The sequence below is a fragment of the Microbacterium sp. GXS0129 genome, assembly GCF_044769785.1.
Taxonomy (GTDB): Bacteria; Actinomycetota; Actinomycetes; order Actinomycetales; family Microbacteriaceae; genus Microbacterium; species Microbacterium nymphoidis.
Genome location: NZ_JBIZVZ010000004.1, coordinates 168,644 through 282,321 on the forward strand (window position 1 = coordinate 168,644; position 113,678 = coordinate 282,321).

Consider the following 113,678-nt stretch of genomic DNA (forward strand, 5'->3'; position numbering starts at 1 on the left):
CAACGGCGGCTACGGCAACTACATCCGCATCTCGAACGACGACGGAACCGGCATCGCCACCGGGTACGGCCACATCCAGTACGGCGGCCTGCTCGTGAGCTACGGCCAGTGGGTCAATGCCGGCGATGTGATCGCCCTCGAAGGCAACACCGGCAACTCCTTCGGCTGCCACGTGCACTACGAGGTGTACATCAACGGCTCGACCACCAACCCGACGCCCTTCATGGCGCAGTTCGGTATCGACGTCTGATCCGCACCATCACGAAGGCCCCCGCATCGCGGGGGCCTTCGTCGTTTCCGGTCCGTGGTGGGAGATGGAAAACGCACCGCCGAAGTGAATCGGGGCTCGTTTTTCATCTCGTGTCGGGCGTAGGGCCTGTCGCCGTCGCTATCGCTACACGCGTGGATGTCGTCGGCGGGCCTTCCGTCGGCGGTGGGCGATAGAAATCGCACCGCTGGAGGACGTCCGGGGTGCGTTCTTCAACCGCACGCCACGCACCGCGGAGGCGCGGACGCTGGCTCGGAGACCGCACAATATGCCGCACCAGGTGTCGCTGGAGCCGCCGCGCACGCAAAACGGCCGCCCGAGCGGGCGGCCGTTTCGACGCGTGAGGTCAGTGACCCTCGGTCTTCGCGCGGTCGAACGCCTCGGTGACGAGACGCTCGGCCTCAGCGGCGTTGGCCCACTCGTCGACCTTGACCCACTTGTTGGGCTCGAGGTCCTTGTAGTGCTCGAAGAAGTGCGCGATCTCCTTCTTGGTGTACTCCGGGATGTCATCGACGTCCTGGATGTGGGCCCAGCGCGGGTCCTTCGCGAGGACCGCGACGACCTTGTCGTCGCCGCCGGCCTCGTCGCTCATCTTCAGGACAGCGACCGGACGGACGTCGACGCCGACGCCCGGGTAGAGCTGCTGGTCGAGGAGCAGGAGCACATCGAGCGGGTCGCCGTCCTCACCCAGCGTGTTGTCGAAGAAGCCGTAGTCAGCCGGGTAGCCGAAGACCGTGTACAGGACGCGGTCCAGCATGACGCGGCCGGTCTCGTGGTCGACCTCGTACTTGACGCGGCTGCCGCGGGGGATCTCGATGGTGGCGGTGTAAGCGCCCATGCGTGTGCTCCTTGAGAAGTCAGGACGGAATGCGCAACCAGCCTACTCGCCCGAGTCTGCGCCCTTCATCCGTGTTTTCGGCAGGTTCCCGGGCAGCGTGCGCGACATCAACGACGTGACGAGCGGAGTAAGCAGGAGCAGGAACAGAGCGAAGTAACCCTGCCCGGGGATGATCATCGCGATCACCATCGCAACCAGGAAAAGCGCGGCGGTGGCGGCATCGGCGATCGCTCCGCGGCGAATGCTGTCTCGTGGCGCCGCACTCAGGCCGTCATGGCGCAGGAGATACACGCGCGCCACGAGGGAGGTGATCTGCGTGAGCGTGAGGTTGCCGATGTACAGCGCCGCCTGCAGCGGGTCGGCCTCCATCGCGCCGAGAAGCGCCGTGGTCACCGGAAGACAGACGATCGTGAACATCCACGCGATGTTGATCCACAGCAGGGGAGCGGTGATGCGCTCCACCTGGTCATAGAGGCGGTGATGGCTGAGCCAGGAGACGGCGATCAGCACGAAGCTGAGCGCGAAGCTCACGATCTGACCCTGGTGCTCGGTCAGGAAGTCCCCGGTTCCGTAGGACGCATCCGCCTCCTGCATCCGCGCGGCATCCGTCACGGCCTCCATGAGGGGCAGGATCAGGAGGGTCATCGCAATGGCGACGACGGCATCGGCGAAGGCCTTGAATCGCTCCGCGCCCCAGGCCACGAATTCCCGTAAGGTCACGGCGCGAATCTACGCGGAACTGCCGCGCAGCGCGTGGCCCACGCGCCGTCGCAGCGAATCTCCGGACGCACGCCGGCGGTCGTGGTTACCTTCGTGGGGTTTGTCTCGAAGCGCGGTCATGGTGCACGGGGTGGGGGCTCACGGCGCGACCGCAGGGTGGCGGAGCTCGAAACCGCCGGTGCGGTCCGCCGGCTCGCCTCCGGAGGCGGGAGCCCAGCGGGTAGCGTGGGGGAGTGCCGTCCCTGAATCCCGCCGTGGCTGAGATCCGTCGTGCCGTGCGCACCGCGCTGGAACCGTATCGTGGGACGGTGGTCGTCGTCGCGCTGTCCGGCGGCGCAGATTCCCTCGCCCTCACCGCTGCGGTTGCGTTCGAGGCGCCCAAGCTCGATGTCCGCGCTCAGGCGATCACGATCGATCATGGGCTCCAGGATGGTTCGGCGGAGATCGCCGCGCGAGCGGCGGCGCAGGCGCGCGCACTCGGGGTGGCGGCGGAGGTCGTCACCGTGAACGTCGACCGGACACATCCCGACGGACCCGAAGCGGCGGCGCGCGCCGCGCGGTACGACGCGCTGGAACGTGCGGCCGACGACGCGGGCGCCGGACCGATCCTGCTGGCGCACACCCTCGACGACCAGGCCGAGACGGTGCTCCTCGGACTCGCCCGCGGGTCCGGTGCCGCCAGCCTGCAGGGCATGGCGCCGGTGGCCGGTCGCCGGGTGCGTCCGCTGCTCGACGTGCGCCGCGAGACGGTTCGTGAAGCCTGTGTCGCGCAGGAACTGGAGCCGTGGGACGACCCGCACAATCTCGACCCGCGATACACCCGCGTGCGCGTGCGCACGACGGTGCTTCCCCTGCTGGAAGCGGAGCTCGGTCCCGGTGTCGCGCAGGCGCTGGCCCGCACCGCCGAGCAGCTCCGCGAAGACAACGAGGCGTTCGCCGAGATGATCGAGGAGACCATCGAGGACATCGTCGAGCACGCCGAGGCTGGGATCGCTGTGTCGGTTCCGGCGCTCGCCGCGAACCCCGCCGCGCTCCGCCATCGCATCATCCGGCACGTCGTTGCGAGCGAGTTCGGCGTGAGCCTCACCCGCACCCAGACTCTGGAGATCGCGCGACTGGTCACCGACTGGCGTGGTCAGGGGCCGCTCGATCTGCCCTCCTGCACCGCTTCCCGTCACGGCAATTTGCTGACGTTCACGGCCCGCTGACCCTTCCGCTCTTCGCCCCGCCCATCCGGCTTCTGCCCGACCTCCGGGCCCCGCGGGCGTGCTCCCACGGCGTCGTCTCGAATTGAGGAGATTTCGTCGAAACGAGGAGCCTGAGCGGGACGGAGTCCTCGTTTCGACGAAATCTCCTCGTTTCGTGACGTGGCGGGAGCGTTTCGTGACGTCGATGGAGCGTCTGTGCGCTGCCGGGTCTGGCCCTGATGAGTGAGGGGGGTCCGGCTGGCGGTCCTCAATCGAGGAGCATTCGCTGAAATGAGGACCGTTTCGCGGGGAGGAGTCCTCATGTGGACGCATCGTCCTCGTTGCGTGGGGCTGCAACGAGAACTGCGCGCGAGCCGTGACGGCGCCCAGCGCCGGTGACGCCCACCGGACGGGGCGCGCACCAGGCCGTACCACGGATCCGACGACGCCCCCGGAAACAGTCGACGGCGGCGCACCCCGGGGGTGCACCGCCGTCTGAGAGAAGCGTTACTTCTTGCCGCCGAAGAGGCCGCCGAGGCCGTTCAGCAGGCCGCCGAGGTCGATGCCGCCCGCGGAGGACGACGAGTTGCCGCCACCGGTGAGACCACCCAGCAGACCACCGATGATGTCGCCGATGCCACCACCCGAACTCTCGGCACCTGCGGTGGCGGGAGCGGAGCTGGAGGACTGCTTGGCGAGGAGGTTCATGATGATCGGCGCCAGAATCGGCAGCAGCTTGCCGAAGTCGATGCCGGCCGTCGCCTTGTCTTCGGTGAGCTTCTGCTCGACGACCTGCTTGTCGGAGCCGAAGATGTGGCCGAGGATCTTCTGTCCGTCGGCCTCGTCCACGTTGCTCACGTCGATGTCGGTGTCGTGCTTCTTCAGCGCCTGCTGGATCGCAGCGGCACCATCTTCGCTCTCGGCGTTGCGGTGAAGGCCGCCGAGGATGGTCGCGCCACCCTCCTTGATCGCCTGCGTCGCCGTCGCCGGGTCCACACCCAGCTTTGCGGCGATGTCGCCGATCGGAAGATTCGCGAGGATGTCCTCAATCCCAGCCATGGGAGATCCTTTCGTAGAGAGGCGCGCGTGATCGGCCATCGGGCAGCCCGCGCAAGCCCACTGTGCCGTACCACCGGGGAAATGCACAACAGGCGCGGCACGTAGAATTGCTCCATGCGTGCAGCCGACATCGCCGATGACCTGACCGACGTCCTCGTCACCGAGGAGCAGATCCACGAGAAGCTGCGCGAGCTCGCGCAGCAGGTCGCTGTGGACTACGAGGGCAAGGATCTCGTGCTGATCGGTGTGCTCAAGGGCGCGATCATGGTGATGAGCGACTTCATCCGCGCGCTGCCCATCCTGGTTCCCCTCGACTTCATGGCGGTCTCCTCCTACGGCGCCAGCACGAAGTCCTCCGGTGTGGTGCAGATCCGCAAGGATCTGGACACCGACATCCACGACAAGCACGTGCTGATCGTCGAGGACATCATCGATTCCGGCCTCACCCTCTCGTGGCTGCTGGACAACTTCGCCTCGCGCGGCGCCGCCTCCGTCGAGGTGCTTGCGCTGCTGCGCAAGCCGGAGGCCGCGAAGGTGGAGATCGACTGCCGCTACGTCGGTTTCGACATCCCGAACGACTTCGTCGTGGGATATGGGCTGGACTACGACGAGCGCTACCGCAACCTGCGCGACGTCGCGGTGCTCGCCCCTCACGTCTACAGCTGAGGCGCGGCGGGCGCAAAGCGGACTCGTTCCATCCGTGGCGGACCCGACATCATCTCGGACCGAACACGGAGCACGGACTGAAGCCCGCCGCGAACGACCGGGGAACAAGGTCATCGTGCGCGGGGATCCGATCGCCGTCGGCGTGGTGTGGGCGCTGGCATGGCCGTGCGTCGCGCTCGCCCGGTGTCTCCGTGCAGCGCGCACCGCCGCGGGGTGAGCCGTTTTCCCACGTACGCCGTGGGCGAATACCAGCAAGGCCAAAGGAACGTCAGGATAGCCTGAGGGATACGCCGCGAGGCGTCTGTCGACAGAAGGGCATCGGGGAATCCCCGCACCATGGACTTCAAGAAGCTCACGCGCAATCCGCTCATCTATGTGGCGCTCATCGGAGTGCTGCTTCTGGTCGGGTTCTTCCTCATCTCGGGCCTGACCGGCGCGAAGGAGATCAAGACCGAGGAAGGCTTCGACCTTCTGAAGAGCGGCACGGTGACCGAAGCGGTCATCACGGACGGCGACCAGCGTGTCGACCTCAAGCTCGACAAGGCGTACGAGGGCTCCACGTCGGTGCAGTTCTACTACATCGGCGCGCGTGCGGCCGATGTCGTCGAAGCCGTCAACGAGGCCGCCCCCAAGGAGGGCTTCAACGACGCGGTGCCGCAGCCGAACTGGTGGGGCAGCATGCTCTCGCTGCTGATCCCGATGCTGCTGCTGGGTCTGCTGTTCTGGCTGATGCTCTCCAACGCCCAGGGCGGCGGCAAGGTGATGCAGTTCGGCAAGTCCCGTGCCAAGCTCGCCACGAAGGACATGCCCACGGTCACGTTCGCCGATGTCGCCGGTGCCGACGAGGCCATCGAGGAACTCGAGGAGATCAAGGACTTCCTCAAGGAGCCGAGCAAGTTCCAGGCGCTCGGCGCCCGCATCCCGAAGGGCGTGCTGCTGTACGGCCCTCCCGGAACCGGTAAGACCCTGCTCGCGCGTGCCGTTGCCGGTGAGGCCGGGGTTCCCTTCTACTCGATCTCCGGTTCGGACTTCGTGGAGATGTTCGTCGGTGTCGGCGCCAGCCGTGTGCGTGACCTGTTCACGCAGGCCAAGGAATCCGCCCCGGCCATCATCTTCATCGACGAGATCGACGCCGTCGGACGCCACCGCGGCGCCGGCATGGGCGGCGGGCACGACGAGCGAGAGCAGACCCTGAACCAGATGCTCGTCGAGATGGACGGCTTCGACCCCAAGGCCAACGTGATCGTCATCGCGGCCACCAACCGTCCCGATATCCTCGACCCCGCCCTGCTCCGCCCGGGCCGCTTCGACCGTCAGATCGGCGTGGACGCCCCCGACCTCAAGGGTCGCCTGCGCATCCTGGAGGTGCACGGACGCGGAAAGCCGCTGGCCGACTCGGTCGACCTCGAGGTGGTTGCGCGTAAGACTCCCGGCTTCACGGGTGCGGATCTCGCGAACGTCCTCAACGAGGCCGCGCTGCTCACCGCGCGCTCCAACGCACAGCTCATCGACAACCGCGCGCTGGACGAGGCCATCGACCGCGTCATCGCCGGACCGCAGCGTCGCACGCGCGTGATGAACGACAAGGAGAAGCTGATCACGGCCTACCACGAGGGCGGTCACGCGCTCGCCGCAGCGGCGATGAACCACACCGACCCGGTCACCAAGATCACGATCCTCCCCCGCGGCAAGGCGCTCGGATACACGATGGTGATGCCGCTGGATGACAAGTACTCCGTCACCCGCAACGAGCTGCAGGATCAGATGGCCTACGCCATGGGCGGTCGCGTGGCGGAGGAGATCGTGTTCCACGACCCCACCTCGGGCGCGGCGAACGACATCGAGAAGGCCACGTCGACGGCTCGCAAGATGGTCACCGAATACGGCATGACGGCTGCCGTCGGACCGGTCAAGCTCGGCGGCGGCAGCGGTGAGATGTTCTACGGTCGCGACATGGGTCACGACCGCGACTACTCGGAGTCGGTCGCCGAGCGCGTCGACCAGCAGGTCCGTGAGCTCATCGAGCAGGCCCACAACGAGGCCTACGAGGTCATCAACGCGAACCGCGACATCCTGGACCGCCTCGCTCTCGAGCTGATGGAGAAGGAGACGCTGGATCACGTCCAGCTGGAGGACATCTTCAAGGATGTGAAGAAGCTGCCGCCGCGTGCGCAGTGGCTCTCCAGCGACCAGCGTCCGGTGTCGGCGCTCCCGCCGATCCAGATCCCGCGCGCGGCCAGCCAGGCCGCCGAGCAGGCTGACGCGCACACCGCCGCCGCCAGCACGACGCAGCCCGAGACGGGTGGCGGACATCCCCGACCCGCAACCGCCTGACGTGAGTGTCGACCAGCCTCGCGTCGCCGCCCTGGTCCGGGAGCTGATCGAGGCGATCGGCGAGGATCCCGCGCGTCCCGGTCTGGTGGGAACACCCGACCGGGTCGCGGCATCCTTCGCGGAGTTCTTCGCCGGCATCGGTGAGGATCCCTCGTCGCCGCTGGCTCACACGATCAGTGTTGCCCATGGCCCGGCGCCGGAGACCGAACCGAGCGGCGCGGTGGTCCTCCGCGACATCCGGTTCCGCTCCATGTGTGAGCACCATCTGCTGCCGTTCCTCGGCGTGGCCCACATCGCCTACCTGCCGGGTACCTCCGTGGTGGGGCTGGGGGCGCTGCCGAAGGTGGTTGACATCCTTGCGGCACGACCGCAGGTACAGGAGCGCCTCGGCGAGCAGATCGCGTACACCATCTCGACGGCTCTGGAGGCGCGAGGCGTGCTCGTGGTCCTCGACGCCAGCCATCAGTGTGTGACGGCCCGCGGCGGACGTCAGCCGGTGGCATCCACGATCACCGTCGCCGCGCGCGGAGAGCTGTCGGAGCCCGCCGCCCGCAGTGAGATCATCGCGCTGATCTCGCGCGGACTCGAATCGGGAGCGGTCGATCGATGATCGGCATCTGGGGAATCGTCAACGTCACGCCCGACTCGTTCAGTGACGGCGGACGCTACCTCGATACGTCCGCAGCGCTCGACCACGGCCGCCGGCTCCTCGTGGACGGCGCCACTGTGCTCGACATCGGCGGTGAGTCCACGCGGCCCGGAGCGGAGCGCGTCCCGGTCGCCGTCGAGATTGATCGCGTTGTCCCCGTGATCGAGGCGCTGTCCGCTGTGGGCGCCGTGGTGTCGGTGGACACGATGAACGCCGATACGGCGGTGGCCGCGGTGGCTGCGGGTGCCCGTTACGTGAACGATGTGGCGGGTGGACTGGCCGATCCCGACATGCTCGCCGCTGTGGCCGAAACGGATGCCGACTACGTGCTGGGACACTGGCGCGGGCCCTCGGCCGACATGTACGCGCGCGCCGAGTACGCGCGCATCGGACACGAGGTGGCGGCTGAGCTCCTCGACCGGGTGGAGCAGGCAGCCGCGGCCGGGATCGACCCGTCGCGCATCGTCCTGGATCCGGGCATCGGCTTCGCGAAGACGGGCGAGCAGAACTGGGCCCTGCTGCGTGAACTGGACGCCGTCACCGCTCTCGGACTGCGTGTGCTCATCGGCACGAGCCGCAAGCGGTTCTTCCTGCCGGTCCTCGGTGGCGAGGCGGACGAGCAGCGCCGCGATCTGGCCACCGCCGTCACCAGCGTGCTCGCGGCCGACGCTGGCGCGTGGGCGGTCCGCGTGCACAATGCCGCTGCCACCCGGGATGCTCTGGCCGTGCGATCAGCCTGGGAAGGAGAACCGTGATGACCGAGCACTTCCGCAAGGAGCCATTCCGATCCGACCTCAGCCGCCGTGAACTCCGTGCTCCGGTTGCCGTCGGCCGCGCCGCGTTCCGCGAGCCCGTCGACGCGGCACGCGACCCGCGACGGGTGCGATGCATGCCCGGCATGGGAGGGTGGCAGTGATGGACGAGATCACGCTGACCGGCCTCACCGTCTTCGGACGGCACGGGGTCTTCGACTTCGAGCGGGAGCAGGGGCAGAACTTCACCGTCGACGCCACCCTGCGCCTCGATCTGGCGCCTGCCGCAGCGAGCGACGATGTGCGCGACACCGTGCACTATGGAGAACTCGCCGAGGCCTTCGCGGACATCATCGCGGGCGAGCCGGTGGACCTCATCGAGACCCTTGCCGACCGCCTCGCGACGGCGGCGCTGGCTGATGCACGCGTGCGCTCCGTGTCGATCACCGTGCACAAGCCGCATGCGCCGATCGAGCGCTCCTTCGCCGACGTCTCGGTGACCGTTCACCGGGAGCGCTCATGAGTCGCGACCTCACCCGCACCCTGCCGGTGCCCGAACGTACGGGGCGTGAAGCCGTGGACGTCGTCATCGCGCTGGGCTCCAACCTCGGAGACCGCGAGGGCACGCTGGAAGCGGCAGCGGCGGAGATCGGCCGCCTGCCGCTGGTGGACGACATCCGGCTGTCCCCGGTGATCAGAACCGTGGCGCTCACCCCGTCGGGGCCCGATCCGAGCAAGCCCGAGTACCTCAACGCGGTGGCGATCGTGCGCACCAGGCTCGCGCCCACCGTCCTGCTGGGCTATCTGCAGCGCATCGAGGCCGAGCACGGCCGCGTCCGGCTCGAGCGGTGGGGCGATCGGACGCTGGACCTCGACATCATCTCTTACGGCGACCTCCACAGCACCGATCCGCACCTCACGCTGCCCCACCCCCGCGCGCACGAGCGCGAGTTCGTGCTGCGCCCGTGGGTGGAGCTCGATCCGGACGCGATCCTTCCCGGGCACGGGCGGGTCGTCGATCTTCTGGCGGGGCTGCGCCCATGAAGCGTACCCGGGGGGCTGTGCTCGCCCTGATCGCAGCTCTCGCTGCGGTGCTGGGCTACGGCACCGACCTGCTGCTGACCAGCTTCGGCCGACCGACCTTCACCCCGGACTGGGTGCTCCCCGTGGCGCAGGTGATCATCGCGATCGCCGTGCTGATCCTGGCCTGGCCGATCCGCCGCGCAACCCATGGCGGCGCGCGCGTCGACCCGTTCCGCGCGCTCCGGGTGGCGGTGCTGGCCAAAGCATCCAGCGTGCTGGGCTCCGCGATCGGCGGATTCGCGCTCGGACTGGCGGTTTTCCTGCTCCTGCGTCCGGTCCCTCCCCGGGTAGGCTCGATAACGGTCATCGCCGTGACCGTGGGGACGGGCGTACTGCTCGTCATCGCGGCGCTGGTGGCCGAGAGTTTCTGCACGCTCCCGAAGGACGACGATGACAACGCCCCAGGATCCGACGAACCCGCAGCTCCCGCCCACCCCTGAGATCCTCCCGGCCTCGGAGTCCGCACCGGCTGGCTCGGCGGGCGTCCCGGCGCCGACGGCATCCCCGGCATCGGCGGCATCCCTGCCAGCCGTTGCGCAGACTGTTCCCCCGGCGCCCGCGGCTCCGGTTCCCGAGCCTCAGGCCTCCGCGGCTCAGGTTCCAGGCCCGCAGCCTCCGGCGACGCAGGTTCCCGCGACGCACGCTTCCGGTTCGCAGGTTCCTGTGGCGCAGGGTTCCGGTTCGCAGGGTTCCGGTTCGCAGGTTCCCGCGACGCACGCTTCAGGTTCGCAGCATCCCGCGACGCCGATTCCCGGGTTCCCGGTTCCTGTGGCGCAGGACTCTGACTCCCCGGCACCCGCCCCGCAGAGCCCGGGAGCCGATGTTCCCGGACCGCACACTCCCGGGTCCCGGATTCCTGACCCGCAGACGCCGGCTGTGCAGAGCCCAGCAGGCGACGTTTCGGTGACCCACGCTCCCGGGTCCCCGATTGCTGCCCGGCAGGCGCCCGTCCCACAGGTCCCGGGAGCCGATGTTCCCGGACCGCAGGCGCCGGTGCCGACGCCGCCGGCGCTGGACGAGGGCACGTTCACCCAACTCAAGCAGCCGCGCGGGTCCGCTCGGCTCGAGCTGGACGGCTCGTGGCATCAGATCTCCCGCAAGTACGTCGCGGTCCAGCTGATCACCAACGGCTTCGTCCTGCTGCTCGCGATTGCCGCCGCGATCGTCGTGGGCGTCGCGTTCCAGCAGGTGTGGGCATTCATTCCCGCCGCTGCCGTCGTGGTCGCTACGGTGTGGGCCATGGCGATCCTGCCGCGCCAGGCGCGCGCGTACGGGTACATGCTCCGCGCCGATGACATCGTGTTCCGCCGCGGAATCCTGTGGCAGCGGATGGTCGCCGTCCCCTACGGGAGGATGCAGCTCGTCGACGTGACGCACGGCCCACTCGACCGCGCGTTCGGTATCGCACAGCTGAAGCTCGTGACCGCGGCAGCCACGACTGGCGCGACGATCCCCGGCCTCACGCAGGCCGGCGCAGAACAGCTGCGTGACACCCTGATCGAAGTCGCCGAGTCTCGACGGACCGGCCTGTGAGCGGCAACCAGCAGCATCCGTTCCCGGGTATCCCGCCGCAGCAGCCTGTGGTGCCGGACGGCCTCCCCGGGACCGGCTTCCCCGCCCCGGGCGTCCCCGCCGCCGGCACGCCGCAGCCGCAGCGCGTCGAGAGCGATCTCGCCGACGGCGAGTGGCACCGCATGCACCCGCTCACTCCGCTGATGCAGGGCGGGCTGTTCCTCATCGTCGTGATCGGCATCGTGGTCGCGAACATGCGAGACCGCCTGATCGCGCTGTTCGTGCCCCAGTTCCGTGACTATGAGGATCGCTACGCGGGGGACCCGGTCGACTGGATCCTCACGAACAACCTGGTGCTCGTGGCGCTGGGTGGCGTGCTGGTCGTGCTGGCGCTGCTCATGGTCGCCTTCTACATGTCGTGGCGTTTCCACCAGTTCCGCATCTCCGATTCGGATGTGGAGGTCAAGCAGGGCGTGATCATGCGCAAGCAGCGTCGCGCTCCGCTGGACCGGGTCCAGGGCGTCAACCTCACGCGGCCGTTCGTCGCGCGCCTGATCGGTCTCGCCAAGCTCGAGGTCGTGGGCGCCGGTGCCGACGCCAACGTCAAGCTGGAGTACCTGCGCACGGCGGACGCCGAGGCAGTGCGCGCCGACATCCTGGGCCGCGCGTCGGGACTTCGCCGCCAGCGCGAGCTGCGCCAGAGCGGCCAGCCTGTGCCGCAGACTCGCGCGCAGGAGTTCATCCAGACCGTGGGCGGCGGGATCACGGGCATCATCGACGGGGCCGAGGCTCCGGTCGCCGAACCGGCCAGCGTGGTGCACATTCCGATCGGCCGGCTCATCGGCTCGCACCTGTGGAGTCCCACGACCCTGATGCTCGTGGTCTACATCGCGGTCGTCGTGGTGGGCTCGATCTTCGGGAGCGAGTACGTGCTCTTCGCCCTCCTTCCCGCGGTGTTCGGTGTGGGTCTGTACTGGTTCCGCAGTCTGATGAAGGTGCTGCGCTACTCCATCGCCCCCACGCCGGACGGCTTACGGATCACCTTCGGCCTGACCACCACCATCACGGAGACCATCCCGCCGGGCCGCGTGCACGCCGTGGAGGTCCACCAGTCGCTGCTCTGGCGACCGTTCGGCTGGTACACCATCAAGATCAACCGGTTGAGTGGCAAGAGTGCGGAGAGCCAGCAGAGCGACCCGTTCACCACGATTCTCCCGGTGGGAACCCGCGCCGACGTGGAGCGCGTGCTGATGCTGCTGTTCGACCAGCTCGCCACCGCAGACGTTGACCGCATGCTGGTGGACGGTCTGGGCAAGCGCCCCTCGAACGACCCCTTCGTCAACACGCCCACGCGTGCCTGGTGGGTGCACCCACTGAGCTGGAAGCGCACAGGCTTCGTGCTGACGGGGGAATTCCTGCTGCTGCGCCGCGGCGCGCTCATCCGCACGCTCGCGATGTTCCCGCTGGCTCGTTCGCAGAGCATCGACGTGCGACAGGGCCCGCTGGCGCGAGCAGCCCGTATCGGCACGCTCCATGTGCACGTCGTGCCCGGACAGGTGAGCGGCGTTCTCTCGGGGGTGGATCGTCAGCAGCTGATGACGCTGTTCCAGAACGCGCAGTCGCGGGCCATCCACGCGGCCCGCTCCGACCGCACGCATCGCTGGGCGGAGAGTAATCGGTGAACGGCGACGGACGGCTCGGTATCGGCCTGATCGGCGCCGGGCGGGTGGGCCCCGTCGTGGCCTCCGCTCTCGCCGGTGCCGGCCATGCAGTGATCGCTGTGACGGCGGGGTCCGACCCTGATCGGGTGTCCGCGATGCTTCCCGACGTACCCCAGGTCGACGCGGTCGAGGTGGCTCGTCGCAGCGAACTCGTGATCATCGCGGTCCCGCACGAGGAACTGCCCGGGCTGATCTCCGGCCTGGCGGCGGTCGGGGCGTGGCAGATGGGCCAGCTGGTGCTGCACACCGATCCCGCCTACGGGGTAGACGTGTTTGCTCCGGCCCGGTCTGCCGGGGTGATCCCGCTCGCAATTCACCCCGCCATCGTCTTCACCGGAACCAGCATGGACCTGCGGCGCCTGTCCGGCGCCTACGCGGCGGTGACGGCGCCGGGCCCCGTGCTTCCCATCGCGCAGGCGCTCGCGGTGGAGATGGGATGTGAGCCGGTGGTCGTGGCGGAGGAGGATCGTGCCGCGTATGCCGAGGCGATCGGAACCGTCACCACGCTGGCCGCTGAGGTGGTCCGCCAGTCCGCAGACCTGCTTCGGGGGATTGGTGTGGGCAATCCGGGCGGCTACCTCGAGGCGCTCGCACATTCCAGCATCGACAGCGCGCTGACCGCGGCCGGCCGTGGCGATGAGATGCTCGCGACCGAGTTCCTCGACGAGGACGAGGACGACGAGGACGAGGACGACGAAGAGCGCTGAGTCCTTCATGGAGATCGCCCCGTCGTGCGGTGATCCGGGTGAACGGGGCTCGCAGACGGGCCTCGATAGAATGGACCGACTTTCACAAGGAGCCCCGCATGACTGAAACGCCGTCCGCCGCGCCCGGCGGAGCCGCTGACGAGCCCACCGCAGAGGACATCTTCGAGCAGAAGGCGGTGCGTCTGGCGAAGCGTGCGAAGCTCATCGAGCAGCGCTCCGATGCCGCGGGCGGCGCCTACCCGGTGTCCGTGCCCGTCACGACCACGATCGCCGAGCTGCGAGCCCAGTACGGCGAGCTGGAAGCCGACACCGCGACCGGCGTGACGGCCGGAGTCGCGGGTCGTGTCGTGTTCAGCCGCAACACCGGCAAGCTCTGCTTCGCCACCCTGCAGTCGGGAGACGGCTCGCGCATCCAGGCGATGATCTCGCTCGCCAACGTGGGTGAGGAATCGCTCGCGGCGTGGAAGGAGCTGGTCGACCTCGGTGATCACGTGTTCGTGAGCGGTGAGGTCATCTCCTCGCGGCGTGGCGAACTGTCGATCATGGTGTCCGACTGGACCATCGCTGCGAAGGCGATCCTGCCGCTGCCGAACTTCCACGCCGACCTGAACGAGGAGACGCGTGTGCGCAGCCGCTTCCTCGATCTCATCGTCCGTGACAAGGCACGTGAGAACGTCATCGCGCGCGCCAAGACCAACGCGAGCCTGCGCCAGACGTTCGCGAACCACGGATTCATCGAGGTGGAGACCCCGATGCTGCAGGTGCAGCACGGTGGGGCCTCGGCTCGTCCGTTCGTGACCCACTCGAACGCGTTCGACACCGAGCTCTATCTGCGCATCGCGCCCGAGCTCTACTTGAAGCGCGCTGTAGTGGGCGGCCTGGAGCGGGTCTTCGAGATCAACCGGAACTTCCGCAACGAGGGTGCGGATTCCACGCACAGCCCCGAGTTCGCGATGCTCGAGGCCTACATGGCGTACAGCGACTACAACGGCATCGCCGATCTCACCCAGGAGATGGTGCAGAACGCCGCTGTCGCGGTGTCGGGCTCCACCGTGGTGACCTGGGCCGACGGCACCGAGTACGACCTCGGCGGTGAATGGGCGCGCATCTCGATGTACGACTCGCTCTCCGATGCCGCTGGCGTCGTCATCACTCCGCAGACCCCGCTGGCCGAGCTCAAGGCGCTCGCCGACTCGGTGGGCGTGGAAGTTCCTGAGAAGGTCGCGACGCACGGCAAGTACGTCGAAGAGCTGTGGGAGCACTTCGTGAAGGGCTCGCTGGAGCGCCCGACCTTCGTGATGGACTTCCCGGTGGACACGTCGCCCCTGGTACGCGAGCACCGGAGCATCCCGGGCGTCGTCGAGAAGTGGGACCTGTACATCCGCGGATTCGAGCTGGCCACCGGATACTCCGAGCTGGTGGACCCCGTGATCCAGCGCGAGCGGTTCGTGGAGCAGGCCAAGCTCGCCGCACAGGGCGATGACGAGGCGATGAGCGTGGACGAGGAGTTCCTCCGCGCCCTGGAGCACGCCATGCCCCCCACGGGCGGCATGGGCATGGGCATCGATCGCCTGCTCATGGCCATCACCGGCCTCGGCATTCGCGAGACGATCCTCTTCCCGCTGGTGAAGTGACCTCTCCGGGTGCCGCGGCACCCGGAGCGGCCGCGGCCCGTCGACCATCCGGCCGGCGGGCCGCGTCGTGTACTGCGCCGGCGCCCGCCCAGCGGTCACGGTTCCACCGGGGTGAACGCCCAGCCCGGCAGATGACCGCGGGAGGAAAGCTCATCGATGATCTCGGCGAGGCGCTGGCCGGGATCGACGGAGAGCGCGGCGCGGGCGTACACGCCGGCATGTGTTCCCCACCCGAGCGCCCATGCGGTCCAGGCGGCCGACGCCAGTGCGGCGCCCCGGAATCGTCCGGAGGCCAGGGCAGCGAGGCCTCGCAGCAGGTGGAGCGCCTGATGCAGCCGCGCCTGGTCCGGCCGGGGCCCCTCGCCGGCGAGAAACAGCGGACCCGCCGGATAGTCACCGGTCTCCTCCCATTCCAGCTGCGCCTCCAGGACCTGATGGGCGGCACCGGCTCCGTGGCACCAGTGGGCGAGGGCGACGTCGCGCACCGACGGGCGAGCGAGGCACCACAGCAGCAGCGCGGCTCGTTCGTCGGTGAGGATGTCGTCGTCGAGGGACTCGAACTCCAGCGCGGTCTCCCAGGCGGTCGCGACATCAGTCAGCTCCATGAGGATCCGCGCCCCCTGCGCGTTGAGGTCGCCCGCGCGATCGGCGCCAGGGCAGGTCTGTGACCGCAGGACGTCCGCAGCTCGCTCGGTCTCGGCGAGCGCCTCGGACACCCGGCGTCGACGTTCCTTCGGCGCGCGCACGAGGGTGCTGCCGCCCGCCTGATCGCCGGCCGGTGTCACCAGACCCGCCGGCGCGAGACGTGAGATCTCCTCCAGCGAGCGCGGCGAGGGCGTCCGCTCGTCACGATAGCTCGCCCAGCCGTTCTCGGCGATGGCGAGTGCATCGATGACGAACAGTCCGCACGCATCCGCACGGATCCGGAGCGCGTCGAGCACCTCGCGCGCGCCGGATTGTTCGAGCTCGCCGTCCGCGTACACCGCGAGCACCACGGCATCGACGTCGGGGACGCGGCACACCGTGCCGATGGTGGTCGCGGCGAACGCGTCGACATCGTGGGCGACGCGGTCCACGCGCAGCATGGCGAGGGAGCGGCCGGCGCGGAAGGGGATGGCGACCACGCTCTCGCGCGGCACGTAGCCCGCGAGATGGGGGATGAGCGCGAGGAGCTCGGCGGAGGAGTCTGCGGTGATGATCGTTCTCATGGCCCGATGGTCGCAACGGGAGAGGGCACGGGGTGGAGTCTGTCGACAGCCCTCACGAGCGTGACCGGCGGGTTCACGCGGATGCGTGGGGGACGACGGGGGAAGTTCCTGCCTGGGGAGGACGCAATGGCTCCGATCACGCGCCCAGGAGCCGCGGCGTAGCATGGAGTCATGGACTTCTGGCTCGCAGCTCTCTGGTCGCTCCTTCCCACGGCCGTGGTCCTCGTCGTGTTCTTCTTCGTGCTGCGCGGCATCATTCGCTTCGACCGGTCCGAGCGCAAGGTGTACGCACAGATCGAGGCGGAGGAGCGGGCCAAGCGCGGAATGCCCGCGGCGGACGCCACGAGCGCCGACTGAACCCGCACGCGCGACGGCCCGTGAGAGCGGGGAGTGTCGTACCCGGACGCTAGGCTGAAGGCCGGGAGGACACGTGATCACATGGTGGGTCGTGGTCGGCATCGCCGTCGACCTCGCCATCCGCATCGCCGCGATCATCATCGTGCCGCGGAACCGGCGCCCCACTTCGGCCACGGCCTGGCTGCTGGCGATCTACTTCATCCCCTACTTCGGGGTGCTGCTCTTCCTCCTCATCGGCAACCCGCGTCTGCCGCGTGCACGTCGTCGCAAGCAGTCGCTGGTCAACGACTACATCCGTGAGGCGAGCGCCAACCTCGATGCGCGCTCGTCGGAGGAGGGCCAGCCCGCCTGGTTCACGTCACTCGTGCGCATGAACCGACGCCTGGGCGCGATGCCCATGCTGGATCACAACGACGCCCACCTCGAGCCGGATTACGAGGCCAGCATCAACCGGATGGCGGATGAGATCCGCCGCGCCGAGAAGTTCGTTTACATCGAGTTCTATATCTTCCAGGCCGACGCCACCACGGAAACGCTGTTCCAGGCCATGGAAGACGCCACCGCACGCGGCGTGACCGTGCGGGTGCTGCTGGATCACTGGGCCAATCGCTGGAAGCCCTATTACCGTGCCACCCTTCGCCGGCTCGACGCGATGGGTGCGAAGTGGCATCTGATGCTGCCGGTGCAGCCATTGCGCGGCAAGACGCAGCGACCCGACCTGCGCAACCACCGCAAGCTTCTCGTCGTCGACGGCACCGTGGCGTGGATGGGCTCGCAGAACATCACCGACTCCAGCTACAACCTGAAGAAGAACATCAAGCGAGGTCTGCACTGGGTGGACCTGATGGTTCGGCTCGAAGGCCCCGTCGTCTCGTCGGTGGCCGCCGTCTTTCTCACCGACTGGTTCACCGAGACCGATGAGTTGATCTCGGACGGTGACGTGGCCATCGCGCCGCCGAGCTCCGACGGCAACCTGCAGTGCCAGATCGTCCCCTCCGGGCCCGGGTTCGAGGTGGAGAACAACCTCCGGATGTTCGTGGCCCTGCTCTACGCGGCGCAGGAGCGCATCAACATCATCAGCCCGTACTTCGTCCCCGATGAGGCGCTCCTGCTCGCGATCACCTCCGCCGTCCAGCGCGGGGTGAAGGTGGAGCTGTTCGTCTCGGAGATCGGCGACCAGGCCATCGTCTGGCACGCCCAGCGCAGCTACTACGAAGCGCTGCTGCGCGCCGGCATCCGCATCTGGATGTACCGGCAGCCGTACATCCTGCACACGAAGGGGCTGACGATCGACGACGACATCGCAGTCGTGGGCTCCAGCAACATGGACATGCGATCGTTCGGCCTGAATCTGGAGGTCTCGCTTCTGGTGCGCGACGCCGGGTTCGTCCAGGAGATGCGCGCTGTGGAGGACCAGTACCGCGAACTGAGTCGCGAGCTGACGAGCGAGGAGTGGTCGAAGCAGCCGCTGCGCTCCACGGTCCTGGACAACCTCGCCCGCCTCACGTCCGCATTGCAGTGAACGCTGTGAGACGATCTCGCCATCGGGGACACTGAAGGGTATGAGCACCATGCGACCCCTTCTCACCGGATCCGTGCTGGCCGTGGCCGCGCTCCTCACCGGGTGTGCCACCAACACCGCAGCCCCGGGGGAAGCTCCGCAGTCTCCGACGCCCACCCCGACCGAGCCGTCGATGAGCGGTGACTGGACGGCATCGCCGCCGAGCCTCGAGAATGCCTCGGTCGTCTGGCTGGACGGTGGGAAGGCACTGGGCGTCGTCACGTGGGGAAGCGGCAGCCGGTCGTGTTACCCCGTGGTGCAGGATGTGACCGTCGCCAACCAGGACATCGACGTCGTCCTGGCCGCGCCCACCGTGGACGGAGTGTGCACGCAGGATCTGCGCGAGCAGCTGCTTCTGGTGGGGCTGCCCGAAGGCGTCGACTCGAAGGCGGCAGCCACCGTGACGCTGAGCACCGCGCAGGAGTCGCAGGAGATCGCGCTCGCCGCCCGCCCGGCGGATGCTGCCACGACGCCCGCGGGTGAGCTGTCCGCCACTCTCACCCCGCTCGGGGTGGTGCTGATCTCCTACGGATCCTCCAGCTGCCCGCCCGTCGTCGACACGATCGATGGCACCACCGTGACATTCACCACCATCGAGCAGGCATGCACGATGGACTACTCGCCGCGAGCGACCCTGCTCGACATCCCGGATGTCGCCGTGGGCACCCAGCTGAACCTCGTGAGCCTGGACGGCGCCGCCGATCCGGTCGCCGTGACCGTGCAGAACTGACTCCCGGTGATGGTCTCCGCTCAGGCGGGGACCATCACCACCAGGCCGCCTCGTTCGATACGGCCGTCGAGCCCCACGGCTTCGCCCAGCTCATCGCCGTCGAACTCGATCGGCTGCGGCGAGGAGACTGCGGCATCCATCCGCGCGCCCTGCAGGAACTTGACGGCTTTGCTGCCGCGGCTCATCGCAATGACCCGGCGGCCGGTTCGCGTGCGCCCCAGCACGCTGTTCTGCCACCAGACCGTGCGCCAGACGGCCAGCCAACCCCACCACGACCGAGGGCGGAAGATCGCGACGTCGAGCAGGCCATCGTCGATCGAAGCCTCCGGCAGGAGCTGGATCCCCGCGGGCAGCTGGCCGCAGTTCGCCCACAGCACGCTGTGCGCACGAGTGGTGAGGATGCGCTCGTCGTCCACCTGGAACATCACGCGGAACGGGGACACCGTGGTGAGCGAGCGCGCTGCCCCGTCGATATAGGCCACCCAGCCGAACGACTTCTTCAGCTCGTCGCGGGTGTTGCGGATCATCGCAGCGTCCAGTCCGATGCCGGCCATCACCACGAACGCGTGCTCCTGCACCGACCCGTCGGCGCGCTTGACGTTCGCGAAGCCGATGTCGACCGCGCGCCGCTGGCCGGTGAAGGCCGCGCGGACCATCCGCTCCGGCTCGGAGAGCGGCAGCTGCAGGTTGCGGGCGAGGAGGTTGCCGGTGCCGCTCGGGATGATCGTCAGCGGTGTGCCGGTGCGCGCGATGGCCTCCGAGACCGCGCGGACCGTGCCGTCTCCGCCGGCCACGAGCACGACGGCGGCACCCGCGTCCAGGGCCGCGCGGGTGGCCCCCTGTCCCGGATCCTCGATGGTGGTCTCCAGCAGCATCGGCGAGCTCCAGCCGGCGCGGTGCGATGCGGCGATCACGGCGGAGCGCAGATCGGCGCCGTCCACCTTCACCGGGTTGTAGACCAGCGCCGCGAACCGGTCGTCCCGCGGGGCAGCGGGCGAGGAAGGGGCGGGCATGGGGTCAGCCTAGCCTCCGCGCTCGCGCGGCGCGTCCGTGGCCCCGACTACACTGATGAGGGTGATCGATCCCGCACTCCTCCGTGAGAATCCTGACCTCGTCCGCCGCTCTCAGCTGGCCCGTGGCAACTCGCCGGAGTCGGTCGATGAGGCCATCGCCGCGGACGCCGCGCGTCGTGCCGCGATCAACGCCTTCGAGGCGCTGCGTGCGGAGCAGAACGCGTTCGGCAAGACCGTCGCGCAGGCCCCCAAGGAGGACAAGCCCGCCCTCGTCGCGCAGGCCAAGGAGCTCTCCGATCAGGTCAAGGCTGCTCAGGGCGAGGTGACCGCGGCGGAGGAAGCCGCGCAGCAGGCATTCGCGCGTATTGAGAACATCGTCATCGACGGCGTTCCCGCGGGTGGGGAGGACGACTACGTCGTGCTGCGCGAAGAGGGCGTCGTGCCGGAGTTCGACTTCGAGGCACGCGACCATCTGGAACTCGGCGAGATGCTCGGCGCCATCGACATGGAGCGTGGCACGAAGGTGTCCGGCTCCCGGTTCTACTTCCTCACGGGGATCGGCGCGCGGCTCGAGATCGCGCTCATGAACCTCGCGCTCAACCGCGCCGTCGAGGCGGGGTTCACCCCGATGATCGTCCCCACGCTGGTGCGTCCCGAGGTGATGCAGGGCACCGGCTTCCTCGGCGAGCACGCCGATGAGGTCTACCACCTCGACAAGGAGGACCTGTACCTGGTGGGCACCAGCGAGGTTCCGCTCGCCGGCTACCACATGGATGAGATCCTCGACCTCGGCCGCGGCGCGAAGCGTTACGCGGGCTGGTCCACCTGTTACCGGAGCGAGGCCGGCTCATACGGCAAGGACACCCGGGGCATCATCCGCGTCCATCAGTTCAACAAGCTCGAGATGTTCGTCTACACCACGCCGGAGGACGCCGAGACCGAGCACCAGCGTCTGCTGGCTCTGCAGGAGCAGATGATGACGGATCTCGGGCTGGCCTACCGTGTCATCGACACCGCGGCGGGCGATCTCGGCTCCTCCGCTGCGCGCAAGTACGACATCGAGGCCTGGGTGCCCACGCAGGGCAAGTATCGCGAGCTCACCTCCACGTCCAACTGCACGACGTACCAGGCGCGCCGCCTCGACATCCGCTACCGTCCCGACGGCGGCAAGACCACCCCGGTCGCGACGCTGAACGGCACTCTCGCCACCACCCGGTGGATCGTGGCGCTGCTGGAGACGCACCAGCGTGCCGACGGCTCCGTCACCGTGCCGGAGGTGCTTCGTCCCTATCTCGGCGGACTCGAGGTGATGGAGCCCGCCGCGTGAGCACCCGTGCCCTGATCGCGCTCGACGTCGATGGAACGGTCATCCTGGAGGATGGCACTCCGAGCCCCGGAGTCATCGACGCCGTACACGCCGCTGTTGCCGCCGGCCACGAGGTGACGCTCGCGACGGGACGCAGCTGGAACGCGACCCAGCCGATCCTGGAGATGCTCGACATCACCCCCGACTACGTCGTCTCCTCCAACGGCGCCGTGGTCTACCGCCGTGTCGGTGAGGACTACGAGCGCTTCCACACGGAGACCTTCGATCCCACGACCGCCCTGGAACTGCTGCGGGAGCAGCTCCCGGATGCCCACTACATGGTCGAGCTGGAGGACGGCACGCGCCTGTTCACCGAGGAGATGGAGCACTGGAACGTGAAGTCGGGGCATCAGGTCCCCTTCGCCCAGCTCTCCGCACAGCATGTGTCGCGTGTCGTCGTGGTCTCCGCCGAGCACGATGAGGACGACTTCTCCCGTCTGATCGAGGACATCGGCCTCAACCAGGTCTCGTACGCGATCGGCTGGACCGCGTGGCTCGACATCGCGCCGCAGGGCGTGGACAAGGGCACGGCGCTGAAGCTGATCAGCGAGTGGGCGGGCTTCGATCCCGCGCACTCCGTCGTGATCGGAGACGGACGCAACGACCTCGGGATGTTCGAGTGGTCCCGATCGCACGAGGGCACGGCCGTGGCGATGGGGCAGGCTCCGGACGAGGTGCGCGCGGCTGCATCGCTCGTCACCCACTCGGTGGCAGATGGCGGAGTCGCACACATCCTGCACCGGCTCCTCCTCGACGAGTCCTGACGCGCACAGCCGGCGCTGGGTCCCCATCCAGCGCGCGCCCAGCGCAATCGGAGACCATGAGGTCGGATAGACTCGTCCTCACGAGCGGTGCGCCGCTTGGGAGGGTTGTCCGAGCGGCCGATGGACCTGGTCTTGAAAACCAGTGGGCAGCAATGTCCCGTGGGTTCGAATCCCACACCCTCCGCTCTGATCCGGTTCACCCCGGGAGCATCCGCCTGCACGCCACGGGGCTGCAGGTCCCGAGGCTGAAAGGAAGCGTGTGAGCGCAGCGTCCCCCGAACGCTCCCGTCGTCGCACGATCGCACGACACGGTCGGCTCCGCACCCCGCGGCCGATCGCGCAACTGCTCACCCTGGTCGGCGTCGCCGTCGCCACGGTGATGGTCGCAGGCATCGGACTCACCGGTTATGTGACGTACGACCTCGCGTCCTCCTATGCCGCCGATGCGACCGATATCGGGGGAGAGGTCCCGCCGTCGATCGCGGAGATCCAGGGTGGCGCGAACATCCTCGTCGCCGGCACGGACGTGTGCGAGCCGCAGTACGCGCAGTACTTCGGCGACCGGTGTGCTGAAGGGCTGGCCGAGGAAGGGGCGCGCAGCGATGTGAACCTCGTGGTCCACATCTCGGAGGAGCCGCGCAAGATCACGGTGATCAGCTTCCCCCGCGACCTCATGGTCCCGATCCCGGAGTGCACGGACGCGAACGGCAACGTCACCTCGGCGATGAGCAAGCAGATGCTCAACTCCGCGTTCGACACCGGCGGTCTGGCCTGCACGGTGGCCACGATCGAGCAGCTGACGGGCATGGACATCCAGTACGCCGCGTCGGTGAACTGGGGTGGCGTGATGGCGATCACCGATGCCGTCGGCGGTGTCACCGTGTGCCTGGCGAGTCCGATCCGCGACCCCTACACGGGCATCGACTGGCCGGCAGGGGAGCGCACCATCCAGGGGCTTGAGGCGCTGCAGTTCCTCCGCACACGACACGGCGTGGGAAACGGTGGCGACCTCGGGCGCATCAGCAATCAGCAGCAGTACATGTCGCGTCTCGCGAGGAAGATGATGAGCTCGGAAGTGCTCACCAATCCGGCGACCCTGCTGAAGCTCGCCAAGACGACGCTGTCGGCCATCGATCCGTCGACCTCGCTCACCAACCCGGTGACTCTCGTCCAGCTGGCGATGGCCGTGAAGGATGTGCCGTTCGAGGACATCGTCTTCGTGCAGTACCCCGTCTACGACGATCCGTCCGACCCCAACCGCGTCGTTCCGGACGAGGCGGCCGCGAGCATCCTGCTGACGGCGCTGGCCAACAACAGCGCGCTCCAGATCACGGGCGATGCCGGAGTCGGTGTGGTCGCCGAAGGCGCCACCCCGACGGACGGTGCGACCGATGGTTCGACGGATGGTGCCGTGGACGGCACGGACAGCGGCTCGGTCGAGGCTCCCGCGGACGGAGCGACCCTCGAGCCGACGCCGAGCACGGCGCCGGACGGATCGGTGCTGCTTCCGTCGCAGATCACCGGAACGACGGCCGCGCAGAGCACCTGCTCGAACGGCCAGGTGAACTGAGCCCCGCCCGGGGTGCGTGCATTCGCGCATCGCGGCGAGACCGGTTAGTATTGCCAGGTGTGCTTCACTCGCCAGAGTGGAAACCACGGAGACGTCGCATAGTTCGGCCTAGTGCACCACCCTGCTAAGGTGGAGACCCCCTTACGGGGGTCCGTGGGTTCAAATCCCACCGTCTCCGCCATTTTCCCCCTGATCAGAGGGAAATTTCCGGGGCTTTCCTCCTTTCTCATCCTCGTTGTTGGCGTCGTCTTCGCTGGCGCGGGGGTCCCGAAGGGGTCCCGGCTGGCGGTTGAGGCGGTTCAGGGCCTCGATGTTCTGCTGCTCTTCGAGCACGTGCGCGTAGGTCGAGAGGACCGTTCGCGGATCGTCACCAAGCCACTCAGCGACCTGGTTGACGGGGATTCCGGCGCGGAGCCAAGCGGGCGCAGCGTAGTGGCGGAGATGGTGCATCGTGTGGCCGGATGCGGTCGTGGTCCAGGCCGTGTAGCGGCGGAAGAGGTTGCCACGGAGTTGGCGTCCTGTCTTCGTGGTGAGCAGGTAGGTGGGCTTCTTGCCCTGAGCCATCACTTGCGCGATCTCGAATGCGCGGTCGGTCAGCGGCACTGTTCGGTAGCCGCGGTCACTCTTGGGGCCTTTGAGCTCGTGGCCGTCGCTCTGGGCTTTGGCGACATGAAGGGAAGGGGACGGGTCGGTGTGCAGGCCAGCGACGTGCAATGCTCGGGCTTCGGACCACCGGACGCCGCAGAGGGACAGGAACTCGGTGATGTTGGCGTAGCGCGGGCCGAGGTCTCGTTGCCGCTGATTCCAGCGCTTCCGAGTGGGGGATGCAGGTAGCCGAGGTCGCGCTCGATGTCTACGGCTATGGGGTCAGTGATCACTGACTCGGGAGCGGCGGTGGCCGTACTCGGCGGCGCGAGCCTTCGATCTGTCGCGGAGTTGTTGAACATGGCTCCAAACTCGGTGCCCCGTCGTCTCGCGGGCACGCCGGAGTTCAGCGACTACGCGACAAACGGAACGCCACCTCGCATCTGCAACGCAGCAGTCGAACGAGCGAGATATGACCTGGCAAACGGCGCGTTCACGATTGAGGGCCGTCCTGCGCCGATTGAACGTCGTCGTCGGAACTTAGTAAGCCGTGCCGCTGCCCTACATTCGGCCCCAGGACGCCTCTTCGATCAGCCGGAGAACGCCGCGTACATCGCCGCCTTTGGCCAGCCATTGCTGGGGTGACATGCCGTTCAGAATCTCGCCGTCCTCGTCTTCGTGCGCCATCCAGGCCTCGATACCCAACGGGTGCTTCTCAAGCTCCCTGAGGGACTCCAATACTGAGGCCAAGTCGGGTAATACCTTGCCATCGGTGAACTGCCATCGGGGGAGGAGATGATCTCCGCGAGGTAGCCGAGCCACGCTGAAGAGCTTCCCCGTGCTCACGGCCTCGATCACTGCGTCACGGGACCAGCGCAAGAGGCTCGCCACCTCATCAACGCGCAGCGCATCGGCGCATGCGGCGACGTCCGCAGCGAGCATGCTCCGTTCCATCGTCACACGAACGCGCTCGTACGCCTCCGGAGTGAGATCATCCTCCGTAATCTCTGTTTCTTGGAGCAGAAACGCGCGCTCATCGTCAGTAAGCGGGGGATCGTCAATCAGCGTTGGTCGCTGATGCGTGAACTCGAACCCGGACATGCCCTCACAGTAGTTCCAACCTCAGACGCCCTTGAAAAACGCTTCACATGAACAAGGGCCGCGCCGAGGCTCGCTGAGCACGCACGACCTCGTACCTCGGCCGCACGCGCCTAGACAGTCTGTGATCGTTGCCTAGCTCCAGGGTCGGTTCCAAGCGCGAGTTAGAGCGTCGTGGAGCATGAACTCGTATCGGGTCGTGAACCCCGCACCGGAAGTGCGACGGAATACAAAGTCGGTATGATTGCCGTTCTTCACGCCGATCCCGCCTGTCTCGAACATCTGCTTCAGAAGGCTCTTGATCTCGGGTGCATCAAGCTCCCCGTTGAGCTCCTCGACCAAGTAGCTGAAAGTGAATAGGCGAGTTGGGGATGTTCGGAGTGCGTCCTTGAAGCTTGCAACCTGCCGTGCCTTTTCTGCGGGGAGTATACCGGCCAGGTTATCGAATATTTCTCCGACGAAGTACTGCTCGCAATAGTTCCGCACGGCTCGTTTTGCATTCTCCTCGGGAACCTTTCCATTGCCGCCGTACTCAAGCTGTAGGTGCCCCAATAAGGCAACGAGATCGCGGGGTAGAAGTCGGGTGTGATCGAGCAGGAACTCCGCAAGATTTCGATGGGGACCGATCACCACTGGCCTGCTTAGATACTGACCAACGACGCTCGTGACCTCCGGCTTACCAACGGCCGCCTTCTGGGAAACGAGTTTCCAGAGATGGTTGTCTGCTCCAATTCCGTGAGCATGCCAATCGAGATGAACAGCATGTGGTTTCAGCTTGTTGATCTCCGGCCCGGGCAAGAGATCAACAATATCTGAACGTGCCGCCACGACGATCGAAACGGGAAGACCTAGCGCTGATAGTTCGCGGTTAATGGTCCACACTGCCTGCATCAGTCCAGCGAGCGACGTCCATTCATCCTCAAGCTCAAAAAAGAATGAGTCGAGCCCGTCCAAGGCGACGATGTGGATACTGTCGGTGCTGGTAGCCGCAATCTGCTGTCGAATGTAGTAGCTCACGTCCAACGGAGTAATCGACGCTGCATCGAACTGTGCCTCTGCGCCAACTATTTTCGCATCGAATTTCAGCTTAGTGCTAGCCCACCGGGCCACATTCGCTGTCCAGTTGGTGTTCAAGTAGCCGCCCTCTCGGAGGGCTTTCACCATCGTTGTGAAGGAGTTGGGGGCGCGTAGACCTTGGTCGCCATCGAGAGTTTCAAGCACTCGGAGCAGAAGCACGAACTCCCACGCTGCCTGGGAGCGCGCACCTCCGCGTGACTGGCCGGTCGCGATCTTCGTGACATCGTTCACTGGAAATCCAGCAAGGTTCCAGTAAGTGAAGAACCTATTCCACCGTTGCTCCCAATTGAGCCTGATGTTTTCGAGAACGGCTGACTTTCCAGAGCCCTTGGGGCCAAGGACGAGCCAAGCAGACCCGCCAAGAATACCCTGCACTGCCTGGCGGTAGTCGTAGTACCCGTCGCGTAGCAGCTCCGGTTCGTCAGCAGCTTCTTGTGTTGCATCGAGATGCCCGAAGTGCAGTGTAGAGAACTTTGGCGTGGACATGTCGTGATCCTAGTGGGAACTGCCGCCCTCCGCTCCGCTACGGTTGCCAACGGCGGGCTTACTCACGGTGCACAGGCTGCTTGCGACTTCTCCCAGCGCTTCCGCATCCGTCGAGCTGCCGTCTCCTGTAGCCACAGGGCAAATGCCACCTGCACGTCATCGAGGCCACAGCCCAGGTCATCTCCGAGATTCGCCTCCGTCCATGCGCGACGTTCTTCACAGGGGCGCGTTCGAGTAAGAGCATCGATGGACCATCCGAGGTGGCTTCTGGTCGTCCGCGACGCTGTGACTACGCGTCCACCGAAGCCGAGATTCTCGTGGGCCAAACGTGGACAGTCGGCTGGACCGCTTGGTGGGCAATCCGGGCACCGAACTTGGAACCTCGCGGCGTGCCGGAGGCGCTGAACGAACGAGATGCAGTCGGGGGGGGGGGGGGGGGGAGGGTGACGAGCCTGGCGACGAGGCTCCAGCCCAGTGGTGGCGGACCGTATCGGGCGGAGCGCGCCCGCCTCAGTCGCGCCGGCGCAGTCGCATGGTGAACGCGGTGGCAGCCAGCACGATGACGACGATGCCGTAACCCGTGCACACGGCATCGAGCCCGACGGTCCCGACCAGCAAGCCGGCGATCACGGCGGGGATCCCGAAGGCGAGGTAGGCCAGCAGGTAGATCACCGCGAAGGCGTCCGCGCGTGCGTCGGAGGGGATCCGCGGCGCCAGCGACGCCACCACACCGGCGAAGGCCGTGCCGAATCCCATTCCCGTCACCCCAGCGGCGACGAGGTAGAACGCGAGCGATCCGGAGCGCAGGGCGAACAGCGACAGCAGGGTCCCGATCGCCAGGGCCGCGGTGCCGAACAGCACGGTGGAACGTGCCGAGGCCGTACGCAACGCGAGTGCGGTGAGCGCCCCGACACCGGCGAGGAGAGCGACCGCGAGTCCCTGCCAGAGATGCGCCTCGCCGCCGAGTTCGTTGCGGACGATGTTCGCTCCCAGGGAGAGGAACAGGCCACCGGTCGCCCATCCGGCGATCACAGCGGGCGCCGCACGCCAGAAGTCCGCGCGAATCGGGGCCGGAATGGAGAGACGGAGGCTGAGCGAGTGCCATGCGCCCGGACGCAGGGGTGCCGTTTCGGGCGCCAGCAGGAACAGCGCAGCCAGCACGATGTAGATGGCGGTCAGCGGAGCGAACACGTCGAAGAGGGGCTGCCCGGCCACGTCGAGCACGATGCCGGACACCAGCGCCCCCGAAGCGAGTCCGATGCCCGGGCTCAGCGCGTTCCAGAGAGCCGCGACACCCGGTCGCCCGGCAGGGGCCAGATCCAGGGCGGCAGCCGAAAGCGCGGAGATCAGCAGGCCGCTCGCGATGCCCTGCAGGGCGCGGGCCAGAACCAGCAGCATCACGGTCTCGGCGTGCCAGAACAGCGCCATGCTGGTGGCCAGGAGGAGGAAGCCGGTGATGGCGACCGGTCGCCGGCCGACGTGATCCGACAGCGACCCCGCGGTGAGCAGCGTGAGCAGGAGTGCCACGGCGTAGACGGCGAACACCGCACTGATCACGCTCGCATCGAAGCCGATGCGCTGCGCCAGGACAGGGTAGAACGGCGACGGCGCACTCGCGGCGAACATCATGATGATCTGCGCGATGATCGCCAGCGCGAATCCGAACCGGGTGCGTCGTGGCGTTCTCGTTGCAGGGGCAATCGCCGTCGACGGCGAGATGACGGGTTCGGTCGTGGTCATGGTGCACTCCTCAACAGTTCGAACAAAATCGAACTATCGGAGGCTACTCGCTCGCGGGCGATTGTTCAACTATTATCGAACTATGCCTGGCGACCTTCCGCACCCCGAGCGTTCCGAGATCCAGCTCGTCGACGTGCTCTTCGCGCTCAGCGATCCGGAGCGTCTCGCGATCACGCGCCAGCTCGTCGACGGCCCGCTCGACATGGCGGCCTGTCATGCCACCGACCCAAACCTCCCCAAATCCACCAAGTCGCACTTCATGAAGGTGCTGCGCGAAGCGGGCGTCATCCGCAACGAGCCCAACGGACGCCGCCGGATCCTCACTCTGCGTCGAGAGGATCTCGATGCACGCTTCCCCGGACTTCTCGACGCCGTCCTCACCGCGTAGACCGGCGAAAGGTCCCGCTGGTACGTCAGAGCCCTGCAGGGTCAGCCAGCGCCGACCACGCCTTCGAACAGCCCGATGTGGTTGCCGTCGGGATCGACGATCACGGCCCACGCGCTGGTCTCGGTGATCGGCTGTTTGGGTTGCGCGACCGTGGCGCCCGCCTCCTCGGCGAGTGCGATGGTGTCATCGATCGAGTCGACCTCCACGTAGGAGCGTGGCTCGACGAAGCCCTCGCCGCGTGGTGCCAGCCCGCCGCCGGAGATGCCGTTCGGCGCCTGCCACATGGGGTAGCCCTCGAAGCCGGGGATCTCTGCGATCTGCCAGCCGAAGAGCCGGGAGTAGAACTCGGCTCCCCGCTTCAGATCACTGACCGGGATGTCGATGTGGGTGATGTCTCCGTGAGCCATGATGCTTCCTTTCGTCGTCTGGACGAGCCCAGTCTGAACCTCCCCTCCGACACCGGCAAGAACGGACTCAGCGCCGTGTGAACACCACGTGGGTGGTGCCGGACTCCGCCACCTCGCTCGTGACGTCGTAGCCGTCCTCCAGCCCGCGCAGTCCCTCCCAGATCGACTCGCCCCGGCCGAGGACGATCGGGGCGACCGCGAGATGGAGGCGGTCCACGAGGCGCGCCTGAAGGAACTGGCGCGCCGTGTGCACACCGCCGCCCACGCGGACGTCGCCGCCCTGGGCCGCCTCGACGGCGTGTGCCAGTGCGTCCTCCGCCGTGGTGTCCAGGAAATGGAACACCGTCCCGTTGCCGAACGAGATGGAGGGGCGTGGTGTGTGCGTCAGCACGAAGACCGGAACATGGAACGGCGGCTCCTCACCCCACCAGCCGCGCCAGTCGGGATCCTCGCCGTGGTCGTGCAGGCCGAACATCCCGGCGCCCATGATCTCGGCGCCGAGATCCTCGAAGTACTGCTGGGCGTACTTCTCGTCGATGCCCGTGGTGCCGGCTCCCGAGGTGTCGCCGAGCACGCGCGCACGGAAGGTGCGGGTGGCTGTGTACGCCGAGACGAGGCGCCCCCAGTCCTCACCGAACGGCTTCTCGGGAGTCTGATCGGTGGTGGTTGCATAGCCGTCGAGAGAGACGTTGAGGTCGATGCGCACTGCCATGTGGTGCTCCTATCCGAGGTTCGCAGGGTTGGTGGCGCTGCCGTCGAGCCACAGCTCATCCGACGCGTCGGCGTGAACGCTTCCCGAGCCGACGTGCTTGTCGCTGATCTTCGGACCTTTCGTGATCACGTGGACGAGTGCCATGCCATACCCGCGCGAGAGATCGTAGTCCTCCTTCAGCCACTCCAGAATGGGTGTCGCCTTCGTGTCCGCACCGAAGCCCCGCTCGGTGGCCAGCTCGATGAACTGACGTGGGGTGAGGCCGGTCTTCGCCTCGATGTTGTCGAGATATGCCTGGAACGACATGTGTTGTCCTGTCTTTCGTTTCAGTCGAGGTTGGTCTGCAGGATCACCGGCGACGCGTGAATGCAGATCAGCCGCATCGTGTCGGATCCCGTGTTGAGGAACTGGTGAGGAACGAATGCCGGTCCGGTGACCGTGTCGCCGGCTGATGCTTCGATCCGCTGGTCGCCGACGATGAAGGTGGCCCGCCCCTCGATCACCACCCAGGTCTCAGGGTAGGGGTGCCAGTGGCGCCCCGAGCCCTGGCCGGGACGATTGTCGACATAGAAGTAGGACACTGCGGCTCCGTGGTCGCTGCCCTGGAAGCGCCGGCTGTTCCCCGCGCCGATGCGGATCTCCGCGGGGGCCACCCGGGAGGCTGTGGCCAACGTCTCGATCATGATCGCCCTCCGTGTTCGTCGTCGGCTCCACTCTTTCGTTCAGCCTGGTCGGACCCGTAGTGTTTCGACGTGGATCGAAACATGCCCCAGGAAGGCGTCGAGCATCCGGACCATCGCGTCAACTTCCGTCTCAGCGCGGGGGATATCGAGGCGGTCCGGTTCGGCGTCTCACCCGGGCATGAGCTGGCCCATGCGGTGCGCGCACTGCTGCGCCCCGCCCAGTTCCCCTTGCAGTGGGGCTGGCTGAAGCGCGTGCGCGACCAGCTTCCGCGCGAGGCGTTCGCGCTGCTGGCGCAGGTGATCGGTGCCGACGGGTACATGCCCGACTTCCTGACGGCGGACCCGCGATGGGACATGACGCCACAGACGGAATTGGAAGCTCTGCGATCGGCGCCCCTGGCGGGGATGATCGTCGATCTCGACAAAATGATCGCGCGCTCGGCCGGCGAGCGGCAGCAGATGCTCCGGCAGATGCGGTCGGATCCGACGCGAGCACGAGCGGTCATCGCCGATGCGTGGGAGGAGATGTGGGAGGGGGCGATCGCGCCGTTCTGGGGTCCGCTGGAGCGGCTCCTGCGCGCCGACATCGCGGTGCGCTCCCGCGTGGTCGCGGTGGACGGACTCGCCGCCATGGCCTCGGGGCTGCACCGCAACGTGCGCTGGAACGACGGCTCGGTGAGCGTTCGCCTCCGTCGGCACAGCGAGGACGTGGACTGCCGTGGCAGCGGTCTCGTCCTGGTGCCCTCGGTGATGTCCTCCTGGGGCTGCATGGTCATCACGGAGTCCCCGGCGCAGCCGACCCTGTTCTATCCCGCCCGCGGCGTGACCGAGGGGTGGGCGCGTGAGAGCGGGGACATCGCGGTGGCGCTGGGCGCTCTTCTGGGCCCCGTCCGGGCGGGAATACTGCTCCGGGCGCACGTCGCCCGCACGACCTCTCACGTGGCCGCCGATGCCGGTATCGCCATCTCGACCGCCTCGCATCATCTGGCGGTGCTGCGTGGGTCCGGGCTGATCATCAGCACCCGCGAGGGGAACCGGATGATGCATCTGCGCACCCCGCTGGGTGAGGCGCTGGTGGGCGCGGGACTCTGACGATCAGGGGTTCGGGCGGGGGCCATCACGCGGCTCTCGCAACACGAACCGGTCGAGGAGAAACGTCAGCGCGAAAGCTCCGAAGAACACGATCGCGGCGGCGATGACGGCGACCCCGAGCACGTGGATGGTGAGCAGCACCGTCGCCGCCGTGAACACGGCGAGCCCGGTCGGGATGGCCAGCACCGCGGTGCTCGGCCGTGTGTCCGACTGCCCTGCCATTGCCCCTCCCGATCGACCCCTCGATCGTACGCCCCGTACGGTAGACGGGACCCTGGCGGGCCGATCCGGCCACGTTGGCACCGGATGCCTCGGCGTCGCAACCCCCTGCCGATGTCGGACCCCGATGCCAGAATGACCGCATGAAGCTCTCCGAGCTGGCGGATACAGCACAGGAGGTCGCCGCCACCTCCTCGCGACTGGCGAAGGTCGACATCCTCGCGCGGTTGCTGGAGCACGCTGATGGCGATGACATCCGCCCCGTGACGGGGTTCCTTCTCGCATCACCGCGTCAGGGCAGACTCGGCGTCGGATGGCGCAGTCTCACGGGGCTCGAGGTGGTCCATGCGGCGGATCCGGAGCTCACCATCGCCGCGGTCGATGAAAGTCTCGACGCCATCGCCCACGCGTCCGGCGCCGGCTCCGCGACCCGGCGTACCGAGTTGCTCGTCTCGCTCGCATCCCGTGCCACGGCCGATGAGTGGGACTTCCTCAGTCGCGTGATGCTCGGCGACCTCCGCACCGGCGCGCTCGGCGGCGTTCTGCTCGATGCGGTGGCCCGCGCCTCCGGCCGGCCGGCGGCGACCGTGCGGCGCGCGGCGATGCTCTCCGGTGATCTCGGCGAGACCGCGCTGATCGCACTCACGGGAACTGCGGAGGACCTGGAGGCCGTGGGCCTGCGCGTGGGCCGGCCGGTGCTGCCGATGCTCGCGGCCAGCGCGCCTACTCCGAGCGCTGCGCTGGAGACCACCGGCGAAGCTCGCGTCGAGTACAAACTTGATGGCGCGCGCATCCAGGTGCACCGCACGGGCGATGAGGTGGCCGTCTACACCCGCAGCCTCGCAGACATCACCCATCGTGTGCCTGAGATCGTCGACGTCGTCCGCTCGCTGCCCGCCCGGGATCTCATCCTCGACGGTGAGACCCTCGCCCTCGATGAGGACGGCCGGCCTCGTCCGTTCCAGGACACGATGTCGCGTTTCGGGGCCGATGTCGCACGTGACCTCGCCCTGCGACCCTGGTTCTTCGACCTGCTGCATGTCGACGGGCGCGACCTGATCGACGAACCCCTTGCCACACGCCTGGACGAACTCGAGCGCGTGGCGGGGGCATGGCGGATGCCGGGCATCGTCACCGCCGATGCGCATGCCGCTGAAGAGCTCTCCCGTGAGGCGCTCGCGGCCGGCCACGAGGGCGTCGTCGTCAAGGCGGTGGACTCGGCATACACAGCGGGCCGTCGCGGAAAGTCGTGGGTGAAGGTCAAGCCCGTCCTCACCTACGACCTGGTCGTCCTGGCCGCCGAGTGGGGGTCGGGCCGGCGTCGGGGTATGCTCTCGAATCTCCATCTCGGAGCACTGGACCCGGCGGGGGAGTTCGGCGATCCGGGCGGACTCGTCATGGTCGGCAAGACCTTCAAGGGGCTGACCGATGAGCTGCTGCGCTGGCAGACGGAGACGTTTCCGGCGCATGAGATCCACAGCACGCCGTATGCGGTCTTCCTCCGGCCCGAGTTCGTGGTCGAGATCGCGATCGATGGCGTCCAGCGCTCGACGCGATATCCGGGCGGCGTCGCCCTACGCTTCGCGCGTGTGAAGGGGTACCGGCCGGACAAGACCGTCGCCGATGCCGACACCATCCAGAGCGTGCGGGCGCTGCTGCGCGACTGACGAGTGGGGGCGTTCGGCGCGTTCACCCGTGAGCGCGGACGGTCAGGAGGTCGGGCACACCGCGCCGGTGCGGACCGCGCGGAGCGCCGCCTCGGCCAGATGCACGGCACGAGCCCCGTCCTCGGCCGCGACCGCTGGGACGGCCCCCTCCCGCACGGCCAGCGCATCGCGGAGCTGACGCGTGTACGGATTCTCCCCCGGGATCGCGGACGTGGGATCCGAGGAGCCGGCCTCCACGAGCGGCCAGTTCAGCGATCCTGCCGAACCGCCAATCGCGAAGCCGGCGTGAAACGGACGAGGCCGGCCGGTCCAGCCGCCATCGATCGTGCTGACCAGCCCGCTCTCGTGTTCCAGCACCAGCCGGGCGAGATGCCGCCGCCGCACGGGATCGGACTCCTCGGTTCCCGAGACGCGCACGATGCGCCCGAGCATCCACTCCGCGACGTCGAGGTCGTGGATCAGCAGGTCCATCACGGCTCCGCCCGATGCGGCGTGATCGTGGAACCACGGCGCATCCGGGCCCTCGCCGATGCGAGTGAACGACGCCGAGAGCACTGTGCCGATGCGTCCGGCGTGGATGTCATCGCGCGCGTGTGCCCACGGGGACATGGCGCGGACGACGTGGGCGGGGTAGAGCATGACCTTCGCGTTCCGCGCGGCCTCGACCAGTGCGTCGGCCGCGGCGCCGGTGCGCGCCAGAGGTTTTTCGCACACCACATCCGTGCCCGCTTCAACCGCCGCGAGCACGTACTCCGGGTGGGTGAGGGTGGGTGATGTGACATCGAGCAGCTGCGCCCCGGCCAGCAGGTCCGCGAATGACGAAGCCGTGCGGGCACCGTATGTCGCCGCGAAATCCGCAGCAGACCGCGGTGACCAGACCACGGGCTCCACGCCGAGTGCTCGCCACGATTCGAGGTGTCGCACCGCCATACTGCCGGTGCCGACGATGCCGACCTCGATGTCCGACCTCATCCCGTGACCTCCGCGTCTCTTCGGTGTTCGTCGAACACATGATCCAGGATGATCCGGGCTGCGCCCAACAATCCGGCCTCGGTTCCGCCGGCGGAACGGGCGATATCCACCCGTTGCCCGCTCTGATCTCTCAGAGGGCGCGCAGGGGGCGGACGTAGGCGTCGCCGGTGCGAGAGCGGCCCGAAGCCGAGACCGTGAAGCGGATCACGTCCGGCAGGTAGCGGTCATCGCTGGCCTCGAAGATGCGCCCGTCGGCGTCGTGGCTGATGCGGCGCAGGCGCAGAATGGGGGAGCCGAGCGGCACCTGCAGCAGTTCGGCGTCCACCTCGTCGGCAGCGACGGCGTCGATCTCATGGTCGATGGAGAAAGAGGGATGCCCGCGCTGCTCGAGGTACTCGGTGATGGAGACGGCGTCCAGATCGGTTTCGAAGAGGACCCGCCCCACGTCTTCGAGGAAGGTGAGACGTTCGAGCATGGCCGGGCGCCCGTCCAGGTGGCGCAGGCGCAGGACCTCGACGATCGGAGCGCCGGCTTCGACGCCCAGCAGTGCCGCCTTCTCCGGTCCGGCGCGTCGGAGCGACACCTCCTGGGTATCCGCTCCGGGGACGGCGCCGATGCCCTCTGCCCAGCGCGTGAAGGGGATGGACACGTCGACCGCCTGATTGGGCTTGCGGGAGGTGACCCGGGCGGGGCGTCCCCGGCCCGTCTCGATGAGTCCCTCCTGACGAAGGGTCAGCAGGGCGTTGCGGATCGGGCCGCGCGAGGTGTTCCACTGCTGGGCGAGTTCCGCCTCGGTGGGAACGTCGGCGCCGGGCGCGAGCAGGCCGGAGAGGATGCGCTCGCGCAGCTCGTCCGCGATCTGCTTGTACACCACTTCGGCCATGCCGCCATCCTATGAGCCGCCCCGATGCCTTGCGGGCGCGCGGGGGGAGCGCGTGCGTGTCGTTCACCGGATCGACAGTTAGGTGAACAAGTCGCGAACTGTTCCGAGATAGGTATACATCTCGCGGAGCGGCGTGTCAGTCTGTCCGAGGTTCCATCCGTCACCGAAAGGCAATCATGAACCTCCGTGCAACCAAGGCGCCCCTCCTCCTCGCGGGCGCCACGCTGCTCGCCCTCGGCCTCGCCGCCTGCTCCGGCGACGCCTCGGCCTCCCCGGCCACCGACGGCGCCGCCTCCTCCGCAGAGGGCGGCTACGCGATCGACGAGAACACGCTGGTCTTCGGCGTCGTCCCCGACTCCGCCGCCACCCAGACCAACTATCAGCCCCTCATGGACTACATCGCCCAGGAGACGGGCAAGAAGGTGGAGTACCACGAGTCCACCGACTACGCCGCCCTCATCGAGGCCGCGATCGCCGGCAAGGTCGACGTGGCTTCCTTCTCCGGCTTCACGTACGTCACGGCAACCAACAACGGCGCCAAGCTCACCCCGATCTCCTCCATCGTCACCAAGGAGGGCCAGGAGCCGGGCTACTACTCCGAGGCCATCGTCCCGAAGGGCTCGGACATCAAGACGATCGCGGACATGAAGGGCCACAAGGTCTGCTTCGTGGACCCGTCCTCCACCTCCGGCTACCTCTTCCCCTCCTACAACCTGCTGAACGCGGGCGTGGACCCGGAGAAGGACATCACGCCGGTGTTCGCGGGCAAGCACGACGTCTCTGTCGCGAAGGTCGGCGAGGGCAAGGAGTGCGAGGCGGGCTTCGCCGAGGACAGCGAAGTCGCCAAGAGCGACAAGGTCGAATCGATCGACAAGACGATGGTCCCCGGCGCCCCGCTGGTCTACTCGACGACGCTGCCGAAGGAGACCTCCGACAAGCTCGTCGAGATCCTCTCCGACGTGACGATCGACCAGATCATCGACGCCGGCATCACCAGCGCCGACACCGAGGGCTTCCGCAGCGTGTTCTACGAGACCAAGCCGGTCGACGACGCGTACTACGACCTGATCCGCGACATCTGCAAGAAGACCAACGCGACCCAGTGCCAGGCCTGATCCGAGACCATCGGATCCGCACGAATCACGAGAGATAGAGCATGAGCGACGCGGCGACCTCCCCCATCATCGAGGCCACGAACCTGACTCGCGTCTACGGTGCCACCACGGCGCTGGACGACGTGAGCCTCACGATCGATCGCGGCGAGATCGTCGTGCTGCTCGGTCTCTCGGGATCTGGCAAGTCCACCCTCCTCCGGCACCTGAACGGCCTCGAGACCCCCACGTCCGGGTCCGTCCAGGTGCTGGGGGAGGAGGTGCCCTCCCTCTCCGGACGCAAGCTCCGATCCCTGCGCTCGCGGGTCGGCTTCATCTTCCAGCAGTTCGAGCTGGTGCCCTCCCTCAGCGTGCTGGAGAACGTGCTCACCGGCTCGCTCAGCACGGTGCGTGGGCCACGCCTCGGCCTGTTCTCCTATTCCCGTGCCGCCAAGCTGGCGGCACTCGGCCATCTCGATCGCGTCGGCCTGCTCGATCGGGCCTATCAGCGGGCCGACACCCTCTCCGGAGGTCAGCAGCAGCGCGTCGCCATCGCCCGCGCGCTCATGCAGAACCCCGAGGTGCTGCTGGCCGACGAGCCGGTCGCTTCCCTCGACCCGGAATCCAGCGAGCAGGTGATGGGCCTCATCCGCCAGATCGCCGCCGACGACGGTCTCACCGTGCTCTGCACCCTCCACCAGGTCGACCTCGCCATCTCCTGGGCCGATCGCATCGTGGGTCTTCGGCACGGCCAGTTGGTGCTGGACCTCCCGAACGATGGACTCACCAAGGCGCAGGTCATGGAGATCTACGGCCGCGTCGCCACCACCACCGCCGAGCTGGCCGCGGTGCAGACGGAGCTGCTCGGCGGCGAGCTCACCTCGGAGTCCGTCGCGTGAGCACGGCCACCGCCCCGGCGTCGCTGCGCCCGGCCGCCTCGGCCGGTGTTGCCGAACGCGCCCCGAAGCGGCCGATCAGTCCCGAGCGCATCTCGGCTGCCGTCACCCTCGTGGTGATCGCCGGTCTCGCCGTCGCCTCGCTGGCCGAGGTGAACATCTCCCTCCCCGGAATGCTGGCGAGCTGGTCCAACGCGGAGCACTTCTTCAGCCGCGTCGGCTCGCTCTCCTTCCCCGAGTTCGGCGACCTGCTCGGACAGATCGCACTCACCCTCGGACTGGTGCTCTCGGGCACGCTCCTGGCAGCGGTTATCTCGGTCCCGGTCGCCTACCTCGCTGCATCCAACACCACGCCCTCCGGCGCCTGGCGCGCCGCCGCCCGCTTCATCGGCGTGTTCACGCGGGCGCTGCCCGATGTGGTGCTGGCGATGGTGTTCGTGCTGATGTTCTCCCTCGGGGCCCTGCCCGGCATCCTCGCCATCGGCATCCACTCCGTGGGCATGATCTCCAAGATGTTCGCGGACGCCATCGAGCAGATCGACGAAGGGCCGCGCACGGCGATCCGCGCCGCCGGCGGATCGAAGCTGCAGCAGTTCTCCGCGGGTATCCTGCCGCAGGTGCTGCCCAGCTGGATCGCCACCGTGCTGCACCGCAACGACATCAATCTGCGCGGGTCCGTGGTCCTCGGTTACGTGGGGGTCGCGGGCCTCGGCCTCGAGATGTCGTACGCCTTCAAGGCGCTGAACTACGGGCTGGGCCTGGGGATCGCGCTGGTCATCTTCATCCTGTGCGTGGTGATGGAGATCGTCTCCTCGTCGGTGCGTGCTGCCATGCTCGGGCGCGATGCGGCCCAGCGCACCTGGGCGGACCGCCTCGTCGCACGCGTGCGTCGCAGCCCATCCGCATCGGCTCCCGTCGCCCGCACGCCCGCCTGGGCCGCCAGCCCCGCCACGGCGCTGCGACGCCCCTGGACCGCCGCGCGCGTGCGCAACGTGGCCGCAGGCTGGATCGCCGTCGCGCTCATCATCGCGGGCGTCTGGGTGTGCCAGATCAACTGGGGCGACTTCCTCTCCGTGTGGGCGCGGATCCCGGAGGTGGCCGTGCAGTTCTGGCCGCCGAACTTCGGCGCGTACGGCGTGGACAAGATGCTCGAGGCGATGCGTCAGACCGTCGCGATCGCGCTCGCGGCGACGCTGCTCACTCTCATCCCCTCGGTGATCCTCGGTTCCCTCGCTGCCCGCAACGTGGCCCCGAACCCCGGCACCCGAGGCGTGGCGCGCTTCCTCCTGGTGGGGATCCGCGGCATCCCGGAGCTGATCCTCGCCATCGTGCTCATCGTCATCACCGGACTCGGCATGCAGGCCGGCACCATCGCGCTCGCGGTGGGCGGCATCGGACTGCTCGGCAAGCTGCTTGCGGACTCGTTCGAAGAGGTCCGCCGCGGACCCGAGCTCGCACTCGTGGCCACCGGGGCCACGCGTCTGCAGGTGTACGCCGGAGCCACGGTGCCGCAGGGCACGCGCGCCATCATCGGGCACGTGTTCTACATGCTCGACACCAACGTCCGCGCCGCCACCATCCTCGGTGTGGTCGGCGGCGGCGGAGTGGGCTACTACCTGCTCAACGCCAGCCAAGGCGCCAACTACGGGATGGTCACCGCGATCGTCCTGATGATCCTCGTCACCGTGCTGGTGATCGAAGGACTGTCGATGTGGATGCGGAAGGTGTTCCGATGAACAGCTCTTATGACGTCGCCATCGTCGGTGCGGGAATCGTGGGCCTGGGCGCCGCGTACGCCGCGGTCCGTCGGGGTCAGCGGGTGATCGTGATCGATCGGTCGGCCGAGCCCCACGGCGCCACCATCCGCAACTTCGGGCACCTCTGCATCGGGGCGCAGACCGGCCAGGCCCGGCGCTACGGTGACAAGGCCCGGGGGCTCTGGCTGACGCTCGCTCGTGAGGCGGGGTTCTGGCTCCGCGAGTCGGGGACCCTCGTGGTCGCCCGCCACGAGGACGAGCTCGCGCTGCTGTCGGCCGCCGCCGAGTCGGGCGGGATCGACGTGCTGTCAGCCGCAGAGACAGAGGAGCGGATCCCGCTCGCCCCCGGAGTGGCCATCGGTGGCGCGCACATCCGCACCGATCTGCAGACCGACCCGCGTACGGCCGCCGCGGCGATCCGTCGTTACCTGGCGGAGCGGGGCGTGGAGTTCCTGCTTCGTACGTCGGTCGGATCGGTGTCGGAAGGCGAAGTCGTCACCTCCCGGGGGACGATCACAGCCGGGCTCGTCGTCGTCGCGGTGAACCACGACATCGACCAGCTGCTTCCCGATCTCGCCGAGGCGGCCGGCGTGCAGCGCTGCGGGCTGGACATGCTGCGCGTGCGAACCGATCTGCGATCCCCCCTCGATGCGCCGCTGCTGACCGGCTGGTCGCTCACCCGCTATGGACGCTTTGCCGAACTGCCCGAAGTGGTGGCCGTGCGGGAGCGGCTCCACGCCGAACGTCCCGACCTTGCCGCCCTCGATCTCAATCAGATGTACACGCAGCTGCCCGACGGCACGCTGATCGTCGGTGATACCCACGTCCGCGGAGGCAGTATCGAGCCGTTCCAGCCGGAGGGTGCCGGCGACCTCCTGCTCACGGAAGCCGAGACGCTGTTCGGATCGCCGATGCAGGTGATCGAGCGCTGGCAGGGCGTGTACGCCAGCGCGCCGGAGGACTTCCTCGTCGACATCACCACTCCCGGCATCGCGGTGCTCACCGCGACCACCGGGATCGGCATGACGACCGGTCTCGGTCTGGCCGAGACCACGCTCGCCCCTCTGCTTCCCGCCCTGGCCACGGCCTGACGGCACCCCCTCCGAAGAAGGAAACATGACCAGCACCCCCATCGAACTGATCGTCCTCGACATGGCGGGCACCACGGTGCGCGACGACGGCGTGGTCGAGCGCGCATTCCAGCGCGCTGCCGAGGCCACCGGCGTCGCTGCCGCGCATGGCTGGGACGCCGCGCTGCAGTACGTCCGCGACACCATGGGCCAGTCGAAGATCGACGTCTTCACGCACCTCGCCGGCGGCGATCGTACCCGCGCGGAGGAGGCGACGGCGGCGTTCGAGGCCGCGTACGCCGAGCTCATCGCGACCGACGGTGCGGAGGCGATTCCGGGTGCCGAAGACCTGTTTCGTGCACAGCGTGCCGCGGGGCGCACGGTGATCTTGACCACGGGGTTCGCACCCGTCACGCGGGACGCCATCATCGATGCGCTCGGGTGGCGGGAGCTGATCGACGGCGCGCTGTCGCCTGTCGATGCGGGTCGCGGGCGTCCGTACCCCGACCTGGTGCTGGCCGCCGCCTTGCGCGCGCGGGTGTCGTCGATGTCCGCCGTCGCCGTGATCGGCGACACCGCCAGCGACGTCGGCTCGGGCACTTCGGCGCGGGCGGGACTCGTGATCGGTGTCACCAGCGGTGCTCACGATGAAGAGGTGCTGGCCGCCGCCGGCGCCGACGTCGTGCTCGGCTCCGTCGCCGAGATTCGTGACGTCCCCGCACTGGCGGTCTGAGCCGGTGGCGACTGTGCCGCCGACGGCCGTTCTCACCCCGGCGTCACCGATGACCGACGTACGTCTGTCGCCCGCGGCGCTGGCACAGGTGTGGATCGGCGAAGGACGACCACACGAGACCATCGCCGTGCCGGGCGTGGTGCTGGCAGCGGGGGATGCCCTCGTGCAGGTGGAGCTGGCGACCGTCTGCGGCTCCGACGTGCACACCGTCTCCGGTCATCGGGCGGCTCCCGTGCCGCTCGTGCTCGGTCACGAGTACGTGGGGCGCATCACCGCGCTCGGGGCTGACGGGGCCCGCGCTGCCGATGGCAGCCGCCTCAACATCGGTGACCGCGTCACGTGGTCGATTTTCACAGCCTGCCGCTCGTGCGACCGGTGCCGCCGTGGCGTTCCGCAGAAGTGTCGTGCGCTGCGCAAGTACGGGCATGAACGCGTCGAAGCGCACTGGGAGCTCACCGGCGGCTTCGCCACGCACGTGCATCTGCGCGCGGGAACGGCGATCGTCCGCGTGGCCGAAGAGCTCCCCGGATCGGTGCTGGCCCCGGCCGCGTGCGGCACCGCGACCGCGTGGGCCGCGGTCACCGCGCTGGACGAGGTGATCGACCTGGACGGCGCCGTGCTGCTGATCAGCGGAGCGGGACTCATCGGCCTGACGGCCACCGCGATCGCCACCGAGCGTGGGGCGCGCGTGATCGTCAGCGACCCGGACCCGCGTCGCCGCGAGCAGGCGCTTCGCTTCGGCGCCGCGAGCGTGCACACGCCGGGGGAGGATCTCGCGGAGATCGTCGCCGGGCTCTGCGAGAGCGAGATCCACGCTGTGCTGGAGGCCTCCGGCGCACGCTCCGCCGTGCTCGCCGCGTTCGACGCCGTGGCGGTGGGCGGTGCGATCGCGCTCGTCGGCAGTGTCTTTCCGACCGAGTCGGTGCCGCTGGATCCGGAGCGCATCGTGCGCACCTGTCTGACGGTGCGCGGCATCCACAACTACGCACCGCGGGATCTCGTCGACGCGATCGCCTTCCTTCGCGGCTCGGCCGGACGCTATCCCTTCGAGTCGCTGGTCGGGGCGGTACTGCCGTTGTCCCAGCTCGACGACGCGATCACACTCGCCCGCAGTGGCGAGCACGTCCGCGTCGGCATCGATCCGCGCCGCTGAGGCGGCTCAGACCTCGTCGCGCCAGGAGTGCTGCGGCTCGTACCCCAGCATTCGGCGCGCCTTGTCGATGGATAGCAGCGTGGTGTGTTCCCCGATGTCGCCGCGCACCGGGACATCAGGGAAGACGGCGGCGAGCAGCGCACTGTTCGGCGTCGTCATCACGGTGTCCGCCGCTGCGATGATGTAGGCGTTCAACCCGGGGATCGCGGCCTCCAGGGCGCGTTCCACGGCCTGCGCACCGTCACGGGCGTCGATGTATCCCCAGAGGTTCCACTTTCTCAGCAGCGGATCGGCGTCGAACGACGGGAAGCGTGCATAGTCCTCGGGCACCATCACGTTGGAGAAGCGCAGCGCCGAGATCGACACGTCGGGGTGCCACCGGGTGAGCTGGACCGAGAGCTGCTCTTCCAGGTGCTTGGAGAGCGAGTAGGTGGATTCGGGGCGTGCGGGGTACTCCTCGTCCACCGGGACGTAAGGCGGCGGAACATCGAACGGGAGGCCCAGCACGGTCTCACTCGATGCCGTGACGATGCGGGTGATACCGAGGCGCACGGCGGCCCACAGCACGTTGAACGTCGCCGTGATGTTGTTGTGGAACGTCGCGACGTCGGCGCGGATGCCGGGCGCCGGGATCGCACCCAGATGCACGACGGCATCGAAGCCGTCGTGGGTGTCCCCGACTGCGGTGAGCGCGTCGATCACCTGGCCGTAGTCGGTGAGGTCGACCTGGACGAAGTCCGGGGCTCGCGTTCCCACCGCGTCCAGCCCGATCACGGTGTGTCCGCTCGCCCGGAGTTCGCGGCCGACGACGGTTCCCAGCTTGCCGGAGGCTCCGGTGAGTGCAATGCGCATAGCTACACCGTAGGCCCTCGATCGCCCAGGGCGTCACGGACGGCGGCCACACCGCGCTGCAGCCGCGCGGCGATGGCCGGCGCGTCCTCGCGGTCTCCGATATGCACCACGGCGATCGCCGCGGGTCGTTGTCCGCGCACCCGCAACGGCACGGCGATGGCGCGAACCGTCGGGATCACCTCGTCGTGACTGGTGGCCCACCCGCGCTCGCGGAAGAAGTCCACCTCGGCGACGAGATCCGCTGTCGGCGGGAACGGCCACTGCTGCACCGGAAGCTCCGTGAGGATCGCCTTGCCGGGAGCGCCGCGCCACACCGGGTGGCTCGCGCCGGGATGCTGCACCATCGTGGCCACGGTGTGATGGGGTTCGACGCTCGCGAGAGTGACGCACTGGTCACGGTCGAGCACGGCGAGGAAGCAGGTCATGCCGAGATCGTTCGCCGTCGCCGTGAGCTCGGGAAGGGCGGCGGCCTGCAGGTCCCGCGACACGGCCGCCGCCAGGGAGGCGAGCCGCGGCGCCAGCGAGACGAGACCCGCCGGATCACGGGAGACCAGGGCGTGCTCCTCCAATGTGCGAAGCAATCGGTACACGATCGAGCGGTGCAGCTGCAGCTCCGTCGCGAGGTCGTCGATGGTCATCGCGGATGAGGCGTCGGCCAGCACCTCCAGGATGCGGACGCCACGGCTGAGTGTCTGCGACGGGGGAGCGGATGCGGTCATGTCTCTCGCCTCTTGCGGCCGGGATCACGCGGCCCTATTCTTGCCGCGTTCAATATGAGAATTCCAGATTCGCATATCGAACACAAGCCGAAGATCGACACTGCTGTCGAAGGGATCGTGACGATGCAGTTCCACCACCACGGGTACGTCTCCGGGGATCCGCGGGTTCGTCCCGCAGCAGGCACCGGAGTGGACCGCCCCGATGAGCTGCCGGACGAGATGGATGTCCTCATCGTCGGCTCGGGCCCGGCGGGCATGCTCCTGGCCGCGCAGCTGACCGAGTACCCCACGGCGACCACGCGACTCATCGAGCGCCGGCCGGGTCGTCTCGTGATCGGCCAGGCCGACGGCATCCAGGCGCGCAGCAACGAGACCTTCCAGGCGTTCGGCTTCGCCGAGGCGATCATCGCGGAGGCGTTCCAGCTCACCGCGATGAACTTCTGGGCGCCCGATCCCGAGCACCCCGAGAACATCATCCGCACCGCCCGGGAGGCGGACGACCCGCACGGCATCAGCGAGTTCCCGCACATGATCGTGAACCAGGCGCGCGTGCTCGACTACTTCGCCGCCTACGCGAAGAACGGCCCCGCCCGCATCGAACCGGATTACGGCTGGGAGTTCCTGGACCTCCAGGTCGGGGAGGGGGAGTACCCCGTCACAGTGCACGTGCGCGGCACCGCCGGCGAGCAGGAGGGCATCACGCGCACCGTGCGCGCGAAGTACGTCGTGGGCGCGGACGGCGCCCGGTCGCGGGTGCGCGACGCCATCGGCCAGAAGCCCGTCGGAGATCAGGCCTTCCACGCCTGGGGTGTGATGGACGTGCTGGCCAACACCGACTTCCCCGACATCCGGACGAAGTGCGCCATCAACTCCACGCACGGCAGCATCCTGCACATCCCGCGCGAGGGCGGGTACCTGTTCCGCAGCTATGTGGATCTGGGTGAGGTCTCGCACACCGACAATCGCGCGGTGCGGGAGACCAGCATCGAGCAGATCATCGCGAAGGCGAACGAGATCCTGCACCCCTACTCGCTGGACGTGAAGAACGTCGCGTGGCACAGCGTGTACGAGGTGGGCCACCGGGTCACGCCCAAGTTCGATGACGTGCCGGAGGAGCTCACCGGCTCGCGCACACCGCGGGTGTTCATCCTGGGCGATGCGTGCCACACGCATTCGGCGAAGGCGGGGCAGGGCATGAACGTGTCCATGCAGGACGGCTTCAACCTGGGATGGAAGCTGGGCCAGGTGCTGGAGGGGCGCAGCGACGCCTCGCTGCTGGACACCTACTCGGGCGAGCGGCAGGTGATCGCGCAGAACCTCATCGACTTCGATCGCGAGTGGTCGGCCATGATGGCGCGCAAGCCGGAGGAGTTCTCCAGCCCGCAGGAGCTCGCGGACTTCTACACCACCACGGCGGAGTTCCCCGCGGGCTTTCGCACCCAGTACGTCGCGTCCCCGATCACGGGCGACATGTCGCACCAGGACCTGGCGACGGGGTTCCCGGTGGGCAAGCGATTCAAGTCGGCACGCGCGGTTCGTGTCGCCGACGCGAATCCCGTGCACCTGGGCCACCACGCACGCGCCGACGGCCGTTGGCGCATCTACGTCTTCGCCGACGCCGATGGTGCACCGGCCACGTCCGAACTCGCGTCCTGGCTGGCGGAGAGCGATGACTCCCCGGTGTTGCGGTTCACGCCCCGGGAGGCGGACGTGGACGCCGTGTTCGACGTCAAGGTGATCTACCAGCAGCCCTACACGGGCGTGGACCTCGCCCGGGTGCCGGCGATCTTCCTGCCGCAGACCGGTCCGTTCCAGCTCACGGACTACGAGAAGGTCTACGCCGTGGATCCGGAGCGCGGCGACATTTTCGACGAGCGGGGCATCTCACGCTCGGGCGCGATCGTGGTGGTGCGACCCGATCAGTACGTCGCCCACGTCCTGCCGCTCACCGCCCGCGAGGAACTGACCGGTTTCTTCGCCGGCAACATGTTGCCGCAGCGCTGAGCCCCGTTCATCGCGCGCACTTCGCTCCGATCCTGCGGGTTCTGGCGCCATGTGCGCGCGATGAAACAGATACCGTGACGTCGATATGGGTCGTGCACATATGTGCAGAATCCGGCGGGACTTCACCCGCGATCTCCTGCGCCGAGTACGTTGAGCCGCACCTGGGAAGTCGCTGAACGCCCAGGGTCCCCCCAACAACGACGTTAGGAATCCGATGAAACGCATCGTCGCGCGCAACAGCTTCTGGCTGGTCCTGTCGCTCGTGCTCTTCCTCCTCTCCGGTCTCGGATCAGCCCTCGTTCAGACCGCCGGCGGTTCCGTGGCCATGAAGACGCTCACGTGGGAGACCCCGAGCGGTCTCACCCAGAGCGCCTACCTGTTCGTGCCCCAGGATGCTTCGGCCGAGGACCCGCGACCGGCCATCGTGCTGGCCCACGGGTACAACAACCAGAAGCAGATGCAGGACAACAACTACGTCGAGCTCGCCAAGCGCGGCTACGTCGTGATGTCCATCGACCGCTATTCGCACGGCGACTCGTCGACGCAGACCGCGGCCGCGGCGATGACCCTCGCCGACAACGCGGCAGGAGTGTACGACGCGGTGCTGCTGCTCAGCGGGCTGCCGTACGTGGACGCCTCGCAGATCGCCGTGAGCGGACACTCGATGGGCTGCATGTCCTCCAACGCGGCGATCGCCCTCGACAACGAAGCGCCCGAACAGCTCATCGCCGCCGCCTACCTCGTCGACTGCAGCCCCGTGACGACAGACGCTGATGGTGCGTTCGCCGACGTCTACGGCGGGCGCGATGTCGCGGTCTACGCCGACCAGTACGACGAGTTCTTCTTCCGCTCCTACGACGCGGACGGTGCGCTCGTCACGACGCCGCGCGAGTACCTGTCGACCGTGGAGGCGCAGTCCTTCCTGCACTTCGGCGCTGACCCGGCCGGGGAGGACGCCCGCGAGTCGTACACGTCCTACACCCAGCAGGTCGATGGCCGGGAGGCGATCCGCCGCATCGACAACGCGGCGGAGATCCACCCGTGGGCGACGTTCTCGGCCACGGCAGCGCACGACATCGTGTCCTTCTTTGATGAGGCGTTCGGCGCGCCCCACCCGATCGACGCCTCGTCCCAGACGTGGCAGATCAAGGCGGCGTTCAACGGACTCGGACTCGTCGCGCTCGGCATCTTCGTCGTCGCCTTCTCGAAGGCTCTGCTCGGAACCCGGCTGTTCGCGGGCCTGCGCGCTGAATCCTCTCCGGCGCCCGCTGCGCCGCGGGGGCGGGACCTTGCCTGGCTCTGGGGATCGCTCGCGCTCTCCGTCGTCATCTCGGCGGTGAGCTTCCAGCTCCTCGCGCAGAGCCCGTGGTCCGAGACCTTCACCTTCACCGGAACGCCCGGCATCAATCCGCAGGGACCGACGTCGTTCATCGGGCTGTGGGCCGCATTCAACGGCCTGGTCGCCGTCGGACTCATGTTCGCGTCCTACCGCCTGTTCGGTGTCCGAAACGGCCAGGACCTCCGTGCGATCGGCGTGCTCCCGGGGTGGCGCAGGTTCTGGCTCGGGGTCCTTCTCGCACTGATCGTCGTGGTCGCCTTCGTGCTCATTCTGTTCGCGACCGAGTACTTCTTCCAGTCCGACTGGCGCCTGTACGTGCTCGGCATCGCCACCTTCAATGCGGACAAGATCGGGCTGATCCTGCTCTACCTGCCGCTGTTCCTTGCGTTCTACGTCTTCAACTCGGTTGCGATGAACAGCTTCAACCGGTTCGCGGTGAACGGCCGGGAGTGGCTGAACACCCTCATCCTCGCCACGGTGAACGCGCTGCCGGCGATCATCCTCGTGGCGATTCAGTACATCACCTTCGGGGTCACCGGCGAGCTCGCGTGGCATGACGGAGAGTCCCGCATCGCCGGGATCTGGCTGCAGTTCGTGATCCCGTTCCTGTTCGTGGCGGTGATCATCTCGCGCAAGATCTACCGCTCGACGAACAACCCCTACATCGGCGGGGTGATCATGGCGGCGATCGCGACGATCAGCAGCGTCAGCACGACGATCACGATCGCCGGCTGATCCGCCGTTCATTGCGCGCAATTCGCTCCAGAACCCGTGGGATCGGAGCGAATTGCGCGCGATGAAGCGGCTTAGGCGGTGTGGTCTCGCACATCCCTCAGGAATGCTTCGACCGTCGTGCCGAGCGTCTCGATGCGCTGCAGGCGCGCGGCCTCGCGATCGAAGCCCGGATACGGCAGCGGCGGGAGCTTGCGGACGTTGCGCGAACATTCGAACCCGCTGCAGACCAGCGTGCCCACGGTGTCGCCGCGGCGTCCGGCATCACCCGCGCGCCGAGCGGCGAAGAGCACGACGTCGTTGGGCAGTGTGACATCGGTGCACCACGTACACTGTGCCCGGCTGCGCGGTCTGGTGTCGCTCTGACGCAGCATCACGCCGACCGGCTCGCCGTCGACGACGCCGACGACGTAGCCGATCTGCGGCTGCTTGCGATCGCGCCAGCCGAGGTAGTCGAGCTTGTCCCAGACGAGGTCGTCGAACTCGGGCATGCTCGCGCGCGTGCGCTCGGAACGGGTGGTGTTGATGAAGGAGGCGCGGATCTGCGCCTCGGTGAGGTTCTGCATGGTCGTCTTTCGTCAGCGTCTCGCCGGCGGCCCGGTACGCGGGTAGCGTCGCGGGACCGCGGGGAGACGCGGTGTCGGTGAATACGCTCGGCGAACAGCGGAAACCGCTGTTCGCGGCGGGGACGTTCGCCATCGAAGAGGGGCGAACCGTGAGGCTGCGCTGCATTCAGCCGAGCCGGTGCGGGCACGACGCCGGCCATCACAGGAGTGAGGCGGCGATTCGGAGAACCGGTACCGGAGGGTCGATCAGCGCGCGAGGCGCGCGCCTCTGTCCGCGGCGCGGAGAACGCCACGGACCTCCCTGCTCCCGAACACGGGATTCATCGACGACATCCTTCGATGCTACTCCCTCGGTGCCGGGCGGGGGCTGTGCACTCTGCGCCGGCCCTCAGCGGGAAAGGACGAGAATGGAGGATCGTCCGTCGCTTCTCGACACGGACGATCCACGTTCGCCGACAGGAGTTCTGCATGTCCACCCTCTCCCGCCCTGCCCTCGCACGCCCGCGCACCGCGCTGCTGGTGGTGCTGGCTCTGCTCACCACGATGCTCGGCAGCCTGTTCGCGGCGGCTCCAGCCCTCGCACACGATGAGCTCGTGGCCACGACGCCGTCGGCGGGGGAGACGGTGACCACCGCGCCCACCTCGATCGGCCTGGAGTTCTCGCAGGAGATGTATCCGGAGGGGACGTTCGCGGAAGTGCGCGGTGAGGACGGCGTGGACTACGCCGACGGCACCCCGACCGTGGAAGGCACCATCGTCACCATTCCGCTGAAGACCGGTTTGCCGAACGGCGTGTACACCGTCAACTGGCAGATCACCTCCAGCGACGGTCACCCCACGCAGGGCGACTGGACGTTCACGCTGGCGGCCGAGCAGGCGCCGGTGACAGAACCGGCCACGGATCCGAGCGCCGACGCGACTGCGGTGACCGGCACATCGGCGCCGTCGTCGACCGGCGCGGCGACGCCGGCCTCGCCCGGGAACTCCGTTTCGCCATCCGCCGAGACCTCTGCGGACAGCGGATCCCCCGTGCTCGGGATCATCGTCGGAATCATCGTGATCGCCGCCGTGGTGGCGGTGCTGGGCGTCGTTCTGGTGCGGCGCCGCGCCACCCGTGGCTGAGTCCCGGAACGGGTCGCGGATGACGATTCCGCACCGATTCCAGGGCGCGCCGCAACCGCAATTGACACGTGGGTGGGCGGCTACGTAGCTTTTACCTATCGGGCGGACCTGCAGGACGAATCGTCATGCACGTCCGGTCGACATGATCTCCACCTGAACGACGACCTGTACGTTCGGGGGGTGAATCGGAAGTCCTGGGCAATCGGGACGGCTCGCTGAGACTCCGGTCGCGGCGAACCGTGCGCAGGAGGACGGATCCATCCGCGGAGACGCTCGACGAGGGCGGCTGTGGAGGTGCATGCATCCCCTCGCATCCACTGGCCCGCCGCCCTCGTCGAGCACCTACCTCCGCCTCGGCGACCTGCTCGCCGCTGGGCAGGCAGAAGCCCCTCGCACCCAGCGGTGCGAGGGGCTTCTGCCGGCGATCAGTCGGTGCCGCGAATGCCCTTGGTCGACGTGATGACGTCTGCCATCTTCTTGTCGAGGGCCTCGAAGAACATCGACAGCGGGAACTCGTCGTCCAGCACCGCGTCGGTGTAGCCCTTGGGTGCGCCGAGGAGGATCTCATCGGGCAGACCGCGGTTCCACTGCGACGCCGGGTGCGGGGTGACGACCGAGCGCACCAGATCGTACGCGGCCAGCCAGTGGACGGTCTTCGGGCGGTCGATCGAGCGCCAGTACAGGTCGTCGATCGCGTCACCGAGCGCCACCACGGCGTCGGGCAGGCGGTCCCACTCGACCGCCAGCGACACGTCGGTCCAGTGCAGCACGCCGCGCTGGTGCAGCCACGCGAACAGCAGCTGGCCGCCGAGCCCGTCGTAGTTGCGCACGCGCGTGCCGGTCAGCGCGAAGCGGAAGATGCGATCGAACAGCACGGCGTACTGCACCAGTGCCGCCTTCTCGAGCATCTGTTCCTCGGCCTCGGTGATCGCCTCGCCTGCGTCCTTGCGCGCTTGCAGCGCCCGCTGGATCTTCACGCTCTCGCGGAACGCGGTGAGGTCGCAGCGCATCTCCTCCAGCGAATAGAGGAAGAACGGCATGCGCTGCTTGATCATGAACGGATCGAACGGCAGGTCGCCGCGCATATGCGTCCGGTCGTGGATGATGTCCCACATCACGAACGTCTCCTCGGCCAGCTTCTGGTCGGTGAGCATCCGCGCTGCGTCCTCCGGGAGATCGAGCTTCGTGATCTCCGCGGCCGCATCCACCACACGGCGGTAACGAGCGGCCTCGCGATCCTGGAAGATCGCTCCCCACGTGAAGGTGGGGATCTCGCGCATCGACACGGTCTCCGGGAACAGCACCGCCGAGTTGGTGTCGTAGCCGGAGGTGAAGTCGATCAGACGCAGCGAGACGAACAGCTTGTTGCCGTAGTCGCCGGCCTCCAGCTCGGCGATGAACTCGGGCCAGATGACCTCGACGATCAGCGCCTCCACATGGCGGTCGGGGGAGCCGTTCTGCGTGTACATCGGGAACACCACGAGGTGGCGGATGCCGTCGATGCGGTGCAGCTGCGGCTGGAACGCCACCAGCGAGTCGAGGAAGTCCGGAACGCCGAAGCCCTCGTGCGCCCAGCGCCGGAAGTCGGCGACCAGGGCGGTCAGGTACTCCGCATCGTGCGGGAACAGCGGCGCGAGAGCGTCGACGGACGAGATGATCGTCTGCACCAGCTCGGTGGCGCGCGCGTGGTCGGCGGGCTCGGGAACCGAGCCGTCCTTCACCTGCAGCGTCTGCAGCTCGGTGGCGGCACCCTTCAGGCCGAGCCACTGCGGCGAGTCCTCCACGCCGACTGCGCGGCCGTCCTCGACGACCTCGGGCTCTCCGACGACGGCCTTGTGCTCACGCGTTTCGTGGGTCTGGCTGATGGACATGGGAACCTCCGATCTCGAGGCTCGGGCCGCTGCACTGCGACGTGCTGCCACGTCTTGTGAATGCGGCGGCGGGTGAATGGGTTGCGACGATCCTAGCCGGTTCCCCCTGACGACGGCTGAGTTCGATGGGCCTGCGTACCCGCCTCGTCCCGCGCCACGTGCCTGATGCGGCGGGCATGCGCGGATGCGGGCCTCGGTCGCGCGGATCCGTACATCCGTGGACGGATGTGGCGCCGCCGCTGCTCCCGTAGCGTGGAGGAGTGTTCCGTACGCTTCGCCGTTCCCAGCTGATCTGGGACATCGTCGGCGCCTCCCTGCTGCTGCTCATCGGGTGGCCCGTGATCGGCGTCGCCTCGGCGACGGGAATGGAACCCACCAACGGCTGGACGGCGTTCGGCGCAGTGCTGAGCACCATCCTCGCCGCTGCCGCGGCCGCGATCCGTCGTCTCTCGCCACCGCTGGCGTTGATCATCGCGTGGGTGGCGGCGCTGATGACCATGGCGTTCGTGCTCATCCCGGGCGTGATCATCCCCGTGGTGTTCATCGTGCTGTTCGCCACATCGGCATACGGCTCCAAGCGCACCATGTACTGGGGCCTCGGATCCGTGATCGTCGGCTCCCTCCTGGCCTCGGCCTACGTGACTCTGGCCACCCTCGCGGGTGCGTTCTTCAACCCCTCCGTTCCCACCGAGAAGCCCAGTCCCACCCTGGTCGCCGTGATCACGGCGGCGATGTTCGTCGCGTGCATCGCATCCATGGGGCTGAGCTGGGCCTTCGGCCTGCTGATGCGCAACCGCATCCGCACCCGACGAGTGGAGCGCGAGCGCGAGATCGCCGAGGCCCTGGCCGTCGCGGAACAGCAGCGCACGCAGATCGCGCGCGACATGCACGATGTGGTCGCCCATTCCCTGGCGGTGGTGATCGCTCAGGCGGATGGCGCCCGGTACGCGTCGGTGGCGCGCCCGGAGGCGGCGACCGAAGCCCTGCGCACCATCGCCAGTACGGCCCGCGGCGCCCTCTCCGATGTCCGGCTGCTGCTGACCCAGCTGCGCCACTCCCAGGCTGAGGGACCCCAGCCGACCCTCGCCGACCTGGAGATGCTCTACACGCAGGTGCGCCAGGCCGGCGTCGATCTGCGCGTGGACGTGGACCCCAGTCCGCGTGCGGACCCGCCCGGCGCGATCCAGCTGGCGGTGTACCGGATCCTGCAGGAGGCCCTCACCAACGCGATGCGTCACGGGGACGACTCCGGCGTGGACGTCTACCTGTCGTGGCACCCGGATCGCGTCGATCTGGGGGTCATCAACGTGATCGATCCGCAGGAATCGTCCCGCCCCGGCGGGCACGGACTGATCGGCATGCGCGAGCGCGCTCAGCTTGTGGGTGGCACACTCGATGCGGGGGCTGACGTCGCCGACGGACGTAACCGCTTCGTCGTCCGCGCCAGCATCCCGATCACCGAGATCGCAGAGGCGCCGGATTCGCCCGCCGCCACCACCAGCTGAGGAGCGTACGCATGACCGACTCGATCCGGGTCGTGCTCGTCGACGATCAGGCGCTGTTCCGCGCCGGCATCCGCATGCTGGCCGATTCGCAGCCGGACATCGACGTGGTCGGCGAGGCCGGGGACGGGCGTGAGGCGCTCGACGTCGTGGCGCGCACCCGTCCCGACGTGGTCCTGATGGATATCCGCATGCCCGTGATGGACGGGCTCACTGCCACCGCGGAGATCCTGCGCACGCCGGATGCACCGCGTGTGGTGATGCTCACCACCTTCGATCTGGATGAGGCCGCAGCCCGAGCGATCCAGCAGGGCGCGAGCGGGTTCCTCCTCAAGGACACCGAACCGGAGGCGCTGCTGGCGGCCATCCGCACCGTCCACTCCGGTTCCGCCGTCATCGCCGCCGCCGCGACCCAGGATCTGTTCGCCCACTTCACCAGCCCGCAGACGATGCCGCTCCCCGCCGAGTACGAGACGCTCACCGAACGCGAGCGGGAGATCTTCGCGCTCGCGGCCCGCGGCCTCAGCAACGCCGAGATCGCGGCGCGGGAGTTCCTCTCCGAAGCCACCGTGAAGACGCACATCAGTCGCATCCTCACCAAGCTCGGCCTGCGCGACCGCGTGCAGCTCGTGGTCTTCGCCTTCGAACACGGCCTCGCCTGATCCGCCGCACGCATTCCGCCCGCTCACCACACGGCAAAACTCCCCTCGGTGGGCGACCATCCCCGCGTTGCGCCGTTTCTCGCCCACAGCGGAAGTCTCACGGGCGGGGATCGCGGATCATCCTCGGGATGTAGCGGGATCGGGCGCGGGAGCGATGCGGCTGAACCGCACGGCGAACGAGGCTGGAAGCATGCAGATCACGACCTCCGACCTCGGGCTCGCCGCCCGCGTCCAGCACCTCACCAAGACCTATGGTTCGGGTGAGGGCGAGGTCCGTGCGCTCGACGACGTGAGTGTCGGCGTGCGTCGCGGACAGTTCACCGCCATCATGGGCCCGTCCGGGTCCGGCAAGTCCACCCTGATGCACATCATGGCCGGTCTCGACTCGCCGTCCACGGGCACCGTGTGGATCGGCGACACCGACATCACCGGCATGGGGGACACCGACCTCACGCTGCTTCGCCGTCGCCGCATCGGTTTCATCTTCCAGTCGTTCAACCTGGTGCCCACCCTCGACGTCGCGGGCAACATCCAGCTGCCCCTCGACCTCGATGGCCGCAAGCCCACGGCGGAGGAGACCGCGCGCATCGCGATGCTGGTCGACACCCTCGGGCTGCGCGGTCGCCTCACGCACCGACCGCATCAGCTGTCGGGCGGTCAGCAGCAGCGCGTCGCCATCGCGCGTGCGCTGGCCACCGCGCCCGATCTGGTGTTCGCGGACGAACCGACCGGAAACCTGGATTCCCGCACGGGGCGCGAGGTGCTGTCGCTCCTCGCCGCCGCGAGTCGCGAGCACGGCCAGTCCATCGCCATGGTCACCCACGACCCCATCGCCGCCTCGTACGCGGACCGCGTCATCTTCCTCGGCGACGGACGCATCGTCGCCGACAAGCCGCGCCAGACGCCGGAGCAGATCACCTCCTACATGCTCGCGGCCGAGGTGAACGCATGACCGCCGCCGTCCTCGCACCGTCGAAGAGCGCCGCACCCTCGCTCGGCTGGCTGCGCGAGCGGGGGATGGGATCAAGCATCCTCATCGCCGCGCTCAGCTCGGCATTCGGCGTGATCCTCGTCACCGTCACCGGCTACATCGGTGCGGTGATGATGGACAACCCGGTGCTCGGGGAGTCCGCCACCGCGATGTTCGTGGTGGTGATGCTGAGCGTGCTGCTGGTCGGCGTGGCCGTGTACGTGGCTTCCATCGTGACGGCCAACACGTTCGCCACCATCGTGGCCGGTCGTACGCGGCAGATCGCCCTGATGCGCCTGATCGGAGCATCGGCGCGATCCGAGCGCGCGGCCATCGCGCGCCAGGGTCTGGGTGTCGGTGTCATCGGTGCCGCGATCGGCCTGGTGCTCGCCACCTCCGCGGCCGCCATTGCGCTTCCCCTCGTGAACCGCGCCCTCGGCGTCGGCGAACTGCCGTTCAGCGTGCTGCAGCCGTGGATCGTCATCCCCGCCGCTGCCGTGGCTCTCACGACCTGGGCCGCCGCCTGGGTGGGCTCGCGCCGCGTGCTGACGGTGACGCCGCTGCAGGCGCTCGCCGGGTCCCAGGAGCGCACCGCGGACGATGTGCGCCGACCCGCGCGCACCGCTTCCGCCGTCTCCCTCCTGGTGCTGGGCATCGGCCTGCTGGTGGGGGGCCTGCTGTTCGGAACCTTCATCAACCCGATGGGCGTCGCCATCGCCTTCCTCGGCGGTGTTCTCTCCTTCACGGGCCTGGCGCTGGGGTCGACCTTCATCATGCCGCCGGTGCTCGCCCTGGTCGGGCGCATGTTCGGCTCCTCGCCCACCGCGAGGCTGGCGGCCGAGAACGCCATGCGCCATCCCGAGCGGTCGGCGCGCATGACGATCGGTGTGGTGATGGGCGTGACCCTGGTCACCATGTTCTCGGTGGCGAGCGAGTCGGCCAAGGCAATAATGATGCGCGGCGCCGATTCGGAGATCGGCGCTCAGATCAGCCAGGTGATGGACAGCTTCGCCGCTGTGATGATGGGCCTGGTCGGCGTCTCCGCGATCATCGCCGCCGTTGGTCTCGTGAACCTGCTGACGATCGGCGTGGTGCAGCGCCGTCGGGAGCTGGGGCTGTTGCGCGCTCTCGGCTTCACGGCGAAGCAGGTGCGCCGCATGGTGCTGCTGGAGGCGGCGCACATCTCGATCGCCTCTCTCGCCACCGGCCTCGTGCTGGGGGTGGCCTACGGCTGGATCGGCGCGCAGTCGACGCTCGGCTCGCTCCCGGTCCCGCCCGAGATGACCACGCCGAACTTCATCCTGCCGACCATCCCGTGGACGCTCATGCTGGGTGTGGTGGCGGCCACTGCACTCCTGACGGTCGTCGCCTCACTCGCTCCGACACGGCTCGCCACGCGCGTGGTTCCCGTTGAGGCCCTCGCCACGGACTGAGCAGGTGCGTCCCGCCAATCCGGTGACGTGATCGCGGCCTGAGAACCGGGCTCATGCGGCGACCGAGGTGCTGTGTCCTCCTCGATCGCCGCATGACCTGTTCCGGCGCATCTCCCGGAGCCCGGCTCGGGCCCTCGGGGACGGTCCGGCGTACGTCAGCGGACGTCGCGGATCATGCGAAGCTCCCGCAGCGATGCGCCGGCTCGTTCCTCGACCTTCTCGGCCCCGTCGAAGGCGAACCCGTTGCGTCGATAGAACGCCTGAGCGCGGGGATTGTCGTCCAGAACCCAGAGCGAGGTGGGGCGAGAGAGCGCAGATGTCACGTCCAGCAGCGCCTGCCCGACGCCCGTCCCGTAGGCGTCCGAGAGCACGTAGAGGGCATACAGCTCGGTGTGCTCCGTGGTGTCTGCGTCATCATCGCGGGAGGGGCCGATCGAGACGAATCCCACCACACGGCGGTCGTCATCCTCGGCCAGCCAGGATCGCCACAGCGCGTCCGATTCGGCCTCGGACTGCAGGATGCGCTGCCACGAGGCGGTGCGGTCCGGGACGGAGAGGCCGTCCAGCAGCTCCTGCGGCATGCGCCCCGTGTACGCCTCGCGCCAGGCGCGCACGTGCACGCCGGCGAGAGCCGCCGCATCGGTGAGGTCGGCCTGGCGGATGCGGAAACTCGAAGGGGTCACGATGCGCCAGCGTAGCTCCGCGGCGATGTCGGAGGCCCATGCCACACTGGGGCCCATGAGCATCGAGGTGCGACCGGCGGTCGTGTTCGAAGACGTTGCGGCCGTGGTCGGGCCGAAGAAACCGACGTCCAACGTGTGCTTTTGCCTGAGCTATCGCATCGGCAACAAGGAGAACGTCTCGCTGCGCGGCGAGGCGCGGGCGGACCGGGTGAAGGAACTCTGCGCCCAGGACCCGCCGCCCGGCGTGCTGGCCTATCTGGACGACACCCCCGTGGGGTGGGCCGCGGTGCATCCACGAGCGGGCACCAGCTTCGCCCGCAACCGGTTGATCCCGCACGTGGACGACCTCGACGTCTGGTCGCTGTGGTGTTTCCGGGTGAAGCCCGGATACCGCAAGCAGGGCGTGCTGCACGCGCTGGTGGCCGGAGCCGTGGAGCACGCGCGTGCCAGCGGTGCGGTCGCCATCGAGGGCTATCCCGTCGACAACGGCGGGAAGCCGGTGAACCTCACGATGGCCTATGTCGGCACACGCAGCCTGTTCGAGCGTGCGGGGTTCACCAAGGCCGCCGACACCGGCTCCGTTCTCGACGGTTTCCCGCGAGTGCTGATGCGCCGATCCCTCGTCTGATCCGTTGTCCCGGGCTGGTCCCAGGCCAATCCGGGGCTTCGGGATTGAGGCGCGGGTTCGGGCCAGAGCCGGGGCTTCGGCGCGGGGCCGTGGGTTTCGGCTCAGAGCTGGTCCCAGGCCAATCCGGGGCCTCGTGGCTGAGGCGCGGGTTCGGGGCAGAGCCGGGCTTTCGTGATTGTCCCGTCGGGTTCGGGCCGATCCCGTCAGCGCGTCGACGTTTCCGCGGGCGCGAGCTCGGGATCGAACGCCCACGTGCGCGCCAGCCGCGTGATGCGCGCCTGCCGCAGTTGCCATGAGGCCCACAGCGTCGGCCAGAGCACGGGGGCAGTGGCGCCCCGAACCGTGAGACGGTCGCGCCACAGCGTGCGATCCGGCCGTCCGGGAACGGGGCTCACCGCCATCTGGTGGTCCCAGACATCCAGCGAGGCCAGCGGGCCCGTGAGCGGGATCCCCGAGTCGCGCAGGATGCGCACGCGCACGCCGTTCTCGTCGACTTCGCGGTCCGTCGTGTGGATCAGCTGCTTGCCGATGCCCACCGCGCCCCACATGCGCATCTCCACGGCCGTGTCGCCGCCGTGTTCGAGCTGTGTGGGGATCGGCGTCATCGGGCGCAGGGCGATGAGCGGGCTGTACAGCTCCGCGAGCACGGCGGGTGAGTGCAGCGCGCGCCAGGCGGCGTCGGCGTCGCAGTCGATCTGGAACTTGAGCATCACGCGCATGTCCCCATCCTGCCCCGGCAGCCGGGGCGTCGGCGGTGAATAGCATGGAAGGATGAGCTCCCCCTTCACCCAGGACACGTATCAGGTGCGCATGGAGTGGGGGACGTCGGGGCTCGCCCGGCTGGCTCCCGCCGACGTGGTCGTCGTGGTGGACGTGCTCCGGTTCTCCTCGGTCGTGTCCGAGCGCACCGCCGCGGGCGAGGAACTCGTGCTCGCGGATCTCGCCCCGCGCTCCCTGAACGGAGCGGCCGTGGCCGCCCTCGCCGCGTCGCAGGAGCATGCGCCGGTGGTGCTGTTCGGAAGTCTCCGCAACGCCTCCGCCGTGGCCGACGCGATCGTCGAGCTGCAGAACCAGCGGGGTGCACGCACCTCGGTGGCGGTCATCGCCGCGGGAGAGCTCACCTCGCGCGACGCGGACGCACAGCTGCGATTCGCGGTGGAGGACCAGCTCGGTGCGGGGGCGATCATCGACGCGTTGAGCACGCGGGGTCTCGACCACACGTCGCCGGAAGCGGCAGTCGCCGGTGAGGCATACCGTGCGCTCGGGGGCGCGGTGCGCCACCTGCTCGGCGCATCCGGATCCGGACGGGAACTGATCGAGCGGGACGAGCGCGCTGTCATCGCGGCAGCAGCGAACGTCGACGCCGACGAGGTGGCGCCGCGGCTGCGGGACGGCGTGATCCGGGGCTGACGCCGCTACTGCTCACGCAGCGTGGCGACGGGGCCCTCGCCCGGGGGCCAGGTGATGACGGTGCGGATGTACCTGCCCGAGGATTCCGCCGGGAAGGAGAACTCGGGACCAGGGAAGGTCCAGGTCTGCGTCTCGCCGTAGACGAAGTCGTCGCGACAGGATTCCGCGCTCTCATACCCTGCTGTGTTCACGTCCGACCCGGAGAGCGTGATCGCGGAGACGCAGTGCAATCCATCCCGCTCCACAGCCCACAGCGCGGTGAGGCCCGAGATGGCGACCGGGATGGCGCTCCCGCTCCCATCGCCGCGTGCGGCCGCTCGCGTTCGCTCGACGATCGCGTTCGTCTCCAGCGCCGTCATCGTCACATCCTGCCAATCGGGCTCGAGCTGGGCCGGTCGCCCTTCTTGCCAGACCGCCTGGATCGTTCCGCGTGCCGTATATGACTCGCCCGACTTCGATGTCGTCCCGAGCTCAGCGGCGCCCGCCGTCTCCGCCACGCAGCCGAGGACGTCTGCGCTGCTCGGCTGGCTCCCATCGGGGATCGCCGCGATGACGAAACAGCGCGTCTCACCGTCCGCGGATCGCGCCTCCCAGACGACGCCTCCGAACAGCGTGCCGATGTAGAGGAGCGTGTCGGGGTCGGCCGCCCGGGCGACTTCCACTCGCGCGGCGTTCAGCGTGGCGGCGATGGACTCGTCCACCGTGATCTGCGTCACGGCGTCTTCGCGTGTCTGCAGCCCGTTGTTCGCGGCCCATCCTGCGGCGAAGGTTGCCAGGAGCACAACCAGCGCGCCGACGGCCATCAGCGTGCGGGGGCGGCGCCGGGCGGTGGATGCGTCCGCCTGCTGCCCGGGGCGCCGTGCGTGGGTGGAGGGGCTGGGCTCGGGTGCGTCAACGGATCGGTCATGCGGCAGCTCCGTGACCGGGGCCATCAGCTCGGCGAGTCGTTGTGCCTCTGCCGGCTCCAGGCCTGCTCCCGCACGGCCATAGGCGGCGGCCAGCAGTCGTCGTCGTTCGTCCTCTGCGGCCTCGTCCGTCATCAGACCCCCCTTCCCCTCGCGAACACCCGCTACGGCTCCATCACGGGAGTCATCCTAGGGTCGCCATCGATCGGCCAGTCCACACGCCAGTGCCACCCGGGCAGGACCGTGCCGGTCTCGGCCGTAACCTGGACGAACTCCGGATCGAAATCCGCCGAGGTCTCGTGGATGCCGGTCTCGGGGTCGGCCTGATCGTCGAGCCAATAGGTCACCATGTAGTCCCGCTTCGCCGCCACGGCTGCCCGTGCACCATCCGCGGTGCATGCCCAGTAGCTCGTGAGGACGGAATTGCTCTCGGTACTAAAGACGTCGGCGCCGGGCGCGACGGAGAAGTCGAGGAGCGTCGGTGGTGCCTCGCACTCGATGGCTGCCAGCACCCTCTGACGATCGTCCGCGAGCTGCTGCACCGTCCCGGCACCGGGCCCCACGACGGCGGCGCCCAGGCCGGTGGCATCGACCGACGTCTGCGGTCTCGCGCGCTCACCTGCCCAGACCACGCTCGTGGACACAGCGACCTGTCCGCCACCTTCGGCGCTATGCACATCCGTCTGCAACCCGATCTCCGTGGTGTCCGCGCCCACGCACTGCGCCTCAGCCCGCGGCGCGGGCGTCGAGACGACGGGGAGAACACAGTGCTGACCGGAGCTGGGAGAGCCGGCGAAGTAGTCCATCCCGTTCAGGGCTCCCGCGTAGTTCCACGTCTCCCACCCCTGCTCTCGCGCGATGTCTTCGCCGATTCGCAGCGTCTGCGCCATCGTGCCGGGAGGGGCAGGAGCGGTCGAGCGGCCCGCGACGAACGCCCCCGCAAGCGCCGCCACCAGAGCGAAGGCCCCGAGGGAGGTGACGATGATTCGCCCCCGGCGCGGCGGCGGATCGCTCTGCATCACCGGCCGGGCAAGCGTCGTCTCGGAGGATTCGTCGAGGCCGTCGAGGAGCTCATGCAGGTCATGCGCCCGTTCCATCGTGTCCGGCGACGGAGATGCTGAGCTGGCATCCTCCGCCCGCCGGGTCAGCACATCGAGTCGTCGCAGTTCCTCGGCGCCCAGGGCATCTCCATGACGGAACACCCGCCGTTGCAGCTCGCGCAGTTCCCGGGCATCGTCATCGCTGAGCATGGCCCCATCCTCGCTTACGCCGAGCCGGGACGGCGACTCACCGTGGTGCCACGGCCGCCCGTCGCGTCGCCGCGGAGATCTCACGCCGGGTCCAGGTGAAATGGAAACGCGGGTCGTACTGCGGCGCGCACTTGACGCACGAGGCGAGCCGCGTGGGCTTGCGATGACGGTAGGCGAAGTGCCCGGCGGGGCAGACGCCGACCCACGGGGCCAGCTCGTTCGCAGTCTCACCGTGGTGGGTGGTGCCCCCGACATATCCGAGTTCGCGCGCGACGCGCTTCCAGCGCGGCCCGTGACCGGCGGCCGGCCCAGCCAGCGCATGCGCAACCTCGTGCAGCAGCGTCTGATGGTTGGTGTCGTCGTCGTACCGGGCGGCGAGGTAGCGGGAAACCGAGATGCGCTTGCGGTTGTAGTCGCAGAGTCCCGCACGACGCTTCGCGTTGTCGAAAGCGAAGGACCAGGACGGATCCAGATGGATGCGGATGAGCGCGTTCGCCCAGATCTCCACGCGTCCCAGCTCCGACATGCTCTTCAGCCTACGTCCGGCGTCCGACATCCGGATCGGCCCCGCCCGACGGTGTTCCCCGCGGGGGCGCCCAGTGCCCGCTGGCTAGACTGACTGCAACCCCACCCGCCTGATGAGAGCAGAGCATGAGCGATTTCGCACCGTCCCCCGCCGGCGTCCTGTGTGTGGGGGAGACCATGGGTGTGGTCACCACGAGTGACGCCTCGCCGGTGGTCACCGGAACCAGCTTCCTGCTGGAGACCGGTGGGGCTGAATCCAACGTCGCAGCGCATCTGGCGACCCTCGGGGACGAGGCCGCCTGGTTCAGTGCACTCGGTGCCGACGCCGTCGGTGAGCGCATCCTGCGGCGCCTGCGTGCGGCGGGCGTCGATGTCTCGCTCGTCCGGGTCCGCGACGGAGAGCGGACCGGGCTGTATCTCAAGGACCCTGGCAACGGTGTCGTCTATTACCGCGCCGGATCCGCCGCGAGCCGGCTCGGCGCCGATGATGCGCGCGCGGTTCCGATCGAGCGGTTCCGTGTGCTCCATCTCTCCGGAATCACGCCCGCCCTGTCTGGGTCGTGCCGTGAGTTCGCCTCGGTGCTCATCGAACGCGCTCACGAGGCCGGCGTCCTCGTGAGCTTCGACGTCAATCACCGTGCCGCCCTCTGGCCCGACCTGAAGACCGCTTCCGACGTTCTCCGGGACTTCGCTGAGCGTGCCGATATCTGCTTCGTCGGACTCGATGAGGCTCAGGGGCTGTGGGATGTCGAGACGCCCGCCGATGTCCGGGCCCTGCTCGATGAGGTCCGTATTCTCGTCGTGAAGGACGGCCCGATCGGGGCGACCGAGTTCGACGGCGAGTCGGAGACCTTCGTCGCCACCCCACCCGTCGAGGTCGTGGAGCCCGTCGGCGCGGGCGACGCCTATGCATCCGGCTGGCTGCACGGATTCCTTCGCGGACAGACGGCCGAGGAGCGCCTGCTCACCGGTCACGTGCGCGCTGCGCGCACGCTGCGGTCGGCCGGAGACCTTCCCGACGACATCCCGCGCGGCTGAACGACGACATCCCGCGCGGCTGAACACCGCTCGCGCGGCTGAGCGCAGGGGCAAGACCCGCTTCGGCGACGCAGACAGGTGCGTGTGTCCCTCTCCCTCCCAGGTGAGGGCGGGTTCCGCCGCTCAGCGAACGGCGGCGTCCTCGGCGTCCAGCGATCGGCTCTCGACGGGGCGCCGGATCAGTGATTCGCGGCGAGCCGCATCGACCCGCGGCTTCTGCGCGGGTGCATCTCCGGCCGACAGCCGGGCTTCCAGCGCGTCGGCGACCGGAGTGGCCTGGTGCGCGCCGTCCTGCGCCCAGCGACGATCGGCCGCGTCCACGTACATCAGGATCGACTCCAGCTCGCTCTCGTCCGCCCCGGCCTGCTGACGCAGGAAGAGCGACTTCTTGAAGTCGTGACGCGCGAGGGAGTAGTCGGCGTTGTCGAAGTGGAGCCGGCCCCGATGCTGTACCGCGAAGGCGGCGATCCCGGGCCAGCCCTGACCCTCCGCCTCCTCGGCGCACATGGTCAGCTCCTGCTCCGCCGCGATGCTGCCGCCGCGGGAGTGCACCACCGTGGCGTGCAGGATGCGGGCACGCAGGAGGTCCTTTCGCGTGCCGCCCATCCGTGCCTGACGCACCGACTGCTCGGACACCTTCAGTGCGTCGTCGAAACGACCGAGCACCTTCAGCAGCCAGACGCGCTCCAGGAGAGCGGGGAGGCTGCGCTGGGCGTTGATCTCCTCCAGCCGAGCCTCGCACTCCTTCGGGTCGATCAGCTCGCGCAGGGTCTCGGGGTCGTACCCGCGGATCATGCTCACTCGTCGCTCCCTTCCCGATGGCGCCGCTCCTAGTGTGTCAGCGCTGCGCCGTGTGACCCCTGTGGCACACCGATGACATGTTTCGTCGTGCGCAAATGGCTCCAAACTGGGGCGAGTGGGAGCGATCTGCGCACGATGAAGGCGATCAGCGGTCGAAGATCGAGGCGTTGGGCCGCGGGGAGGCCACAGCATCGGCATCGGTGACCGGCAGCGCACCCGACGCGAGCTGATCGACCTCGCGATCCGTGGCGATCTTCGCCGGATGCGGGCCCGCGGCCAGCAGCCGGGGAAGCCAGTCCGTGGGCAGCGGCCGACGCGACGCCGCGAGCACGAGGTTGCCGAAACGACGGCCCTTCAGCACCTGTGCCTCGGCGAGCACGGCGACATGGGGGAGGACCTGTCGGAGCGTGGCGATCTGACGGCGCGCGTAGGCGAGTCCTGGTCCGTCGGCGACGTTGACGAGCACGACGCCGTCGGAGGCCAGGAGCTTCGCGACGGAGGTGTAGAACTCCACAGAAGTGACGTGTGCCGGAGTCTGCGCTCCCGCGAACACATCGCTCACGACCAGGTCCACCTGACCCAGGATTCCTCCGGGGAGCTTCTCCACACCGGCTCGGGCATCGCCGATGCGGACCCGGATCGCCGCACCGCGGGGCAGCGGAAGGTTCTCCCGCACCAGATCCCAGAGGCCGGGCTCCAGCTCGATCACCTGCTGGCGGGAGTCGGGCCGGGTCACGGCGATGTAACGCGGCACCGTGAGCGCGCCTCCGCCGAGATGCACGGCGGTCAGCGGCTCACCCGCCGGCTTCAGCACGTCGATCACCGCCCCGATCCGGGCGATGTACTCGAAGTGCAGGTGCGTGGGGTCGTCGAGGTCCACGTGCGACTGGGGCGTCTCGTCCACCAGCAGCTCCCAGCCGCTGGTGAACTCGCTGCGAGCCACGCGCGCGAGGGTGCCATCGCTCAGCCGCACCCGCGGGGAGTCGGGTTCTTCTCTGCTGCGTCGTGCCACTCTTCGAGGGTACTCGTGCCCTCGGGACAGGCGCCGGCGGGCATCCGGATCCGTCGCCCGGGAGCGCGTTTCTGTGCGCGGGATGACCCTCGAGCCGGCCCGGTTCCCGCTCGCCGCTGCACTCCAGCCGACATCAAAACCCCCGGAATCGCGCGCGTAGACTGGTCACCGGCGGCATTCTGCCGGAGTGTCACGAATTTCCACGCTTGATAACGATCCTGAAAACTTTTTGTCATTTCGTCCTGCGATCCGTAGACTCACGAGAAATGTAAGTGCTCCTAACAAAGCACGACCACAGCCTCCCGGACCGCCCGGGTTTCAACGAGGAGACAAACGTGAACAAGCGCATGCTGACCGTCGCCGCTTTCGGCGCAGTCGCGGCCCTCGGCCTGACCGCCTGCTCTTCCGGTTCCACCGGTGCCGGCGAGGCCACCGTGAACCCTGAGGACAACAAGGACGTGACCCTCACGGCCTGGATCATGCAGGGCACCAACCCCGACTCCAGCGCGTACCAGGAGAAGGTCGCGGCCGCATTCAAGGAGAAGACCGGCGCCTCGGTCAAGTTCGAAGAGGTCCAGTGGGCCGACGGACACGACCGCTTCGTCACCAGCATCGCCGGCGGCACCACCCCCGACGTCGCCGAGACGGGCACCACCTGGACCCCGGAGTTCGCCGACGCCGGCGCGCTGCTGGAGCTGGACGACTACGTCGACTCGGTCGACGGTCTGAAGGAGGACCTGGTTCCGGGTCTTGAGGAGGCCGGCACCTACGACGGCAAGCTCTACGGCATGCCGTGGTACGCCGGCGTGCGCTCCATCATCTACCGCGCCGACATCTACGAAGAGCTCGGCCTGTCGGCTCCCAAGAACTGGGACGACATCATCAAGAACGGCGAGGCCATCAAGGCTGCGCACCCGGAGATGGCCGCGTTCGCGGTTCCCGGCAACGCCGAGTTCCAGGTCTACCCCTGGGTCTGGGGCGCCGGCGGCGAGGTCGCCGTCAAGGACGGCGACAAGTGGAAGAGCGAGCTCGACTCGGCGAAGTCCGTGGAGGGACTGCAGTTCTACACCGACCTCGCCACCAAGTACGGCTTCTCGACCGCGGGTGCGACCACGTGGAAGGAGACCGACGTGCGTGACGCGTTCACGAGCGGCACGGTCGCCACGATGATCTCGGGCTCCTGGACCCCGAAGTCGCTGCTGGAGAAGAACCCGGAGCTCGAGGGCAAGATCGGCGCCGCGGTCATCCCGGCCAAGGACGGCGGCATCGCCGGTTCCGTGCTCGGCGGCTCGCACCTGTCGGCGTTCAACACCACCAAGCACCCGGAGCTTGCCTGGGAGCTCATCAAGATCATGACGACCGGTGAACTCGCCACCGAGTGGGCCAGCCAGACCGGCTACTTCCCCGGCGTCAAGAGCGGCATGGACGAGGCTCTGAAGTCGACCGACCCGCTGGTGGCCCCGTTCGCCGAGCAGATGGTCGACGGCGGCGCCTCGGTGCCTGTCACCCCGAAGTTCGGTGCGGTCCAGGCCAAGCAGACCACCAACACGATGATCCAGTCGATCCTCAGCGGACAGAAGGACGTCGCCACGGCGACGAAGGACGCCGCTGCGGAGATGACCGACATCCTCAACCAGAAGTAATCGAGGGCGCGCCTTGAGTTCCATTCAGGCGCCCGCTCCCGCCCCGGGCGCGGCGACTTCGGTCGCCGCGCCCTCGGGCGCCGGGCGTGGCCGACGCTTCATCACCATGGCCAAAGCACGGCCGTGGCTGCTTCTCGCACCCGCCCTGGTGATCCTCGGCGGCCTGATGATCTGGCCGCTGATCCGGGTCGTGATCATCTCGCTGCAGAACTACGGTCTGCGCGAGATCAACACGGGCAAGTCCAACTTCAACGGCATCGACAACTACGTCGAGGCGTTCAGCTCGCCCACGCTGTGGACCGTTGTGCTTCCCAACACCGTCGGCTTCGCGATCGTCTCGGTGCTCGGCACCGTGGCGTTCGGAACGCTCGTCGCCCTTCTCCTCGCCCGCCTCGGCACCACCTGGCGCACCATCGTGTCCAGCGCCATCATGGTGGCCTGGGCGATGCCCGCGGTCACCGGCACCTACGTGTGGACCTGGGTCTTCGACGCCGACAAGGGCCTCGTGAACTCGCTCCTCCAGGGTGCCGGGATCATCGACGGTCCCGTCAACTGGTTCACCAACCGCTGGTCGTTCTACGGCATCGTGCTGCTGAACGTCATCCACCACGGCTTCCCCTTCATCGCGATCACCATCCTCGCCGGGCTCCTCGGCGTCTCCAAGGAGATGCTCGAAGCCGCAGAACTGGACGGCGCGAACGCCTGGACGCGGTTCTGGCGCATCACCTTCCCCACCCTCAAGCCGGTCTTCTCCGTGGTCGTGATCCTTTCGACCATCTGGGACTTCAAAGTCTTCGCGCAGGTGTACCTCATGCCCGGCGGTGCCGGCTCCAACCGTGAGGTGCTGAACCTCGGAGTGTGGAGCTACATCGAATCCTTCGGTCAGAACCGCTACGGCTTCGGCTCCGCTCTCGCGGTGCTGCTCACGCTCGTGCTGATGGCCATCACCGCGGTCTACATCCGCACGCTCTTCAAGGAGGACCAGCTGTGAAGCAGAAGAGCCTCACCGGCAAGGTCGGGATCGGCATCGCAGTCGCCGCGCTCCTGATCTTCACGCTGTTCCCCGTCTACTGGATGATGAAGTCGGCCTTCGACAAGCGCGCGGGCGACGGCGGCTCCTCCTTCCTGCCGAAGGAGTTCAGCTGGGACAACTTCGTCTACGTGCTCGGCGATGCCGGCTTCGGTCTGTACCTGCGCAACTCGCTGGTCGTGGCGGCCGTCGTGGTCCTCATCAGCGGGTTCGTCGCCCTGCTCGCCTCGGTGGCGGTGGCGCGGTTCCGCTTCAAGTTCCGCACCACCATGCTGATGATGATCCTCGTCATTCAGATGGTGCCGCTCGAGGCCCTCGTCATCCCGCTGTTCCTGCAGGTGAAGAGCCTCGGCCTTCTGAACTCCCTGCTGGGCCTGATGGTGGTCTACGTCGCCCTCTCCCTGCCCTTCGGCATCTGGATGCTGCGCGGCTTCGTCGCCGCAGTTCCCGTCGAGCTCGAGGAGGCCGCGTATGTCGACGGTGCCTCGTGGTGGCGCATGTTCCGTTCGGTGATGCTCCCACTCACCATGCCGGGTCTGGTCGCCACCAGCGTGTTCTCCTTCATCACCGCCTGGAACGAGTTCATCTTCGCGATGACGATCCTCGGCTCGGAGAGCAACCAGTACACCGTGGCGATCGGTCTGAAGTCGTTCTTCGGCCTGCACTCCAACGACTGGGGCTCCATCATGGCGGCATCCACGCTGATCACCCTCCCGGTGATGATCTTCTTCGTGATCGTGCAGCGTCGCCTGAGCTCGGGCGTCGTGGCGGGAGCGGTGAAGGGATGACCTCTGAGGAAGACCTCCGCCGCCTGGCGAACGGTGTGCTGTGGCCGGGTTTCCTGGGCCGCAGCGCACCCGCCTGGCTGCTGGACGAACTGCGCGCGGGCCTGGCCGGCGTCGTCTACTTCGCGCAGAACGTCGGCGACGAGCTGGAGCAGCTGAGCTCCGACCTGCGCGCCGCGAACCCCGCCATCCTGATCGGCATCGACGAAGAGGGCGGCTCCGTCACCCGCCTCGAGACGACGAACGGCTCGACGGTGCTCGGTGCCGCTCAGCTCGGGTACCTCGACGACCTCGATGCCACCCGCGCCACCGGTGCCGAGATCGCGCGGCGCCTGCGCGCGGTCGGCGTCAACGCACAGCTCGGCCCGGACGTCGATGTCAACACCGACCCGCGGAACCCCGTCATCGGCGTGCGTGCGTTCGGAGACGACGTCGAACTCGTCTCCCGTCACGGCGTCGCCCAGGTCGAGGGCATCCAGGCCTCCGGCGCGGTCGCGGCGTGTGTGAAGCACTTCCCGGGACACGGGGACACACATCTGGACTCGCATCACGATCTGCCGACGCTGCGCCTCACGGAGGACCAGCTCGCCGAGCACCGGGCGCCGTTCATCGCGGCCATCGCAGCGGGCGTGGACATGATCATGACCGCGCACATCGTGATCGAGCAGTTCGGTCCGCTGCCTGCCACACTGAACGCCGAGATCCTCGGCGGGCTGCGCACCGACGGGTTCGACGGCGTCATCGTCACCGATGCGCTCGACATGGCCGCGATCCGAGAGACCTACGGGCTCGGGGCTGGTGCCGTCATGGCCCTGCAGGCCGGTGCCGACCTGCTCTGCATCGGCAACCCCACGAACCCGGGCGACGCCATGGCACCCGATCAGGACGAGCGCGACTTCTTCGCGGTCCAGTCCGCTGTGATCGCGGCGCTGCGGGACGGCACTCTGTCGCGTGAGACGGTGCAGGCTGCGGCGGATCGCGTCGCGCGGCTCGGCCGTCGACTCGCGTCCGCGGCGCCCGGCGGCGACGCCACGGTGTTCGAAGCGCAGGATCTCGCAGATCGCGCCGTCACGGTGCGCGCGGGGGAGGATTTGTCACCCGCGCCGTCTGCCGTCGTCCTGGACGCGCGAAAGCGCGCATCGTTCGCGGTGGACAGCGCCGCGTCGTACGTGTCCTCCGTCCTTGCCGCCGGCGGCACGGTGCTGCGGGTGGATCCCGATCGCGCGACGGACGCCGAGCGCACCGCCGCGGTCGCTGCCGCCCTCGCCGCGGGAGCGGCCCGGATCATCGTCCTCGTCGACCGCGTGGCCGTCGACCCGTCCCAGCGTGACGTCGTCTCGGCTGTCGCCTCCACCGGCGCCGACGCCGTGGTCGTCAACACGGGAATCCCCGTGGGAGACGACGCCGTGCACTGGCCGATCCCTCTCGTTCAGGTGCGGGCCTCGAGCCGTCTGGCCGCACTGGCGGCGCGACGGATCCTCGTCCGCGACTGAACCCGGAAGACAGCGGGCGCATCCCCTCGGGATGCGCCCGCTGTCTTTCGCGAACTTATCCACAGATGGGCCACATGCGGATGGCGGGCTCAGCCTGCCTGTTAGCGTCGGAAGACACGATCGGAGCCTGGGGGCACCCGATCGCCTTCCCGAACAGAAGGTCGGTGGACACCGGCCTTCGCTCGCGACGTTTTCCGTTCGCGTCGTGAGTGTCCGTTACTAACTGGGGGTTTTTCCATGCGCCGAATACTGGCGTCATCATTCATCGCTGCCGTTGTGGCCGCGGGAACCGCTCTCGCGGTGTCTCCCGCGGCGAACGCGGCCGAGCGACCGGTAGACATCACCAATCCGCAGGTGCTGCTCGGGGGCGTGCCCGTCGACCCGAGCACCCCGCTGGACACCGACGACGAGCTGCGCTTCCAGGCGGACTGGCACGTCGCCGGTCAGGTCAACGCCGGCGACACCTTCACGGTTCCGCTGCCGTCCAGCTTCGAGCTGGTGCAGTCCTCTCCGTTCTCGCTGATGGGCGAGAACGGCACACCGATCGCGCACTGCGAGTACCAGGCCACGGCCATCCTCTGCACCTTCCTGCCCGACGGCCCGTATCGGGACCCGCAGGGCGACATCTGGTTCGTCGGCACTCTGGAGCAGACGGCCGAGGGTGAGCCCGGGCCGGTGTGGGAGGTCGGCGGCGAGCCGATCACGCTCCCCGTGCCCAGCCCCGCTGGTCCCGGATCGTGGTACCCCGGATTCGGAACCGACAAGTCCGGCACCGGCGAGATCATCGACGGCAAGGCCGTGCTCACGTGGAACGTCCTGCTCTGGCCGGGCAGCAGCCCCGATGACGGTCAGGCCGTGCGTCGATTCGATGTGAGCGACACGCTCACCTCCGCGTCGCCGAACCAGCCCCACACCCTGGTTCCGGGGTCCTTCGAGCTCACGCGCTACCAGCAGGACCCTACCGATCCCACGAAGGGGCTCATCGAGACCCGCATGATCCTCCCGCTGGACGGCAGCTACACGGCGGGCTACCCGAACTACCTCGGTGAGACCTTCAGTGCACCGGTGGTGGATGATTCCGCCACCAGCTTCACCTTCTCGATCGACGACATGGCGTTCGGCTACCAGTACCGTCTGCGTTACACGTCGGTGGCCACCGGAGCCGTCTCCTTCGAGACCGACCTCTTCGCCAACGACGCTCTCGTCAACGGCGAGTCCAAGAGCGCCACCGTGACGCCGAAGGCGTTCGGCGGCGGTGGTGCCGACGCCGGTGAGTACACCTCTTTCGCAGTGTCGAAGCAGCTCACCAACAACTCCGGTGCGGTGCTCCCCGACAGCTACGAGCTCACGGCGACCTCCGGGGACGTCACCGAGACGATTGCGGTTCCCGCAGATGGCACGCTGGTGAACTCCGGCTACTACCCGGCGGGTGAACCCATCGTGCTGTGCGAGAACGTGCCTGCCGTCGACGAGGTCACCTGGAAGCCCTACACCATCACGGGCGAGGGGATCACCGGGCCCGACGCCAACGGCTGCTACACCCTGGTGGGGCCGGGCGGTCAGCGGGGCCAGATCGTGCTGACCAACATTGCGGAGGCCGTGACGCCGGAGCCGACCCCGACGCCCACCGTGACCCCGACCCCGGAGCCCACGGTGACGCCGACCCCGGAGCCCACCGTGACGCCGGAACCCACCGTGACGCCGGAACCCACCGTGACGCCGGAGCCTACCGTGACGCCGGAGCCGACGGTGACACCGGAACCGACCGTCACACCGGAGCCGACCGTCACGACCGAGCCCACGACCACCCCGGAGCCCTCCGCCACGACGCCTGACGCGCCTGCGGCCACTCCGGCCACCACGAAGTCCGCGCCCCACGGCACAGCGCTGCCGACCACCGGTGCCGACGGGAGCGTCCTCGGCGGCGGCGCGCTCGCGGCCGTCGTCCTGACGGTGCTGGGTGCCGCTCTGGTGATCGCGCGCCGACGCTCCACGGTCCGGTGAGTCCGGCTGTTCCGTTGAGCCGGCTCACTCCCTAGCCGACGGAACTGAATCACGAAAGACGTGCCCCGGAGCCGCGAGAGCGGCTCCGGGGCACGTCTTCTGTACGAGGGGCCTCGGAGTACCATGTCGCATGTTCGAGCCGTCAGATCTGGAAACTGTTCCGCAGCCGCCCCTCGCCGGTGTCAGGGTTCTCGACGTGTCCACGCTGTTCGCCGGTCCGCTCGCCGCCACGTTCCTCGGCGACTTCGGTGCGGAGGTCACGAAGATCGAGCACCCGCGCCGACCCGACGCCGCACGGGGGCACGGCCCGGCGAAGGATGGCGTCAACCTGTGGTGGAAGACGCTGGGACGCAACAAGCGCAACCTCACGCTCGACCTCAGCATGGCCGAGGGGGCGGAGATCCTGCTGCGTCTGGTCGCCGAGGCCGACGTGATGATCGAGAACTTCCGGCCGGGCACCCTGGAGCGGTGGGGGCTGTCACCGGAACGGCTGTTCGCCGCCAACCCACGCCTCGTGCTGGCGCGCGTGACAGCGTTCGGTCAGATCGGTCCGTACGCCGGGCGGCCCGGTTTCGGGTCGCTTGCCGAGGCCATGAGCGGGTTCGCCGCGCTCACCGGTGCCCCCGATGGCCCGCCCACCCTTCCTCCGTTCGGACTCGCAGACGGGATCACGGCGCTGGCCACGGCCTTCGCGGTCATGGCGACGCTGCGCGCCACCGAGCGTGACGGGGTGGGCCAGGTGGTCGACATGGCGATCATCGAGCCGATCCTCATGCTGCTCGGCGGTCAGATCACGGCATGGGATCAGCTCGGGATCGTGCAGCCGCGCACCGGCAACCGTTCCGTCAACAATGCACCGCGCAACGTCTACCGCAGCCGGGACGGTGTGTGGCTGGCGGTATCGACCAGCTCCCAGTCGATCGCCGAACGGGTGATGCGGCTGGTGGGTCGCGCTGACCTCACCGAGGAGAGCTGGTTCTCCACCGGTCACGAGCGCGCGCAGCACGCCGACGAACTCGACGACGCGGTGCAGCAGTGGATCGGTGCGCGCGACGCGGATGAGGTGATCTCCCGCTTCGAGGAGGTGTCCGCGGCGATCGCGGCGGTGTCCGACGTGCGCGGGGTGGTCGCCGATCCGCAGTACACCGCACTGGGGACGGTGACTCGCGTCGCCGACCCGGATTTCGGTGATGTGGCGATGCAGAACGTGCTGTTCCGGCTCTCCCGCACCCCGGGCTCGATCCGCTGGACCGGCCGGGCGCACGGCGCGGATACGCACGAGGTGCTGTCGGATCTCGGTCTCAGCGACGCCGAGATCCGCGACCTCACGCAACGGGGTGTCGTATGACCCGCCTCACCGGGCTCTACGTGCCCGGCGATCGCCCGGAACGGTTCGAGAAAGCTGTCAGCAGCGGTGCGGACCTCGTGGTGTTCGACCTGGAAGACGCCGTCCCGCCGACGGCCAAGCTCCAGGCGCGATCCCACGTGCTGGCCTGGCTGGAGCAGCATGCCACGACTCTGACGGTGGATGTGGAGGTGCGGGTCAACGCCGGGGACATCGACGATCTCAGCGCCCTGGCTGAACTCCCGTCGTCCGTCGGCGTCCGGCTGCCGAAGACCGAGGACGTCGGCCTGCTGGACGCGGTGAGCGAGCTCATCGGCCGCCGGCCGCTCACCGCGTTGCTGGAATCCGCCCGCGCCGTGCTCGAAGCCCGCGCCATCGCCGAGCACCCTGCGGTCACGGCGATCGCACTCGGCGAGAGCGATCTTCGCAGCCAGCTCGGGGGAGCGGAGCCCGTCCTGGACCACGCCCGGCTCACCGCGGTGTACGCGGCGCGGGCGGCCGGCCTCGACGCACCCATGATCTCGGTGTTCCCCCGGATCGCCGACGAACCCGGGCTCATCGCCGACACCCGCCGCGGGGCGGATCTCGGCCTGGTGGGCCGGATGGCGGTACATCCGCGCCAGCTCGCGCCCATCCGGGCGGTGTTCGCACCCACACCGGAGGAAGTGGCCTGGGCGCACGAGGTGCAGGCTGCCCTGCACGTCGGCGGGGTGGCGACGCTGCGCAGCGGGGAGATGGTGGATCCGGCGATGCAGGGCCGCGCGAACGCCATCCTGCGGGCCGCGGGCGAGAGCGGTTGACAACCCGGCCTCGGCGCCCCTAAGGTCTCTGGACCACACGAACGCCGGATTTGGAAACGTTTCCATCTGCGGCCTATGGAAACGTTTACAGGCAACAGCTCGACGAGGAGCACGATGGGCGACAAACCGACACTTCACGAGGTGGCCGCGACCGCGGGCGTTTCGCTCGCGTCGGCATCACGAGCCCTCACGGGACGCTCCGCGAGTCCCGACATGGTGCGCCGGGTTCGCCAGGCGGCCAAGAGCATCGGCTACCTGCCCGACGCCACGGCGCGCCAGCTGCGTCTGGGGGGACGGCGCCAGGTCGTCTTCGCCGTGGACGACATCGGAAACCCGAACTACGTGCAGATGCTCCGCGCGATCGAGGCCGAACTCGGCGACACGATCCGGCTGAGCGTGTCTGCCACGGGCCGCGGTCCGGATCAGACCGTCGAGCTGGTCCGCAGTCTCAGCATGGGCGCGGGCGACGGCCTGATCATCTCGCCGCTGCGAGTATCGCCGGCGCTGCGCCAGGCGCTGTCCGAGACCGTCGTCCCGGTGGTGGTGATCGGAAACCTGCACTCCGATCTCGGGATCGACTCCGTCTTCGTGGACTCGTCCGCCGCCATCGGCATGATCATCGACCACCTGGTCTCGCTGGGTCGCACGCGCATCGGCGCGATCCACGGACCCGGCAACACCAACCCCGGTGCCGCACGTCGTGCCGGCTTCGTCGCCGCCATGAAGCGTCACGGTCTGGCGGTGCCGGAGCACGCGCAGATCACCGCCCGCGACTTCACCTCCGCTGCCGGCGTCGACGCGGGAACCGAGCTGCTGACCCGCTGCCGGCAGGCCGGGGTCCAGCTCGACGCCATCGTCGCGGTCAACGACCTGATCGGCATCGGCGCCATCCACGCAGCGCACCGGCTGGGCCTTCGGGTACCCGCCGACCTCGCCATCACCGGCATCGACGACACCGAGCTCGCGGCCATCTATCTGCCCGGTCTCACCACCGTCTCCCTGCAGTCCGCCGATCGTGGCCGTCTGGCCGCGCGCATGCTGCTGTCGCGCTTCTCCGATCCCACCCGTTCCGCACAGCACGCGACCGTCGAGGCTACCCTCGTCGTCCGCGGCTCGACCTCACCGGAGGCGTCATGAGCGCACCGACAGCGACCGCCCGCCGGGGCGGGCTGGCCCGCACCCGACGCAACGAGGCGATCGCGCTGGCGATCCCCACGGTCCTTCCCATCCTGATCCTGAGCGTCGTCCCGCTGTTCATCGGCGTGGCGACGGCGTTCACGGATTCGCGGCTGGCTCGCAACCACGACACCCAGTTCGTGGGGCTGAAGAACTTCATCGACCTCGGTTCGGACACGCAGTTCTGGCAGTCGTTCGGAATCGGCATGATCTGGGCCGTCACGGTCACCGCGCTGCAGCTGATCGGCGGGCTGTGCCTCGCGCTGCTGCTGAACACCGACATGAAGTTCCGCGGCATCACGCGAGTTCTCGCCCTCATTCCCTGGGCCATGCCACCCGTGGTGGTCGCCGTGATGTGGCAGATGATCTACTCGCCCACCAGCGGACCCCTGAACTGGCTGATCGAGACGCTGGGGGGTCCGGCCAACATCAACTGGCTCGGTGACTTTTCCCTGGCCCTGCCCGCCGTGATCCTCGTGGGCGTGTGGGTCGGCATGCCGCAGAACACCGTGGTGCTGCTCGCCGGCCTGCAGAACGTCCCCGGAGAGCTGCAGGAGGCGGCGGCGGTCGACGGCGCGAGCGCCTGGCAGCGCTTCTTCCACGTCACCCTTCCCGCATTGCGGCCGGTGATCTTCTCCATCGCCAGCCTGAGCTTCATCTGGAACTTCAACTCCTTCGGCATCGTCTACGTGATGACCGAGGGCGGCCCGGGAGGCCGCACCATGCTGCCGATGCTGTTCACCTACCTCGAGGCGTTCAAGTCGCGCAACACCGGTAGCGCCGCCGCAATGGGAGACGCCATCGTCGTCTTCCTCGTCGCGATCCTGACCGTTGCGCTGTGGCGCCAGCTGCGTTCAGACAGGAGCGAGTCATGAGTTCACGCGTCGCGCGTCGCCGCACGGTACGCACCCTGCAGTATCTCGCTCTCGCCGGATTCCTGATCTTCCTCGGCTTCCCGCTGCTGTGGTTGCTCTCGACCGCTTTCAAGTCGTCGGCGGAGATCAACTCGCTCTCGGTCAACCTGATCCCTGCGCAGCCGACGATCGACAACTTCATCGCCGCGTTCGAACGTCAGGGGCTGCCCCTGGCGGCGTGGAACAGCCTGGTCGTTGCGGTTGCCACGACGATCCTCACCACCGCCATCTCCATCCCCGGTGCCTACGTGATGGCCCGGTACAAGGGCCGCATGCGGGCGGTGGGCGTGGGCTACATCCTGGTGAGTCAGATCTTCCCGGTGATCCTCGTGATCATCCCGCTGTTCTTCATCCTGCGAAGCGCGGGACTCGTGGATTCGCTCATCGGCCTCATCGTCGTCTACACCGTCTACACGCTGCCGTTCTCGCTGTGGATGCTCCAGGGATACGTCTCGGCGATCCCGTTCGACATCGAGGAAGCTGCCTCCATCGACGGAGCGTCGAAGTTCACGGCGATGCGGACCATCGTCTTCCCGCTGCTGATGCCGGGCATCGTAGCGACGGCGATGTTCAGCTTCGTGTCGGCGTACAACGAGTTCTTCTTCGCCCTCGTGCTCCTGCAGTCTCCGGAGCACTACACGCTCCCCATCGCGCTGGCGACATTCGTCGGCGGCGAAGGGAAGGTCGCCGTCGGTCCGCTCGCCGCCGGCGCACTCCTGGCCAGCATCCCCAGCATCATCTTCTTCTCGCTGCTGCAGAAGCGCCTCGCCAAGGGGCTCATCTCCGGTGCCGTGAAGGGCTGACCTGCACCACCCACACGTTCCACAATCACAAGGAAGAGGAAAGAAGTGAACAAGCTCCACCGTTCAGCAGTGCTGCTCGCGGCGGCCTCCGTCACGGCACTCGCACTCACCTCCTGCTCGCCCGGCTCGTCCGACCCGGGCAGCAGCGGGGCAGCCACCGGGGATCCGGCCTCTCCGGTCGAGATCACGTTCCAGTCGTTCTCCGACCAGCCGGCCGCCATCGCGGCGACCAAGGAGATCGTCGATGCGTTCAACGCCGACAACCCCGGTATCACCGTCAAGATCGTGCAGGCTCCCACCGACAGCCTCGACGACAAGCTCACCACCCAGTTCGTGGGAGGCGTGGCGCCCGACATCATCCACTACGAGGTCCTCGGTATCGTGCCGTTCGCGAAGGACGGCTATCTCGCTGACCTGTCCGGCCTCCTGAGCAAGGACACCATCTCCGACATCGACCCCGGCGTTCTGGACTCGGTCACCGTCGACGACCAGATGATCGGCGCTCCCACCGAACTGCAGACCTACGTCGTGTTCGCCAACAAGAAGCTGCTCGAAGCCGCGGGCGTGACCGTGCCGACCGGTGACTCCATGACCTGGGACGAGTTGGCCGAGATCGCGAAGGCCACCACGGCCGGGGACGTCCACGGCATCACGTGGGGCATGAAGAGCCCCACGGCGGCGTTCATGAGCCTGGGCATGGGCTTCGGCTCCACCTATTTCACCGGCAAGGGCGACGACATGAAGGTCGAGGTCAGCGATGCCGACCTCGAAGTACCCAACCGCGTGAAGGCCATGATCGACGCCGGATCGGTGGACCCGATCGGTGTGACCCAGTCCGGTTCCGAGGTGCTCGCCACGTTCTACGCGGGCAAGGCCGCGATGACGGTCCAGGGCTCGTATCAGATCGCCAACATCGCCGCCGACGCCCCGGCCGACATGGACTGGGTCGTGCTGCCGCCGCTGGCAGGCAGCAAGGGCGCCGTCCAGGCCGCGAACCCGCAGACGCTCTCGATCAACATCGACTCCGAGCACCAGGAGGAGGCGGCGAAGTTCATCGACTACTTCATGTCCACCGACAACCTGGTGAAGATGAACATCGCTGACGGACTCATCCCCACCACGAAGTCCGCACGTGCGGCGCTGGAGGAGCAGACCCAGGAGCAGAACGGCTGGCCCGCCATCATGACCTCGGCTGAAGGTCTCGCCGGTCCGGTCTTCCTGCAGGCGAACGGCTTCGTGCGCTGGAAGGACACCGTCGCCACCCCCGGGTTCCAGAAGTTCCTGGGCGGGGAGATCGACGACGCACAGCTGAAGTCCGAGCTCGACACCGGTTGGGCGCAGGTCAACGGTTGACACCGGGTGGTGGGCCCGCGTGGCCCACCACCCCGCTGAGAGGAATGGCATGAACTGGATTCACGATCGAACCGCCGCGGTGCTGGCGGGCTCCGCGATCGGCGACGCCCTGGGCGGAGCCGCGGAGGGCTTCAGCCCGGAGGCGATCCGCGAGCGATATCAGGGGCGGATCGAGGGCATCGTGCCGCCGTACCACCTGGACTGGCAGACCGCGCGGCCGGTGAGCCCGTACCACAAGGGCGACGGGCACATCACCGATGACACCCTCATGACACAGGCGCTCATCCGCGTGTACGAGGAGCACCGCGATCACATCGACGCGTTCGCGATCGCGGATCTGCTCGTGCCGCGCCTGCAGACCGAGGTGCGGTGGATCCCGGAGTTCGAGCGCGAGTCGATCATCCTCCACCGCATCTTCCTCGCCGAGAAGTGGCTGGTCACGCGGCTGCAGTACGGCCACGTCGACCCCCGTGAGGCCGGCGTGGGCAACGTCGTCAACTGCGGCGCCGCGATGTACATGGCTCCGGTGGGCGTCGTCAATGCGGGCAACCCGCGTGCGGCCTACGCCGAGGCCATCGACGCAGCCGGCGCGCACCAGTCCAGCTACGGGCGCGAGGCCGCGGGTGTGTTCGCGGCCGCAGTCGCCGCCGCGGTGTCGCCGGGTTCGAGCGTCGATGCGGTGGTGGAGGCGAGCATCGCCCTGGCGCACGACGGCACACGAGCCGCGATCGAGGCGGTCGTCGCGGCGGCCCGGGCCGTGCGGGGCAGCGACCATGACAGCATCGGCCGGGCGCTGCGCGACGCCATCCGCCCGTTCGACACCGTGGGTGACGCGTACCGTCAGCCCGCGATGGACGCGCGCATCCCCTCACGCACCAAGTCGATCGAGGAACTTCCGGTGGCGCTCGGATTCCTCGTGGCGTACGAGGGCGACTTCCGCAACACGATCCTCGGACCGGTCAACTACGGCCGCGATTCGGACTCCATCGCCTCGATGGCCGGGAGCATCGCGGGCGGGATCGGCGGCATGGCTGTGATCGCCGATGACTGGCTCGACGCCATCGCCGAAGCCAGCCGGATGGACTTCTCGGAGCATGCGGATCGTCTTGCATCCGTCGCCGAGGAGATCATGCGCAAGGATGCCGCGCGTGCCGAGGCAGACCTCCGGCGCCTCACCGCCGTCGCCGGCGGATCGCTCTGATGCGGCTCACCTGGGCGCAGCCCGAGGACCTGGTCGCGCACGAACTGGTTCAGTCGCGTGCCGAGGGGCACGATGTCGATGACATCGCCGATCGGTGGGCGCGGGCCGGAGGATCGCTGATTCCCGTGCGCGGCGGAGCGACTCCCGAACGCGCACCGGAGCAGCTTCGCGCGCTGGCCCGCGATCTGCTGGTCGAGCTCGACGATCGGGCAGCAGCCGCCGCGCCGCGATGGGAGGACACGGCCGCCCTCCTGCCGGAGCTGCCGGCACGACCGGTGGGCGATGACCTCGCTGACCGCGTGCACGGTGCGTGGTCGGGCCGGGCGGCGGGGTGCCTGCTCGGCAAGCCGGTGGAGAAGATCCCGCGCGCGGGCATCGAAGAGATCCTTCGGGCTACCGGTCGCTGGCCGCTGCGGACCTACTTCACCGCTCGTGGTCTTCCGGCAGAGGTGTCGGCGCGCTGGCCGTGGAACCGGCGTTCTGCGGTGAACTCCCTCGAGGAGAACATCACCGGGATGCCGGAGGACGACGACCTCAACTATCCGCTGCTGAATCTCCGGGTGCTGGAGCAGTCGGGCCGGGCCTTCACCACCGACGACATCGCTCAGGCCTGGCTGTCGGACCTGCCCGCCGGGCGCACCTTCACTGCGGAGCGCATCGCGTACCGCAACCTCCTCGACGGTTACGCGCCGGACGAAGCGGGGCGCGTCCGCAACCCGTTCCGCGAGTGGATCGGCGCGCTGATCCGCGCCGATGTGTTCGGCTGGGTCAACCCCGGCGATCTGCACGAGGCGGCACGCATGGCGTACACGGATGGCCGCCTCAGTCACACCGGCAACGGTCTGTGGGGCGCCATGTGGGCCGCAGCTCTGGCATCCGCGTCCCTGGTGTGCGCCGACGTCGGCGAGGTCCTGGACAGCGCGGCACGCGTCGTCCCGGACGGGAGTGATCTTTCCGCGGCGCTCCGCCACGGTCGAGAGCTCGGGGAGGGGGATCGGGACGACACCGCCGCACTGGATGAGCTGCACGCCCGGTACGGCGATCTGCACTGGGTGCACACCGTGAACAACGCCGCGCTGATCGCGTTCGCGCTCGCGCGCAGCGACGGGGACTTCGGACGCGGTATCGCCCTCGCGGTGATCGCCGGATGGGACACCGACTCTGCCGGAGCCACCGTCGGGTCGGTGCTCGGCGGGCTGCTCGGACAGCGCGCCCTTCCGCCGGAGTGGACTGCTCCTCTGCAGAACCGCATCGCCACCAGTCTTCCCGGCATGCACGGCGTCCAGATCGACGATCTCGCCCGCCGGACCCTCGCCCTCATCCCCACGACACAGGAGCCCTGACATGACTTCCTCCCTCACCCTGCGTGAGCGCGCTCGCGGTTCGCTCGCGGGCCTCGCCATCGGCGACGCCATCGGACGGCCCGTCGAGGGCTACTCCGCACAGGAGATCCAGGCCAAGCACGGCCGCGTCACCGGATACCTCGATCCGGAGCCGGCCGGCAGCGACGACACGGAGTACGCGCTCCTCACTGCGAAGACCGTCGAGCGCGTCGGCGTGAAGGCCACGGCCGAGGACTTCGCGGAGACCTGGATCACCGACGTGCTGCCGCAGGCCGACGACTTCAAGGGCGGCGGGTTCAGCGAGATGGCCGCCATCGACAACCTCCGTCGGGGCGTGCGACCGCCGCTGAGCGGCGACACCATGCACGGCTGGAGCGACGGTCTTGCCATGCGCGTGAGTCCGCTCGGCATCGTCGCCGCCGGTGACGTCGAGCTCGCCCGTCGCCTGGCCGAGGCGGATGGCGCGGTCAGTCACACCACGGAGGGCATCTGGGCCGGAGTCGTGGTGTCGGTGGCGGTCACGACAGCCCTCACCGGTGCGGACGCCGCCGCCTGTTATGACGCCGGGCTCGCCGCGATTCCCGCGGACAGCTGGACGGCGCGCAACCTCCGGGATGCGCGCGATCTTGTGGGCGCCGGTCTGGACGACGATGCGCTGGCCATCGCGCTGCACGACCGTCTCGCCGTGGCGGACTACTACTGGGCAGACCTCGCACCGGAGGCCGTGGGCCTGGCGATGGCTTCCGTGCTGCGCGCCGAAGGGCGTGCGGCGGAGTCCATTCTGTTCGCGGTGAACATGGGCCGTGACGCCGACACCACCGCCGCGATCGCCGGCACCATCGCCGGTGCGATCTCCGGCATCGAGGCGTTCCCGCAGGAGTGGGTCGCGGGCCTTCGCCCCGTCGTGGGCTCCTGCATCCGATCCACGCGGGGGATTCACCCGCTGGACGCGGCCGACAGACTGACCGCGCTCGTGGAAGGAGACCCGCGGTGACCGACGCCTTCGCCACCATCGCCCGGGGTGTGCTCGCCGGAGAAGCAGCCTCTGCATTCAACGCCGACTATCGTGTGTACGCCCTGCCTCCCAAGCGTGTCGGGCGGGTGCGTACCCTGTCGCTCCTGGCCGATGAGACGCGGACCACCACCGTGCCGCGTCCGTTCACGCATGCGGCACCGCCGGCCGTGCTGCATCCGGGACCGGGCGAGGCGCTGGAGTGGTTCACCTTCTCCGCTCGCCAGCACGCGCAGGGATTCGGGCTGCGGGAGTGGCGTGCGCTGGCGGACACCGAGCCGCCCGTGCGATCCCGCATCGGCACGAAGCTGGCGCTGCAGAATCTGCGCGCGGGAGCCCAGCCACCGCAGTCCGGCCACGACAATGCGCACTACTTCGATGACATCGCCATGGTGCGGGCCCTCGCCGCTGTCGCCATCGTGGGAGGCGAAGGCGCGCGTGAGGCCGCCATCGCCGATGCCTCTGTGACGCACGCGCTGGACGGCGTGTGGTGCGCAGAGGCCACGGCCCAGCTCGCGACCGCGCTCATCGCCGGTGCCGACGCCGCTGACGCGGTGACCGCCGCGATGGACGCGCTCCCGGCGCAGACCTGGTCGCGTCGTATGGCCGAAGCCTCCCTGGCCGTGGCCGCCGGCGCGCGCGGCGCGCTGGATCGGGCACGGCGGCTCAGCGTGGAGGTGGGGGACTGGATCTACAGCTATCCCATCGCTGCACCGGAGACGCTCGGTTTCCTGCTCGCACATGTGAGCGCCGCGGAGTCCGCAGAGGAGCTGATGCTGGGCGTGCTGGCACAGCCGCGCAACGCCGCCTCGCTCCCAGCGGTGGCCGGTGCGATCGCCGCGCTGCGGTTCGGTGAGGACTGGATCGCGGAGGACCTGCGCCTGGAGGATGCCCGACTCACCGGATTGTCGGTGGCGTCGTTCGCCGGACGCACGGTGGCGGAGGCCATCGGCTGAGATGACCCGGCGTCCCGTCCAGCGATCGCGGGTCGGCAGCCGATTCGCGATGGTGAGGCCGCGCTGATCGACGGCGCGTCGCCAGAGCTGACGTGGGCCGGTCGGAAATGTCCGATCGGCCCACGTGCCGTTTCGCTACTGCTGGGCCTGTCCCGCGGACTGGCTGGTGGCGCCCGGCTGCCCTCCGGGGATCGGGCTGACGACCACGGCGGTGCCGTAAGCGCACACCTCGGAGAAGTTCTGCGCGATGTCTCCGGTGTCGAAGCGCATCGCCACAATGGCGTTGGCGCCGCGCTGCTGGGCATCGGCGATCATGCGGCTCATCACGTCGTTGCGTGACTCGTACATGATCTTCGTGTACTCGGTCATCTCACCGCCGCCCAGTGACCGGAACCCAGCCACGAAGTTCTGGCCGAAGTTGGCGGAGCGCACGGTGAGGCCCATGACCTCGCCGAGCACGGCCTCCACACGATAGCCGGGGATCTCATTCGTCGTCACCACGATCATGCGTTGATCATGCCGCTGCGTCGACGCGGCGAGACGGAGGAACGCGGCGTGTCAGGGAGGGTCAGCCGGGCAGCGAGTAGCGCAGGCGAACGTGATGGACCTCCTCGGCGCTGAGCAGCTCGATGGTGCCGGCCAGCCCGATGAGGTCGCCCGTACCCGAGCCGGGGACGATCTCCCAGTCGAGATGCTGTCCCGCGGAGGTCATGCGGCCGAGTTGCGCCAGGGCGAAGGAGCCGGCGCGACCATCGAGTGAGCCGGAGACCACCTCAAGGGCGACGTAGCCGGCCGCGCCGAGGCGAGGATCACCGGCCGAGAGCATCACGCCGTCGCTCGTGCCCCGAATGGAGCCGGACCACTCCTTCGTCATGTCGAACCGACCGGTCTCGGCAACGAGGCCGGTGGCGGGGGTGAGGGTGACGGTGAACCGTGCTTCGACGACGCGCTCTTCGCTCATGCCGCGACACTAGCGCGGACCTCGGACACCACCGCGTGCGCAGCTGAACTCCTGCGGAATTCTGGATCGCCGCACGGGCGAAGGGCGTACGCTGTGGCCACATTGTTCGTCCGTGCCGCCGCGCGGGTGCATCGAGGAGGCAAGATGATCGACTGCCCGTTGTGCGAGATCACCGACGGTGCCCGTGCATCTTCCGTGCTCGCCGTCCGCACCTACGCCTGTGCCGTCGTGGATGAGAACGCGCCCGCGCCCGGTCGCGTGCTCGTCGTGCCACGGCCGCACGTGAGCCGCATCTCCGAGCTCTCCGACGCGCAGGCGACGGAGCTGATGATGCTCGCGCGCGACGTCGCCGTGGCGCTCGAGGACGCCAACATCGCGCTGGAGGGCGTTGTTGCCGAGGCGGGCAATGACGCCGTCGACGAGGAGAGCCACCTCCGCATCACGGTGATCCCGCGGATGACAGACGGTGTGAGTGAGCGCCAGCACGTCATCTCAGATGACGCACTCGCCGCGTTGCGGCGGGCGCTGGCCTGACGGGCTCCCTCAGACGAGGACGCTCAGCGAACCCGCGGCGTCGAGGCGCAGCAGCTGCGTGGTGACGGGTTTGGCGGCGGCCTGGTCGAACAGCTCCGTCGCGTATCCCCGCAGCGCGGCGACCGAGTCGGCGTCGTCCGCGCTGCAGATCAGCACGTGGATCCGGGTGGGGACCGCGACGGCGAGGTCGCCGGAGAGCTCGACGGCCGCACGCCAGCGGGCGGGGGTGAGCAGCACGGAAGCACTCAGGTCCATCTCATCCGGCACCGTCAGCCGGTAGCGTCCGCCGCCGCGCTCGACGGCGATGTCGCCCCGGCGGGCGAGGTTGAACAGCGCGCGCTCGCGCAGCGCGTCGGCATCCCCGTACGTCGGTACGTCGTCGATGGAAACGATCTCCCAGGACGGGCCGGGATCGATCGCGTACGTGACGTGGACCTCACCGGCGAGCGGCTGCGCGAACGGATGCTGGCCGGCCGGGAAATCCGGGATCCGGGCGAAGATCTCCGCGTTGGCATCCAGCCACTGCTGCCCAGACAGCATCGGCACGACCACATCCGCCGGATCGGTCGTCGGCACCGGTGCGGCAACGTTCTTCTTGCGAAACAGCCAGCTCATCGGATCCCCTTAACCTGTCGCCGGTGACGTCACGGCAACGCGCCCGACGATAGCAGAGCACCGTGACGGAGTCCGATCATGCGGTTGTGTGTGCGTGGGTGCGGGTGGTTTCGGTGTACTCGGCGGTGGCGGTGGCGGTGGCGGTGGCGGTGGTGGTGTCGGTGTGGGGTGGTGCGTGCGGCGTCGGGTGCTGGGGGATGGCGAGCGGTCGGATCAGGTGCGTTGGTGACGCAAGTGTGGTCCCGGCCCGACGGTGTGCGTGGGGTCCGACGGTGTGCGTGGGGGCGGAGGTGTGCGTGGGGTCCGAGGTGTGCGTGGGGTCCGAGGTGTGCGTGGCGTCGGAGGTGTGCGTGGGGTCGGAGGTGTGCGTGGCGTCAGAGGGACGCCGGAGCGCCGGGTTCAGTTGGGACACTGTCGGCGGTGGGCCTGGAACTCGCCGTGCGCGACGTGCGGGTGCGCCGCCGGCGCACGAGCGTGATGGTCACTGCCAGGAGAGCGAGCACGACGGCGGGCAGGAGTGATCCCGCCGCCAGCGCGAGGAGGCCGGCGCTGAGCGCCGATGCAAGGACCGCCATCCACCATCCGCCGCTCCAGCGCTCCAGGATGCGGACCGCGGCGATCATACCGAGCACGTAGATTGCGGTCATGCTGGACGTGTGCACGAGCACGAACGGCGCGAGCTCCAGTCCGCCGATGAGCACGAGGACGAAATAGCCCGTCATCACGACCGCGGTGAGCGCGAGCGCCCGTCGGGGTACGGCACCGGCACCCGCGCCGACGCTGAACCAGCGCGGGAGATCTCCGTTCTCCGCCAGGGAGGCGCCCAGCTTGGCGAAGGCGGCGAGGTAGGCGTTCAACACTCCGAGTGCCACGATGCCGCCCACCACGCCGACGGCCAGGCGCGCGACCGGTGAATCGGCGAGAGAGGCCAGATCCAGCAGCGGCGCACGGCTCGTGCCTGCTGATGCACCCAGGGCGCCGACGGTCACGACCTGCAGCACGAGATAGCACGCCCCCGACAGCACGAGGGTGACCGCGGTGCCGAGGAGGACGGCGCGGCGGGGGTCGCGGAACTCGCCCGAGATGTGGGTACCCACCTCCCATCCGGCGAAGGCCCACACGAACAGCACCACGGCCGTGCCGACCCCGCCGAGACCGTGCGGCAGGAAGGGTGTGAAGTTCTGCGGATCCACGGCCGGTGCCGCAGCCCACACCACGGTGACGACGACGCCCACGAGCAGTGCGGTGAGCACCAGCTGCACACCGCCGGCCGTCCGCACCCCGAACGCGTTGATCCCGAGGGGGACGAGCAGGAAGGCGAGCGCGAGCCACGGCACCGCGCCCGCATCGATGCCCACGGTCAGTGCGACGTACTGGGCACCGAGGACCGCGACCACCGGGCCGCCTGCGGCCACGCCGAACATGAACCAGTACCCGGTCATGCGCGCCGCCGTCGGCCCGAGTGCGCGGCGGACGTAGCTGGCCACCCCGCCGGGGTCGGGATACCGCGCCGCGAGCGCCGCGAAGGTTCCCGCCAGCGGAACCGCCAGCACGATGACGGCGGTCACGGCGAGGATCGAACCCGGACCCGCAGCCTCTGCGGCGAGCGCGGGGAGTGCGAGCAGACCCGTGCCGAGCACGGAGGCGATGTACAGGGCGATGCCTTCGACCAGGCCGATGCGGCCGTCTCGGGTGCGTGCGCTCACTCATCCATGGTGTCGCGGGCCCCCGACATCCGCCGTGCCGGATTCCGCCACTCGCCCTCCGGATCCTGCCATTGTGTGCGGGGTGCGGGCGGCCGGTGCAGGGTTGGGATCGTGTCGTGAAATGAGGAGAATGTGGCGAAACGAGGACTCCACGGCGGGTCTTGTCCTCGATTCACGACATGCTCCTCGTTTCGATGCGGCCCGCGAGCGGTGCGGTCGGGTGACCTCACCTGCGTGTTCCGATGCCACGTACCGGCCGAAGTCGTGTCGTGAGGTGAGGCGGCTGTCGCGAACTGGGGCGAAGCGGCGGCGGTCGTCGTCGGGTTGGTGCGTGATCCTGGTCCGATGTGGCCGAGCCTGGGAGGGGCTGCGTCGTCGTTTCGGTTGTGCGTGTGATCCGTGGTCGCCGCGGCCGGAAGCGATGGGGTGTGAGCGAGCGAGCTGCGTCGTCCGGCGTCTTGTGGCCGGGCCGAGCTCGTGTCGTTAAGTGAGGCGGCTGTCGCGAACTGGGGTGAATGCGGCGACGGTTGTCGTCGGGTTGGTGCGTGATCCTGGTCCGATGTGGCCGAGCCTGGGAGGGGCTGCGTCGTCGTTTCGGTTGTGCGTGTGATCCGTGGCCGCCGCGGCCGGAAGCGATGGGGTGTGAGCGAGCGAGCTGCGTCGTCCGGCGTCTTGTGGCCGAGCCGAAGTCGCGTCGTGAAATGAGGAGGATGTCGCCTAATAAGGAGAAGACAGCGGGTTTGGTCCTCGATTCGCGACATGATCCTCGTTTCGCGACATCGTCATCAGGGATCCCGATGGGGACGAGCGCCGTAGGGTGAGGGAATGGCTGCGTTCACGGTGGATCTGAACGCCGATCTCGGCGAGACGGTCGACGGCGTCGCCACGGCGGATGACGCGTCGATGTTCCCTCTGATCAGCAGCGCGAACATCGCCTGCGGTGGTCATGCCGGGGACGACGCGTCGATGCGCGCGTCGGTCGCACACTCCCGCGAGCACGGCGTCGCGATCGGTGCGCACCCGGCGTACCCGGACCGTGCGGGGTTCGGGCGCACGCGTCAGCACCTGTCGTCCTCGGACCTGCGCGCGTCGATCCTGGGCCAGCTCACCCGGCTGGTCGCCGCGGGTGCCGACGTCCGCTATGTCAAACCCCACGGAGCGCTGTACAACGAGATCGTCCACGATGCGACGCAGGCGGCCGATGTCGTGGCGGCGGTCACGGAGCTCTCCGCGCGGCTCGGGCGCGCGCTGCCCGTTCTGGGCCTGCACGGCGAGATCCAGCGAGCCGCCGCTGCCGCCGGCCTGCCGTTCTTCTCCGAGGCGTTTCTCGATCGCGGCTATCAGGCGGACGGCACCCTCGTGCCCCGGGGCGCTCCGGGGGATCTGCTGCATGACCCCGCCGAGGTTGCGCGCCGCGCTGTCGAGATGGTGGTGACCGGCTCCGTGACGGCGCTGGACGGCAGCCTCGTCGAGATCCACCCGGCGTCGCTGTGCGTGCATGGTGACAGCCCCGCCGCGGTGGAGATGGCGCGTGCCGTCCGCGCCGCCTTGACCGACGCGGGTGTCGTGATCCGTGCCCCGTGGCTCCGATGACGCCGCTCGTCGTGCACGCGTTCGGGCCGGAGGCGCTGCTGGTGGAGACGGCGGACGTACTGGCACTGCGGGCCGTGCTGGCAACACCTCCCGACGGGGTCACCGACGTCGTCCCCGCCGCGGCGACGGTGCTGGTGTGCTTCGACTCGTCCACGATCGCGCCCGGGGCGGTTCGTGCCTGGATCGATCGCGCGGCGGCTGATGCGGGCAGGATCGACGATGCCGATGCGTCGCCCCTCGTCGAGATCGACGTCTGCTACGACGGTCCGGATCTCGTCACGGCGGCCGCGGCGGCCGGGGTAGCCGTCGACACGCTGATCAGCGCTCACCAGCGCGCTCACTGGCGGGTGGCGTTCACCGGGTTCGCACCCGGCTTCGGCTACCTCGTCGCCGACGACTGGCCCTACCGGCTGCCCCGGCTCGCCGCGCCGCGCACCCGCGTGCCGCGGGGGTCGGTCGCGCTCGCGGACGGGTTCAGCGGGGTGTACCCGCGGGCGACGCCCGGCGGGTGGCAGCTCATCGGGGTCACCGACGCCACGCTCTTCGATCCGGATCGTACGCCCCCGGCTCTGCTCGTTCCGGGTGCGCGTGTGCGGTTCCGGGAGATGTCATGAGCCTGCGGATCGAAGCGGCCGGTCCCGGCACGACCGTGCAGGATCTTGGGCGGCCGGGCCTGCGCGCGGTCGGTGTCGGCTCCTCGGGTGCGCTCGATCGGCAGTCCCACCGCATCGCACAACGCCTGGTGGGCAATCGGGAGTCGGCGGCGGGGATCGAGGTCCCGCTCGGTGGGCTGCGTCTGCGCGCGACGCGCGATCACTGGGTCGTGGTCGCGGGTGCGGAGACCCCGGTGTACGCCGGATCTCGGGCCATCGATCTCTGGCGACCGCATCTGCTGCGCGCGGGGGAGCCCCTCGAACTCGGTATCGCCACCCGCGGCATCCGCGCCTATGTCGCGGTGCGCGGCGGTCTGGCGCTGCCCCCGGTGCTCGGCTCGCGCTCCACCGACACGCTCGCGGGTCTCGGGCCGGAGCCGCTGCGGGCCGGTGACGAGCTCGCCGTCGGTCGCACGCCTCTCCCGCTGCACCTCGTCGACCTCGCCCCGTGGCGCGTGCCGGGGGAGCACATCGAGGCACGAGTCGTGCCCGGGCCGCGCCGGGACTATCTCGAACCCGGCGCGTGGGATCTGCTGACCGGCGAGACCTGGACGGCGTCGACGGCCGCCGATCGCGTGGGCGTGCGGCTGGACGGTCCGTTGCTGCGACATCGCGGCAGCGCGGAGCTCCCGAGCGAAGGGATGATCCCCGGTGCCATCCAGGTGCCGCCGTCCGGCATTCCGACCATCCTCCTCGCCGACGGGCCGGTCACCGGCGGGTACCCGGTGATCGGCGTGGTGCTGGACCTCGACCGGATCGGACAGCTCCGTCCCGGTGCCACCCTTCGCCTGCGCGGCTGACGTTCGGTTTCAGAGCGCGCGATTGGCTCCGATATCGGCGCGGAAGCAGCCATGTGCGCGCAACGAAAGGCGGGTGCCTTGTGCTCTTGTATCTAGATTGCTAGCATTCGAGCATGACAACCGAACGGCGGGCTGGCGGAGACCCGGCGAAGGCGCAGTTCAACGTGTACCTGCCGCGCCCGCTGATCGTGGCGGTGAAGCACCGCGCGATCGACGACGGGACCAGTCTGTCGGCCCTGGTGGAGCGGGCGCTCAGCGAGTATCTGGATCGCGCACGAAGCGCAGGGGAGGAGTGATCATGTCGGTCACTGTGCAGGCCATCCGGTTCACCGATGATGTCTCCGCGATGCGCATGCTGCTGGAGCAGCTGGGGCTCGTCGCCGTCGTGTCCACGCCGCAATGGGCGGTGATGCGCTCCGGGTCCGGCGACGTGCTCCTGCACGCGACCGCGAACGCGGCGAACGGAGCACCCGCGGGATCGACTGAGCTCACCTTCGAGACCGACGACATGGACGCCCTCGCTGTGCGATTCGGCGTCACCCCGATGGATGAGGCCTGGGGGCGCTCGATCGAGATCGTCGACCCGCTCGGGGACCGAGTGACCGTCAACGCTCAGCAGGAGGACTTCTACGGATATGAGACGTCGCAGGCTCTTCCTGACCCGACGATCGGCGTCTGCCCCGTGCGATTCACAGATCCTCGGGGCGCCTACGGCGAATTCCTGACCCGGCTCGGACTTCATCAGAGCAGCCCTGACGATGACAGCTTCGTGGCGTACGGCGCCGACCACGGATCGGTTGGGGTGCACATCGCCCGGCCGGAAGAGACGATGCGGCTGCTCGCCGACGCACCGGGGGCGCAGGTGCATCTCACGCTGTCGACCACGGGCGATCCTGAGACGCTGGCCGCCACGCTGCGAGCCGCTGGGCACGATGTGCGGGTGGACACCACCTTCGGCACGATGCTTGAGCTCACCGATCCGGACGGTCGCTCCCTGCAGATCCACGCGGAATCCTGATTGGTCTCAACCGGTGCGGTTCGCGGCCGGGTCCCGTACCGATATTGAGACCCATGGGTGGGATGGTCTCAGTTTCGGCAACCGAAGCGTGCCGAAACCGCAGATTCTGAGACCGGCGCGGGCGTGACGTTCCGGCCGGTAGGCTCGGGACCATGACGGCGACGGTGCTCGGCATCCGCGTCACCGATGCCCAACTGGCGCGGTGGCGGAACTGGGCGATGCCTGAGGTCCAGCCCTTCCTCCTCACAGCGGACGAAGCCCGAGCGGTGAAGCGGGTGGCGCGGTCGCGGCGCTTGACGCCGGAACTGCGTGACACCTTCCAGCTGTATGCCGTTGCGGGCACTGGCGTCTACGCCATCGAGGCTGAGCCCGCGGGTGACGACGGGGATGCCGATTCGGTCGCGGGCATGCCGGAGGGCTCGCCCCCCGCCGCAGGCCCGGAGGCGAGCGGCGACTCGGAGAATTCTTCCGATTCGGAGGCTTTCGCGGACTCGGAGGCTTTCGCCGGCTCGGAGGCTTCCGCCGGCTCCCTGGGTTCCGCCGGCTCCCTGGGTTCCGCCGAGCGCACGGCGCTCGTGTGGCTCGACAAGCGGGGCGCCCGGCTGCTCAGCCGGGAGGCTCTGGCGGCTCAGCCCACGAAGCACCGCTGGCCCGGCAAGCACCCCGAACGCAGCCGAGATCGCGACACGGCCCGCACCATTCGCTGGATCGAGGATGGCTGGCCGGATTCACGGCACGGCGAGGTCTCGGAGGCCACGTGGCGTCGGGCGCGAGCCATCCTGCCGGACGTGCGCCGGATCGCCGGTCGCTTCCCGGCTCGCAGCGGGCCGAACTGCTTCGGTACCGTGATGGGTGCGGCGGGCGTCGACGGTGCTGCGAGCACCTGGATGCAGCGGGAGCCCTTCGAGCGCTGGCTGCGTGAGGCGACCATCATCGGCGGAAACGATGACAACCCCGGCACAGTGCTGGTCTGGCGCGGCACCGACGGGGCCGTCGAGCACGCGGCGATCACCATCGGCGACGGCTGGCTGCTGAACAAGCCTGCCCAGACCTGGTCGACTCCGGTCGCCGTGCTCTCGGTGCGGGAAGGGATCAATGCTTCCCGCGCCCCCGGACGACGGCTGGAGCGCCACACTCTCGCGTGATGGTGCCGCGGGGGGCACCGCCTGCTGTGCCTGGAGATGATGGCGGGAGTGCCGCATCGTCGCCTGCCGGTGCCGCGGTAACCGCTCCCGCGCCCCCGGACGACGGCTGGAGCGCCACACCTCGCGTGAGGGTGCTCGGAGTGAGCGCCTCCGTACCCTGGACAACGGCTGCGAGCACCACACCACACCCCACCCCACCCTCGCGCGAGAGCACTTCGGCCATCACTCGCCCCCGCGACCGCCGTGCCCGCCCGGCTCCGAACGTCCGCCACCGGGCATCTGTCGCCGGCGGCGTAGGCTCGCACCGTGGAACACGCGCGACTCGCCGACGGATCGACCATCGCCTTCGAACGCGTCGGTGGCGTCGCGGGGGAGCCGGTCATCGTCCTTCCGGGCGGTCCGTGTCGCGAGCCGGAGTATCTCGGGGACCTGGCGGGAATCGCCGGCGTGCGTCCGCTCATCGTGGTGCACTTCCGCGGGACGGCGGCGAGCCCCGATGCGTCACCCGGGTGGTGGCTCGAATCCGATGCCGTCATCGCGATCGCCGACCGCCTCGGGCTCGGACGATTCGATGTTCTCGGCCACTCCGCGGGCACGCGCGTGGCACTGGCGACGATGACGCGCCACCCCGGACGAATCCGCCGTGCCGTGCTCGTCACGCCGGCGGCGTCGTGGCTCACCGGCACCGAGCACGACATCGCGGACATCGCCGCCCGCCGCGCTGATCCGATCATCGACCACGCGCTCGCCGCCCCGGCGGAGATGCCCGACACCGAGGCGGGGTTCCAGGACGTGCTGCAGCAGGAGGCGCCGCTGGGCTACGCGCACTGGAGCGCGCTCGAGCAGCAGCACGCACGGGTCGGCACCACCACACGGGCGGCGACCCTCGGCTGGTTCTCCGAGATCCCCGGCGACGCACCGGCGCAGATCCTCGCAGCCGAACTCCCGCCGGTGCTCGTGGTCGCCGGTGCCGAGGACATGCTGAGCGGCGTGCGCCCGACGCTCGCCTACGCGCAGGCCCTCGGAGCCGAGCAGGCGTGGATCGCAGACTGCGGACATTATCCGTGGATCGAGCAGCCCGGGGAATTCCGGAGGATCCTGTCGGGTTGGATGACGGCGGGCTGACTCCGCGCGTGGTTATACACCGAGTCTCAGGAACCTTCAAGCATCAACGCTGGACGTGTCGCTAATCCGAGTGTATCGTGGGTAGTTGCGCTCGCATCCTCCTGCCCTCATATGGTGGTCGGCTGTTTCCGTGTCTCCGATCGTGAGGTCGGCTCGGAATTCGGGGATGTACGCGAGCGAGAAATCTCACGACAAGGAATCACGAGGCCCGGCCGGGGCCCATGGAGGTCATTCCCTTGGCAGCTGCGAGCAACGCATCCACCAACCCCAAGAACGGCCGCGCTCACAAGCGCGTCTCGTTCGCCAAGATCACCGACACGCTGACCGTCCCCGACCTGCTCGCTCTGCAGGTCGAGTCGTTCGACTGGCTCGTCGGCAACGAGAACTGGAAGGCTCGCGTCGCGCAGGCGCAGGCTGAGGGACGCACCGACGTCCCCGAGGTCAGCGGACTGGAGGAGATCTTCGAGGAGATCTCCCCGATCGAGGACCTCAGCGAGACCATGCAGCTCTCGTTCACGAACCCGTACCTCGAGCCCGAGAAGTACTCGATCGAGGAGTGCAAGGAGCGCGGTAAGACGTACGCGGCTCCGCTGTACGTCGAGGCCGAGTTCATGAACCACCAGACCGGTGAGATCAAGACCCAGACGGTCTTCATGGGCGACTTCCCGCTCCAGACCGACAAGGGAACGTTCATCATCAACGGCACCGAGCGTGTCGTCGTGTCCCAGCTCGTGCGTTCCCCGGGTGTCTACTTCGACAAGACCCCCGACAAGACCAGCGACAAGGACATCGTCTCCGCCCGTGTGATCCCCTCCCGCGGTGCCTGGCTCGAGTTCGAGATCGACAAGCGCGACCAGGTGGGTGTGCGCATCGACCGCAAGCGCAAGCAGTCGGTCACCGTCTTCCTCAAGGCGCTCGGCCTCACCAGCGAGGACATCCTCGCCGAGTTCGCCGGCTTCCCCTCCATCGAGGAGACCCTGTCGAAGGACACCATCCTCACCAAGGAGGACGCGCTCCGCGACATCTACCGCAAGCTCCGTCCGGGCGAGCAGGTCGCCGCCGAGGCCGCCCGCGCGCTGCTGGACAACTTCTACTTCAACCCGAAGCGCTACGACCTGGCCAAGGTCGGCCGCTACAAGGTGAACCAGAAGCTCGGTCTGGACGCACCGCTGACCGAGTCGGTCCTGACCGTCGAGGACATCGTCGCCACCATCAAGTACCTGGTGCGCCTGCACGCCGGTGAGACCTCCTACGAGGGTGTCCGCGGCGGCAAGCCCGCGGAGATCCGCATCGACGTCGACGACATCGACAACTTCGGCAACCGCCGCATCCGCGCGGTCGGCGAGCTCATCCAGAACCAGGTCCGCACCGGTCTGTCCCGCATGGAGCGCGTCGTTCGCGAGCGCATGACCACGCAGGACATCGAGGCCATCACGCCGCAGACCCTGATCAACGTGCGCCCCGTCGTCGCCGCGATCAAGGAGTTCTTCGGAACCTCGCAGCTGTCGCAGTTCATGGACCAGAACAACCCGCTCGCGGGTCTGACCCACAAGCGCCGTCTGTCGGCCCTGGGCCCCGGTGGTCTGTCTCGTGAGCGTGCGGGCGTCGAGGTCCGTGACGTCCACCCGTCGCACTACGGCCGTATGTGCCCGATCGAGACGCCGGAAGGCCCGAACATCGGTCTGATCGGCTCGCTGGCGTCGTTCGCGCGCATCAACGCGTTCGGCTTCATCGAGACGCCGTACCGCCGGGTCATCGACGGCAAGGTGTCCGAGACGATCGACTACCTCACCGCCGCCGAGGAGCAGGACTACATCGTGGCGCAGGCCAACGCCGTCCTGAACAAGGACGGCTCCTTCGCCGACGAGCGCGTTCTCGCCCGTCGCGGCAAGGGTGGCGAGGTCGACCTCTTCCCGCGCGACGAGATCGGCTACATGGACGTCTCGCCGCGCCAGATGGTGTCGGTCGCGACCTCGCTCATCCCGTTCCTCGAGCACGACGACGCGAACCGCGCCCTCATGGGTGCCAACATGCAGCGTCAGGCTGTGCCGCTGCTGCGCTCGGACTCGCCGCTGGTGGGTACCGGTATGGAGGGCTACACGGCCATCGACGCCGGCGACGTGGTCACCGCGCAGAAGGCCGGTGTGGTCTCCGAGGTCTCCGCAGACCGCGTCACCGTGCAGCTGGACGAGGGCGGCACGCAGGACTACTACCTGCGCAAGTTCGACCGCTCCAACCAGGGCACGTCCTACAACCAGCGCGTGATCGTCAACGCCGGTGAGCGCGTCGAGGTCGGCGAGGTCATCGCCGACGGTCCCTCGACCGACAACGGCGAGCTCGCCCTCGGTAAGAACCTCCTCGTCGGCTTCATGACGTGGGAAGGCTTCAACTACGAGGATGCGATCATCCTGAACCAGGACCTGGTGAAGGAAGACACCCTCTCCTCGATCCACATCGAGGAGTACGAGGTCGACGCCCGCGACACCAAGCTCGGCAAGGAGGAGATCACCCGTGACCTCCCCAACGTCAGCCCGGAGCTGCTGAAGGACCTGGACGAGCGCGGCATCATCCGCATCGGTGCCGAGGTGCGCCCCGGCGACATCCTGGTCGGCAAGGTCACCCCGAAGGGTGAGACCGAGCTCAGCGCCGAGGAGCGTCTGCTCCGCGCGATCTTCAACGAGAAGAGCCGCGAGGTCCGCGATACGTCGCTGAAGGTGCCCCACGGTGAGCAGGGAACCATCATCGCGGTCAAGGAGTTCAACGCCGAGGACGGCGACGACGAGCTCGGCTCGGGCGTCAACCGTCGCGTCGTGGTCTACATCGCCCAGAAGCGCAAGATCACCGCGGGTGACAAGCTCTCCGGCCGTCACGGCAACAAGGGCGTCATCTCGCGCATCCTGCCGGTGGAGGACATGCCGTTCCTCGCCGACGGAACGCCGCTGGACATCATCCTCAACCCGCTCGGTATCCCGGGTCGAATGAACTTCGGCCAGGTGCTCGAGGTTCACCTCGGCTGGATCGCCAAGCAGGGCTGGAAGGTCGACGGCAACCCGGAGTGGGCGAAGCTCCTGCCGGCCGAGGCCCGCGAGGCCGCTCCCGGCACGAAGGTCGCGACCCCGGTGTTCGACGGTGCGCACGAGGAGGAGATCTCGGGTCTGCTCGACTCGACCCTTCCCACGCGTGACGGCGAGCGCCTGATCGACCACACCGGCAAGACGACGCTGTACGACGGTCGCTCCGGCGAGCCGTTCCCGGCGCCGATCTCCGTGGGCTACATGTACATCCTGAAGCTGCACCACCTGGTGGACGACAAGATCCACGCGCGTTCGACGGGTCCCTACTCGATGATCACGCAGCAGCCCCTCGGTGGTAAGGCGCAGTTCGGTGGACAGCGCTTCGGTGAGATGGAGGTGTGGGCCCTCGAGGCCTACGGTGCGGCATACGCGCTCCAGGAGCTCCTCACGATCAAGTCCGACGACATCCTCGGCCGCGTCAAGGTGTACGAGGCGATCGTCAAGGGCGAGAACATCCAGGAGCCCGGCATCCCCGAGTCCTTCAAGGTGCTCATGAAGGAGATGCAGTCGCTCTGCCTGAACGTCGAGGTGCTCAACGCCGACGGCCAGCCCGTCAACCTGCGCGACACCGACGATGAGGCGTTCCGCGCCGCGGAAGAGCTCGGCATCAACATCTCGAGCCGCTTCGAGAACGTTTCGGTCGAAGAGATCTGACCCGCGGTCAGATCCCTCCACCACCACAAGATTTCAGAATCGACACAGGAGAACACGTGCTCGACGCCACCACATTCGATTCGCTTCGCATCGGCCTGGCAACTGCTGACGACATCCGTCAGTGGTCGCACGGCGAGGTCAAGAAGCCCGAAACGATCAACTACCGCACCCTGAAGCCCGAGAAGGACGGTCTGTTCGGTGAGCAGATCTTCGGTCCTTCCCGCGACTGGGAGTGCGCCTGCGGTAAGTACAAGCGAGTCCGCTTCAAGGGCATCATCTGCGAGCGCTGCGGCGTGGAGGTCACCAAGAGCTCCGTCCGTCGCGAGCGCATGGGCCACATCGAGCTCGCTGCACCCGTCACCCACATCTGGTACTTCAAGGGCGTTCCGTCGCGCCTCGGCTACCTGCTGGACATGGCGCCGAAGGACCTCGAGAAGGTCATCTACTTCGCCGCGTACATGGTCATCTCGGTGGACGAGGAAGCGCGTCACCGCGACCTTGCGACCCAGGAGGGCAACATCCGCCTCGAGCTGAAGGCTCTGGCGGACCGTCGCGACGCGAAGATCGCCGACCGCCTGCGCAAGCTGGAGGAGGAGCTCGCCGCTCTCGAGGCGGAGGGTGCCAAGGCAGACCAGAAGAAGAAGGTCAAGGACGCCGCCGAGAAGGAGATGTCGCTGACCCGCAAGGGCACCGACGAGGCGATCGCCAAGCTGGAGCGCGTGTGGGAGGACTTCCGCACGCTGTCCGTGGGCGACCTGAAGCCGGAGGACGACGTCTTCCACGAGCTGCAGGACCGCTTCGGTCAGTACTTCCAGGCCTACATGGGTGCTGAGTCCATCAAGAAGCGCCTGGAGACGTTCGACCTCGCCGCTGAGGCGGAGTCGCTGCGCCTGCAGATCTCCGAGGGCAAGGGCCAGCGCAAGATCCGTGCGATCAAGCGCCTCAAGGTCGTCTCCTCGTTCCTGGCCACGGGCATGTCCCCGGCCTCGATGGTGCTCGACGTCGTCCCGGTGATCCCGCCGGAGCTGCGTCCGATGGTGCAGCTGGACGGTGGCCGCTTCGCGACCTCCGACCTCAACGACCTGTACCGCCGCGTGATCAACCGCAACAACCGCCTCCGTCGCCTGATCGACCTCGGTGCCCCCGAGATCATCGTCAACAACGAGAAGCGCATGCTGCAGGAGGCCGTCGACGCGCTGTTCGACAACGGCCGCCGTGGTCGCCCCGTCACCGGTACCGGCAACCGCGCCCTGAAGTCCCTCAGCGACATGCTGAAGGGTAAGCAGGGTCGTTTCCGCCAGAACCTGCTCGGAAAGCGCGTCGACTACTCGGGACGTTCGGTCATCATCGTCGGCCCGCAGCTGAAGCTGCACCAGTGCGGTCTGCCCAAGCAGATGGCCCTGGAGCTGTTCAAGCCGTTCGTGATCAAGCGCCTGATCGACCTTGGTCACTCGCAGAACATCAAGGCCGCCAAGCGCGCCGTGGAGCGCACGCGCCCCGAGGTGTGGGACGTGCTCGAGGAGATCATCCGCGAGCGTCCCGTGCTGCTGAACCGCGCCCCCACGCTGCACCGCCTGGGTATCCAGGCCTTCGAGCCGCAGCTCGTCGAGGGTAAGGCCATCCAGCTGCACCCGCTCGTGTGCGCCGCGTTCAACGCTGACTTCGACGGTGACCAGATGGCTGTGCACCTGCCGCTGTCGGTGGAGGCACAGGCCGAGGCCCGCATGCTCATGCTGGCGTCGAACAACATCCTGAAGCCGTCCGACGGTCGTCCGGTCACCCTGCCCTCGCAGGACATGATCATCGGCCTGCACCACCTGACCACGGTCAAGGAGGGTGCGCTCGGTGAGGGTCGCGCGTTCGGCTCGGTCGCTGAGGCGATCATGGCCAAGGACGAGGGGACCCTCGACCTGCAGGCCAAGGTCCGCATCCGCATTCCGGGTCTGACGTTCCTCGAGGGTGACGCCCCGGAGGGCTACGACACCCACGGTCTCGTGGATGCGTCGCTCGGTCAGGTCACCTTCAACGACACGCTGCCGAAGGGCTACCCCTTCGTCCGCGAGCAGGCCGACAAGGGCAAGCTGTCGCAGATCGTGAACAAGCTGGCCGAGGAGTACCCGAAGGTCGAGGTCGCCGCTGCGCTGGACCGGATCAAGGACGCCGGCTTCTACTGGGCAACCCGTTCGGGTGTGACCGTCGCGCTCAGCGACATCCTCACCCCGCCGAACAAGGCCGAGATCATCTCGAAGTACGAGAAGCTCGCCTCCAAGGTGCAGGGCCAGTACGAGAAGGGTCTCGTCACCGACGCCGAGCGTCGTCAGGAGCAGATCAAGATCTGGACCGAGGCGACCGACGAGGTGCAGGCGGCGATGCGCGCCAACTTCCCCGAGGACAACACCATCAACCGCATGGTGTCGTCGGGTGCTCGTGGTAACTGGCTGCAGATCCGTAACATCGCTGGTATCCGAGGCCTGGTGAACAACACCAAGGGTGAGATCATGCCGCGTCCAATCATCTCCTCGTACCGCGAGGGTCTGTCGGTGGCCGAGTACTTCACCGCGACGCACGGTGCCCGTAAGGGTCTGGCCGACACCGCTCTGCGCACCGCCGACTCGGGTTACCTGACCCGTCGTCTGGTGGACGTCTCGCAGGATGTCATCATCCGCGAAGAGGACTGCGGCACGAGCAAGGGTCTGGACTACGTCATCGCGAAGGCGGACTCGACCGGCACTCTGGTGCGCGACGAGAACGTCGAGAACTCGGTGTTCGCCCGTACCCTCGCCATCGACGTCGTCGATGCTGCGGGCACGGTCATCGCGACCGCCGGTGAGGACGTCGGCGACGTGCTCATCGACAAGCTGATCGAGGCCGGTGTCGAGAACATCAAGGTCCGCTCGGTGATGACCTGCGACTCCGCCGTCGGCGTGTGCGCGCAGTGCTACGGCCGTTCGCTGGCCTCCGGCAAGATCGTGGACATCGGTGAGGCCGTCGGCATCATCGCCGCCCAGTCGATCGGTGAGCCCGGTACCCAGCTGACGATGCGTACCTTCCACACCGGTGGTTCCGCGTCTGCTGACGACATCACCCAGGGTCTGCCCCGTGTGCAGGAGCTCTTCGAGGCTCGTACTCCGAAGGGTGCTTCCCCGATCGCCGAGGCGACCGGTCGCATCACCATCGAGGAGACCGAGAAGCAGAAGAAGGTCATCCTGACGCCCGATAACGGTGACGAGCCGTACGTCTACCCGGTCCTGAAGCGTGCCACGCTCCTGGTCGAGGACGGACAGCACATCGAGGTCGGTCAGGCGCTGCAGGTCGGCACGCTCGACCCGAAGGAGGTCATGCGCGTGCAGGGTGCCCGTGCCGCGCAGAAGTACCTCGTCGGCGGCGTGCAGGGCGTGTACCGCTCGCAGGGTGTGCCGATCCACGACAAGCACATCGAGGTCATCGTGCGCCAGATGCTGCGCAAGGTCACCGTCGTCGACCACGGCGACACCGACCTGCTGCCCGGTGAGATGGTCGACACGCGTCGCTACCAGGACCTCAACCGTGCTGCCGTGGCCGAGGGCAAGCGCCCCGCGTCGGGCCGTCCGGAGCTGATGGGTATCACGAAGGCGTCGCTCGCGACGGAGTCGTGGCTGTCGGCCGCTTCCTTCCAGGAGACCACCCGCGTCCTCACGCAGGCGGCCATGGAGGGCAAGAGCGACCCGCTCGTCGGCCTCAAGGAGAACGTCATCATCGGTAAGCTCATCCCCGCCGGAACCGGACTTGCGAAGTACCGCAACGTCGTGGTCGAGGCCACGGAGGAGGCGAAGAGCGAGCGGTACCCCAACCGCATCTTCGCGTCGGACGGTGCGTACTCGGGCGACGACCTGAGCTACGTCGACTTCGACAGCTTCTCGACGGACGACAACTTCACCACGCCCGGTACCTACAACTGAGCATGAGGTGAACCGCAGGCCCCCGGCTTCCCGCCGGGGGCCTGCGGCGTTTCCGCCCACCCCTTGTCCTGCTCGGGTTTCTCGCGTGTGCGTCTGGGACGAATGGGCGCGGGAGCGTAGCGTGGGGGTATGGGGCGAGTCGGGGGACGAAACGTGCCGATGATGATCATCGGCATCGTGCTCAGCGTCGCGGTCGTGATCGTGCTGTTCGTGATCGCGCTGCCCATGTGGCCCGCCGCCGGACTCTGGATCGGATCGATGATGCAGGCCGTCGCCGATTTCATGCGCGGCCAGGGCTGAACGAACTCGCCGACGTCGCCCGCGCACTTACGGCAAGCCTCAGGCCCAATGGCCGAGGCCCGCACTACCCTGAATTGCACAGCAGGCACGAATGCGCTGCAGGAGTGCACCGTCCAGCACGTCGAGGAGAAGTCTGATGAGCGAAACGCCGAACTCGCCCTCCGGGGACGCCGCGGGCGAGCCCGTGGAGGAGACCACCACGGGTGCTGATCTGAACGAGGACACCGTGGCCGAGGAGCAGTCCGCCGCCGAGGACGCTGTCCCCGCGGCCGACTCCGACGACGACGCCGCCTTCGCGGCCAGCGTCGCCGACGAGATCGCCGCGGCCAACGCCGGCGTCGTTCCCGCCGCCGCGCCCATGCCCCCGGCTGCCCCCGCCTCCGTCGTCGCGGCGGACAACGTGGACGCCGCCCGTGCGGCCGCAACCTCCGAGGCCCCCTCGCCCGATGAGGCGCCGGCCGAGCCCGCGACGGCCGATGCCGTCGACGCCACCCCTGCCGACGATTCGCACCCGGCCGGAACGCCGGCGGTCACCCCCGCGTCGTTCGCGGACGAGGATGCGCCCGACGCCATCGCCGACCCCGACGCGCCGGCCGACGGCGCGGCCTGGAACGCCGCCGCAGCGGCAGCGGCGGCCACCGAGAGCGCCCGCGCAGCCGAGGAAGCCGCCGACGCCGCGGTCGCCGGCACCACCGCGAAGGCCGACACCGACGCAGCCGCTGAGGCCGGCACGGCCGCTGACTCCGCGACGATCGCCGATTCCGGCACCACCCCCGATGCGGATGCGCCCGCGCCGTCGGTGGCATCCGACGTCGACCGCGCCCGCGCCGCTGCCGCAGCGATGAACGACGACGACGACACGCCCTGGTACGACCGTCCCGAGGTCGTTGAGGCCGCGGCTTCCCTGCCGTCCCCGGTGGCGGACGCGCCCACTACCGCCGTCGACGCGCCCACCACCGCTCTGACGCCGCCCGCGGCTGCCGCAGCCGCTGCGGCCACGACGCCCGTCGCCGAGCCCGCCGCCACCGGCGTCACCGCGGGGCCCGCACAGATCTTCGTGCAGGCACCGGAGGAGCCCGCCAAGCGCGGGAACCGTGCATTCGCGGGTGTCGTTGGCCTCATCGCCACCGTCGTCTTCGCGGTCCTCTACATGGCGGCGACCCTGCTCCCGCGCGGCGGGGAGGTGCTCACCAGCTTCGATGCGCTCGGTGCAGCCGCGCTGACGGAGGTGGCATCGCCCGGCTTCTGGATCCCGGTCGCCACCTTCTTCCTCGCCTTCTGGCTGCTCGGCGCCATCCTCAACACGGCCAAGTGGGGGTACTGGGTGGTGTTCGGCCTCCTCGTGGGGCTGCTGTCGCTGGCGGGCCACGTGCTGGGCCAGATCATCGCGGCCAACCCCTGGCTGATCACGCCGACCCAGGCTCTGGAGCTCGCTCGCACCTCGGTGTTCTCGGTGCCCGGCCTGGTGGCGCTCGTCATCGGCCGTGAGCTGCCGGTGTGGTTCGGCGGATGGATCGCGCGCCGCGGCCGCAAGGTGATCGCCGCGAACGCGGAGGCGCAGGAGGAGTTCCAGCGCATCCTGGACGCGGGTCCCCAGCTCGCCAGCTGATGACTGACACGAACCGCGCCCGGCCCCTGATCTACACGGGGCTGGGCGCGGTCGTCTTCGTCGCGCTGGTGATCGTCGGCTTCGGTGCGCTCAGCTACGCCACAGACACGGAGGTGATCGCGGCACCCGGGCTCGGTCCGCTTCCGGCCGTGATCGGTATCGCCGCGGGGACCATCGCCTTCGCGGGCACCCTCCTCGCGCGCTCGCTGAACCGCCCGGGACTGGGGGCTGCCGCGCTCGCCGCGGTGCTGGCTTCTGCCGTGCACCTGCTGGCGGTGTCCGTGGCCGTGCTCTTCACCGTTCCCGGCGCCGCCGCAGCCGTCGCGTCCCACCTGGTGCTCGGCGGATACAGCGTCCTCGTCTTCCTCGCTGGCCTCCTCGCCGGAGCGCTCACCGTCGTCGGGTTCCGTGCGGGCACCGGTACGCCGCAGTGGCCGTGGGAGAAGCACGACGACGACGAGTAGGCGACCGGACCCGCATGGCCGGGCGCGCGCGAGGCGGGGAGTGGATGCGGCGGGCGGCGACGAGTCGGGAAGCAGCGGCGTGATCCGCCACGGGCTTCGGGAGCTCGGGACCCCCGCGATGCTTCGGCTCCGTGCAGATCCGGACGCGAATCCGTCCGGATCGGCGCTTCCTGCCCTACGGTGGGATCGTGGAGCGGGAGCTCGAGGCGCAGGTGAGCCATGCGGTGGACGCATGGCTGCGCTGGGTGCCCCGGTGGCACCCGCAGAGCCATCGTGGACGCACCGCGGTGTGCAAGCGCTGTTTCGGCTCTCCCATCCTGCTGGCCGCGGGGCTCGGAACCGATGTTCCCCACGGCGTGCAGCACGGCATCTCCACACGCATGAAGACCGTTATCGACGCGGCGGTGGGGGAGTACACGGCCCGCAATCTGCCGATGCTCCAGGCGGAGCTGGACCAGCAGGCCGCGCGGAACCGAGCGCGTCGCTACCGGCCGGGCGATGACCTCGAACCCGAGTTCGACGGCATGCCGCTGGATCCCGACCCGGAGCCGGGCGCGCCGTTCCTCTTCACCGTCGCAGGACTCGCCGCGGAGGTGGATGCCGATGTGCCGGCGCTTCCTCCCCTCAGCGAGGAGGAGAAGGTCGCCCTGCGTCAGGAGGTCGCACTCGCCGACGAGTACGCCACGATGGTGGGCCGAGAGGTCTGTCGCATCCTGGTGGGTCATCGGCTGCGGATCTCCCAGGCCGTCCAGCAGTACGTCGAGCCTCAGATCGCCGACATCATCGCCGAGCTCGCCAGGTCCCTGGACGCGCCCTTCGATCCCCGCGACGGCACACTTCCCGACGCCTGAACCCGTCCCGCTGCCGGGTGGGGTGGTGAGGGAAAGCGGACGATGGAGGGCGGCCCTGTTACCATGACGGCATCCGGATTTCACGCCCGTCGAGGGCGCGCCGCCGCGGCCGACACGCGGGAAGCGTGCACCCGACGATCAGGTGCGACCGGGACGAGGTAATAGGGGGTGTCGATGGCCAAGCGCGTGCTTTCTGCACCCCCGGTACTGGCAGGACTCACTTTCGTCCGGCCGCTTGGCTCCGGCGGATTCGCCGACGTCTTCCTGTACGAGCAGGCCATGCCACGCCGTTCCGTGGCGGTCAAGGTGCTGCCGAGCGACGTCGCCGACGCGGAGCTGCTGCGCATGTTCAACGCCGAGGCCGACGTGCTGGCGCGCCTGTCCGCCCACCCCTCCATCGTCACCGTCTACCAGGCGGGCATCTCCGCCGACGGGCGCGCCTACATCGTGATGGAGTACTGCCCGGGATCCATGTCCCCCCGGTACCGCAGCGAGCGCATCCCGGTGGCCGAAGCCCTGTCGGTCGGTGTGAAGATGGCCGGTGCGCTGGAGACCGCGCACCGCGCCGGGCTCGTTCATCGCGACATCAAACCCGGCAACATCCTGACCACCGCGTTCGGCGCCCCCGTCCTCGCCGACTTCGGCATCTCCTCCTCGCTGGCTCGCGCCACCCCGGACGGGATGATGGCGATGTCCGTGCCGTGGACCGCGCCCGAGGTGATCGCCGAGCACACCTCCGGCGACGTCGCCAGCGAGGTCTGGGGTCTCGGCGCCACCGTCTACTCGCTGCTGGCCGGTCACTCGCCGTTCGAGCGGGCCGAGCAGGGGCAGAACTCGCGTGATCAGCTGCGCAGACGCATCCTGCGCGCGTCGTACACGAGAATCACCCGCTCCGACGTGACCGACTCGATCCAGAACGTGCTCGCGACGGCCATGGCCCGCGCGCCGCGAGAGCGCTACCCCAGCGCACTGGCCTTCGCCGAGGCGCTTCGCGCGATCGAAGTGGAACTGGGGCTCCCGATGACACCGCTCGAGGTGGCCGAGGACGTCTGGGCGGCTCCCGGCGTCGATTTCGAGGACGCATCCGCTCGCGGACACATCCGCGCCCACGTCCCCACCCCGTCCAGCCGCAAGGCGCGGCCCACCGCGGAGCTGTCCGGATACGCCCGCTCCGATGACGAGGGCATCGGCACCGCGCGCCGCCCCGGCGTGCGCTGGGGCTGGATCGCCGCGGGAGCCGTGGTCCTCCTCGCCGCCGGTATCGGCGGTGGCGTTCTCCTCGCAGGAATGCTCTGATGTCCTCCAACACACCCACCAGTCCTTCTCGTCGTGGCCCGATCCTCGCGGTCGGGGGCGGTGCGCTCGCCGTCGCCGCCGTTGTCGGCGCGACGATCGTGTGGCCCGGGCTCGACGCCCACGAGGCACCGCCGGTCGATGCGGCGATCTGGGCGCTGCAGACCGCCGACGGACACCGCTATGCGCGGGTGAACACCGCGATCGGTGAGCTGGACACCGTGCGCGACGTCGCGAACCCGTCGGCGATCGCCCAGACCGCCGAGCGGGCGTATCTCTACTCCGGAAGCTACGGCAAGCTCACCCCGATCGACGCCGCGATGCCCGCGGACCTCGACGATGAGACCCTGGCGGCATCCACCGCGACGCCGTCCGGCACCACCGAGGCCACCGTGGCCGGTGACTACGTGGTGTACCGCACCGAAACCGGTGGGGTCTACGCCGGGCTGCTGGCCGACGCACAGCCGATGCGGATCGACCCCAACCCGGAGCCCACGCCGGATCCGAGCGCCTCTCCGACGGAGGCGCCCTCGGATGCGCCGGAGTACACGGCCGACGCCGTGGCGCTGAGCCCCGACGGCGTGCTGTACGCCTACACCGCGGCCACCGAGTCGGTGCTGCGGTACAGCGTGCGTGATTCGCGTGTCCTGGGAACGGATCCCGCCCCGGGCGTCGGCGATGAGCCCGCCATCACCGGTGTGGGCGATGACTGGGTGATGCTCGATGCCGACGGCACGATCATCGAGAGCCGCGTGGCCGGCGAACGCAGCATCGAGCCGGTGGGATCCGCGGTCCTCGCCCGATCGCAGAAGTCGGGCACGGACACCTACATCGCCGATTCGTCCGGCCTCTACCGGGTGCCGCTCGACGGCACGGCGGTGGAACGCGTGGTCGGCTCCTCCGACGAGGAGATCGGCACGCCCGCGCGACCGACCACCCTCGGTGACACGATGGTGGCGGCCTGGCTGGCGAGTGATTCGGGCGTGCTGTGGCGCGACGGCACCGGGCAGCAGCCGCTCGACTTCGGGGGCCAGGTCCTCGAAGACACGCGCCGGCCGGTGTTCGCGGGGACCGCCGATGCCCTGATCCTGAACGAGACCCGCTCCGGCTGGGTGTGGACCGTCCCCGACGCGAAGCTGCTGCCCTCGAGCCAGAACTGGGTCGTCGAGGACGCCGACGACCAGAACGCCGAGGAGAGCGAGATCCAGTCCGAAGTGGTGCTGGATCCGAAACCTCCCGTGGCGGAACCGGACGCCTTCGGCGTACGAGCCGGTGCCGTCTCGTCACTGCCCGTTCTGCTGAACGACCATGATCCCAATCAGGACGTGCTGAGCGTGGATCCGGGATCGGTCACCGGCCTCGATCCCGCCTTCGGCAGCGTCACGGTGACCGATGGCGGCGGCCGGCTGGCCGTGACGGTGGCCGCCGATGCGCAGGGATCAGCCACGTTCAGCTATCGCGTGACCGACGGCACCTCGGCGGATGGACTGTTCTCCGAATCCACCACGGTCACGTTGACCGTCGCGGCGGAGGACGAGAACACCGCGCCGGAGTGGTGCGGAGTCGAGGGCTGCCTCGCCACCTGGCCCGAGCCGGAGGTCAGCCCCGGCGGCACGGTGACCGTGCCCGTGCTCAACGCCTGGGTGGACGGTGAAGGCGATCCGCTGGTGCTGCTGTCCGCGCGGGCCCCCGACGGCATCGCAACGGCCGCGGTGACTCCGGCCGGCGAGGTGGTCTTCCAGCATGCCGACCCGTCCGACTCGACGACGCAGGTCGTGCCGGTGGACGTGACCGTCGCCGATACGCGCGGCAGCATCGCCGAGCGCACGCTGAAGGTGAAGGTCACCCCGACGCCGGTGCTGTCGGCGCAGTCGTTCACCGTGGTCGACAGCCTCGGAATGGACGAGCCCATCGATGTCTCCGGCCACGTGCTGGGTACGGCCGGAGAGCTGTCGGTCACGACGGTACAGGTGCTCGACGACGCCGATGCTCAGGCGTCCCTGGGAGCCTCCGGCACCTCGTTCGATTTCTCCGCGTCCCAGCCCGGAACCTACCGTGTGAAGTACAGCGTGAGCGACGGTCGCTCGGAGGCCAGCGCCACGGTGCGCGTGACGCTGCTCGGTCCCGATGCGGCGGCGCAGCTCGCCACAGCGCCCGTGGTGGCGTTCCTGCGGCCGCAGGAGGACGCGACGGTGGATGTTCTGGCCGCCGTGTCCAACCCCACCCGCCGCGTGCTGCTGATGAGCGGGATGACGGTGATCCCCGACGAGGGTGCCAGCCTCCAGGTCGACGCCGTCGCACAGAACTTCATCCGGGTCACGGGATCCACGCGCACCGGGGATCCCGGCCGCCTGGGCGTCGTGAACTACACCGTCAGCGATGGGTCCTCCGATGCGGGCGCCACCATCACCGGACAGGCGACGGTCTACCTGCTGCCGCCGGCCCTGGATCTCGCGCCCATCGCGGTCGATGACCGCGTGGTCGTGCGCGCCGGATCGCAGATCGACATTCCCGTGCTCGAGAACGACGTGGCCCCGTCGGGTGCCGCACTGTTCCTGGATCCGTCGTCCGTGACGGCGACCGGGCCGAACGTCCTCGCCTTCGCCGCGGGGGACACCCTGCGCTACCTCGCCCCGACCACTCCCGGCACCTACAGCGTGGAGTACGCCATCGCGCCGGCGGGTGCTCCGTCGCTGAAGGACACCGCCACCGTCACCGTCACCGTGCTCGGGGACGAGGCCAATCACGCGCCCGCGCCGAAGCTGCTGGCGGGTCGCGTGCTGTCGGGGCAGTCGGTGCGCATCGACTTCGATCCCTACGGTGTGGACCCGGACGGCGACGACGTGCGCCTGGACCGCATCCTCACGCAGCCGGCGCGGGGATCGGCGGCGATCTCCTCCGACGGCGCCGCCATCGTCTACGTGTCCACTCCCGGCTCCGCCGGTGGTCAGGACTCCTTCACCTATCAGGTCATCGATGCGTTCGGGGAGAAGCGGACCGGCACCGCCCGGGTCGGCGTGCTGGACCAGCAGTCCAATCCCAGCCCCATCACGTTCACGGACTACGTGCAGGTGCAGCAGGGCGCTGAATCGATCATCCGGGTGCGTCCCGTCGACAACGACATCGACCCCACCAACGGCACGCTGGCGTTGACCAACGTCACCCCCAATCTGTCCGAGCGGCTGCAGGGCGATGCACCCAACCCGGAGTACGATCGCTGGTCTTCGCTCATCCGCACGATGGACGACTCGGTCGTGACCATCGCGGCGGGCACCGAAACGGGCACCATGTCCTTCCTCTACGACGTGACGTCGTCCTCGGGCAACACCGGACGCGGACTCATCGTGGTGAAGGTGGTGCGGGAGACCGTTCCGGACTATCCCGTGGTGGCCGACACGCTGCTCACGGTGCAGAACCGCGACAGCTTCGCCTCCGGCGTCGACGTGCTTTCGGGCAAGGTCACCTGGAGCGGTGGAGACGCCTCCACGCTCAGCCTCAAGGCATGGGGAGGCAAGGGAACCGGTGACGTCTCGGTGAACGGGCAGAACATCACCGGCCAGCTCACCGACAAGGCGCGCGTCGTCCCCTTCGCGGTCACCGGCGATCTCGCGGACGGCACCCCGATCACCACCTATGCCTTCGTGCGCGTTCCCGCGGCCGATGATGTGACCGTCTCGCTGCGTCCGGGGATCCCCGCACAGGAGGTGCGGGAGAAGGAGGCCGTGACCTTCGACATGGCGTCGCTCGTGGTGATGAGCCGCAACAGCGAGCTCGAGGTCAGTCCGGACACCGCGGCCACCGGCGTGCGCGCACAGGCCACATGCACCCCCTCGGGCGGCACGAACATCACCTACACCGCGGGCGAGGGCCCGCCGTGGAACGACATGTGCGTGGTCCCGGTGCGCGCCGCCGGGCAGGAGGACTGGGCGTTCCTCTCCGTACCGATCCACGTGCAGGCCCTGGACCCCGTCCCGATCCTGCGGTCCGCATCGGTCACCGTCACGCCGGGATCGAACGACTCCTTCGACCTGGCCAGCATCACGTCCTGGGAGGGACGCGAGGACAACGCGAACATCCGGTACGCGATCGACGCGCCAGCGGGTGATTTCACGGTTTCGCAGGAGGGCAGCGTGGTCAGCTTCCGCGCCGCCGACAGCGCGCTGCCAGGACGGGAGACGGCGGTGCTCGTCTCCGTGACCAGTCACCCCGACGTCGCACCCACCCGGCTGATCCTGCGCGTCGGTCAGGCGCCCTCCACGCTGCCGCGCGCCGGCAACGTGCAGCAGCAGTGCAGTCAGAACGCCGGCTCGTCCTGCACCATCCGGGTGACCGGCGCCGCAGGTGAGGTGAACCCGCTGCCGAGCACACCGCTCGTGCTGGTGGCGGCGTCCGCATCCAGCGTGTGTGCGGGCGTCACCTTCGAGGCGATCGACGACGACAATGTCCGGGCATCGTGGACGCAGGACGCTCCGGGCGGCACGTGCACCGCCAACTTCCAGCTGCGAGACGCCCAGGACCGCACCACCAACGGCGACCGCCAGGGCACCGTCACGCTCGATCTGCTCGGCTATCCGCGCGCACCCGCGTCCATCTCGCAGTCCGCCTTCGGCGACGGCTCGGTGACGCTGCGCGTCGACCCGGGCGCCGCGCGCTCGTCCTACCCCGCGGTCAGCGGGTTCGCCGTGACCACCGGGGGAACCGCGGTGGTCAGCTGCAACGCTGACGGTGTGTGCCCGGCGTTCGAGGCGCCCAACAACGAGCAGCGCACCTACGACGTGGTCGCCGTCAACTCCGTCGGCAACTCCCGCGCCGCCGCCTCCACAGTCGCATGGGCCTATCGTCCGCCCGCTGCACCCGCTTCGGTGGTGGGCGTCCCCGTCGTCTCTCCCGACACGGACGGCAAGAAGGTGCAGCTGACGATCACCGGCATCGATGCGGCGGGCACCGACAATCTGCTGATCTCTGCGCCCACGGCCAAGCAGATCGACGTGGAGGTGAAGGATCGCACCACCATCACCACGGAGTTCCTCGTCGGCTCGAACTCGCCCACGCTGGTGACCGTGCAGCCGGTGACGAAGTCACCGGTGCCGAAGGGTGAGGGTGAGGGTGCGACGACGGGCAAGTCGATCAGCACGAATACGAACGGGATCGGCGCACCAACGCAGGTAAAGCTGACGGCGACGTCGGAGGAGATCGACTTCCGGACCGCTCGCGTGACGGCAACCGCCACGGCGACCCCCGGCGGTGCCGGTGGAAAGCTCCTGTACGGGATCGTGGAGAAGGGCGAGGAGTGCTCGGCGACGTCGGCGCAGCCCTCGCGCGTCTTCGAGAACGTCGCGGCGAACAAGAAGCACACCTACCTCGTGTGCGTCGACAGCGTGTACGACGACAAGGTGTTCGGCAGCGCGACCGCGGAAGCCCCCCTCGACATCCGCGGCGGCAAGCAGGCCCCGAAGGGCTACACCTTCCGGGTTGACGGCGTCCCCGACGTCGGCGACCGTGACGCCCGCTGGATCATCCGCGATCAGCCCAGCGGAACCGCGGAAGAGGGCTATCACGCGGAGTTCCGGGGTTTCCGCTCGGATGTCTTCGGTGCCGACCCGAATATTCAGGTCCAGTGGGTGAGCGACCTCTACCCTGACAGCGCGACGGACTGGGGCACCGTCTCGCCGGCGAAGGGATCCGCGCCCTATCAGGTGCACGCCTGGTGGAACGTCGCGTGCCAGTCCGGTGGTGATGTCGCCGTCGCCGTCGACTACGAGGGCGGCGGCAAGAAGCCGAACATCGTCGTGGACAAGACTCAGGCCCGCTACTACGACAAGCGGGGTCGCCAGGTGTTCCCGGGCATCCCGTCTCTGCCGACGCCGGACCCGAGCGGCACTCCCACCGAGGAGCCGACGACCCCTCCGGACACCGGCGGAGAGGTCCCGGCGAAGGCCGTCCGCGTCGAGGGGATCATCATCCACGTCGACTGGGACAGCACCGGCTGGGGGCTGGACCCCGTCGATCTCGACAACGTCTCCGCCAAGTGCGGCTGAACACAAACAGCACGATCAAGGAACGACATGACCATTTCGCAAGAGCAGGCCACCTGGTTCGCACAGACGTTCGGCCAGCTCGCCGACAACGTCGAGCGGGCGGTGCTCGGCAAGCGCCCGGTGGTGGAGCTGGTGCTCACCGCCATGCTCAGCGACGGGCACGTGCTGCTGGAAGACGTCCCGGGAACGGGGAAGACCTCGCTGGCGCGCGCCCTCGCGCAGTCGGTGCAGGGTACTCACACGCGCATTCAGTTCACCCCCGACCTGCTGCCCGGTGACATCACCGGCATCACCGTCTACGACCAGAAGCGCGGCGAGTTCGAGTTCCACGCCGGTCCCGTCTTCGCCAACATCGTGCTGGCCGACGAAATCAACCGCGCCAGCCCCAAGACGCAGGCGGCGCTGCTGGAGGTGATGGAGGAGGGCTCGGTCACCGTCGACGGCGTCTCGCGCACCGTGGGCACCCCGTTCCTCGTGGTCGCTACTCAGAACCCGGTGGAACAGGCCGGAACCTACCGGCTTCCGGAGGCGCAGCTGGACCGGTTCCTGATGAAGACCTCGCTCGGCTACCCCGACCACGCGGCCACGCTGCGGATCCTCGACGGGGCCGCAGTGGAGACCGCGAAGCTGCATCCCGTCGTCACCCCGCAGACGATGGTGTCCATGGCGGACCTGGCGCAGGAGGTCTACGTCGACGCGCTCGTGCTCGACTACATCGCCCGTGTGGTGGATGCCACGCGCGGCGCCGACCAGGTGCGGCTGGGGGTCTCGATCCGTGGGGCGCTGGCGCTGACGCGCGCCGTGCGCACACGCGCTGCGAGCCAGGGACGCACCTACGTCGTCCCCGACGACGTGAAGACGCTCGCCGGCCCGGTGCTCGCACACCGCCTCATCCTGCACCCCGAAGCGGAGTTCGACGGGGTCACCGCGGAGGCCGTCATCGGTCAGGTGATGCTGGAGGTGGCGCCGCCCGTGCAGCGCGCATCCGCATGACCGACGAGTTCACCGACCGATCGCACTCCCAGTCGCGGTCGCGATCGCACACCCAGACGCGTACGCGCACCCATGTGCGTGCCGGGCGACGCAGCGCGTTCCTGCGCGCCTCGCTGGCGGTGCTGGCCGTGGCGCGCCGGCTGGGGGCGGTGCTGCGCCGGGCGCGCGACGAGATCTCCCGCACCGTCACGCCGGCGGGCTGGATCGCGGTGGTCGTCGCGCTGGGCGGGTTCTCCCTCGGATGGCTGCTGGGATGGGCCGAGGCGATCGTGGCCGGCATCGTCTCCATCGTGCTGCTGCTGCTCGCGGTCCCGTTCCTGTTCGGCGCACGCCGGTACGACGTGCGGGTGCATCCGACAGCGGATCGCGTGGTCGCCGGCGGCAGCGTCAGCACCGGGGTGACGGTGCGCAACACCGGCACCCGCGCGGCCCTGCCATCGCGGCTGGATCTGCCGGTGGGCGACGGGATCGTCGAGGTGGAGGTGCCGCTTCTGCGCCCGGACGCCGACGTCACCGAAGACGTCGAGATCCCCACCCCGCGCCGCGGCGTGATCCGGGTGGGACCTGCCACCACCGTGCGGGCCGATCCCCTCCGGCTGCTGCATCGCGAACACGAGTGGGCCGACGTCCACGAGCTCTACGTGCATCCGCGCACGGTGCCGGTGCCGGCGACGAGTGCCGGCATCGTGCGGGATCTGGAGGGGAATCCGACCTCGCGCCTGGTGGATTCCGACATCTCGTTCCATGCGATCCGTGAGTACGCCCCCGGCGACGCTCAGCGGCAGATCCACTGGAAGTCCACCGCCAAGACCGGTCAGCTGATGGTGCGCCAGTTCGAGGAATCACGACGCGCTCGCACCGCGATCGCCCTCAGCGTGGCTGCGGCGGACTACCTCGATGAAGACGAGTACGAGCTGGCCGTCAGCGCCGCAGCGTCTCTCGGCGTGCAGTCGCTGCGCGAGGGCCGTGACCTCGAGATCGTCGCCGGTGCCGAGATCCCGCGTGTGGTGCGAGGACGCCTGCGGGCCTTCCGCCAGCTGGGCGCGGTGAGTCCGCGGAGCCTGCTGGACGAGTTCTGCCTGGTGGACGCGCTGGAGAACACGATGGCCCTCGAAGAGGTGTGCGCGCTGCAAGCTGAGGAGAGCAGCGGCCTGTCGATCGTCTTCCTGGTGTGCGGCTCGCGGCTCCCGCTGGAGCGCGTACGGCGGGCGGCGCTGGCGTACGGCCCGGAGACCACCGTCGTCGCCGTCGTCTGCAACGAGACCGCGCACCCCCGCGTACGCCCGATCGGAGACGTCTACGTGATGACGATCGGCGTGCTCGAGGATCTCGGTGCGCTGCTGGGACGAGGAGCGGTGCGATGAGCGACGCTCTGAGTCCGAAGGGCCGCGCCACCTCGCGCACGGTGGTGGCAGGCAGCGTCTTCGTCGCCGCTCTCGCCGCGCTCGGCATCGTCGCCGCGTGGCCGATCTATGCGTCGCCGTCCTTCCTCTGGGCCGCGGGGGCGGCCATCATCGCGGGCGCGGCGATCGCCGTGCTCTGGGTCTGGCGGCGTCTGCCTGGGTGGCTGGTGGCCGTGCTGCTGGTCGCGGCATGGCTCGGCCTCGGCCTCGCGCTCGGCGTGCCGGAGCGCTGGGCGTCCGGGCGCATCTGGCCCGATGGGGTCGTCGATGTGCTGCTTGCACCGGTCACCGGCTGGAAAGACCTCATCACCACCCCGCTGCCGGTCGGCTCGTATCGCAACCTCCTGGTGCCGGCGATCATCGTCTTCCTCGTGAGCGTGTCTGCGGCGCTGCGGCTCAGCTGGCTACCCGCGTCGCGATCCGGGTTCGCCGTCCCGGTCGCGGCCGCCATGCCCGTCTTCGGGCTCCTCTTCGGGCGAACGAGCACGTCGTCCCCCCTGCAGCTCGGGCCGTTCACTCTTCCCGCGCCCGTCGAGACGGCCGTAGGCGCGTCGGCGCTGCTCGTGAGCGTGCTGTGGCTGTCGTGGCGAGGGCGGGATGACCGGCGGGAGGCGATTCGCC

The 113,678-nt window shown here is 68.6% G+C and carries 103 protein-coding genes, 2 tRNA genes and 1 pseudogene (2 of these 106 running past the window's edge); 75 read left to right on the plus strand and 31 right to left on the minus strand.

Annotation, left to right across the window (positions count from 1 at the left end; genetic code table 11):
• Positions 1-250 carry the 3' portion of a M23 family metallopeptidase gene (locus tag ACIQJ5_RS13225; RefSeq protein ID WP_402844671.1) on the plus strand. Its footprint begins 1,082 nt before the window's first position, so the window shows 250 of its 1,332 coding nt (coding positions 1,083-1,332); its start codon lies beyond the left edge, outside the window; its stop codon occupies positions 248-250.
• Between the two features lie 364 nt (positions 251-614).
• Here ACIQJ5_RS13225 and ACIQJ5_RS13230 read toward each other — a convergent pair whose 3' ends face one another.
• Both ACIQJ5_RS13230 and ACIQJ5_RS13235 read right to left on the minus strand, forming a co-directional pair.
• The gene (locus ACIQJ5_RS13230; RefSeq protein WP_231091430.1) at positions 615-1,106 is read right to left on the minus strand and encodes an inorganic diphosphatase; all 492 of its coding nucleotides are present in this window, start codon (positions 1,104-1,106) and stop codon (positions 615-617) included.
• Positions 1,107-1,148: 42 nt separating this feature from the next.
• On the minus strand, positions 1,149-1,826 hold the full coding sequence (locus tag ACIQJ5_RS13235) for a TMEM175 family protein (protein WP_231091431.1): 678 nt from the start codon (positions 1,824-1,826) through the stop codon (positions 1,149-1,151).
• Positions 1,827-2,059: 233 nt separating this feature from the next.
• On the opposite strand from ACIQJ5_RS13235, the gene tilS reads away from it, so the two are divergent.
• Complete coding sequence (tilS, locus tag ACIQJ5_RS13240) at positions 2,060-3,034, plus strand: tRNA lysidine(34) synthetase TilS (protein WP_231091432.1); 975 nt, start codon at positions 2,060-2,062, stop codon at positions 3,032-3,034.
• A gap of 486 nt (positions 3,035-3,520) precedes the next feature.
• On the opposite strand, the gene ACIQJ5_RS13245 is transcribed toward tilS, so the two are convergent.
• Positions 3,521-4,072: a DUF937 domain-containing protein gene (locus ACIQJ5_RS13245; protein WP_231091433.1), complete on the minus strand. Its 552-nt coding sequence runs from the start codon at positions 4,070-4,072 to the stop codon at positions 3,521-3,523.
• Between the two features lie 114 nt (positions 4,073-4,186).
• Here ACIQJ5_RS13245 and hpt point away from each other — a divergent pair, with 114 nt between their 5' ends.
• From hpt to lysS, 12 genes are all read left to right on the plus strand, one after another.
• The gene (gene hpt / locus ACIQJ5_RS13250; RefSeq protein ID WP_231091434.1) at positions 4,187-4,738 is read left to right on the plus strand and encodes a hypoxanthine phosphoribosyltransferase; all 552 of its coding nucleotides are present in this window, start codon (positions 4,187-4,189) and stop codon (positions 4,736-4,738) included.
• Between the two features lie 336 nt (positions 4,739-5,074).
• On the plus strand, positions 5,075-7,072 hold the full coding sequence (ftsH, locus tag ACIQJ5_RS13255) for an ATP-dependent zinc metalloprotease FtsH (protein ID WP_231091435.1): 1,998 nt from the start codon (positions 5,075-5,077) through the stop codon (positions 7,070-7,072).
• A gap of 1 nt (position 7,073) precedes the next feature.
• A complete protein-coding gene (gene folE / locus ACIQJ5_RS13260) occupies positions 7,074-7,682 on the plus strand; it encodes a GTP cyclohydrolase I (protein WP_402844676.1) in 609 nt (202 codons plus the stop codon).
• Positions 7,679-8,476 (plus strand): dihydropteroate synthase, encoded by a 798-nt coding sequence (folP, locus tag ACIQJ5_RS13265; protein ID WP_402844678.1) that lies wholly within the window; start codon positions 7,679-7,681, stop codon positions 8,474-8,476. Before folE ends, folP begins: the two co-directional genes overlap by 4 nt.
• On the plus strand, positions 8,476-8,637 hold the full coding sequence (locus ACIQJ5_RS13270) for a hypothetical protein (protein ID WP_231091438.1): 162 nt from the start codon (positions 8,476-8,478) through the stop codon (positions 8,635-8,637). Before folP ends, ACIQJ5_RS13270 begins: the two co-directional genes overlap by 1 nt.
• The gene (gene folB / locus ACIQJ5_RS13275; RefSeq protein WP_402844680.1) at positions 8,637-8,996 is read left to right on the plus strand and encodes a dihydroneopterin aldolase; all 360 of its coding nucleotides are present in this window, start codon (positions 8,637-8,639) and stop codon (positions 8,994-8,996) included. The genes ACIQJ5_RS13270 and folB overlap by 1 nt, the downstream gene beginning before the upstream one ends.
• Positions 8,993-9,517, plus strand: coding sequence for a 2-amino-4-hydroxy-6-hydroxymethyldihydropteridine diphosphokinase (folK, locus tag ACIQJ5_RS13280; protein WP_231091440.1), 525 nt, complete (start codon positions 8,993-8,995; stop codon positions 9,515-9,517). Before folB ends, folK begins: the two co-directional genes overlap by 4 nt.
• Positions 9,514-9,996: a DUF3180 domain-containing protein gene (locus tag ACIQJ5_RS13285; RefSeq protein WP_231091441.1), complete on the plus strand. Its 483-nt coding sequence runs from the start codon at positions 9,514-9,516 to the stop codon at positions 9,994-9,996. Before folK ends, ACIQJ5_RS13285 begins: the two co-directional genes overlap by 4 nt.
• A 553-nt stretch (positions 9,997-10,549) precedes the next feature.
• Positions 10,550-11,089: a PH domain-containing protein gene (locus ACIQJ5_RS13290; RefSeq protein ID WP_402844892.1), complete on the plus strand. Its 540-nt coding sequence runs from the start codon at positions 10,550-10,552 to the stop codon at positions 11,087-11,089.
• Complete coding sequence (locus ACIQJ5_RS13295; protein WP_231091442.1) at positions 11,086-12,750, plus strand: PH domain-containing protein; 1,665 nt, start codon at positions 11,086-11,088, stop codon at positions 12,748-12,750. Before ACIQJ5_RS13290 ends, ACIQJ5_RS13295 begins: the two co-directional genes overlap by 4 nt.
• The gene (locus tag ACIQJ5_RS13300; RefSeq protein WP_231091443.1) at positions 12,747-13,496 is read left to right on the plus strand and encodes a DUF2520 domain-containing protein; all 750 of its coding nucleotides are present in this window, start codon (positions 12,747-12,749) and stop codon (positions 13,494-13,496) included. Before ACIQJ5_RS13295 ends, ACIQJ5_RS13300 begins: the two co-directional genes overlap by 4 nt.
• 98 nt (positions 13,497-13,594) lie before the next feature.
• Positions 13,595-15,130, plus strand: coding sequence for a lysine--tRNA ligase (gene lysS / locus ACIQJ5_RS13305; RefSeq protein WP_231091444.1), 1,536 nt, complete (start codon positions 13,595-13,597; stop codon positions 15,128-15,130).
• Positions 15,131-15,225: 95 nt separating this feature from the next.
• Here lysS and ACIQJ5_RS13310 read toward each other — a convergent pair whose 3' ends face one another.
• The gene (locus ACIQJ5_RS13310) at positions 15,226-16,338 is read right to left on the minus strand and encodes a DUF4192 family protein (protein ID WP_402844684.1); all 1,113 of its coding nucleotides are present in this window, start codon (positions 16,336-16,338) and stop codon (positions 15,226-15,228) included.
• 171 nt (positions 16,339-16,509) lie between these two features.
• Here ACIQJ5_RS13310 and ACIQJ5_RS13315 point away from each other — a divergent pair, with 171 nt between their 5' ends.
• The 3 genes from ACIQJ5_RS13315 to ACIQJ5_RS13325 all read left to right on the plus strand — a co-directional run bounded on the left by ACIQJ5_RS13315 (position 16,510) and on the right by ACIQJ5_RS13325 (position 18,986).
• On the plus strand, positions 16,510-16,695 hold the full coding sequence (locus ACIQJ5_RS13315; RefSeq protein WP_231091446.1) for a hypothetical protein: 186 nt from the start codon (positions 16,510-16,512) through the stop codon (positions 16,693-16,695).
• Between the two features lie 73 nt (positions 16,696-16,768).
• Complete coding sequence (gene cls, locus ACIQJ5_RS13320) at positions 16,769-18,217, plus strand: cardiolipin synthase (protein ID WP_402844686.1); 1,449 nt, start codon at positions 16,769-16,771, stop codon at positions 18,215-18,217.
• Between the two features lie 40 nt (positions 18,218-18,257).
• A complete protein-coding gene (locus ACIQJ5_RS13325; RefSeq protein WP_402844688.1) occupies positions 18,258-18,986 on the plus strand; it encodes a hypothetical protein in 729 nt (242 codons plus the stop codon).
• A gap of 20 nt (positions 18,987-19,006) precedes the next feature.
• On the opposite strand, the gene ACIQJ5_RS13330 is transcribed toward ACIQJ5_RS13325, so the two are convergent.
• Positions 19,007-19,999 carry a diacylglycerol kinase family protein gene (locus ACIQJ5_RS13330; protein ID WP_231091449.1) on the minus strand — a complete coding sequence of 331 codons (993 nt, stop codon included), beginning with the start codon at positions 19,997-19,999 and terminating at the stop codon, positions 19,007-19,009.
• Positions 20,000-20,060: 61 nt separating this feature from the next.
• Here ACIQJ5_RS13330 and serS point away from each other — a divergent pair, with 61 nt between their 5' ends.
• From serS to ACIQJ5_RS13355, 5 genes are all read left to right on the plus strand, one after another.
• Entirely contained in the window at positions 20,061-21,326 is a 1,266-nt protein-coding gene (gene serS, locus ACIQJ5_RS13335) for a serine--tRNA ligase (RefSeq protein WP_402844691.1), read from the plus strand.
• Positions 21,323-22,129: an HAD family hydrolase gene (locus ACIQJ5_RS13340; protein WP_231091451.1), complete on the plus strand. Its 807-nt coding sequence runs from the start codon at positions 21,323-21,325 to the stop codon at positions 22,127-22,129. Before serS ends, ACIQJ5_RS13340 begins: the two co-directional genes overlap by 4 nt.
• Before the next feature lie 99 nt (positions 22,130-22,228).
• A tRNA-Ser gene (locus ACIQJ5_RS13345) sits at positions 22,229-22,313 on the plus strand.
• Between the two features lie 75 nt (positions 22,314-22,388).
• The gene (locus ACIQJ5_RS13350) at positions 22,389-23,699 is read left to right on the plus strand and encodes an LCP family protein (protein WP_402844693.1); all 1,311 of its coding nucleotides are present in this window, start codon (positions 22,389-22,391) and stop codon (positions 23,697-23,699) included.
• A gap of 87 nt (positions 23,700-23,786) precedes the next feature.
• A tRNA-Ser gene (locus tag ACIQJ5_RS13355) sits at positions 23,787-23,880 on the plus strand.
• Here the strand turns inward: ACIQJ5_RS13355 and ACIQJ5_RS13360 are convergent.
• The 4 genes and pseudogenes from ACIQJ5_RS13360 to ACIQJ5_RS13375 all read right to left on the minus strand — a co-directional run.
• Positions 23,859-24,467, minus strand: a pseudogene (locus ACIQJ5_RS13360) (tyrosine-type recombinase/integrase); the annotation flags it as partial. The gene ACIQJ5_RS13355 and the pseudogene ACIQJ5_RS13360 sit on opposite strands and share 22 nt — an antisense overlap.
• A 378-nt stretch (positions 24,468-24,845) precedes the next feature.
• Positions 24,846-25,385 (minus strand): hypothetical protein, encoded by a 540-nt coding sequence (locus tag ACIQJ5_RS13365; protein WP_402844695.1) that lies wholly within the window; start codon positions 25,383-25,385, stop codon positions 24,846-24,848.
• 132 nt (positions 25,386-25,517) lie between these two features.
• Positions 25,518-26,945 (minus strand): P-loop ATPase, Sll1717 family, encoded by a 1,428-nt coding sequence (locus ACIQJ5_RS13370; RefSeq protein WP_402844697.1) that lies wholly within the window; start codon positions 26,943-26,945, stop codon positions 25,518-25,520.
• A 510-nt stretch (positions 26,946-27,455) separates the two neighbouring features.
• Positions 27,456-28,685, minus strand: a complete 1,230-nt coding sequence (locus ACIQJ5_RS13375; protein WP_402844699.1) for an MFS transporter — start codon at positions 28,683-28,685, stop codon at positions 27,456-27,458.
• A gap of 82 nt (positions 28,686-28,767) precedes the next feature.
• Here ACIQJ5_RS13375 and ACIQJ5_RS13380 point away from each other — a divergent pair, with 82 nt between their 5' ends.
• Positions 28,768-29,073 carry a helix-turn-helix transcriptional regulator gene (locus ACIQJ5_RS13380; RefSeq protein ID WP_231091454.1) on the plus strand — a complete coding sequence of 102 codons (306 nt, stop codon included), beginning with the start codon at positions 28,768-28,770 and terminating at the stop codon, positions 29,071-29,073.
• A gap of 41 nt (positions 29,074-29,114) precedes the next feature.
• Here ACIQJ5_RS13380 and ACIQJ5_RS13385 read toward each other — a convergent pair whose 3' ends face one another.
• The 4 genes from ACIQJ5_RS13385 to ACIQJ5_RS13400 all read right to left on the minus strand — a co-directional run bounded on the left by ACIQJ5_RS13385 (position 29,115) and on the right by ACIQJ5_RS13400 (position 30,875).
• A complete protein-coding gene (locus ACIQJ5_RS13385) occupies positions 29,115-29,480 on the minus strand; it encodes a VOC family protein (RefSeq protein WP_231091455.1) in 366 nt (121 codons plus the stop codon).
• Between the two features lie 67 nt (positions 29,481-29,547).
• Complete coding sequence (locus ACIQJ5_RS13390) at positions 29,548-30,192, minus strand: dihydrofolate reductase family protein (RefSeq protein ID WP_402844702.1); 645 nt, start codon at positions 30,190-30,192, stop codon at positions 29,548-29,550.
• A 9-nt stretch (positions 30,193-30,201) separates the two neighbouring features.
• Positions 30,202-30,498 (minus strand): DUF4287 domain-containing protein, encoded by a 297-nt coding sequence (locus ACIQJ5_RS13395; protein WP_231091457.1) that lies wholly within the window; start codon positions 30,496-30,498, stop codon positions 30,202-30,204.
• Between the two features lie 20 nt (positions 30,499-30,518).
• A complete protein-coding gene (locus ACIQJ5_RS13400) occupies positions 30,519-30,875 on the minus strand; it encodes a cupin domain-containing protein (protein ID WP_231091458.1) in 357 nt (118 codons plus the stop codon).
• Between the two features lie 81 nt (positions 30,876-30,956).
• On the opposite strand from ACIQJ5_RS13400, the gene ACIQJ5_RS13405 reads away from it, so the two are divergent.
• Entirely contained in the window at positions 30,957-31,967 is a 1,011-nt protein-coding gene (locus tag ACIQJ5_RS13405; RefSeq protein ID WP_231091459.1) for a helix-turn-helix transcriptional regulator, read from the plus strand.
• Positions 31,968-31,970: 3 nt separating this feature from the next.
• On the opposite strand, the gene ACIQJ5_RS13410 is transcribed toward ACIQJ5_RS13405, so the two are convergent.
• Complete coding sequence (locus tag ACIQJ5_RS13410) at positions 31,971-32,189, minus strand: hypothetical protein (protein WP_402844705.1); 219 nt, start codon at positions 32,187-32,189, stop codon at positions 31,971-31,973.
• 140 nt (positions 32,190-32,329) lie between these two features.
• Between ACIQJ5_RS13410 and ACIQJ5_RS13415 the strand changes: the two genes are divergently transcribed.
• Positions 32,330-33,853 (plus strand): ATP-dependent DNA ligase, encoded by a 1,524-nt coding sequence (locus tag ACIQJ5_RS13415; protein ID WP_231091461.1) that lies wholly within the window; start codon positions 32,330-32,332, stop codon positions 33,851-33,853.
• A gap of 42 nt (positions 33,854-33,895) precedes the next feature.
• Here the strand turns inward: ACIQJ5_RS13415 and ACIQJ5_RS13420 are convergent, their stop codons facing one another.
• Entirely contained in the window at positions 33,896-34,825 is a 930-nt protein-coding gene (locus ACIQJ5_RS13420) for a Gfo/Idh/MocA family protein (protein WP_402844707.1), read from the minus strand.
• A gap of 130 nt (positions 34,826-34,955) precedes the next feature.
• A complete protein-coding gene (locus tag ACIQJ5_RS13425; RefSeq protein WP_231091463.1) occupies positions 34,956-35,708 on the minus strand; it encodes a GntR family transcriptional regulator in 753 nt (250 codons plus the stop codon).
• 176 nt (positions 35,709-35,884) lie between these two features.
• Here ACIQJ5_RS13425 and ACIQJ5_RS13430 point away from each other — a divergent pair, with 176 nt between their 5' ends.
• Genes ACIQJ5_RS13430 through ACIQJ5_RS13455 form a run of 6 tightly spaced genes read left to right on the plus strand, consistent with a single transcriptional unit; the run spans position 35,885 to position 42,408 of the window.
• Complete coding sequence (locus ACIQJ5_RS13430) at positions 35,885-36,823, plus strand: phosphate/phosphite/phosphonate ABC transporter substrate-binding protein (RefSeq protein ID WP_231091464.1); 939 nt, start codon at positions 35,885-35,887, stop codon at positions 36,821-36,823.
• A 41-nt stretch (positions 36,824-36,864) separates the two neighbouring features.
• Positions 36,865-37,698: a phosphonate ABC transporter ATP-binding protein gene (phnC, locus tag ACIQJ5_RS13435; protein WP_231091465.1), complete on the plus strand. Its 834-nt coding sequence runs from the start codon at positions 36,865-36,867 to the stop codon at positions 37,696-37,698.
• Positions 37,695-39,431, plus strand: a complete 1,737-nt coding sequence (locus tag ACIQJ5_RS13440) for a PhnE/PtxC family ABC transporter permease (protein WP_402844710.1) — start codon at positions 37,695-37,697, stop codon at positions 39,429-39,431. The genes phnC and ACIQJ5_RS13440 overlap by 4 nt, the downstream gene beginning before the upstream one ends.
• On the plus strand, positions 39,428-40,543 hold the full coding sequence (locus ACIQJ5_RS13445) for a TIGR03364 family FAD-dependent oxidoreductase (RefSeq protein WP_402844712.1): 1,116 nt from the start codon (positions 39,428-39,430) through the stop codon (positions 40,541-40,543). Before ACIQJ5_RS13440 ends, ACIQJ5_RS13445 begins: the two co-directional genes overlap by 4 nt.
• Positions 40,544-40,568: 25 nt before the next feature.
• Entirely contained in the window at positions 40,569-41,255 is a 687-nt protein-coding gene (locus ACIQJ5_RS13450; protein ID WP_402844714.1) for an HAD family hydrolase, read from the plus strand.
• Positions 41,256-41,304: 49 nt separating this feature from the next.
• Positions 41,305-42,408 (plus strand): zinc-binding dehydrogenase, encoded by a 1,104-nt coding sequence (locus ACIQJ5_RS13455; RefSeq protein ID WP_402844716.1) that lies wholly within the window; start codon positions 41,305-41,307, stop codon positions 42,406-42,408.
• Between the two features lie 6 nt (positions 42,409-42,414).
• Here ACIQJ5_RS13455 and ACIQJ5_RS13460 read toward each other — a convergent pair whose 3' ends face one another.
• The gene (locus ACIQJ5_RS13460; protein WP_402844718.1) at positions 42,415-43,260 is read right to left on the minus strand and encodes an NAD-dependent epimerase/dehydratase family protein; all 846 of its coding nucleotides are present in this window, start codon (positions 43,258-43,260) and stop codon (positions 42,415-42,417) included.
• 2 nt (positions 43,261-43,262) lie between these two features.
• Complete coding sequence (locus ACIQJ5_RS13465; RefSeq protein WP_402844720.1) at positions 43,263-43,979, minus strand: IclR family transcriptional regulator; 717 nt, start codon at positions 43,977-43,979, stop codon at positions 43,263-43,265.
• A 123-nt stretch (positions 43,980-44,102) separates the two neighbouring features.
• On the opposite strand from ACIQJ5_RS13465, the gene ACIQJ5_RS13470 reads away from it, so the two are divergent.
• Both ACIQJ5_RS13470 and ACIQJ5_RS13475 read left to right on the plus strand, forming a co-directional pair.
• Entirely contained in the window at positions 44,103-45,983 is a 1,881-nt protein-coding gene (locus ACIQJ5_RS13470; RefSeq protein ID WP_231091874.1) for an FAD-binding monooxygenase, read from the plus strand.
• 214 nt (positions 45,984-46,197) lie between these two features.
• Positions 46,198-48,057, plus strand: a complete 1,860-nt coding sequence (locus ACIQJ5_RS13475) for a S9 family peptidase (RefSeq protein WP_231091472.1) — start codon at positions 46,198-46,200, stop codon at positions 48,055-48,057.
• Positions 48,058-48,128: 71 nt separating this feature from the next.
• Here the strand turns inward: ACIQJ5_RS13475 and ACIQJ5_RS13480 are convergent, their stop codons facing one another.
• Entirely contained in the window at positions 48,129-48,620 is a 492-nt protein-coding gene (locus ACIQJ5_RS13480; RefSeq protein ID WP_402844722.1) for an FBP domain-containing protein, read from the minus strand.
• Between the two features lie 468 nt (positions 48,621-49,088).
• On the opposite strand from ACIQJ5_RS13480, the gene ACIQJ5_RS13485 reads away from it, so the two are divergent.
• Complete coding sequence (locus tag ACIQJ5_RS13485; protein WP_402844724.1) at positions 49,089-49,742, plus strand: copper resistance protein CopC; 654 nt, start codon at positions 49,089-49,091, stop codon at positions 49,740-49,742.
• A gap of 425 nt (positions 49,743-50,167) precedes the next feature.
• Here ACIQJ5_RS13485 and ACIQJ5_RS13490 read toward each other — a convergent pair whose 3' ends face one another.
• The gene (locus tag ACIQJ5_RS13490) at positions 50,168-51,613 is read right to left on the minus strand and encodes a DUF6421 family protein (RefSeq protein ID WP_402844726.1); all 1,446 of its coding nucleotides are present in this window, start codon (positions 51,611-51,613) and stop codon (positions 50,168-50,170) included.
• A gap of 260 nt (positions 51,614-51,873) precedes the next feature.
• On the opposite strand from ACIQJ5_RS13490, the gene ACIQJ5_RS13495 reads away from it, so the two are divergent.
• The 4 genes from ACIQJ5_RS13495 to ACIQJ5_RS13510 all read left to right on the plus strand — a co-directional run bounded on the left by ACIQJ5_RS13495 (position 51,874) and on the right by ACIQJ5_RS13510 (position 56,180).
• On the plus strand, positions 51,874-53,118 hold the full coding sequence (locus tag ACIQJ5_RS13495; protein ID WP_402844728.1) for a sensor histidine kinase: 1,245 nt from the start codon (positions 51,874-51,876) through the stop codon (positions 53,116-53,118).
• An 11-nt stretch (positions 53,119-53,129) separates the two neighbouring features.
• Positions 53,130-53,777 carry a response regulator transcription factor gene (locus ACIQJ5_RS13500; protein WP_231091477.1) on the plus strand — a complete coding sequence of 216 codons (648 nt, stop codon included), beginning with the start codon at positions 53,130-53,132 and terminating at the stop codon, positions 53,775-53,777.
• Positions 53,778-53,967: 190 nt separating this feature from the next.
• Complete coding sequence (locus tag ACIQJ5_RS13505; protein WP_402844729.1) at positions 53,968-54,729, plus strand: ABC transporter ATP-binding protein; 762 nt, start codon at positions 53,968-53,970, stop codon at positions 54,727-54,729.
• The gene (locus ACIQJ5_RS13510; protein ID WP_402844731.1) at positions 54,726-56,180 is read left to right on the plus strand and encodes an ABC transporter permease; all 1,455 of its coding nucleotides are present in this window, start codon (positions 54,726-54,728) and stop codon (positions 56,178-56,180) included. Before ACIQJ5_RS13505 ends, ACIQJ5_RS13510 begins: the two co-directional genes overlap by 4 nt.
• Before the next feature lie 155 nt (positions 56,181-56,335).
• On the opposite strand, the gene ACIQJ5_RS13515 is transcribed toward ACIQJ5_RS13510, so the two are convergent.
• On the minus strand, positions 56,336-56,863 hold the full coding sequence (locus ACIQJ5_RS13515) for a GNAT family N-acetyltransferase (RefSeq protein WP_402844732.1): 528 nt from the start codon (positions 56,861-56,863) through the stop codon (positions 56,336-56,338).
• 55 nt (positions 56,864-56,918) lie between these two features.
• Between ACIQJ5_RS13515 and ACIQJ5_RS13520 the strand changes: the two genes are divergently transcribed.
• Entirely contained in the window at positions 56,919-57,491 is a 573-nt protein-coding gene (locus ACIQJ5_RS13520) for a GNAT family N-acetyltransferase (protein WP_231091481.1), read from the plus strand.
• A gap of 203 nt (positions 57,492-57,694) precedes the next feature.
• Here ACIQJ5_RS13520 and ACIQJ5_RS13525 read toward each other — a convergent pair whose 3' ends face one another.
• On the minus strand, positions 57,695-58,210 hold the full coding sequence (locus ACIQJ5_RS13525) for a hypothetical protein (RefSeq protein WP_402844734.1): 516 nt from the start codon (positions 58,208-58,210) through the stop codon (positions 57,695-57,697).
• A gap of 52 nt (positions 58,211-58,262) precedes the next feature.
• Between ACIQJ5_RS13525 and ACIQJ5_RS13530 the strand changes: the two genes are divergently transcribed.
• A complete protein-coding gene (locus ACIQJ5_RS13530) occupies positions 58,263-58,901 on the plus strand; it encodes a 2-phosphosulfolactate phosphatase (protein ID WP_402844736.1) in 639 nt (212 codons plus the stop codon).
• 5 nt (positions 58,902-58,906) lie between these two features.
• Here ACIQJ5_RS13530 and ACIQJ5_RS13535 read toward each other — a convergent pair whose 3' ends face one another.
• From ACIQJ5_RS13535 to ACIQJ5_RS13545, 3 genes are read right to left on the minus strand one after another with little or no spacing between them, the layout of a single operon-like run.
• Positions 58,907-59,941 carry a hypothetical protein gene (locus tag ACIQJ5_RS13535; protein ID WP_402844738.1) on the minus strand — a complete coding sequence of 345 codons (1,035 nt, stop codon included), beginning with the start codon at positions 59,939-59,941 and terminating at the stop codon, positions 58,907-58,909.
• A 29-nt stretch (positions 59,942-59,970) separates the two neighbouring features.
• On the minus strand, positions 59,971-61,056 hold the full coding sequence (locus ACIQJ5_RS13540) for a hypothetical protein (protein ID WP_402844740.1): 1,086 nt from the start codon (positions 61,054-61,056) through the stop codon (positions 59,971-59,973).
• Between the two features lie 37 nt (positions 61,057-61,093).
• Positions 61,094-61,582: a SprT-like domain-containing protein gene (locus tag ACIQJ5_RS13545; RefSeq protein WP_402844742.1), complete on the minus strand. Its 489-nt coding sequence runs from the start codon at positions 61,580-61,582 to the stop codon at positions 61,094-61,096.
• Between the two features lie 125 nt (positions 61,583-61,707).
• Between ACIQJ5_RS13545 and ACIQJ5_RS13550 the strand changes: the two genes are divergently transcribed.
• Positions 61,708-62,619, plus strand: a complete 912-nt coding sequence (locus ACIQJ5_RS13550; protein WP_402844744.1) for a sugar kinase — start codon at positions 61,708-61,710, stop codon at positions 62,617-62,619.
• 123 nt (positions 62,620-62,742) lie between these two features.
• On the opposite strand, the gene ACIQJ5_RS13555 is transcribed toward ACIQJ5_RS13550, so the two are convergent.
• Both ACIQJ5_RS13555 and ACIQJ5_RS13560 read right to left on the minus strand, forming a co-directional pair.
• Positions 62,743-63,420 carry a hypothetical protein gene (locus ACIQJ5_RS13555; protein WP_402844745.1) on the minus strand — a complete coding sequence of 226 codons (678 nt, stop codon included), beginning with the start codon at positions 63,418-63,420 and terminating at the stop codon, positions 62,743-62,745.
• 145 nt (positions 63,421-63,565) lie between these two features.
• On the minus strand, positions 63,566-64,432 hold the full coding sequence (locus ACIQJ5_RS13560) for a spermidine synthase (RefSeq protein ID WP_231091488.1): 867 nt from the start codon (positions 64,430-64,432) through the stop codon (positions 63,566-63,568).
• A 335-nt stretch (positions 64,433-64,767) separates the two neighbouring features.
• Between ACIQJ5_RS13560 and ACIQJ5_RS13565 the strand changes: the two genes are divergently transcribed.
• The 15 genes from ACIQJ5_RS13565 (at position 64,768) to ACIQJ5_RS13635 (ending at position 82,290) form a co-directional block, all read left to right on the plus strand.
• A complete protein-coding gene (locus ACIQJ5_RS13565; RefSeq protein WP_231091489.1) occupies positions 64,768-66,075 on the plus strand; it encodes a sugar ABC transporter substrate-binding protein in 1,308 nt (435 codons plus the stop codon).
• A 13-nt stretch (positions 66,076-66,088) separates the two neighbouring features.
• Positions 66,089-67,066 carry a carbohydrate ABC transporter permease gene (locus ACIQJ5_RS13570; protein WP_372459796.1) on the plus strand — a complete coding sequence of 326 codons (978 nt, stop codon included), beginning with the start codon at positions 66,089-66,091 and terminating at the stop codon, positions 67,064-67,066.
• Positions 67,063-67,893 carry a carbohydrate ABC transporter permease gene (locus ACIQJ5_RS13575; RefSeq protein ID WP_402844748.1) on the plus strand — a complete coding sequence of 277 codons (831 nt, stop codon included), beginning with the start codon at positions 67,063-67,065 and terminating at the stop codon, positions 67,891-67,893. Before ACIQJ5_RS13570 ends, ACIQJ5_RS13575 begins: the two co-directional genes overlap by 4 nt.
• Positions 67,890-69,383: a glycoside hydrolase family 3 protein gene (locus tag ACIQJ5_RS13580; protein ID WP_402844750.1), complete on the plus strand. Its 1,494-nt coding sequence runs from the start codon at positions 67,890-67,892 to the stop codon at positions 69,381-69,383. The genes ACIQJ5_RS13575 and ACIQJ5_RS13580 overlap by 4 nt, the downstream gene beginning before the upstream one ends.
• A gap of 237 nt (positions 69,384-69,620) precedes the next feature.
• On the plus strand, positions 69,621-71,387 hold the full coding sequence (locus ACIQJ5_RS13585; RefSeq protein WP_402844752.1) for an Ig-like domain-containing protein: 1,767 nt from the start codon (positions 69,621-69,623) through the stop codon (positions 71,385-71,387).
• Positions 71,388-71,517: 130 nt separating this feature from the next.
• The gene (locus tag ACIQJ5_RS13590; protein WP_231091494.1) at positions 71,518-72,735 is read left to right on the plus strand and encodes a CaiB/BaiF CoA-transferase family protein; all 1,218 of its coding nucleotides are present in this window, start codon (positions 71,518-71,520) and stop codon (positions 72,733-72,735) included.
• Entirely contained in the window at positions 72,732-73,532 is an 801-nt protein-coding gene (locus ACIQJ5_RS13595; RefSeq protein ID WP_231091495.1) for a CoA ester lyase, read from the plus strand. Before ACIQJ5_RS13590 ends, ACIQJ5_RS13595 begins: the two co-directional genes overlap by 4 nt.
• Before the next feature lie 114 nt (positions 73,533-73,646).
• Positions 73,647-74,669 (plus strand): LacI family DNA-binding transcriptional regulator, encoded by a 1,023-nt coding sequence (locus ACIQJ5_RS13600; RefSeq protein ID WP_231091496.1) that lies wholly within the window; start codon positions 73,647-73,649, stop codon positions 74,667-74,669.
• Positions 74,666-75,583: a carbohydrate ABC transporter permease gene (locus ACIQJ5_RS13605; RefSeq protein WP_402844755.1), complete on the plus strand. Its 918-nt coding sequence runs from the start codon at positions 74,666-74,668 to the stop codon at positions 75,581-75,583. Before ACIQJ5_RS13600 ends, ACIQJ5_RS13605 begins: the two co-directional genes overlap by 4 nt.
• Positions 75,580-76,425, plus strand: coding sequence for a carbohydrate ABC transporter permease (locus ACIQJ5_RS13610; protein WP_231091498.1), 846 nt, complete (start codon positions 75,580-75,582; stop codon positions 76,423-76,425). The genes ACIQJ5_RS13605 and ACIQJ5_RS13610 overlap by 4 nt, the downstream gene beginning before the upstream one ends.
• A 45-nt stretch (positions 76,426-76,470) precedes the next feature.
• The gene (locus ACIQJ5_RS13615) at positions 76,471-77,778 is read left to right on the plus strand and encodes an ABC transporter substrate-binding protein (RefSeq protein ID WP_231091499.1); all 1,308 of its coding nucleotides are present in this window, start codon (positions 76,471-76,473) and stop codon (positions 77,776-77,778) included.
• Positions 77,779-77,827: 49 nt separating this feature from the next.
• Positions 77,828-78,979: an ADP-ribosylglycohydrolase family protein gene (locus ACIQJ5_RS13620; RefSeq protein ID WP_402844757.1), complete on the plus strand. Its 1,152-nt coding sequence runs from the start codon at positions 77,828-77,830 to the stop codon at positions 78,977-78,979.
• Positions 78,979-80,322 (plus strand): ADP-ribosylglycohydrolase family protein, encoded by a 1,344-nt coding sequence (locus ACIQJ5_RS13625; RefSeq protein WP_402844758.1) that lies wholly within the window; start codon positions 78,979-78,981, stop codon positions 80,320-80,322. The genes ACIQJ5_RS13620 and ACIQJ5_RS13625 overlap by 1 nt, the downstream gene beginning before the upstream one ends.
• Before the next feature lies 1 nt (position 80,323).
• A complete protein-coding gene (locus ACIQJ5_RS13630) occupies positions 80,324-81,316 on the plus strand; it encodes an ADP-ribosylglycohydrolase family protein (protein WP_231091502.1) in 993 nt (330 codons plus the stop codon).
• Complete coding sequence (locus tag ACIQJ5_RS13635; RefSeq protein ID WP_402844760.1) at positions 81,313-82,290, plus strand: ADP-ribosylglycohydrolase family protein; 978 nt, start codon at positions 81,313-81,315, stop codon at positions 82,288-82,290. The genes ACIQJ5_RS13630 and ACIQJ5_RS13635 overlap by 4 nt, the downstream gene beginning before the upstream one ends.
• Positions 82,291-82,425: 135 nt before the next feature.
• Here ACIQJ5_RS13635 and ACIQJ5_RS13640 read toward each other — a convergent pair whose 3' ends face one another.
• A complete protein-coding gene (locus tag ACIQJ5_RS13640) occupies positions 82,426-82,797 on the minus strand; it encodes a YbjQ family protein (protein ID WP_402844762.1) in 372 nt (123 codons plus the stop codon).
• 61 nt (positions 82,798-82,858) lie between these two features.
• Positions 82,859-83,251 (minus strand): DUF3224 domain-containing protein, encoded by a 393-nt coding sequence (locus ACIQJ5_RS13645; protein WP_402844763.1) that lies wholly within the window; start codon positions 83,249-83,251, stop codon positions 82,859-82,861.
• Between the two features lie 93 nt (positions 83,252-83,344).
• On the opposite strand from ACIQJ5_RS13645, the gene ACIQJ5_RS13650 reads away from it, so the two are divergent.
• Positions 83,345-83,785 carry an HIT family protein gene (locus ACIQJ5_RS13650; RefSeq protein WP_231091506.1) on the plus strand — a complete coding sequence of 147 codons (441 nt, stop codon included), beginning with the start codon at positions 83,345-83,347 and terminating at the stop codon, positions 83,783-83,785.
• Between the two features lie 9 nt (positions 83,786-83,794).
• On the opposite strand, the gene ACIQJ5_RS13655 is transcribed toward ACIQJ5_RS13650, so the two are convergent.
• Both ACIQJ5_RS13655 and ACIQJ5_RS13660 read right to left on the minus strand, forming a co-directional pair.
• The gene (locus ACIQJ5_RS13655; RefSeq protein WP_231091507.1) at positions 83,795-84,400 is read right to left on the minus strand and encodes a hypothetical protein; all 606 of its coding nucleotides are present in this window, start codon (positions 84,398-84,400) and stop codon (positions 83,795-83,797) included.
• Between the two features lie 374 nt (positions 84,401-84,774).
• Complete coding sequence (locus ACIQJ5_RS13660; protein WP_402844766.1) at positions 84,775-86,106, minus strand: APC family permease; 1,332 nt, start codon at positions 86,104-86,106, stop codon at positions 84,775-84,777.
• A gap of 825 nt (positions 86,107-86,931) precedes the next feature.
• On the opposite strand from ACIQJ5_RS13660, the gene ACIQJ5_RS13665 reads away from it, so the two are divergent.
• The 18 genes from ACIQJ5_RS13665 to ACIQJ5_RS13750 all read left to right on the plus strand — a co-directional run.
• The gene (locus ACIQJ5_RS13665; protein WP_402844768.1) at positions 86,932-87,699 is read left to right on the plus strand and encodes a LamB/YcsF family protein; all 768 of its coding nucleotides are present in this window, start codon (positions 86,932-86,934) and stop codon (positions 87,697-87,699) included.
• Positions 87,696-88,313 (plus strand): allophanate hydrolase subunit 1, encoded by a 618-nt coding sequence (locus ACIQJ5_RS13670; RefSeq protein WP_402844894.1) that lies wholly within the window; start codon positions 87,696-87,698, stop codon positions 88,311-88,313. The genes ACIQJ5_RS13665 and ACIQJ5_RS13670 overlap by 4 nt, the downstream gene beginning before the upstream one ends.
• Positions 88,310-89,152: a biotin-dependent carboxyltransferase family protein gene (locus ACIQJ5_RS13675; protein WP_402844770.1), complete on the plus strand. Its 843-nt coding sequence runs from the start codon at positions 88,310-88,312 to the stop codon at positions 89,150-89,152. Before ACIQJ5_RS13670 ends, ACIQJ5_RS13675 begins: the two co-directional genes overlap by 4 nt.
• A 113-nt stretch (positions 89,153-89,265) precedes the next feature.
• Positions 89,266-89,448 (plus strand): ribbon-helix-helix domain-containing protein, encoded by a 183-nt coding sequence (locus ACIQJ5_RS13680; protein WP_231091511.1) that lies wholly within the window; start codon positions 89,266-89,268, stop codon positions 89,446-89,448.
• 2 nt (positions 89,449-89,450) lie between these two features.
• Complete coding sequence (locus tag ACIQJ5_RS13685; protein WP_402844772.1) at positions 89,451-90,170, plus strand: hypothetical protein; 720 nt, start codon at positions 89,451-89,453, stop codon at positions 90,168-90,170.
• A gap of 152 nt (positions 90,171-90,322) precedes the next feature.
• Positions 90,323-91,315: a hypothetical protein gene (locus tag ACIQJ5_RS13690; RefSeq protein ID WP_402844774.1), complete on the plus strand. Its 993-nt coding sequence runs from the start codon at positions 90,323-90,325 to the stop codon at positions 91,313-91,315.
• A gap of 306 nt (positions 91,316-91,621) precedes the next feature.
• A complete protein-coding gene (locus tag ACIQJ5_RS13695; protein ID WP_402844776.1) occupies positions 91,622-92,440 on the plus strand; it encodes an alpha/beta fold hydrolase in 819 nt (272 codons plus the stop codon).
• A gap of 236 nt (positions 92,441-92,676) precedes the next feature.
• Entirely contained in the window at positions 92,677-96,168 is a 3,492-nt protein-coding gene (locus tag ACIQJ5_RS13700) for a DNA-directed RNA polymerase subunit beta (protein ID WP_231091515.1), read from the plus strand.
• A 56-nt stretch (positions 96,169-96,224) separates the two neighbouring features.
• Positions 96,225-100,106 (plus strand): DNA-directed RNA polymerase subunit beta', encoded by a 3,882-nt coding sequence (rpoC, locus tag ACIQJ5_RS13705; RefSeq protein ID WP_231091516.1) that lies wholly within the window; start codon positions 96,225-96,227, stop codon positions 100,104-100,106.
• Between the two features lie 129 nt (positions 100,107-100,235).
• On the plus strand, positions 100,236-100,406 hold the full coding sequence (locus ACIQJ5_RS13710; protein WP_231091517.1) for a hypothetical protein: 171 nt from the start codon (positions 100,236-100,238) through the stop codon (positions 100,404-100,406).
• A gap of 136 nt (positions 100,407-100,542) precedes the next feature.
• Positions 100,543-102,015, plus strand: a complete 1,473-nt coding sequence (locus ACIQJ5_RS13715; RefSeq protein WP_231091518.1) for a hypothetical protein — start codon at positions 100,543-100,545, stop codon at positions 102,013-102,015.
• On the plus strand, positions 102,015-102,479 hold the full coding sequence (locus ACIQJ5_RS13720) for a hypothetical protein (protein ID WP_402844779.1): 465 nt from the start codon (positions 102,015-102,017) through the stop codon (positions 102,477-102,479). The genes ACIQJ5_RS13715 and ACIQJ5_RS13720 overlap by 1 nt, the downstream gene beginning before the upstream one ends.
• A 188-nt stretch (positions 102,480-102,667) precedes the next feature.
• Complete coding sequence (locus ACIQJ5_RS13725; RefSeq protein ID WP_231091520.1) at positions 102,668-103,330, plus strand: spermidine/putrescine ABC transporter substrate-binding protein; 663 nt, start codon at positions 102,668-102,670, stop codon at positions 103,328-103,330.
• A 174-nt stretch (positions 103,331-103,504) separates the two neighbouring features.
• Positions 103,505-104,626 carry a serine/threonine-protein kinase gene (locus tag ACIQJ5_RS13730; protein ID WP_231091521.1) on the plus strand — a complete coding sequence of 374 codons (1,122 nt, stop codon included), beginning with the start codon at positions 103,505-103,507 and terminating at the stop codon, positions 104,624-104,626.
• Complete coding sequence (locus tag ACIQJ5_RS13735; protein WP_402844781.1) at positions 104,626-110,661, plus strand: Ig-like domain-containing protein; 6,036 nt, start codon at positions 104,626-104,628, stop codon at positions 110,659-110,661. Before ACIQJ5_RS13730 ends, ACIQJ5_RS13735 begins: the two co-directional genes overlap by 1 nt.
• Before the next feature lie 27 nt (positions 110,662-110,688).
• Entirely contained in the window at positions 110,689-111,654 is a 966-nt protein-coding gene (locus ACIQJ5_RS13740; RefSeq protein WP_231091523.1) for a MoxR family ATPase, read from the plus strand.
• Positions 111,651-113,018 carry a DUF58 domain-containing protein gene (locus ACIQJ5_RS13745; protein WP_231091524.1) on the plus strand — a complete coding sequence of 456 codons (1,368 nt, stop codon included), beginning with the start codon at positions 111,651-111,653 and terminating at the stop codon, positions 113,016-113,018. The genes ACIQJ5_RS13740 and ACIQJ5_RS13745 overlap by 4 nt, the downstream gene beginning before the upstream one ends.
• A protein-coding gene (locus ACIQJ5_RS13750) for a transglutaminaseTgpA domain-containing protein (protein WP_402844783.1) crosses the window boundary here: on the plus strand, positions 113,015-113,678 show its 5' portion. It continues 1,820 nt past the right edge of the window; 664 of the gene's 2,484 nt are visible here — the first part of the coding sequence; it begins with the start codon at positions 113,015-113,017; its stop codon lies beyond the right edge, outside the window. The genes ACIQJ5_RS13745 and ACIQJ5_RS13750 overlap by 4 nt, the downstream gene beginning before the upstream one ends.

Excerpts from the sequence above, each read along its gene's own strand:
- ACIQJ5_RS13620 (WP_402844757.1), top strand. The coding sequence starts at position 77,828 with ATGAACTGGATTCACGATCGAACCGCCGCGGTGCTGGCGGGCTCCGCG.
- ACIQJ5_RS13745 (WP_231091524.1), top strand. The coding sequence starts at position 111,651 with ATGACCGACGAGTTCACCGACCGATCGCACTCCCAGTCGCGGTCGCGA.
- ACIQJ5_RS13415 (WP_231091461.1), top strand. The coding sequence starts at position 32,330 with ATGAAGCTCTCCGAGCTGGCGGATACAGCACAGGAGGTCGCCGCCACC.
- ACIQJ5_RS13525 (WP_402844734.1), bottom strand. The coding sequence starts at position 58,210 with ATGCGCGTGATGCTCAAGTTCCAGATCGACTGCGACGCCGACGCCGCC.
- ACIQJ5_RS13550 (WP_402844744.1), top strand. The coding sequence starts at position 61,708 with ATGAGCGATTTCGCACCGTCCCCCGCCGGCGTCCTGTGTGTGGGGGAG.
- ACIQJ5_RS13630 (WP_231091502.1), top strand. The coding sequence starts at position 80,324 with ATGACTTCCTCCCTCACCCTGCGTGAGCGCGCTCGCGGTTCGCTCGCG.
- hpt (WP_231091434.1), top strand. The coding sequence starts at position 4,187 with ATGCGTGCAGCCGACATCGCCGATGACCTGACCGACGTCCTCGTCACC.
- ACIQJ5_RS13730 (WP_231091521.1), top strand. The coding sequence starts at position 103,505 with ATGGCCAAGCGCGTGCTTTCTGCACCCCCGGTACTGGCAGGACTCACT.
- ACIQJ5_RS13715 (WP_231091518.1), top strand. The coding sequence starts at position 100,543 with ATGAGCGAAACGCCGAACTCGCCCTCCGGGGACGCCGCGGGCGAGCCC.
- ACIQJ5_RS13580 (WP_402844750.1), top strand. The coding sequence starts at position 67,890 with ATGACCTCTGAGGAAGACCTCCGCCGCCTGGCGAACGGTGTGCTGTGG.
- ACIQJ5_RS13720 (WP_402844779.1), top strand. The coding sequence starts at position 102,015 with ATGACTGACACGAACCGCGCCCGGCCCCTGATCTACACGGGGCTGGGC.
- ACIQJ5_RS13625 (WP_402844758.1), top strand. The coding sequence starts at position 78,979 with ATGCGGCTCACCTGGGCGCAGCCCGAGGACCTGGTCGCGCACGAACTG.
- ACIQJ5_RS13605 (WP_402844755.1), top strand. The coding sequence starts at position 74,666 with ATGAGCGCACCGACAGCGACCGCCCGCCGGGGCGGGCTGGCCCGCACC.
- ACIQJ5_RS13420 (WP_402844707.1), bottom strand. The coding sequence starts at position 34,825 with ATGAGGTCGGACATCGAGGTCGGCATCGTCGGCACCGGCAGTATGGCG.
- ACIQJ5_RS13545 (WP_402844742.1), bottom strand. The coding sequence starts at position 61,582 with ATGTCGGAGCTGGGACGCGTGGAGATCTGGGCGAACGCGCTCATCCGC.
- phnC (WP_231091465.1), top strand. The coding sequence starts at position 36,865 with ATGAGCGACGCGGCGACCTCCCCCATCATCGAGGCCACGAACCTGACT.
- ACIQJ5_RS13400 (WP_231091458.1), bottom strand. The coding sequence starts at position 30,875 with ATGATCGAGACGTTGGCCACAGCCTCCCGGGTGGCCCCCGCGGAGATC.
- ACIQJ5_RS13390 (WP_402844702.1), bottom strand. The coding sequence starts at position 30,192 with ATGGCAGTGCGCATCGACCTCAACGTCTCTCTCGACGGCTATGCAACC.
- ACIQJ5_RS13520 (WP_231091481.1), top strand. The coding sequence starts at position 56,919 with ATGAGCATCGAGGTGCGACCGGCGGTCGTGTTCGAAGACGTTGCGGCC.
- ACIQJ5_RS13740 (WP_231091523.1), top strand. The coding sequence starts at position 110,689 with ATGACCATTTCGCAAGAGCAGGCCACCTGGTTCGCACAGACGTTCGGC.
- ACIQJ5_RS13370 (WP_402844697.1), bottom strand. The coding sequence starts at position 26,945 with ATGTCCACGCCAAAGTTCTCTACACTGCACTTCGGGCATCTCGATGCA.
- ACIQJ5_RS13410 (WP_402844705.1), bottom strand. The coding sequence starts at position 32,189 with ATGGCAGGGCAGTCGGACACACGGCCGAGCACCGCGGTGCTGGCCATC.
- ACIQJ5_RS13665 (WP_402844768.1), top strand. The coding sequence starts at position 86,932 with ATGGCTGCGTTCACGGTGGATCTGAACGCCGATCTCGGCGAGACGGTC.
- lysS (WP_231091444.1), top strand. The coding sequence starts at position 13,595 with ATGACTGAAACGCCGTCCGCCGCGCCCGGCGGAGCCGCTGACGAGCCC.
- ACIQJ5_RS13375 (WP_402844699.1), bottom strand. The coding sequence starts at position 28,685 with ATGACCACGACCGAACCCGTCATCTCGCCGTCGACGGCGATTGCCCCT.
- ACIQJ5_RS13245 (WP_231091433.1), bottom strand. The coding sequence starts at position 4,072 with ATGGCTGGGATTGAGGACATCCTCGCGAATCTTCCGATCGGCGACATC.
- ACIQJ5_RS13670 (WP_402844894.1), top strand. The coding sequence starts at position 87,696 with ATGACGCCGCTCGTCGTGCACGCGTTCGGGCCGGAGGCGCTGCTGGTG.
- ACIQJ5_RS13475 (WP_231091472.1), top strand. The coding sequence starts at position 46,198 with ATGAAACGCATCGTCGCGCGCAACAGCTTCTGGCTGGTCCTGTCGCTC.
- ACIQJ5_RS13270 (WP_231091438.1), top strand. The coding sequence starts at position 8,476 with ATGACCGAGCACTTCCGCAAGGAGCCATTCCGATCCGACCTCAGCCGC.
- ACIQJ5_RS13655 (WP_231091507.1), bottom strand. The coding sequence starts at position 84,400 with ATGAGCTGGCTGTTTCGCAAGAAGAACGTTGCCGCACCGGTGCCGACG.
- ACIQJ5_RS13385 (WP_231091455.1), bottom strand. The coding sequence starts at position 29,480 with ATGGCTCACGGAGACATCACCCACATCGACATCCCGGTCAGTGATCTG.
- ACIQJ5_RS13540 (WP_402844740.1), bottom strand. The coding sequence starts at position 61,056 with ATGCTCAGCGATGACGATGCCCGGGAACTGCGCGAGCTGCAACGGCGG.
- ACIQJ5_RS13285 (WP_231091441.1), top strand. The coding sequence starts at position 9,514 with ATGAAGCGTACCCGGGGGGCTGTGCTCGCCCTGATCGCAGCTCTCGCT.
- ACIQJ5_RS13480 (WP_402844722.1), bottom strand. The coding sequence starts at position 48,620 with ATGCAGAACCTCACCGAGGCGCAGATCCGCGCCTCCTTCATCAACACC.
- ACIQJ5_RS13600 (WP_231091496.1), top strand. The coding sequence starts at position 73,647 with ATGGGCGACAAACCGACACTTCACGAGGTGGCCGCGACCGCGGGCGTT.
- ACIQJ5_RS13595 (WP_231091495.1), top strand. The coding sequence starts at position 72,732 with ATGACCCGCCTCACCGGGCTCTACGTGCCCGGCGATCGCCCGGAACGG.
- ACIQJ5_RS13485 (WP_402844724.1), top strand. The coding sequence starts at position 49,089 with ATGTCCACCCTCTCCCGCCCTGCCCTCGCACGCCCGCGCACCGCGCTG.
- folK (WP_231091440.1), top strand. The coding sequence starts at position 8,993 with ATGAGTCGCGACCTCACCCGCACCCTGCCGGTGCCCGAACGTACGGGG.
- ACIQJ5_RS13230 (WP_231091430.1), bottom strand. The coding sequence starts at position 1,106 with ATGGGCGCTTACACCGCCACCATCGAGATCCCCCGCGGCAGCCGCGTC.
- ACIQJ5_RS13380 (WP_231091454.1), top strand. The coding sequence starts at position 28,768 with ATGCCTGGCGACCTTCCGCACCCCGAGCGTTCCGAGATCCAGCTCGTC.
- ACIQJ5_RS13430 (WP_231091464.1), top strand. The coding sequence starts at position 35,885 with ATGAACCTCCGTGCAACCAAGGCGCCCCTCCTCCTCGCGGGCGCCACG.
- ACIQJ5_RS13310 (WP_402844684.1), bottom strand. The coding sequence starts at position 16,338 with ATGAGAACGATCATCACCGCAGACTCCTCCGCCGAGCTCCTCGCGCTC.
- ACIQJ5_RS13535 (WP_402844738.1), bottom strand. The coding sequence starts at position 59,941 with ATGACGGACGAGGCCGCAGAGGACGAACGACGACGACTGCTGGCCGCC.
- ACIQJ5_RS13365 (WP_402844695.1), bottom strand. The coding sequence starts at position 25,385 with ATGTCCGGGTTCGAGTTCACGCATCAGCGACCAACGCTGATTGACGAT.
- ACIQJ5_RS13640 (WP_402844762.1), bottom strand. The coding sequence starts at position 82,797 with ATGATCGTGGTGACGACGAATGAGATCCCCGGCTATCGTGTGGAGGCC.
- ACIQJ5_RS13510 (WP_402844731.1), top strand. The coding sequence starts at position 54,726 with ATGACCGCCGCCGTCCTCGCACCGTCGAAGAGCGCCGCACCCTCGCTC.
- ACIQJ5_RS13325 (WP_402844688.1), top strand. The coding sequence starts at position 18,258 with ATGAGCACCATGCGACCCCTTCTCACCGGATCCGTGCTGGCCGTGGCC.
- ACIQJ5_RS13690 (WP_402844774.1), top strand. The coding sequence starts at position 90,323 with ATGACGGCGACGGTGCTCGGCATCCGCGTCACCGATGCCCAACTGGCG.
- ACIQJ5_RS13680 (WP_231091511.1), top strand. The coding sequence starts at position 89,266 with ATGACAACCGAACGGCGGGCTGGCGGAGACCCGGCGAAGGCGCAGTTC.
- ACIQJ5_RS13395 (WP_231091457.1), bottom strand. The coding sequence starts at position 30,498 with ATGTCGTTCCAGGCATATCTCGACAACATCGAGGCGAAGACCGGCCTC.
- ACIQJ5_RS13450 (WP_402844714.1), top strand. The coding sequence starts at position 40,569 with ATGACCAGCACCCCCATCGAACTGATCGTCCTCGACATGGCGGGCACC.
- ACIQJ5_RS13610 (WP_231091498.1), top strand. The coding sequence starts at position 75,580 with ATGAGTTCACGCGTCGCGCGTCGCCGCACGGTACGCACCCTGCAGTAT.
- ACIQJ5_RS13585 (WP_402844752.1), top strand. The coding sequence starts at position 69,621 with ATGCGCCGAATACTGGCGTCATCATTCATCGCTGCCGTTGTGGCCGCG.
- ACIQJ5_RS13735 (WP_402844781.1), top strand. The coding sequence starts at position 104,626 with ATGTCCTCCAACACACCCACCAGTCCTTCTCGTCGTGGCCCGATCCTC.
- ACIQJ5_RS13425 (WP_231091463.1), bottom strand. The coding sequence starts at position 35,708 with ATGGCCGAAGTGGTGTACAAGCAGATCGCGGACGAGCTGCGCGAGCGC.
- ACIQJ5_RS13645 (WP_402844763.1), bottom strand. The coding sequence starts at position 83,251 with ATGAGCGAAGAGCGCGTCGTCGAAGCACGGTTCACCGTCACCCTCACC.
- ACIQJ5_RS13460 (WP_402844718.1), bottom strand. The coding sequence starts at position 43,260 with ATGCGCATTGCACTCACCGGAGCCTCCGGCAAGCTGGGAACCGTCGTC.
- ACIQJ5_RS13675 (WP_402844770.1), top strand. The coding sequence starts at position 88,310 with ATGAGCCTGCGGATCGAAGCGGCCGGTCCCGGCACGACCGTGCAGGAT.
- ACIQJ5_RS13330 (WP_231091449.1), bottom strand. The coding sequence starts at position 19,999 with ATGCCCGCCCCTTCCTCGCCCGCTGCCCCGCGGGACGACCGGTTCGCG.
- ACIQJ5_RS13315 (WP_231091446.1), top strand. The coding sequence starts at position 16,510 with ATGGACTTCTGGCTCGCAGCTCTCTGGTCGCTCCTTCCCACGGCCGTG.
- ACIQJ5_RS13455 (WP_402844716.1), top strand. The coding sequence starts at position 41,305 with ATGACCGACGTACGTCTGTCGCCCGCGGCGCTGGCACAGGTGTGGATC.
- ACIQJ5_RS13590 (WP_231091494.1), top strand. The coding sequence starts at position 71,518 with ATGTTCGAGCCGTCAGATCTGGAAACTGTTCCGCAGCCGCCCCTCGCC.
- ACIQJ5_RS13710 (WP_231091517.1), top strand. The coding sequence starts at position 100,236 with ATGGGGCGAGTCGGGGGACGAAACGTGCCGATGATGATCATCGGCATC.
- ACIQJ5_RS13500 (WP_231091477.1), top strand. The coding sequence starts at position 53,130 with ATGACCGACTCGATCCGGGTCGTGCTCGTCGACGATCAGGCGCTGTTC.
- ftsH (WP_231091435.1), top strand. The coding sequence starts at position 5,075 with ATGGACTTCAAGAAGCTCACGCGCAATCCGCTCATCTATGTGGCGCTC.
- folB (WP_402844680.1), top strand. The coding sequence starts at position 8,637 with ATGGACGAGATCACGCTGACCGGCCTCACCGTCTTCGGACGGCACGGG.
- ACIQJ5_RS13505 (WP_402844729.1), top strand. The coding sequence starts at position 53,968 with ATGCAGATCACGACCTCCGACCTCGGGCTCGCCGCCCGCGTCCAGCAC.
- ACIQJ5_RS13405 (WP_231091459.1), top strand. The coding sequence starts at position 30,957 with ATGCCCCAGGAAGGCGTCGAGCATCCGGACCATCGCGTCAACTTCCGT.
- ACIQJ5_RS13530 (WP_402844736.1), top strand. The coding sequence starts at position 58,263 with ATGAGCTCCCCCTTCACCCAGGACACGTATCAGGTGCGCATGGAGTGG.
- ACIQJ5_RS13685 (WP_402844772.1), top strand. The coding sequence starts at position 89,451 with ATGTCGGTCACTGTGCAGGCCATCCGGTTCACCGATGATGTCTCCGCG.
- ACIQJ5_RS13490 (WP_402844726.1), bottom strand. The coding sequence starts at position 51,613 with ATGTCCATCAGCCAGACCCACGAAACGCGTGAGCACAAGGCCGTCGTC.
- ACIQJ5_RS13445 (WP_402844712.1), top strand. The coding sequence starts at position 39,428 with ATGAACAGCTCTTATGACGTCGCCATCGTCGGTGCGGGAATCGTGGGC.
- ACIQJ5_RS13465 (WP_402844720.1), bottom strand. The coding sequence starts at position 43,979 with ATGACCGCATCCGCTCCCCCGTCGCAGACACTCAGCCGTGGCGTCCGC.
- folP (WP_402844678.1), top strand. The coding sequence starts at position 7,679 with ATGATCGGCATCTGGGGAATCGTCAACGTCACGCCCGACTCGTTCAGT.
- ACIQJ5_RS13470 (WP_231091874.1), top strand. The coding sequence starts at position 44,103 with ATGCAGTTCCACCACCACGGGTACGTCTCCGGGGATCCGCGGGTTCGT.